We start from the raw sequence: 90588 nt of genomic DNA on the forward strand, positions 1-90588 counted from the left end.
GGTGACCGCCGCCAATGAGGAGATCGAAGTCGAGATTCACCAAGGCGACCAGCCGGTATATCCTTACCTGGTCTCTGTCGAATAAGTCGTCGGCCCTGTGCTCGCCTCGCGGGCGCAGGGCCGTTTTGGTTGGGAGGTGACGCGTATCGCGTTGACAGATTCCGTGACTAGCCTGCCAGGCGTCGGCGAGAAGCGCGCCGAGGCCCTGGCTAGTCTCGATATTCGGACGATTGGTGACTTATTGTTTTACTTTCCGTTTCGCTACGACGACTTGCAGGTCAAGGACTTAAGCACGGCGCTCGACGGCGAGAAGCTTACCGTCAAGGGTGTCGTGGCCAGCGTGCCGGTGGTGGGGCGTTATGGCCGCACCAGCCGGTTGAATTTTAACCTGCAAGTCGACCGCGATGTGGTGCGCGTCAGCTTCTTCAACCAGCCGTGGCTGAAGGACAAGGTGGAACAAGGCACCGAAGCGGCGATTTATGGCAAGTGGGACGCCAACCGCAAGGCACTGACCGGGATGAAAATCCTGGCCACGCAAACCGACGGCGCGCCGTCTTTGGCCGGAATTTATCCGGTGAACAAGCACGTGCGCCAGTCGACGTTAAAAGAGTTGATTCGCGCCGCTTACGACCGCGACGGCGCCGACTTGCCCACCGAAGTGCCGCCGGCGTTGCGCGCCCATTACCGGCTGGAGGACAACTCGGCGATTGTGCACGGGATGCATTTTCCCGATTCGCCGCAGGAAGCCAAGGCCGCGCGGCGCAGCGCCATTTTTCGCGAGTTCTTTCTATTTGAATGTCAGATTCAGGCGTTAAAGTCGGCAAACGACACGGCGGCAAACGGCCTGGCGATTCCCTACGGCAACGCCAAGGTCCGCGCGCTGATTCAAACCCTGCCGTTTGCGCTAACCAACGCGCAAAAGCGGGTGGTCAACGAAATCTGCGTGGACATGCGCCGGCCGACGCACATGAACCGCCTGTTGCAAGGTGACGTTGGCAGCGGCAAAACCGTCGTCGCCGCCATCGTCATGTACGCCGCGGTGACGGCGCGCTACCAAGCGGCGTTGATGGTGCCCACCGAGGTCTTGGCCGAGCAGCATTACGCCAAGCTGACCAAGCTCTTTGCCGATTTTCCCGTGCGAGTGGCGCTATTGACCGGGTCGACCCCGGCGGCCGAGCGCAAGGCGACGTACGCCGACTTGGCCAGCGGCGCCATCGATATCGTCATCGGGACCCACGCCTTGATCCAACCCGACGTGAACTTTGCCGCGCTGGGCTTGGCCATCATCGACGAGCAGCACCGCTTTGGCGTCAACCAGCGCCGCATTTTGCAGGAAAAAGGGCTGAAGCCCGACCTGCTGGCGATGACCGCCACGCCGATTCCGCGGACGCTGGCAATCACCGCGTATGGCGAAATGGACGTGTCGAGCATCGACGAATTACCCGCCGGCCGCCAGCCCATCACCACCATCTGGCTGCGCAAAAATCAGGTGCGCCAGGCGCATGCGGCGATTTTGGCCGCGCTGGCGGCGGGGCATCAGGCCTTTGCCATCACGCCGTTGATTGCCGAAAGCGAGAAAATCGACCTGCAAAACGCGGAACAATTATATGAAGACATGCAACACGCCGTGGGCGACCGCGGCAGCGTGGCCTTGCTGCATGGGCAAATGAAGCCGGCGGAAAAAGACGCGATCATGCACGACTTTGCCGCCGGGCGCACCCAGGTGTTGGTGTCGACCACCGTCGTCGAAGTCGGCGTCGACGTGCCCAACGCCACGGTGATGGCGATTTTTGACGCCGACCGCTTCGGCCTCGCGCAGTTGCACCAACTGCGCGGCCGCGTGGGGCGCGGCAACGCCGCCGCGCAGTGCATCTTGATTGCCGATCCGAAAAACGACACCGGCGTCACCCGGATGCAAACGATGGTCACCACCACCGACGGCTTCAAACTGGCCGAAGAAGACCTCGCGCTGCGCGGGTCGGGGGACATTTTTGGCCAGAAGCAAAGCGGCCTGCCCGAGTTTCGCGTGGGCGATCCGGTGGGCGACTACGCGAGCTTAAACGTCGCCCAACAAGAAGCGGCGCGCTTATTCAAGCAGGACCCGACCTTGAGTGCGCCGGAGTTTGCCCCGCTGCGGGCGTACCTGGCCCGCCAGCAACAAACCCGCGGCGTGCTCGACTGACCTCGCGCTTGGGCGCGGCGCCGCCGGGGTGGTATACTGACGACTAGACCTTAACGGCCAGCGAAAAACGGAGGAGTTACGGATGAAAATTGCAGTTGACGCGATGGGCGGCGACCACGCCCCACAGGTGGTCATTGAAGGTGTCGAGCAGGCGCGCGACGAATTGACCGATGTCGAATTCACGCTTTACGGGGATGAACAACAGATTCGCCCGTTGTTAAAGTCCGACACGCGCATCACCATCGTGCACACCACGGAGAAAATTAACAGCGACGACGAGCCGGTGCACGCGATTCGCAGCAAGAAGCAGGCTTCGATGGTGCTGGCCGCTCAAGCCGTAAAGGCCGGAGACGCGGACGCCGTCTTTTCCCTCGGCTCCACCGGGGCGCTGTTGGCCGCCGGGTTGCTTATCGTCGGCCGCATTCGCGGCATCGATCGGCCCGGCTTGATGCCGACGCTGCCCACCGTCGACGGCCAGGGCTTTGTGATGCTTGACGTCGGCGCCAACGCGGAGAATCGTCCGCAACAGCTGGTGAACTACGCGGTGATGGGGGACTTCTACGCCCGCGACCTGCGCGGCTTGAAGAATCCGCGCGTGGCGCTGTTGAACAACGGCAGTGAAGCCAACAAAGGCGACGCGTTGCACCAGGAGACCTACAAGCTGCTCAGCGACATGCCGAACCTAAACTTTATCGGCAACGTCGAGGCCGATCACCTGTTGAACGGCGTGGCGGACGTCGTGGTCACCGATGGCTTCACCGGCAACGCCGCGCTGAAGGCCATCGAAGGCACGGCCAAGAATATTTTGCGGCTGGTTAAGCACGCAATTTATGACGGCGGCGTGCGCGGCAAGCTCGGCGGTTTAATGCTGAAAAGCGGCATCACCAACATTGCCCAGACCTTCGACGTTTCCAGCTACGGCGGCGCGGCCTTGTTGGGGTTGAAGGCGCCGGTGGTGAAGGCCCACGGCGGCGCCGACGCCAAGGCGGTGTATTACACCGTGCGCCAGATTCACGATATGGTGCAAAACGGCACCATCACCAAAGTCGTCGACTACTTCACCCAAGCATAGACAAATCGCCTTGAAACCGGTATATTAGTCCTCGTGTAATTGACAAGGAGGAACATCATGACTGAGCAAGAAGCATTTGATAAAATCTCGGGCTTGATCCAAGACCACTTTCAGATTCCAGCGGCGAAGATCACCAACGACTTGAACTTTAAGGAAGACCTCGACGCCGATTCGATCGACATCGTGGAGTTCGTGCTCGAGCTCGAGGATACTTTCGGCGCCGAGATTCCCGACGCGGATGCCGATAAGATTGTGACCGTCGGCGACGCCGTGCAATACGTGCTCGCGCACCAAAGCAAATAAGGCGCTTGTCGCGCTAAGTCAGTGATGATGCGCGCACCACACCCAGCAATCCAACGAACGGCTAACCAGGCCGTTTTTCTTTTCGGCTCAGTTGTTCATGATGCGTAGACGCCTGTTTACTTACAATTACCAACAATGAGCGCCCCTCATTTGCCGCTTAGCGTGCCGCCACACGGGAAAATTGCGGGCCGATTGCCAAAAAAAGCGCCGGAATCACCAAGAAAACGCTTTGAAAGCGTAAACCGACGCGCTTCGCCTCTTGCAAAGGGGCGGGGTGGTTTGTATAATGAATCATAAATTGATTTGAAATTTAATCTAGTTCTCATACTTGTCAAAAGAGTGGGAAGGAAAAGGGGGATTTACGATGGACAAACCAGAAGACCTATTGCTGGATATTCAGCACCTTCACACTGCGTTTCGTGTTGGCGATGATTTCTATGATGCCGTCGATGATGTCAGCTTGACCCTGAAAAGAGACGAGATCCTGGCGATCGTCGGCGAGTCCGGCTCGGGGAAAAGTACCCTGGCCACCAGCATCATCGGGCTCCACAATCCAATGAACACGAAGGTTACCGGTGACATTTTGTACAGTGACCTGAACTTGGTGGGGCTCAACGAACCCATTTACAACCGGTTGCGCGGTAACGACATCGGCATGATTTTCCAGGACCCGTTGGCGGCGTTGAACCCGCTGATGCGCATTGGGGACCAAATCGCCGAGACCTTGCTGTACCACACCAAGATGACCAAGGAAGAGCGCGACAAGCGCGTCTTGGAACTCTTGGGCCAGGTTGGTATTCCGAATCCGGAACGCACCTTCCGCCAATATCCGCATGAGCTTTCTGGGGGCATGCGCCAGCGTGTCGTCATCGCCATTGCCATCGCCTGCAAGCCGCCGATCATCATCGCCGACGAGCCGACCACGGCGCTGGACGTCACGATTCAGGCCCAGATTCTGGACTTGTTGCGCCAGATTCAATCCGAAACCCACTCCGGCATTATTTTGATTACCCATGACCTCGGGGTCGTGGCCGAAACCGCGGATCGCGTCGCCGTCATGTACGCCGGCCAAATCGTGGAAAAAGGCAGCGTCAAGGATGTCTTCGAGCACCCGACGCACCCGTACACCCGCAGTCTTCTGCGCTCCATGCCGCAGGCGGACTCCGATGACGATGAACTGCACGTCATCCAAGGCGTCGTGCCGTCATTGAAAAACATGCAAATTGAAGGCTGCCGCTTCGCCGAACGGATTCCGTGGATTCCTGACAGCGCGCATGAAGCCAAGCCGACGATGCATGAAGTTGGCCCGGATCACTTCGTTCAGTGCACGTGCTACAAGTCGTTCCACTTCGAAGACGAACCGGCACCAACCGCCGAGCAAATCGCCGCGGCACCGGACAAGCCAGCCGTAGAAACTGCGGTTGGTGGCGCCGGCGTCACCGACGATTCGGAAGATTAACGGGGGAAACATTATGGCATTGATTGAAATTCGCAACCTCAAGATCCACTACCCGATTCGCAGCGGCTTCTGGAATCGCGTCACCGACCATGTGCTCGCCGTCGACGGCGTCAACTTCGACATCGAAGAAGGCGAAACCTACGGGCTGATTGGCGAATCCGGTTCCGGTAAGTCCACCATCGGCAAGGCCATCGTGGGCCTCGAGCCCGTTACGTCCGGCCAGATTATTTACAAGGGCAAGGACATCACCAAGGCCAAGAACCGCAAGGCCTTGCAATACAACAAGGACGTCCAAATGATTTTTCAGGATTCCTTGTCGAGCCTGAATCCCCGTAAGCGCATCGAAGACATCATCGCCGAGCCGATTCGCAACTTCCAACGCCTCAGCGCCACGGAAGAACGCAAGCGCGTCCAGGAGCTCTTGGACATCGTCGGCATGCCAAGCGACGCGTTGTACAAGTACCCGCATGAATTCTCCGGCGGCCAGCGCCAGCGCATCGGCGTGGCCCGGGCCGTGGCGACCAACCCGAAGTTGATCGTCGCCGACGAACCCGTTTCGGCGCTGGACCTGTCCGTGCAGGCGCAGGTGCTGAACTTCATGAAGCGCATCCAGGAACAGTACAACATTTCTTATTTGTTCATCTCTCATGACCTGGGTGTCGTGAAGCACATGTGTCGGGCGATGGCCATCATGCACCGCGGCCGCTTCGTTGAAATCGGCACGCGCGAGGACATCTACACCGACCCGAAGCACATCTACACCAAGCGCTTGTTGGCGGCGATTCCTGAAGTCAAGCCCGGCGACCGTGACGCCCACGTGGCGCACCGCAAGGCCATCGAAAAGGAATTCACCGAAGAAGAGAACCGGTATTACGACAAGAATGGGCGCGTCTATGACCTGCAACGGGTCAGCGACACGCACCAGGCCGCCTTACCGGAACTGGCAGACGGCGGGGAGGCGTAGACTATGTGGAAAACAATTTTACGACGCGTGCTGATCATGATTCCCCAGCTGATTTTGCTGAGTATCTTGGTGTTCATTCTCGCCAAGATGATGCCTGGGGATCCCTTCACCGGCTTGATCACGCCGCAAACAGACCCAGCGCAAATCGCGCACTTAAAAGCTGCCGCCGGGTTGAATGACCCGTGGTGGACGCAATACTTCCACTGGGTCGTCAACATGTTCCATGGCGACTTAGGGCAAAGCTACACGTACAAGCGCGCCGTCACCGGCTTGATTGGTGAACGCGCGGTCAACACCTTCTGGTTGGCGCTGCTCACGGTAGTCATTTCTTACGGGATCGCCATTCCGTTTGGCGTCATCGCCGGTCGGTATGAAGACACGTTGCGCGACAAGAGCATCCAGCTGTACACGTTCGTTTTGCTGGCGATGCCATCCTTCGTGTTCTACCTGTTCGGCTTGGTTGTCTTCGGCTACGTGTTGCAGTGGTTCCCAACGAGCGGCTACGTGTCATTGAACGCCGATCCAGGCACCATTGGCTACTGGGGCAGTCGCTTGTACCACATGATCTTGCCGGCGTTAGTCGGGGGGCTGGTCAGCACCAGCGGTACCATTCAGTACCTGCGCGCCGGGGTCATCGATAACACCAACGAAGACTTCGTCCGCACCGCGCGGTCCAAAGGGGTGCCAGAACGCGTCGTCTTTAACCGGCACATTTTGCGCAACTCCTTGCTGCCAATCGCGGCGTTTCTGGGGAACTCGATCACCGGCTTGCTCGGTGGGTCGATCTACGTTGAAACGATTTTCAGTTACCAAGGGATGGGGCAATTATTCGTTTCGTCCATTACTGCTAACGACTATTCCGTCATCACGGCATTGACCTTGCTGTTCGGCTTCTTGACCCTGTTAGGGAACTTGTTGTCCGATATCATCATGAGCATCGTTGATCCACGTGTCCGGGTCGAGTAGGAAAGGGGGAAATGACAATGGCTAAAGAAGACACACCAACGACTGACACCCAGGTGCCAGAAACTGCAATTGCCGCTTCACCTTCCGCTTTCCGGGTAATTGTACGTGAATTTTTGAAGGACAAAGGCGCCATCGTCGCCTTAGTCATCGCGATTTTGATTATTGCCGCGGCGCTGATCGTCGGCACCATGAACTCCGGGGAGCTGACCACCAACGTTAACGTCTTGGACCGCTACATGGCCCCGGGCGTGAACGGGCACATTCTCGGCACCGATGAAGGCGGCCGGGACATCTTCCGGTATCTGTTCGTTGCCGCCCGTAACTCCATCGGCATTGGGGTTTCCGTGGCGATTCTGATCGAGTTTATCGGCATCGTGCTCGGCACCATTTCCGGTTACTTCGGCGGCATGGTCGATAACGTCATCATGCGCATCGTCGATTTCTGGATGGTCCTGCCATCCATGCTGTTGATCATCGTCTTGGTCACCATCGTGCCACATTACGACGGCTTCAAGCTGGTCATGATCATGACGGCCTTTTCGTGGATGACCACCACGCGACTCGTGCGCTCACAGGTCTTGTCGCAAGGGCGGCGCGATTATGTGTACGCCTCGAAAACTAGCGGCACCAGCAACTTTAAGATTATGTTTGCCGGCGTCTTGCCGAATATTAGCTCCATCATCATCACCGACTTGACGCTGACCATCGCCTCAAGTATCGGCCTAGAATCTGGGCTGGCCTTCCTGGGCTTTGGCCTGCCAAACAGCACGCCTAGTCTTGGGACCTTAATCGGGTATGCGACCAATCCCGAAGTCACCATCGACCGCTGGTGGGTGTGGCTGCCAGCCGCGTTAGTCTTGTTAGGGCTGTCGCTGTCGATTAACTTCGTCGGCCAGGCCTTGAAGCGCGCCGCTGACTCCCGTCAACGCCGTGGTTAGTCTCATGAAATGAGGATTTCATGAAAAACTTCGCCAATTTCTCAAACTTTTTGCACATTACAGTTGACGTAGAATTTTCATGATGCTATCATTTTTGTCACAGAAAGCTTTTCAATCCTTTGGGCAAAGGATTGAGGGGTTCTGGAAATTAGGGGGGAAACAACATGAGTAAAAAATCCATTCTGGGTTCTGTTACCATGGTCGCTGCCTTAACCGTGCTTCTGGCGGCTTGCGGCTCCAAGAGTAACAGCTCCAGCAGCTCCAGCAGTTCCACCAAACAACAAACCTTCCCGTTAGCAACGACTAACAAGAAGGCTGCGGTCAAGGGTGCAACCTTGAACATCGCCGTTGTTGATGATTCGCCATTCAAAGGGGTCTTCAACGAAGAGCTCTATGATGATGCTTACGATGCCGACTTCATGACACCAGCGGCTGAATCCTTGTTTGGCACCACGTCCGGCTTCAAGTTCAACGACAAAGGTGCTGCCAGCATCAAGTTCGACAACGACAAGAAGACCGCCACGATCGAGATCAAGAAGAACGTGAAGTGGTCTGATGGCAAGCCTGTGACTGCCAAGGATATCGAGTATGCGTACGAAATCGTCGCCAACAAAGACACGTCGACTTCTCGTTACACCGGTTCCTTGCAGAACATCGAAGGCTTGAGCGAGTATCATGATGGCAAGTCCAAGACGATTTCTGGGGTTGAAATGCCTGACGGTGCCGATGGCCAGAAAGTCATCCTGCACTTCAAGCAAATGAAGCCAGGCTTTACGCAGTCCGGGAATGGTTACTTCCTTGAATCTGCTGCACCATACCACTACTTGAAGAGTGTGCCATTCAAGAAGTTGGCTTCTAGCGATCAAGTGCGGAAGTCGCCACTGTTCTTTGGCCCTTACGTCATGAGCAAGATCGTGCCTGGCCAATCCGTTGCCTACACGGCTAACAAGTACTACTGGAAGGGCGAACCGAAGACTAAGAAGCTGACAGCCTCCGTTGTTTCCACCTCCTCCATCGTTTCTGGTTTGAAGAACAAGAAGTATGACATTGCTATGGAAATGCCTACCGATAACTATTCTTCTTACAAGAACGTCAAGGGTTACAAGATCCTTGGTAAGGAAGACTTGTCTTACACCTACATCGGCTTCCACGTTGGTAAGTGGGACGCCAAGAAGGGTGTCAACGTCATGGACAAGAACGCCAAGATGAACAACAAGTCCCTGCGTCAGGCGATGAGCTACGCGCTGAACTTGGATGAAATCAACAACAAGTTCTACCCAGGCCTGCGTTCCACTGGGACCACGTTGATTCCACCTGTCTTCAAGGAATTCCACGACAGCTCCTTGAAGGGCTACCCACTGAACATCAAGAAGGCGAACAAGCTGCTTGATGATGCGGGTTACAAGAAGGGCAAAGATGGCTACCGGACTGATCCTAACGGCAAGAAGTTGACCATTCGCTTCGCTTCCATGGCCGGTGGCGATTCCGCGACTGCCATTGCCCAAGACTACATCCAGCAATGGAAGAAGATCGGCCTGCGCGTCAAGCTGACTTCTGGTCGCCTGCTTGAATTCCAAAACTTCTACGACAAGATCCAAAACGACACGAACGACTACGATGTGTTCCAGGCCGCTTGGTCCCTGTCTTCCGAACCTTCACCTGCTGACTTGTTCAGTGAACAAGCGCCTTACAACTTCAGCCGCTTCGTTTCGAAGAAGCACAACAAGCTGATTGCTGACATCGACAGTGAAGCTTCTCTGAATGCGGATCACCGTAAGAAGGCGTTCTACGCATGGCAGAAGTGGATGATGGATCAAGACTACGTTGAACCAGTGCAATACCGGACCAACGTAACGCCTGTTTCCAACCGGGTCAAGAACTTCACCATCCAATGGGGTTCATCTCCTTGGAACGAAGTGGAACTTACTGCTAAAGACTAAACTCTAATTTCCAGAAGGCAATCGCGCAAGCGGTTGTCTTTTTTTGTGCGAGAAGTTTCTGCGAGACTTTTTGCGGCCGGGCGCGCTCTTCTGTATAATAGGCAAGGACACGTTACGGTCACATTAGAGGAGGAAGCACATGGTTGCATCAGAGTTTGTCAGTGAATTGCGGCACCGGTACGGGATCGAGTTTAAGGATCTCGCGATTCTTGACGAAGCCTTCACCCATTCCTCCTATGTGAATGAGCACCAAAACATGGGGCTGCGCGACAACGAGCGCCTCGAGTTTCTCGGCGACGCGGTGCTGGAGATCACCGTGTCGGATTACTTGTACCGCCACTACCCGACGCTGCCAGAAGGCAAACTGACCCGCATGCGCGCGGCTATCGTGCAAACCCGCAGCTTCTCGATGTTTTCTAAGGAGGCGCACTTCGATCGCTACGTGCGCCTCGGCAAGGGCGAAGAAGCCGCCGGCGCGCGCAGCCGCTTGACGCTGTTGGAGGATTTGTTTGAGGCCTTCAATGGCGCGCTATACCTCGACCAAGGGCGTGAAGCCAACGTGAAATTCGCCGAGCAGGTGATTTTCCCGCACATCGCCGCCGGGGAGTTCGACGCCAACCTCGACCACAAGACGGCGCTGCAGGAATTTGTGCAGCAAGACGGCGAGGTCAAGATCGAATACCAATTGCTGAGTGAAAACGGTCCGGCCCACGCCCGCCAGTTCAAGGTGGACGTGGTCGTCGACGGCCAGGTGCTCGGCACCGGCGTCGGCAAAAATAAAAAAGCGGCTGAGCAAGACGCGGCGCACAACGCCTTAACGACGTTGCGCCAGGCCCCAAGCGCCGGCTCAGCATCGACTGGAAGTTAACCTATGCAATTAAAGCAACTAACCATCAACGGCTTCAAATCCTTCGCCGACAAAACCACCATCGAATTCGTCTCGGGGCTCACCGGCATCGTCGGCCCCAACGGCAGCGGCAAGAGCAACATCACCGAAGCGATTCGCTGGGCGCTGGGCGAGCAAAGCGCCAAAAGCCTGCGCGGGGAGAAAATGGGCGACGTCATTTTTGCCGGCACCGCCAACCGCCCGCCGCTGAACCGCGCCGAGGTGGTCATGACCTTCGATAACAGCGATGGCTACTTGAAGGAGCAACCCGCCACCGTCGCCATCACGCGGCGGCTGTACCGCGACGGCGAGTCCGATTTTCTCATCAACAACCAAGCGGTGCGGCTCAAGGACATCGTCGACTTGTTCATGGACTCGGGGCTGGGCAAGGAGAGCTTCTCCTTTATTTCCCAGGGCCGCGTCGAGGCGATTTTTAACAGTAAACCAGAGGAACGCCGGGGGATCTTGGAAGAGGCCGCCGGTGTTTTGAAGTACAAGCAGCAAAAAACCAAGGCCGAACGCGAGCTCACCACCACCGATGATAACCTCGACCGCGTCAACGACATCATCCAAGAACTCCACCGCCAGCTGGCGCCGTTGGAGGAGCAAGCGAGCCTGGCCCGCGACTTCGAGCAGCAAACCAGCGAATATCAGCAGATTCACAAGCAGATTCTGGCGCTGGAGATTCAACAGTTTGCCGCCGAGCAGGAACAAACCCAAGCGGCCAACCGTGAGACCAAGCAAATCGTCGCCGCCCAAGCTGACCGCGCCAAGTCGCTGGAGGCTAAGTCGGAGGCCTTGACCCAAACCGAAGACGACTTGGAACGCGAACTCAACCAACTCAACGACGACATCTTGGCCAAGTCGATGCGGCTGGAGGGCCTCACCGGCGAGGCCAATTTGTCCTCCGAGCGCGTTAGCAACGCGCAAAGTACGCTGGCCGAGCTCAAGGAGCAACTGGCCAGCGCCACCAGCGACCGCGAGTCGGCAGAAGCCCAGGTGCAGACGCTGAGCGACCAGGTGGCGGCGCAAACCACTAAGCGTGCCGCCTTGGCCAAGGCCTTGCAGGATCAGCAAGCCGCCGCCCACACGCCCGCGCAACTCAACGAGCAACTCGACGCCGCGCAGAATCACTACATCGACCTCTTGCAGCAACAGGCGACCAATAAAAATGCGCTGGCCGCCACCGAAAAAGATCAGGAACTCGCCGCGCGGCAAAGCTCCGCCGACGCCACGCGCCTGCACGGCCTGCAGCAAGCCGCCGCTGAGGCGAAGGCCACGGCTGCTACGCAGGCAACTAAGGTGGCCGACTTAACGTCGCAGCTCGCCACGGCCAGCGCCACCTTGGATGAGGCGCAAGACCGCCTTACCGCCGCGCGCGAGGCGCAAGCCGGCGCCGACACCGCGTACCGCGACCACGTCGCCGAGTTTCAGCGGGCCAAGGCGCGCTACGAAACGCTCAGCGAACTGAAAGAAGATTATAGCGGCTTTTACGCCGGCGTGCGCGCCGTGTTGAAGCACAAGGCCAACCTCACCGGCGTAATCGGCGCGGTCGCGGAGTTGTTGACGGTGCCGGCCAAGTATCAACAGGCCATGGACGTCGCCCTTGGCGCCAACCTGCAAGCCGTCGTCACCACCGACGAAACCGCCGCCCGCGAAGCGATTACCTATTTGAAGCAAACCCGCGCCGGCCGCGCCACCTTTTTGCCGGTGAGCGTCATTCGCCCCCGCCAATTACCCGCGGCGGTGCAGCGCCAGCTGGCCGAAGCCCCCGGCTTCATCGGCGTCGGCAGTGACTTGGTCCAAGCCGACCAGGCGGTGCAAAACGTCGTGGCCAATCTCCTCGGCAGCCTGATCGTCGCCGACACCCTAGCCAATGGCGTCAAGCTCGCCAACTTATCTGGCCACCGCTACCGCATCGTCACGCTAGACGGCGACATCTTGTCGCCGGGCGGGGCGATGACCGGCGGCCACGCGCAACGCAGTGGCGTCTCGCCGCTAGCTCGCACGCAAGAGGCTGCGCGCTTGAAGCAAACGCTGGCCGACATGGTGCCGGCCTTGCAACGGGAAAAAGCCGCGCTGGATGACAAAACCGCCGCGGTGGCCACGGCCACCACGGCGGTGACTGAAGCTCAAGCGACCAGCACGCGCCTCACTGCCGATTTACGCGCGGCCACGGCGCAGCGCGACAGCCTCGCCGAGCAGGCCACCCAAGCCACGCGCCAGGCGCAAGCCGCCAAGCTGGCCGCCGATGCGACCACGGATTTTGCCGCGAAGCTCACGACCTTGCAACACACCGCCACCGAGCTGGCGGCGGCCATCGCGCAGGCGCAGGCGACGATTACCAACACGAAAGAACAACTGAATTCCGCCACGGCCGCCGAAGCCGAATACCAAGCCCAGCTGAATCAGCGGCAAACGGCGCTGGCGGTGTTGACCACCGAGTGGCAAACCGCCAAGACCCAGCTGCAGCAGTGGCAAGACCAAGCCGCCCAGCTCGCCCAACAGGTGAAGACGCTGACGGCCCGCATCGCGCGCATTACCCGCGAATCCGCCGACACCGCTGAGGAAAAAGCCAACCGCGAGGCCACCATCAAGCGCTTGAATTCGGAGTTGGCGACGCTGAAGGCCCGCCAGGATCAGCAAGCCAAGGCCAAGGCGGCCAATCACACGACGCTCAGCGAGGTTTCCGCGCAAATTTCCACGGCCTACGCCAAGCAAAACGCGGCGATGGCCACCGCCGAACAACAAGCCGCCAGCCTCAGCCGCTTGAAGCTGAACCTGGAGAACCGGCTGGCGACCTTGGCGGAGGATTATCAACTGAGTTTTGAAGCCGCGCAACAGCTGGTCACGCAGCAGCCGGCGGAGTTGCCGGCGATGAAGAGCAAGCTGAAACTGCTCAAGCGCGGCCTCGACGACCTCGGACCGGTGAACCCCAACGCCATTGCCGAATACGACAACGTCAAGCAGCGCTACGAGTTTTTGCACAAGCAACAAACCGACCTGCTGGACGCCAAGGCGCAGCTCTTGGCGACGATGGGGGAGCTGGACGAAGAGGTCAAGGTGCGCTTCAAGGACATGTTCGACCAAACCAACGCCGCCTTCGAGGAGATCTTCCCGAAGATGTTCGGCGGTGGGCATGCGCACCTGAGCCTGACGGATCCTGACGACCTGTTGAACACCGGCCTGGAAATCTCGGCCGAGCCGCCTGGCAAGAAGTTGCAGCGCCTGTCGCTGCTGTCTGGTGGCGAGCGGGCGCTGACGGCCATCGTGTTGTTATTTGCGATTTTGCAGGTGCGGCCGGTGCCATTTTCCATTCTCGATGAGGTGGAAGCCAGCCTCGATGACGTCAACGTCAACCGCTTCGGGGAATTCTTGAAGCACTATAGTAGCGACACGCAATTCATCGTCATCACCCACCGCCGCGGCACGATGCTGGCGGCCAATATGCTGTATGGGGTGACGATGCAGGAATCCGGCGTCAGCAAAATGATGGCCGTGAGCCTCGACCAACTGGCCAAGCCGGCCGCTAGTCACCCGAAGGAGGATGAACATGGGGTTATTCGATAAACTTCGCGCCGCGTTTGGCGGCAAAACCGATACGCCGCCGGCAGACGACAAATACGAAGAGGGCCTGGCCAAAACCCGCTCGAGTTTTGGCGAGCGGCTGAATGCCTTGTTCGCCAATTTCCGCACCGTCGACGAAAACTTCTTCGATGACCTCGAGGAAATGTTGATCGAAGCCGACGTCGGTTACGACATGGCCGTCAAGCTCAGCGACGAGTTGCGCGAAGAGGCCAAGCTAAAAAACGCCAAGTCCTCACAGGACCTGGCGCAAGTCATCGTCACTAAATTGGTGGAGCTTTACGCTGCTGCCGGCGTCAACGAGGACAATTCCTTGCATGAGGCCACCAGCGGCCCGACGGTGTATCTGTTTGTCGGCGTCAACGGCGCGGGCAAGACGACCACCATCGGCAAGCTCGCCCACCAGCTGGAACAAACCGGCAAAAAGGTGCTGCTGGCGGCGGGGGATACCTTCCGCGCCGGCGCCATCGAGCAGCTGCAGGAATGGGGCAAGCGTGATGGCGTACCCGTCGTCGCCAGTGCCGTCGGCGCCGATCCGGCGGCAGTGGTGTTTGACGCCGTGAAAAAAGCCAAGGCCGAAGCATTCGACATCTTGTTGGTGGACACGGCAGGCCGCCTGCAAAACAAGGTAAACTTGATGAAGGAGCTCGATAAAATCAAGCGCGTCATCAGCCGCGAGTTGCCCGAGGCCCCACAGGAAGTCCTGCTGGTGCTCGACGCCACCACCGGCCAAAACGCCTTGAGCCAGGCCAAGCAGTTCAACGAGACGACGGATATTTCCGGCATCGTGTTGACCAAGCTCGACGGCTCGGGCAAGGGCGGCATCGTCTTGGCGATTCGCAACGAATTGCACGTGCCGGTGAAGCTCGTCGGCCTCGGCGAGGGGATGGACGACTTGCAGCCGTTCGTGCCGGAGAAGTTCGCCTACGGATTATTCCAAGGCTTGATCGAAGAGCCGACTCAGGATTAAAAAAAACGCCTTGGCGAATTTCGCCAAGGCGTTTTCACTAAGCAGCGGCCACTTTGCGCTCGCGGCCGAGAATCACTTGAAGCAAGATCAAGACGATGTAGGCAATCAATAAGGCGCCAAGCCACGGGCCCATTTGCACCGTGCTGTCAAACCAATACTTCTGCCAGGCGGTGTTGCTCATCACCCAGTAGAAGATGGCGGCGAACACGAGACCCAGCGTGTTCAAAATGGCGTAGAACCACAAGTTGCCATTCTCGTGCCGGGCCAGGTTGATCAGGCTGAACACCAACGTCCACGTGCCCCAAGCGGCCATCAACAAAACCACGGCCCAATACAGGATGGTTGCGACCATAATTATCCCTCCAATTCTATTCTTGTTCATTGTATCACAGAGCCGCAGTTTTGACAGCGGTTCCGGCTTGAGCCTGGTGGCAGCCAAGCGCCGGTAGGGTATAATAGAAAGACATTGATTGGAGGACTGGTCATGCCCGAGTTGTTAGACATTCATCACGGCTTTAACTTTCGCGACCTCGGCGGCTATCGCACCACCGCCGGCGCGATTGTCGCGCCAAAGCGCCTCGTGCGCGCCAGCAAGCTGGCCGACTTGTCGCCGCGCGACGAAACTTATTTGCGCGACTATGGCGTCGTGGCCGCCGTCGATTTTCGCTCGCCGGCCGAGCGCCGAGCGGCCCCGGACCGGATTCCTCACGGCGTGGCTTACCACGAAGAGCCGGTGTTTGCCTATGACGAAACCGCCGTGTCCGATTGGGCCGCGCAGCAGCGGGCCTTCGCCCAAGCCGCCGACGCCGGGTTTCGCAATATGGTGCACACCTACGCCGACATGATCACCAACCCGCAGTCGCAAGCCGCGTATCGCCAATTGTTCGACTTGTTGCTGGACACGACCAGCGGCGCGGTATTGTTTCACTGTTCAGCCGGCAAGGACCGCACCGGCATGGGCGCCGTCTTTATTTTGGCCGCGTTAGGGGTACCCGAGGCGACGATTCGCCAAGATTATCTGCTGACCAACCGGTACGTGACGGCTGCGGCCGCCGCCGTGGTGGCGCAGGCCAAGGCCGGCGGCGCCAACGCCAACACGCAGGCCAGCCTTCACGATTTGTGGGTGGCGCGCGGCGCCTACCTCGACAGCGCCTTAGCCACCGTTTCGGCGCATTACGGGTCGCTAGCGCATTATTTAAGCGCGGTGCTCGACTTGACCGACGCGCAGGTGGCGCGGCTGCGTCAGTTGTACCTGCTGCCGGCAGCCGACTAGTCGCGGACTGGTGCTTGCGCTTGCCTGTGGCCACCGGTATGCTAGTGATAGATTGGTGAAGGACGGATAAGGCATGGAAATCGAAAAAAACAATCGCATGAATTCCCTGTTTGAATTTTACGGGGCCCTGTTGACGAGCAAGCAGCATAGCTACCTGGAGCTGTATTACGGCGACGACTATTCGCTTGGCGAAATTGCCACCGAGTTCGACGTGTCGCGCCAGGCGGTGTATGACAATATTCGCCGCACCGAGGCGAGCCTGGAGGAGTACGAAAGTAAACTCCACCTGCTGGCCAACTACCAGGCGCAAAACGCCGCCGTCGACGCGTTGGTGCGCTATGTGCGCCAGACGTATCCCGGCGATGAACAACTCAGCACGCTCGTGACGCGCGTGGCGGATCAAGCCGCCCGCTAACAGGAGGACAACATGGCATTCGAAGGATTATCTGAACGGTTACAAAAAGCCTTCGCCGGTTTGCGGCGCAAGGGCAAGGTCACGGAAAGCGACGTTTCAGAGGCGATGCGCGAGATTCGCCTGGCCTTGTTGGAAGCCGACGTCAACTTTAAAGTCGTCAAGGATTTCATCAAAACCGTGCGCGAACAAGCCGTGGGCAGTGCCGTCTTAGACAGCCTGACCCCGGCGCAACAAATCATTAAAATCGTCAACGACGAGCTGACCAAGACCATGGGCGAGGCCGCCGTGCCGCTGGTCAAGGCGCCGAAGATCCCGACGGTCATCATGATGGTCGGGCTGCAAGGGGCCGGGAAAACCACCACGGTCGGCAAGCTCGCCACGCGCCTAATCCAACAGGAAAAAGCGCGCCCGTTGCTGATTGCCGCCGACGTCTACCGGCCAGCGGCCATCGAGCAGTTAGAGGTGGTTGGCCAGCAGGTCAACGCCCCGGTGTTCCAGCTGGGCACCGATGTCGATCCGCGTGAAATTGTCCGCCAAGGCCTCGCCCAAGCGGCGCTGCAGCATAACGATTACGTCATCATCGATACCGCCGGCCGTCTGCAAATCGACGAAAAGCTGATGGCCGAGCTCACCGACATCAAGGCCATCGCGCAACCCAATGACATTTTGCTGGTGGTCGATGCGATGACCGGGCAAGCCGCCACCGATGTCGCCACCGGGTTCAATGAGCAGCTGGACATCACCGGCGTTGTCTTGACCAAGCTCGACGGCGACACCCGCGGCGGGGCGGCGCTGTCGATTCGCGCCGTCACCGGCAAGCCAATCATGTTCGTCGGCCAAGGCGAAAAGATGGACGCGCTGGATGTCTTTTATCCCGACCGCATGGCCAACCGCATCCTCGGCATGGGCGACATGCTGACCTTGATCGACAAGGCGCAGCAAAACTTCGACGAGAAGCAAGCCGCCGACATGGCCGAGAAGATGCGCGAGAACACCTTCGACTTCAACGATTTTCTCGACCAAATGGATCAGGTGTCGAAGATGGGCCCGATGGAAGACATCATGAAGATGATTCCGGGGATGGCCAACAACCCGGCACTGAAAAACTTCAAGATGGACCCCAAGGACATCGCGCACATGAAGGCCATCGTCTACTCGATGACCCCCGCCGAACGCGTTGATCCCGACTTGCTCAACCAAAGCCGGCGCCGGCGCATCGCCGCCGGGTCCGCGCGGCCGGTGCAAGAAGTCAATCGCATGATCAAGCAGTTCAACCAAAGCAAGCAGGTCATGAACCAGATGTACAAGGGCAACATGCAAGGCATGGAAGGCCTCTTGGGCGGTGGCATGAAGGGCCGGCTCGGCAAGATGGCGATGAACCAAATGGTGCGCCAACAAAAGAAGAACAAGAAAAAGCGCATGAAAAAAATTAAGCACGTCAAGTCAAAGTAGGCGGGTGCACCCAGCAGTGGGTGCATTTTTTGGTATCATCAGCGCAGGAGGCAAGGCGATGAAAAAACTGCTGATAATCCTGGCGAGCCTGCTGATTGGGCTGAGTCTGACCGGCTGTGTGAGCAAGCAAGGCAGCTCGCGGGCGGCCAAGTGGGTGACCCGCGATTCGCGCCTGTTGTTCGGCGTGGCGCCGAGCCGGGTGGTGGTCGCGCGGCTGCCCATCTCAGAAACCGGGCACTACCGCGAGCTGACCTTGACCTACACCAAGGCCGCGCAAGCCAAACTGCCTAAACCCGCGCGCCACGCCTTGAATCAGGCCGGCCAGTTGAAATTGCAATATTCTGACTCGAGCACCAAGGGTAGATTGCACGCGCACCGGCTGACCGCCATGGGGTTGGCGCTGCTCGATGCGTTGGACTTAGCCGGGGGCTTGCACGCGCTTGCGCAGGAGCCGCAGCTGTGGCGGCTGTGGGTGCGCCCGAGTCCTCAGATTGTGGCTGCTGATCAGTGGGTGCAAGATTTTCGCATCGACAATGTGGCCGACGTCAAGCGGGCGGTGCGTCAGCGGGCTGCGCTTGCTAATGGCTCGGCGGCCGTGCGCCAAAGTTTTGTTGCCAACCTCCAAGCACCACCGCATTTTTCCCTGGAGGCGACTTATCGGTTTGCCTACACCACCGACGCCGAGTTGACGAAGTTCTTGCGGCCATTGCTCTTGACCCAGCACCTGCCGGCAGGCACCACCATCACCCTAGATGAAGCTCACGGGCCGCACCTCACCAGCTTCACGTATCAGGCCGGTCAGTTGACTTGCGACGGCACGGGACAGGTGTTGGGTGGTCATTGAGGCTTGTAAAGAAAAAAAGCTTTACACTTGCCGTGGGGTTTGGTATTATTTTGAAGTTGAGAAATTTACAGGAGGTGGACCTCACATGGCAGTTAAAATTCGTTTGAAGCGGATGGGTTCTAAGCGTAAGCCGTTCTACCGCGTGGTTGTAGCCGATTCTCGGTTCCCACGTGACGGCCGGTTTATTGAATCCGTCGGTTATTACAACCCATTGACCGAACCGGTTGATCTGAAGCTGGACGAAGACGAAATCTTCGCCTGGTTGCAAAAAGGCGCACAGCCTTCCGATACTGTACGCACCTTGCTTTCTAGCAAGGGCATCATGCAGAAGTATCACGAAGCACGCTTCACCAAGAAGTAAGCCTCGTGGATATCGAAGCGCTCATTCGGGCGATCGTGACGCCATTAGTTACGCACCCAGAAGCAATTCAAATTACGCCGCATGAAACGGCGGAATACATGGCGTTCGACTTAGCGGTCGCCCCGGACGATGTTGGCCGGGTCATTGGCAAGCAAGGTCGCGTCGCGCAAGCGGTGCGCACCATTGTCTATGCCGTGAAGTCCCCGTATCAAAAGCGGGTGCGCTTAAATATATTGGATGCTCCGCATTCAAAGTAAAAATTGATCGGCGGCTGCCGGTCAATTTTTTTAGAGCGCGAAGCGGGGCGGTTAAGTGCCGAGCGGCTGCGCCGCCTGTGGGTGAAGCGGCGGGTTTGGCCGCTGGCCCACAGGTGGTCAGCGGCGCAGGCACTTGCCCCGGTGAGCGCGTTTAGCAGGCAGCGGCGCAAGGCGGTTTTGGATGCGACAGGTAGCCTTTCTAACGCATGTCAGCCTGTACGCGCTTTGCGCTACAGGCTGATCAAGCTCGGTGCTTGGGCCGCACTTTGGCCCGGGTACCGAGCGTAGCTAACTGTTCGCATCCAGCCTTGCAAAGCGCAACTCAGCGGAAATTTTGCGCGAGCTGCACCGCCCCGGGCGCATGTTTACGAAAGGAATCATTATGCCAGATCGATATAAAGTGGGCACCATCGTCAACACGCATGGCGTGCGCGGCGAGGTGCGCGTCATTGCCACTACGGATTTTCCAGCGGAACGCTTTGCCAAGGGGAGCCAGCTCATCGTGGAAACGACGCCGCCGACGCCGGTCACGGTGGCTAGCGCCCGTAAGCACAAGCAATTCACGCTGTTGACCTTCACCGAATTCGCCGACATGGATGCCGTGCTGCCGTTTAAAGGCCACGACCTCAGCGTGCCAGCCGCGGCGGTGAAGCCGCTGACCGAGCCCGACACCTATTATTATCGCGACATCATCGGGCTCACCGTGATCGACGACACCGGCGCGACGCTGGGCAAGGTCAGCGAGATCTTGACTCCCGGGCCCAACGACGTGTGGGTGATTCCGCGGCCGGGCAAGCCCGACATCTTGTTGCCATTTCTAAAAAGCGTGGTGACGGCCATCGATCTCGACGCTAAAGTGGCGCATGTGGTGGTGCCGGAGGGGTTGATTGACGATGCGGATTGATGTGTTGAGCCTGTTTCCAGACATGTTTACGCCGTTGACGCAAAGCATCATCGGCAAGGCGCTAGAGCGGGAGCTGTTGCAGTTTAATGTGGTCGATTTTCGCGACTACAGCCACGACAAGCACCACCACGTCGACGATACCCCGTATGGCGGCGGGGCGGGGATGTTGCTGCGGCCGGAGCCGATTTTTGAGGCGATGGACGCCCTCGACGCGGCGGCGCCGGGCCCGCGCCGCGTGATTCTCTTGGATCCGGCTGGGCGCAAGTTCGATCACGTCGCGGCCAAGGAGCTGGCGCAGGAGTCGCACCTCGTGTTTATTTGCGGCCACTACGAAGGTTACGACGAGCGGATTCGCAGCCTTGTCACCGACGAGTTTAGCATCGGCGACTTCGTGTTGACCGGCGGTGAGCTGCCGGCGATGATGATGATCGACGCCACCGTACGCTTTTTGCCCGGCGTTCTAGGCAACGCCGAGTCCGCGGCGACGGACAGCTTTGAAAATGGCCTGCTGAATTATCCCGAATACACGCGGCCGGCCAGTTATCGCGACATGGACGTGCCCTTCGTCTTGCAAAACGGCGACCACGGCAAAATTGCGCGCTGGCGGCTGAAGGAATCGTTGCGCCGCACGTTGCAGCGCCGGCCGGACCTGTTGGCTGACGTGACGCTGGATAAAGACGGGCAAAAACTGCTGCGCGAGGTGCGCGGCGAAGAGGCCGGACGGTTGGCAGATTGCGAGCGTGAAGACGAGTAACCCTCGTCTTTTTTTTCGGGGTTTTTGAGGTACTTGGCAAAGTTTATTCCTAGTCAATTGACGACATGAGCAGAGGCACTCATGGTAGAATTAGGGGATGGGCAAATGTTTGTCGAGCTTGCCACGCCGAGCCAACTTGCTACCACTAAACTCAGCCGGCTGGGCTTTACGAGCCACTTTGATTGGACCGCGCCGCTGGCATCCGCCATTGTGGTGGGTGAACTCATCGGCAGGCGGTTGGTCGGATTAGTTGCGTTTGGACGTCAGCCTAAAAATTTGGCGAATCATGTGAACTTGCTCGAGGTGCGGCAATCAGCTCGTGGGCAACATCATGGTGCGCGGCTCCTCGCCATTGTGGCCCAAGATGCGTTTCGCCAGCCGGGGTTTGATGGTTATGTTTATCTGACCACGAAAACCACTGGCGTGCAGCGGTATTATGAGTCACTAGGCGCCAGTCGCGTTCATCAACAAATTATTTTTGCGCCGCCGGCCAGCCGGCAACTAATAGCGACTTATCTCCCGAAAGGAAGCGAGATTCGATGGACCAAGCACAGGTCAACGAAACCCTTCAACGGTTATCGGCCCAACTAAATCGCACCACCAGCGGCTCGCCGGCCTTCCGCCAACTTGCCGCCCAAGAAGAAGCCATCGTGTTTGCCGACTTGGACGTGCACGCCTGGGGATTCTTGCAGGCGGCGTTGGGTCGGCCGTTGGCTGCCGGCGAAACCGCCGCGGTGATTGCGGCGGCGAGTCGCGATCAACCCATTAGCTCGGTGCTGCCGCTGGCCGCTGGCGCTGATACGGCGCTCACGGTTCGCGTGTTACGCCACCGCCGAGACTGGACGCAGGCGCACCTTGCCGAAGCTGCCCGCGTCAGCGTGGCGCAGGTGCAAGCCATCGAAACCGCCGATGCCGTCGATTTGACCGCGCTCCAAAGCGTGCTCGTCGCCTTGGGCCGGCATCTGGTGGTGGCGCCTGCGTAGGCGCCCACCAAAATCTTTGGCAGAATCGCCCAGGGCGCGTACAATAGGCAAAAATACTTGGAGGCGCGCTCATGAAAGTCGAATTAGTTCCCGCTCACCCCAATCTTGCCCCGGCCCTGTTTGCCGTGGTTGACGCCAGCCGCGATTTCTTAGGCGAGTGGCTAACCTGGACGGCTACTACCAATAGTGTGGCCGATGAAGTGGCGTTTCTCGCCGCGCAAGCCGCGGAGCACGCCGCCGGCACGGGGCACATGTTTGTCATTCGCGCCGATGGTCACGCGGTGGGCGGCATCGATTTGCACAACATCGATGCGCAAAACCGCCACGCGGAAGTCGGCTATTTTCTCGGCCGCGCCCATACCGGGCAAGGCATCATGCACACCGCGTTGGTGGAGCTGGAGAATTACGCGTTCGGCGAGTTGGGTCTGCACAAGCTGACCATCGTCGCCGCTAAGGCCAACGTGGCTAGCCGCCGCGTGGCCGAGCGCGCCGGTTACGACTACATCGGCGATTCACCGGCGGAGCTGTATCTGCACGAGCGCTACTATGACGCGGCGGTGTACGTGAAGATTGCCGCGCGCAAGTAAATTCCCTTTACAGCACCGCGCGGCTATGCTAAACTACTTATTTGTGGAAACACAACATCAACGATGTTCCGCTGGTTCCCAGAGGACGCATGAATGTCGGCAAAGGAGAACTACCCATGAACCCATTGATTGAAGAAATCACCAAGTCACAACTGCGTGACGACATTCCTGATTTTCGCCCTGGCGACACGGTCCGCGTTCACGCGCGCATCGTCGAAGGCACGCGCGAACGGATCCAGATTTTCGAAGGCGTTGTGATCAAGCGCCGTGGCGTTGGCATTTCTGCCATGTACACGGTTCGTAAGATTTCCAACGGCGTCGGTGTGGAGCGGACTTTCCCGTTACATTCCCCACGTGTTGAAAAAATCGAAGTCGTTCGCCACGGCCAAGTACGTCGGGCGAAGCTTTACTACCTGCGGGCACTCCGTGGGAAGGCAGCGCGGATCAAAGAGAAGCGCCGTTAATCAGGAAGGCCGGCCGTGTGTCGGCCTTTTTTGTGGTGTGGATAAAGGAAAATCATGAACAACCAAAAAATTTATGTCGTGTATTACGCCGCGGCCAGCGCACCGGTCCAACTGATTCGGGCGTTTCAATCTCAGCGCCGCGCCGCCGAATACACGCAAATGTTGGCGCAAGCGCCGTTTCCGGGGCAAGACTCCGACGGTTACGCCTACGCGCCGATTGCGTTGAACTAGGAGGGATACCATGGCCCAACAACCACAAGCACGATTGGATCGGATCAACGAACTCGCCCGCAAGGCCAAGGCCAGCGGGCTCACTGAGGCGGAACAAGCAGAGCGCAAGGCCTTGCGTGCCGCTTACTTGAAGGATTTTCGCGCCGGGCTGCGGCAGCAGCTCGAAACGACGCAACTGTTTGATAAACAAGGCAAGGAAATCACGCCGCGCAAGGTCCAAGAAATTCAGCGGAAAAACGGCTGGCGCAAAGATTAGGCTTTCATTGCCGCGCGGGGTTTTGTACAATGTAAGGCGTGATGATTTTTTGAAACCGGAAGGAGGCAGCCGAAGATGTGGTGGATGTTAGTTCTAGGATTAGTAATTGGCGCCATTTTGGGCTTGATCGGCGGGTTCTTCGCCGCGCGGGCTTACATGAAGAAATATTTCCAAGATAATCCCCCTGTGAATGAGGACATGATGCGGATGATGATGATGCAGATGGGGCAAAAGCCTTCTGAGAAGAAACTTAATCAGATGATGCAGTCCATGAAACAGGCGCAAAAGAACCAGAAGTAAGCGGTAGGGATTGGTTCGGTCAACCACTTGACTGGGCCTTTTTTTGTGGCCATTGCGGCTTTTTTTCTCACCAATTTCGAAAAGTGTTATCATTGTAATCTAAGTGTTGTAATTATCGGAGGAGGTCATCATGGGCATTTTTAAGAAACTAGGCTGGTACTTTCGACAAGAGAAGAAACGTTATGTCCTTGGGGTCTTCTTCTTGGCGTTAGTGGCGCTGGTCAACCTGATTCCGCCGAAAATCATCGGCACCTTGGTTGACGCCATGGCCGCACGCAACCTCACGATGGATCGCCTCTTGTTGTGGCTGTCGTTGATGTTGTTTGCGGGCATTACCCAGTATCTGTGTCGCTACGGCTGGCGCAACGCCATTTGGGGCGGGGCGGCCAAGCTCGAGCGCACGCTGCGCACGCGGCTATTTTGGCACTTTATGAAAATGGACGCGACGTTTTATCAAAAACACCGCACCGGCGACTTGATGGCGCACGCCACCAACGACTTAAACGCGATTCAAAACGTCGCCGGCGCCGGCATCTTGACGCTGTTTGACTCCATCATCACCGGCGGCACCACCATCGTGGCGATGATGCTGTTCGTCGATTGGCGCCTGACCATCCTGGCGATTTTGCCGATGCCGTTGTTGGCGGTGATGGCGCGCAAATTGGGCATGCGGTTGCACCGCGAATTTGCCCGCTCGCAGGCGGCGTTTTCCCGGTTGAACGACAAGACGCAAGAAAGCGTCTCGGGGATCAAGGTCATCAAGACATTCGGCCAGGAAGCCGAAGACACCGCGGACTTCAACCGCATCGTCGACAAAACCATCAAGATCAACAAGCGCGTCAACTTCATCGACGCGCTGTTCGACCCGACCACCAGTCTGATCATGGGCATCACCTATGTCATCACCATTATTTATGGCGGCTACCTGGTGGTGCACGGCCAAATCAGTATCGGCCAGCTGGTATCGTTTGTCACTTACGTTGCCGCGTTGGTGTGGCCGATGTTTGCCATCGGGCGGCTGTTCAACATTCTTGAACGCGGGAATGCCAGTTACGACCGCGTCAACGAGCTATTGACCGAGCGCAGCAAGATCATCGAGGCGCCGGACGCCATCACGACCCCGGCCCACGGCGACATTCGCTTCAAGATCAACAAGTTCAGCTACCCCAACGACGATCACGCCACGTTGATGAATGTGCATTTTACCTTGCAACAGGGGCAAACGCTGGGCATCGTCGGGCGGGTCGGTGCCGGGAAGAGTACGATTTTCAAGCTCTTGCTGCGGGAGTTTGACGACTACGACGGCGTGATCGAATTCGGCGGCCACGACATTCGCCGCTACACGCTGGACGCCTTGCTGGATTCAATCGGCTACGTGCCGCAGGACAACTTCCTGTTTAGCACCACGGTGGCCGACAACATCCGCTTCTCGAGCTTCGACAAGAACCAGGCCGAAGTCGAAGACGCCGCTAAGAAAAGCGACGTGCACGACGACATTCTTGCGTTCACGTCGGGGTACCAAACGATGGTCGGCGAGCGCGGCGTCAGCCTCTCCGGGGGGCAAAAGCAGCGCCTGGCCATCGCCCGGGCCGTGATTACGGCACCGGAGCTGTTGATCATGGACGATTCGCTGTCGGCCGTCGATGCCAAAACCGAAGCCGAGATTCTCGAAAACATGCGGGCCGAGCGCGCCGACAAGACGACCATCATCGCCGCGCAGCGCTTAAGCTCCGTCATGCACGCCAACGAAATCATTGTCGTCGCCGATGGTCGGATCATCGAGCGCGGCACCCACGAGCAGCTGCTGGCCAACCACGGCTGGTATGCGGAAATGTGGGCCAAGCAACAATTGGAACAAAAACTCGACGGGGAGGCGCCAACTCATGGATAAATATCAATCTGCCTGGTCGCGCGCCATTCCAATGCGCGAACAGCTACACATCATGCGCCGCCTGCTGGGCTACACCAAGCCGTATAAGAAACAATTCGGCGGCGCCTTGCTGGCGGCGGCCGCCTTGGCCGGGGTCAACGTCTTGTTGCCGTGGATCCTGCAAGACTACATGGATCGCTACTTGACCAACAAAAGCGCCACGACCAACATCATTCTCGGCTTTGCCGGGTTGTACGCGTTAGGCACGCTGCTCAAGGCGCTGGTGCAATTCCTGCAGACGTTTCTGTTCGCCATGGGCAGCGAGCGCGGAATGGAAGACGTGCGGCGCGAATTGTTTGCGAAGCTGCATACGCTGGGCATGCGCTACTTCGACCAAACACCGGCCGGCTCGATTGTCAGCCGGGTGACCAACGATACGATGACGATGACCGATTTTTGGAACATGATCTTGTCCGTCATCGTCGGGCTGTTCTCCATTGTGAGCAGCTTCGTCACCATGTTGGTGGTCAATGCGAGAATTGCCTGGATGGTCGCGGCGTTTCTGCCGATTCTGCTGTTAGTGATTTGGTATTACAGCCGTTATAGTTCAAAAGTCTATCGCCACATGCGCGAGAAGCTGTCCGAACTGAACACCAAGCTGAACGAATCCATCGAAGGCATCGGCATCATCCAGCAATTCCGCCAGGAAAACCGGATTAGCCGCGAGTTTGAGGCAACCAACCAGGAATATTTGGATACGCGCAAGGCGATGATTCGCACCAACTCGCTGTTGTTGTCGTCGATGATCAACCTGATGTACTCGCTGGCCGTGGTCGTGGTGCTGTATGCATTCGGCTTGTTGTCGCTGCATTCTTACGTTGAAGCCGGGGTGGTGTACGCGTTTGTGACGTATACCAACAACTTCTTCAACCCGATGACCAACATGATGGACTCGCTGTCCTTCTTCCAAGACGGGGTCGTCGCCGGGTCACGGATCTTCCGGATTCTCGACAACACCGAATACGCGCCGGCGCAACACCCGGATGCGCATGAAGTCGTGTCGCTGGGTAAGGTGGAATTCCGCCACGTCAGCTTCGCCTATGACGGCAAGCACGAGATCCTGCACGACATCAGCTTTGTCGCCAACCCCGGCGAAACCGTCGCCTTGGTCGGCCACACCGGCAGCGGCAAGAGTTCCATCATTAACGTGATGATGCGCTTCTATGAATTCGGCACTGGCGAGATTCTCATCGACGACAAGGACATTCGCGATTATCCGATGCCGGAGCTGCGCAAAAAGCTGGGGCTCGTGCTGCAAGATTCCTTCATGTTCTACGGGGACATCGCCAGCAACATTCGCTTGTTCAATGAAGATATCACCGATGAGCAAGTCGAAGCCGCCGCGAAGTTCGTCCAAGCCGACCGCTTCATCGACAAGCTGCCGAAAAAGTATCACGCCCGCGTGATCGAAGGCGGCGCGCAGTTTTCTTCCGGTGAACGCCAGCTGTTGAGCTTCGCCCGCACCGTCGTCACCAACCCGAAGCTCTTGGTGCTCGATGAGGCCACGGCCAACATCGACACGGAAACCGAGGCCGTCATTCAAGAAGGCCTGCGCCGGATTCGCCAAGGCCGTACGACGATTGCCATCGCCCACCGGCTGTCGACAATCAAAGACGCCAACTTGATTCTCGTCTTGGACGCCGGGCGCATCATCGAGCGCGGCACCCACGATGCCTTGCTGGCGCAAAAGGGACGCTATTACGACATGTACCGGTTGCAAAATGGGGATGTCGAGTTGTAATTTGGATTAACCGCTTTTCGACCACTGGTCGGGGAGCGGTTTTTCTTGCATCAAGGGGAAAATTAGCCGAGCAAAGTTGTTCGTGCATCGTAGACTAAGGTCTGCAATTCGTGAACAGATAAGCCTATTTGCCAAGCAAAAACCTACCGCAGATTGCGGTCGTGAGCGCCGGTGTGGCGCGGCTTTGGCCACATTTGTCGCGAAAATACCCCGCGCTGTGGTGCAGGAAGCTGGGTAATTGTCCGGCCCCGGGTTGTATGCAGCGTTTAACAGCGCGTGATTTTCGGCCGTTGATCGCTGAGGCCATTGTGCGGCAAGACATTCCGCGTTTTTTCGGCGGTAGGTTTCTGCTTGGCAAACCACCCCGAGTATGCAGGAAAATCAATTTGCCCAGTTGGTTCATTCACTTTTTATGCAGCCGCTAAAAATGGGCGAAATGAATATGCACTGCGTGTTCTTTTCATTTTTTGGCTGCGCGGATTCTTCGCGTGGCAGGCGCAAAGCTGATACACTGAAGGCATCAGGAAAGGACGTGAGGTTATGCCAAGCACAGTTCAAGTGCGCCGCGCCACCGCCGAAGAGGTGCCGCAAATCACGAAGCTCATGCAGGAATATTATGCCGCCAGTCCCGTTCCCAATCCGTTCAGCGTGCCGGCAATGACGCGCTACTTAAAGGCGCTGACCGTGCCGAATAATCCCCGCGGCACGTTGTTGGTGGCGCTACAGCCGACCACGCCGCCCGGACAAGCCCTTGGTGGTTTTGCCGTCGCCTACCTCGGCTACAACACTCGCGCCTTGGCGCCGCAGGTCGAATTAGCCGACCTGTTCGTCACGGCAGAGTGGCGGCGGCAAGGCGCCGCCCGCAAGCTGATTCGCGGTGTGGCCGCCTATGCCCGCCAGCAGCAAGCCAGCCGCATCATTTGGCAGACCCGCACCAGCAATGTCGGCGCGCAGACCTTGTACAACGAAATCGCCACGCAGGAAACCGGCTGGCTGCATTACGCCATGGAATTGTAATTGAGCAAAAAAAACAACGAGTCGCTAGCGCGACTCGTTGTTTATTTGCCGTGCCTGAACCCATAGCCGAAGTAGATCACCATGCCGACGCCGAACCACACGAGGCTCATGAGCCAGGTGGTGGCGCCGAGCTGACTCATCAGCAACAGGCAAAACAAAAACGACAAGACGGGCACCACCGGGTAGCCCGGGACCTTGAAGCCATCGTTTTGCAGCTCGGGGTGGCGGCGCAAGGGGATGATGCCGATGGAGACAAAGGCAAAGGCAATCAGCGTGCCGATGTTCACCAGGTTCACCAGCGCGGTGAGCGGCACCAGCCCACCCATGATGGCGATGATGATCGTGACGGTCCACAGCGCGTTTTCCGGCAATTGGTGTCGTACCGCGCCGAACCAAGTTGGCAACAACCCGTCGCGGCCGATGGCATACACCAGGCGACTCGAGCTATAAATCATCGTGACCATCATGGTAAACATGCCGGCCAGCGCGCCCAGCGAGATGAAGCCGGCGAGGCCGCGGTGGTGAATCGCCGTCAGCGCAAAGGCGACGGGATCGGCGACGTCTAGGCGCGTGTAGTGCACCATGCCGGTGAGGACGATGGCCACGGCGACGTACAGCACCGTGGCGATGATCAGCGTGCCGATGATGCCGCGCGGCAGGGTTTTCTGCGGATTTTTCACCTCGGGGGCCGACGCGGAGACGGCATCAAAACCGAGGTAGGCGAAAAACACGAGGCTGGCGCCGGCGAGCACCCCTTTGGCCCCAAACGGCAGAAACGGGTGCCAGTTGGCCGGTTGAACATAAAACAGGCCGACGACGATGAACACGCCGATGATCAAGAGCTTGACGGCGACCATCGCGCGGTTTACCGCCATCGAGGTTTGCATCCCGCGCGACAGCATCAAGCCAATCAGGAGCACCACCAGCACGGCGACCAGGTTGACGTAGGTGCCTTGCGTAGGATCAAAGGCGCCGCTGAGCGCTTGGGGCAAGTGCAGATGAAAGCCTGCCAGCAGGCTGGCAAAATACGCGGCGAAGCTGGTGGACACGGCGGCGACGGCCAACATGTACTCGAGAATCAACGCCCAGCCGATGATCCAACCAAAGATTTGGCCGAAGACCACGTTGCCATAGGCGTAAGCCGAACCGGCCACCGGCAAGGTCGAGGCGAATTCCGCGTAGCACATGGCGGCCAAACTGCAGACAATCGCCGCCAGCACGAAGGCCAACATGATGCCGGGACCACTGGTGGTGGCGGCGACGGTGCCAGGCAGAATAAAGATGCCGGTGCCGATCACCGCGCCGATGCCTAAGGCGATGAGATCGCGGGTGGTGAGGGTGCGGGCAAGCCGGTGGTCGGCGCGCAAGGTTTGTTGCAAGTCAGGCTTGGCGGTTAATTTTTGCCACAACGTCATGCGCTACACCTTGCCCTTTTTCTTCTCGGCAATGTATTTCGTTTCGTCGGGCACATACTTGAAATTCGGATCGATGGCCGCGTCGATGCGGTCAAAGGCGGCCTTCATCTCGTCGCCAACCGCCGCGGTCATTTCATCCGTGAGCTTGCCGGCCGGCGGCATGATGGGCTCGCCGAAGCGCACGGTGACGCGCTGGCGCTTCAAGAAGCCGGAAAATTTCAACGGGCCTTGGTACACCGCCGGGACGATCGGAACTTTGGCCAGCTTGGCGATGAGAATCGCGCCGCCGCGCAGCTCGTTACTGTAGCGCGAGCCCGATGGAAAAATCATCACCGACAGCTCGCCTTTGCGCAAATACTTCACCGGCGTCTTAATGACGCTGGGGCCGGGGTGGGCGCGGTCGACGCCAAACGCGTTGGCGTGTTCGAGAATCCAGCGCAGAATTGGATTCTTGAACAATTCTTGCTTGGCCATGAAGCTAAACTTGCGCGGGCTGGCGGCCAAGGCGAACATGATGGGATCCCACCAGGTGCGGTGCGGGCCGACGAGCACATACGGCCCGGTCGGCAGGGCTTGTTTATTTTCGTAATGCGTGTTGCCATTCAATAGGAATACGAGGGCGCGCACCAGCACCCGGGCGAATGAGTAAAACATGGGCATCTTCCTTTGGGCGCGAGCGGACTCGCGCAGATTTGCGACAGAACTGGTTGCATTATATCATAGGCACAGACAATTCGTAGATTGGAGCGGCCATGTCCCTTAAGTCTGGAGAGCGCATCGATTCGCTTGGTGCCATCAAAATCATTCAAAGCCCGGAGGTGTTTGCCTTTTCGCTAGACGCCGTGTTACTGGCGCACTTCGCGCAGGTGCGGCCGCAGTCGCGCGTCGTCGATTTGGCGGCGGGCAACGGCGCGGTGGGGTTGTTTGTGGCGCCGCGCACCCACGGCCAGGTGACACTCGTCGAGCTGCAGGCGCGCCTGGCCGACATGGCGCGCCGCTCGGTGGCGTTAAACGGCTTCACCAACGTCGACGTGATCACCGGCGACTTGGCGGCTGCCCCGCAGCTGATCGGCAAGGATCAAGTCGATGTCGTGACCTGCAACCCGCCGTACTTCAAGGTCACCCCGCAGGCAATTCAAAATCCTAATGAACACTTGGCCTTGGCCCGCCACGAGTTGGCGACGGATTTTGCCACGGTGGCCGCTACTGCCGCGGCGTTGTTGAAGTATCAAGGCAAGGCCTTTTTCGTGCACCGGCCGGACCGGCTGCCGGAATTATTGCACACCTTGGTCGCAGCGGGCTTGGCGCCAAAACGCCTGCGCTTTGTGCAACCAAAAGCCGACCGCGAGGCCAACATGGTGTTGATCGAAACCATCCGCGCCGGCAAGGCCGACGGGGTACGCGTCTTGCCGCCGGTGATCGTCCAAGCTGCTGACGGCGCCTACACGCCAGAAGTGGAGGCGCTGTTGCATGGGTGAGCCATACTATTTTTACGTGTTGCTGTGCGCCGACGGGACGTTTTACGGCGGCTACACCCGCGACGTCGGGGCCCGAGTGGCGACGCATAACGCCGGCAAGGGGGCCAAGTACACGCAAACGCGGCGGCCGGTGCGCTTATTGTACGCCGAGGCCTTTGCCGATCAGCACGCAGCGTTGTCCGCCGAGTGGCACTTCAAACACCAAAGTCGCGCCGCCAAGGAGGCGTTTTTGCAGGCGCACCACATTCAATGGCGGTGACGGCGGCGTCAAGCAATTTTGCTTGCCAAACGGTGGGGACTCCTGTAAACTAGTCAGAGTGTGAAAAGCACAAACCACATCGTCGTCGATCACCGGCAGGGTGCGACCTAGTCGTCTGTCGGTGAAACGAAGCGGCGAGAGGAAAAAACCATATGGAGGAACTACAATGTCAGTATTAAGCATGAAGCAGCTGCTTGAAGCAGGTGTGCACTTCGGTCATCAGACCCGTCGTTGGAACCCGAAGATGAAGCCGTTCATCTACACGGAACGCAATGGCATCTACATCATCGACCTGCAAAAGACGGTCAAGATGATCGACGACGCCTACAACTTCGTCAAGGAAGAAGCCGCCGACAAAGGCGTGTTCTTGTTCGTCGGCACGAAGAAGCAGGCCCAAGACGCCATCGCTGAAGAAGCGACCCGCGCCGGCCAGTTCTACGTGAACCACCGTTGGCTCGGTGGTACTTTGACCAACTGGAACACCATCCAGACGCGGATCAAGCGCCTCAAGGACATCAAGAAGATGGCCACCGATGGCACGTTTGAGAAGCTGCCGAAGAAGGAAGTTTCCTTGCTGAAGAAGCAGCAAGAAAAGCTGACCAAGTTCTTGGGCGGGATCGAAGACATGCCACGCATCCCAGACGTGATTTTCATCGTTGACCCACGCAAGGAAAAGATTGCCGTTCAGGAAGCGCAAAAGCTGAACATTCCGATCGTGGCCATGGTCGACACGAACTCTGATCCTGACGACATCGATGTCATCATCCCATCTAACGATGACGCCATCCGTGCCGTTCGCCTGATCACTGCCAAGATGGCGGATGCCATCATCGAAGGCAACCAAGGCGAAGACCAGGTTGAAGACGCGCCGGAACAAACTGCTGCGCCAGACGCACCGGTTGATTCCATCGAAGACATCGTTGAAGCCGTTGAAGGCGACAACGAAGCCAAGTAAACTTACAAATTAATAAGCGTCGCTGTTGGGTTTCGCATACTGCAAGATCTGCAGGGACGCTTTTTTTAAAGTTGTGAGCGGTGGCGGGTTTGGGCCGGTCCGGAGGCGCCGCCTGAAGGGGGCGCCTCCGGTTAGGCCCAAGCCACCGCGAGCACGATTCTGAAAAGTTGTGAGCGGCGCCGGGATGAGCCGGAGCAGATGCGCCGCCTGGGCGGTGACTCGCGGGTTTTGCGAGTCGCAGACCGGGTGGACATCTGTGCAGGCTCATGGTGCCGCGAACACGATTAAAACCGATATCGATTTTCCCTAAGGAGGAAACACAATGGCAAACATTACTGCTGCGCAGGTAAAGGAACTCCGCGACCGCACGCAAGTCGGCATGATGGACGCGAAAAAGGCGCTGGTCGAAGCTGATGGCGACATGACCAAGGCCATCGACGTCTTACGCGAAAAAGGGTTGGCTAAGGCCGCCAAGAAGAGCGGCAACATCGCGGCTGAAGGCCTAGCCGAAATCGCCATTAACGGCGACACTGCGGCGATCATTGAAGTCAACTCCGAAACCGACTTCGTAGCGTCCAACGACAAGTTCAAGACGCTGGTTGACCAAATCGCCACGGCTGTTGCGGCCAACAAGCCGGCCGACATGGACGCGGCGTTGGCCTTGACCATCGACGGCCAAACCATCGACGAAGCAACCAAGGCCCTGACTGCCGTCATCGGCGAAAAGATCAGCTTCCGCCGCTTTAGCGTCGTTGAAAAAGCCGCTGGCGATCACTTCGGCAAGTACCTGCACAACGGCGGCCAAATCGCCGTGCTGGTGACCGTTGAAGGCGCTGACGACGACACCGCCAAGGACGTGGCGATGCACGTGGCAGCCATCAACCCGCAATACACCACCCGCGACGATGTGCCAGCCGATGTGCTTGAGCACGAAAAGGCCATTGTGACCGAAGAAACCAAGAATGAAGGCAAGCCGGAAAAGATTATTCCGCGCATCGTTGAAGGCCGGATGAACAAGTTCTTGAGTGAAATCTCCCTGGTCGACCAGGAATTCGTTAAGGATTCCGACAAGACGGTTGGCGAGTACGTGGCCAGCAAGGGCGGCAAGGTAAAGGGCTTCGTGCGTTACGAAGTCGGTGAAGGCATCGAAAAGAAGGCCGACAACTTCGTCGATGAAGTCATGGGTCAAATCAAGTAACACCAGAGGCGCCGAGCAATCGGCGCTTTTTTCTTGGCTCCCGGGCAGCCGGAAGATATGGTAAACTGTTACTAGCAAATCAGGAAGGACCCTCACATGATTAAATATAAACGCATCGTCTTGAAAGTCAGCGGTGAAGCGCTGGCCGGCCCTGGTGGTTTTGGCATCAAGCCGCCGGTGATCAAGACCATTTCCGAGCAAATCAAAGCCGTCCATGACCTCGGCGTCCAAATCGCCATCGTCTGCGGCGGCGGCAACATTTGGCGCGGCGAAACCGGCGCCGAAATGGGCATGGAACGCGCCCAGGCCGACTACATGGGGATGCTGGCGACGGTGATGAACGGCTTGGCCTTGCAGGATAACCTGGAAAGCCTCGGCGTACCGACCCGGGTCCAGACCTCAATCGAGATGCGGCAAATTGCCGAGCCGTACATCCGGCGTAAGGCCGTGCGTCACTTGGAAAAAGGGCGCGTCGTGATTTTCGCCGGCGGCACCGGCAACCCGTACTTTAGCACCGACACCACCGCCGCCTTGCGTGCCGCCGAAATCGGCGCCGACGTCATCTTAATGGCCAAAAACGGCGTCGACGGCGTTTACTCCGCCGATCCGAATAAGGACACCACGGCGGTGAAGTACACGGAATTGTCCCATCTCGACATCATCAACAAGAACCTGCACGTCATGGACTCGACGGCCAGCACCTTGTCGATGGATAACGATATTCCGTTGGTCGTGTTCAACCTGAATGAAGCTGACAATATTCGCCGCGTCGTTGAAGGAGAAAACATCGGCACGACGATTCAAGGGAGAGAATAGCATGGCAAATCCAATTATCGAACAAGCAAAGCAGTCGATGGGTAAGTCCGAAGCCGCGCTGGAACGCGACTTAACCGGCATTCGCGCCGGGCGCGCCAACGCTGGCCTGTTAAACGGCATCGAGGTGGAATACTACGGTACCCCAACGCCGTTGAACCAAATGGCCGCCATTACGATTCCCGAAGCCCGCGTGTTGATGATTACCCCTTACGACAAGTCCAGCCTTAAGGATATCGAAGCGGCCATCAACATGAGCGACCTCGGCATCAACCCGGCCAATGACGGCTCTGCCATTCGCCTCGTGATTCCGCAGCTCACCGGTGAGCGTCGCCAGGAAATCGCCAAGGAAGTCGGCAAGCACGCCGAAGAGGCGAAGATTGCCATTCGCAACATCCGCCGCGACGCCTTGGACAAGCTGAAGAAGCAGGAAAAAGCCGGCGACATCACCGAAGACGACTTGCACCGCGCCGAGAAGGACATGCAAAAAGTGACCGACGACGCCGGCAAGAAAATCGATGAGATTGCTGCCGCGAAAGAAAAAGAAATTACCGAAGGCTAATCCAAAGAGGCAGCGATGCCTCTTTTTTTTGCCCGGAATCAGCCGCAGCGTGGTGCTTTCATGGTATATTTAGCGCAGAAAGTGGGGGAATGATGATGAAATATTGTGAACATTGTGGGGCGGCCTTAACCGCAGCCGATAAGTTTTGCCCAAAGTGTGGCACGCCGGTTGCCGCCGCCACGACACCAGCGCCTGCACCACAAGCGGCCCAGCCAATCACCCCGATTGCGCCGGTGGCCGCCGCTCAACCAGCCAAGCCTAAGCGCACCAAGTGGCTGCTCGGCATCGGCGCGGCCGTCGTCGTCATTCTGGCCGCTGGCGGCTGGTGGTACACGCACCAACTGTATAATCTCACGCACTCGCGCTTCCGGCAGGCAACGGTTTACGCCTGGCAAGGCGAGAGCGGATCGCAGTTTGGTGGGGTCAGCCCGACTGGTCACAAAACTAACGTCGCCTACATGACCTTCACGCCCAATGGCAAGGTGTATTGGGTGGCCATGACGAAGGTCGAAGCCGGCGTTTATCACGGCGTCGCCTCGACGGGCACTTACCAGCTTAAGCACAACCAGCTGACCTTCCACCTGACGGCGAGAAGTTACGCGGTGCGCACGGATAGCGTCGCCAGCCTGATGACTAAAACGCCTAAGATTGCTTACAAGACCAATAGCAATGACGGCACGTATTCATACAGCTTGGTGAAGGATCAGCTCTTTAAGTATGATTACACCAGCAAGGCGGGCAAGGTGTATCACGAAACCTTCAAGCCGACCGCCGCGCCGGTCACCGTCGATAAGGGTGGGTTCGATGCACAAAGCATTTTCACCCGCTGGCAAGCCGCTAAACACTAACCTACCGGAGGAAATCGATGAAATATTGTTCAAATTGCGGCGCCGAGCTTACCCCAGGGGCGAAATTCTGTGATCAATGCGGGGTGGCGGTTGGCACCGTGGCCGAAACCGCCACGCCGGCCCCAACGCCGCCGACGCCTGAGCAACCCAGCGCCATCAAACCACTGCCGGCAGCCCCACAGCAGCCGCGTCGAATTAAGTGGCGGCTGCTGCTCGTTGCCGCCGCGGTCGTGGTGCTAGTCGTCGGCGGTGGGTGGTGGTATACGCATCGCCTGTTTAACTTCAAGCACACGCGGTTTCGTCAGGCGACGACTTATGCGTGGCAAGGTGGCCACGACCAAGTGCAACTAGGTGGCGCAGACCCGACGATGCTGAAGAATGACAGAGAGTATTTTCAGTTTCTGCCCGATGGCAAGATGTATCATCTCTATATCTTCAAGGACAAAGGCAAGGGTCAATATTATAACTTTACCGTTAAGGCGGGCTCCTATCGGCTGACCAAGCATCAGCTTCGAATCAAGATGACTGGCAAGATTTATTATGGGGCAGATCTCTCAATGGCCAAGCTAGTGACGAAAAAGCCACATTCTTTCACCCGGCTAGGGAGGAAATACAGACTCAGGGGGACGTACCAGTTAGGACTCAGCCACGGGAACATGGCGAAGTACACGTTCGTGACAGAAAAAGGCGTGCATTCTAACGATACCTTTAAGCCCCACGCCAAACCCGTGGCCGTGGCCAAGAACGGCGTCGACGTCCGCGCCATCTATCGACATTTGCAAAAATATTCTGAGCAAAATGGGGGAGACCAATGAAATATTGTCCGAATTGCGGCGCCGAGCTGGTGCCTGGCGCAAAGTTCTGTGCCAATTGTGGGGCCGTCGTGGGCGCTGTGACCGCGCCCGCCCAACCCGCGCCGACCACGCAACCGAGTCAACCACAACCCGCGGCCACACCAACCCAACCGCAGGCGCCACAGCCGCCAACCGCGGTGCCACCGACGCCCCCGACTGGGGTGGCGCCGGTGCCGGCTGCGCCGCGCCGCCGCGGCAAGAAATTGTGGTGGTTGCTTGCCGCCGCCGTGGTGGTGATTGCCGCCGGGGCCGGCTGGTGGTACACCCATCAGTTGTATAACCTCGGGCACACGCGGTTTCGGCAGTCGACGGTGTACGCATTTACGAATAACAAAGAAGATTCTGCCGTCGGCGTGTCGGCACGGACGGCTAAGGATAGTCGGGCGTATTTCCAGTTCAACCCGAATGGCAGCGTCAACGTGTCTGTCCTTTATCGCGAAGACAGCACGCACGTGGTCGCCTGGGTCACCGCCGGCACGTACCGACTGCAAAACGGCCGGGTGCTGGCGACGATGCGCGACACGGGGTATGGCGCGCAAGGCAAGACGTATTCAAAACTCTTTACTGAGCAGTTAAAGAAAAGCAACACGGGCAAACAAGGCGGGGAAAAAGGCGTGTACAACCTGACGCTTTCCGGCAATTATGCGACCACCTTGAGTTTTACGCTGCCGCACGCCGCTAAGGCACAGCGCATTAAAGTCAAGGCGCCGTCGCCGGCCGTGCCGGGCAAACAGGCGGCCTTTGATGCCGCCGCCTTGATGGTCCGCATCCAAGCCGCGCGTAAATAATCGAGCAGGAAGACGCAAAGTTGCGTTTTCCTTTTTTCGTGGCCGCTTATACCCGGCGTGCGGCGGCTCTGCTATAATGAACCAGTATGACTTAACGCAGGGAGGAACAATCGTGGCTAAACAACCCACACTCGATCCGGCGCGGCTGCCGGCACACGTGGCCATTATTATGGATGGCAACGGGCGCTGGGCCAAGCGGCGGTTCTTGCCACGCGTGGCGGGGCACAAGCAAGGCATGGAAAACGTCAAGACCATCACCATGGCGGCCAGCCACCTTGGCATCAAGTGCCTGACGCTCTACGCGTTTTCCACCGAAAACTGGAAGCGGCCCGATAGCGAGGTCGGCTACTTGATGAAGTTACCGGTCGATTTTTTCAACGTGTTCATGCCCGACTTGATTAAAGAAAACGTCCGCGTACAGGTGATGGGGGAGCTCGACGCCTTGCCGGCCGCCACGCGCCAAGCCGCCGAAGCCGCGATGGCCGACACCGCTAAGAACACCGGCATGATTCTCAACTTCGCCTTGAACTATGGCGGCCGCGACGAGTTGGTTCTAGCGACGCAACAAATTGCGCAAGCCGCCGCCGCGGGGCAACTCGACCCCGCCACCATCGACGCGAGCACGGTGGCCAGCCACTTGATGACCGCCCCGCTGGGAAAGTTAGCCGATCCGGACTTGCTGATTCGCACCAGCGGCGAGGAGCGCATCTCGAATTTCTTGCTGTGGCAGCTGGCGTATAGCGAGCTTGTCTTTACGGATTTGTACTGGCCGGACTTTACCCCGGCGGCGCTAGAAGCAGCCATTCTCGAGTATCAGCAACGCGATCGGCGCTTTGGTGGCTTAAACTCATAACTGGAGGAACCTTTTTTATGAAGCAACGAATCATCACGGCTGTGGTCGCCTTGATCATTTTCATTCCGATTTTGATCGCCGGCGGCTTGTGGCTCGAAGTGGCCGCCTGCGCCTTGGCGGTGATCGCCATGTCCGAAATCTTTATCATGCGCAAACGCGTCATCGTTTCCGGCGACTTTCTCGTCGCGGCGCTCGGCGTGTTGGCAGTGACGGTGCCTGACCGGTTTTACGGCTGGCTGCCCAGCCACCTCACCCGCCTCGACGTGATTTACGTCATCATCGTGGTGTTGCTCTTGGTCACCGTGGCCAGCAAGAACCGCACGACCTACGATGACGTGGCGGTGGTGGCGCTGTCGGTATTTTACATCGGCACCGGGTTCCACAACCTGATTGCCGTGCGCAACGGCGCGGGGCTAGACACCTTGTTGTTCGCCTTGATTCTAGTGTGGCTCACCGATTCCGGCGCGTACTTTATCGGCCGCGCATTCGGCAAGCACAAGCTGTGGCCGGCCATTAGCCCGAATAAAACTTGGGAAGGCAGCATCGGCGGCAATCTCGTCGCTGTGATTTTCGCCGCCATCTACATTCAATTCCAGCCGCAACTCTATAGCTTCTGGCCAATGCTTGGCATCGCGTTGTTCCTGTCGATCATGGGCTCGCTGGGCGACCTGATCGAATCCGCCTTGAAGCGCTACTACGGCGTGAAGGACTCCGGCAAAATTCTGCCGGGTCACGGCGGCATCTTGGATCGCTTCGACAGTTTATTGTTAGTGCTGCCAATGCTGCACCTGTTGGGGATGGCATAAGCTTGGCTTTACTTCATTAAGGAGGTGGCGACATGGCCACAATTATTGCGTTTATCGTGGTATTTTTCGTGCTTGTGCTCGTGCACGAATTCGGCCACTTCATTTTTGCCAAACGCTCCGGCATCTTGGTCCGCGAGTTTTCCATCGGCATGGGCCCCAAGTTGATTGCCACGCGGCGCAATCACACCACCTACACGTTGCGGCTGTTGCCGCTGGGCGGTTATGTCCGCATGGCCGGGTGGCAGGATGAGGACGACGAGATCAAACCCGGCACGCAGTTAGCCATTGAGCTCAACTCGGCCGGCGTCGTCACGCGCATCAACACCAGCGATAAAACGACGCTACAAGGCGGCATTCCCGTGCAAGTCGGCAAGGTCGATTTGACCCACGACTTGGTGATTGAAGGCTACGCCAACGGCAACGAAGACGAGCTGCAACACTGGGCCGTCGATCACGATGCCACGATTATCGAACCGGACGGCACCGAGGTCATCATCGCCCCGGAAGACGTGCAGTTTCAAAACGCCAGCATCTGGAAGCGCCTGCTGGTGAACTTCGCCGGGCCGATGAATAATTTCATCCTCGCGATTCTGGTGTTCATCGGCGTCGGGGCCGTCGCCGGCGTCCAGCAACTCGACACCAATCAAATCGGCCAGATCGTCCAGGCCTCGCCGGCGGCTAAGGCCGGGTTACCCGCCAACGCCACCATCATCAGCGTTAACGGCAAGCAGGTCGCCAGCTTCACGGCCATCGCCAACCAAGTCGGCAAAACGGCGAAGGGCGACGCGGTTCGCTTGCGGTATCGTGCGCCTGGCAGTCAAGCCGTTAAGTCGTTAGCGATTCAGCCGAAGTCCGGCACGATTGGGATTTATCCCAGCATCACGCATAATTTTGGTACCGCGGTGGCATACGGCTTTAGCGAAACCTGGAGCATCGCCACGCGCATTTTCCACGTGCTCGGGCAAATGGTCACCGGCCACTTCTCGTTGAACAAGCTCGCCGGGCCGGTGGGTATCTACACGATGACCAGCCAGGCGGCCAGCGGTGGGGTGATGAGCCTCGTCGTGTTCGCGGCGTACCTCAGCGTCAACTTAGGCGTCATGAACCTGATCCCGATTCCCGTGCTCGATGGCGGCAAGATCCTGCTGAACCTGATCGAGCTCATTCGCCGCAAGCCGCTGTCGCAGGAAAAAGAAGGGCTGGTCACGCTGATTGGCGCCGGCGCCATGGTGCTGTTGATGATTGCCGTGACAATCAATGATATTATGCGGCAGTTTTAGCGGGGTGCTTGCAACTTAATCGTGTTCGCCGGGGCAAGAAACTCCGCGTAAGTCCACCTGAGCACTCGAAGCGCAAAACCCGCGCTTCAAGCACTCAGGCGGCGCTTACGCTCCGCTTCTTAACCGCCCCGGCTCACAACTTAATCGTGTTCGCGAAGGCAGCGGACTGCACGTAGGACCACCTGAGCACCGAAGCACAAAACCCGTGCTTCAGCACTCAGGCGGCGCCTACGCTCCGTCCGCTAACCGCCTTCGCTCACAACTTAATCGTGTTCGCCGGGGCAAGAAGCTACACACAGGACCACCTAGCACTCGAAAGGCAAAGCCCGCCTTTCAAGCACTAGGCGGCGCCTGTGCTCCGCCTCTTAACCGCCCCGGTTCACAACTTACTATCAATTGGAGGCTATTTTTTAATGAAACAATCTCGGTTATTCATTCCCACGACCAAAGAGGTGCCGAACACCGCCGAGGCCAAGTCCCACCAGATGATGTTGCGTTCCGGCTTTATTCGTCAGGTTAGCGCCGGCGTTTACGCTTATTTGCCGCTGGCCACTCGGGTGCTGGAGAAAATTGAAGCCATCATCGATGACGAAATGACCAAGATCGACGCGGTGAAGATGAAGATGCCGACGTTGATTCCCGCTGCGTTGTGGGAGGAGTCCGGGCGCCTGGCCACGTATGGTCCCGAGTTGTTCAAGTTAAAGAATCGCCACGACCGCGAGATGTTGCTGGGCCCGACGCACGAGGAAACCTTCACGGACATGGTGCGCAACCAGCTCACCAGCTACAAGAAGATGCCGCTGGTGTTGTACCAAATCCAAGAAAAATTCCGCGATGAAGACCGGCCTCGTTACGGCTTGTTGCGCGGCCGCGAGTTCATCATGAAAGATGCGTATTCCTTCACCGCCAACGAAGCGGATCTCGATGTCGTGTATCACGACATGGAAAAGGCCTACACCAACATTTTCAACCGGATGGGCCTGAACTTCCGCACCATCATCGGCGACGGCGGGGCGATGGGCGGCAAGGATTCCAAGGAATTCTCCGCCATCGCCGCCATCGGGGAAGACACCATTGTCTACTCGGATCAATCCGACTACGCGGCCAACTTGGAAATGGCCACCAGTGGCTTGACCATCACACCGAGCCACGAGACGCCGGGCGAATTGACGAAAGTTGATACCGGTGACGCTAAGACGATTGAAGAAGTCAGCGCCAAGCTCAACGTGCCGGCCAGCCAGCTAATCAAGGCCGTGTTGTTCATGGCCGATGACGCGCCGGTGTTAGCGCTGGTGCGCGGCGACTTTGAGGTCAATGACGTCAAGCTCAAGAATTTGTTGGGGGCAGATTTTCTCGCCATGGCCACGCCGGAGCAAGTCGAGCAATACATGCACGCGGCCATTGGCAACATCGGGCCGGTTGGCGTCGACGACACCGTGCGCATCATCGCCGACAACACCTTGCGCGGCGCTGTGAACATGGTGGCCGGCGCCAACGCGGCGGCCACGCATTACCAAAACGTGGCCATCGATCGCGACTTCACGCCGGAAACAATGGCCGATATTCGCTTCGTGACCGCCGGCGAGCCAGCGCCGGATGGCAATGGCACCTTGCAGTTCACCAAGGGCATCGAAATCGGCCACATTTTCAAACTGGGCACACGCTACACCAAGATCATGAACGCGAACTTCTTGGATGAAAATGGACGCAACCAGCCGATCATCATGGGTTCTTATGGTATCGGCGTGTCCCGGTTGCTGAGTGCCATTGCCGAGCAGCAAGCCGACGACAACGGGCTGGTGTGGCCGAAGACAATTGCGCCGTTTGACGTGCACGTCATTCCGGTCAACATGAAGCAGGCCGCCCAGGCTGATTTGGCCACGGCCATTACCGAGCAGCTTGAAGCAGCCGGCTACAGCGTTTTGCTGGACGACCGCAAGGAACGCGCAGGGGTCAAGTTTGCCGAAAGCGACCTGATCGGCATTCCGCTACGCGTCACCGTCGGCAAAAAGGCCGAAGATGGTATCGTCGAGGTCAAGCTGCGCAAAACCGGTGAGACGCTAGAGGTCAAACAAGCCGAATTGCCGAATTCACTGGCGATTCTGCGCGATCAACTCGATTAACCGACAACGAGGCGGCACCTGCCGCCTCGTTTTGCGTCTTGTTCACGCTCGGCAATCGGGTTACGATAGACGCAACATGATTCAGAAAGGGTGGCTCACTTGGCACTAAGTAAGGGCGACATGTTTCAAAAATTACTCTCCCAGCTGCAACTGCCGCAAGACGTGGCGGCGTATCCGGGATTTGCTGAAGGCACTGTGGAAACCGTCGTCGCGCACTTGAAATCGCGGCGGTACGATTTCACCATTGGTTTGCCCGACATTTTGCCGGTGCAGATTTTTACGACCTTTTCCCAGCACCTGACGCTGGCCTTCAAGGACATCGCGCAGGTATCGCTGACGATTCAAACCACCGCGCCCCAGGTGACGCAAGGCTTGATCAATGGTTACTGGTCCTATGTGGTGGCGCACGCCGGCATCGACTCGAGTCTGGTGCGTGAAGCCTGCGAGAAACAAACCCCGCAGCTGCAAGGCAGTCGGGTGACGCTCATGGCCGCCAACGAAGTCGTGCAAGGCTTCTTGGTGAAGCAGGGGCTCGGCAAACTCACCGAAGCCTACCAGCGGGTTGGCTTCCCGGATCTCCACCTGGAGGCGCTGGTTGACGCCGCGCAATCCGAGGCCAAGGAAGCGGCGATGCGCGCCAAGCACGCGCAAGAAACTGCCGAGCTGGCCCAGCGCGCCGCCGCGGTGGTGCAAGAGCGCGAACAGGCGCAGCGCAATCATCCGGGCGCCAGCGGGCCGGTTCAACTCGGCCGCGGCTTGAAGCTCGATGAACCCGCGCAGCAAATGAGCAGCATCACCGAAGAGGAACGCTCGGTCATCATCGAAGGCTATGTCTTCAACTACGAGGTGCGCACCTTGCGCTCCAACCGCAAGTTGATGATGCTCAAAATCACCGACTACACCAGCTCGTTTTTGGTGAAAAAATTCTCCAACGGGGCCGAAGACGAGGCGATTTTCGACCAGATTCACGAAGGCATGTGGTTGCGTGTGCGCGGGTCGGTGCAAGAAGATAACTTCTCGCGCGAGCTCACCGTCATGGCCAACGACATTCAAGAAGTGGCGCATCCGGTGAAGCAGGACACGGCCGCCGGCGACAAGCGCATCGAGTTGCACCTGCACACGAACATGTCGCAAATGGATGCCATCACCGGCATCGGGGATTATATTCGGCGCGCCGCCGACTGGGGGCACCCGGCCATCGGCGTGACGGATCACGCCGGCTTGCAGGCGTATCCCGAGGCGCACACCGCCGCGGCCAAGGCCGGCATCAAAATGCTGTACGGCGTGGAAATTAACCTGGTCGATGACGGCTCACCGGTGGCGTTTAACGCCAATCAACCTGTCGACTTGGCCGGCGCCACCTATGTCGTCTTCGACCTGGAAACCACGGGGCTGTCCGCCGTTTACGACAAGATTATCGAAGTTGCGGCGGTGAAGATGCAAGACGGCAAGGTCATCGACTCGTTTGAAGAGCTGATCGACCCTGGTTTTCCTTTGTCCGAATTCACCATTAACCTGACGCACATCACCGACGACATGGTGCACGGTAGCAAAACCGAGGCCACCGTGTTGCAACAGTTCCGTGAATTTAGCGCGGACACGATTCTGGTGGGCCACAACGTCACCTTTGATGTTGGCTTCATGAATGCCGGTTACGACCGGCTCGGCGAAGCGCAGATTGAAAATCCGGTAATCGACACCCTCGAGTTGTCGCGGATGCTGCACCCGGAGCGCAAGAACCACAAGCTCGACACCTTGACCAAGGCCTACAAGATTTCGCTGGACCATCACCACCGGGCCAACGCCGACTCCGAGGCCACGGGGTATTTGTTGTACGCGCTGGCCAAAGAAGCCGCGGCCAAGTACAACATCACGCGACTCGACCAACTCAACAGCCGCATCGGCATGGACTCGGCTTACAAGCAAAGCCGCCCCAGCCACGCGATTGTTTACGCGAAGACGCAAGCGGGGTTGAAGAACTTGTTCAAGCTCGTGTCGCTCAGCAACGTGAAGTATTATTACCGTCTGCCGCGCGTGCCGCGTAGCCAACTGGTAAAGTTGCGCGAAGGTCTGATCGTCGGCTCGGCATGTTCGTCCGGGGAAGTCTTCACCGCGATGATGCAAAAAGGCTATGCCGCCGCTGCCGAAAAGGCGAAGTTCTACGACTACCTCGAGGTGCAACCGCCCGCGGTGTATGCGCCGCTGATTGAAAGCGGCTTGATTCAAGACGACGCCCATTTGCGCGAAATCATCGAGCAGATCGTTAAGATTGGCGCCGCGCAAGACAAGCCGGTGGTGGCCACCGGGGATGCGCATTACCTCGACGAAAATGACGCGATTTACCGCAAGATTTTGATTCACAGCCAGGGCGGGGCCAATCCGTTGAACCGCCATGAGCTGCCTGACGTGCATTTCCGCACCACCGCGGAAATGTTAGACGCCTTTAGTTGGCTTGGGGCCGACGTCGCCGAGCAACTGGTGGTCACCAACACGCACACCGTGGCCGACTGGATCGATGGCGACATCACCCCCGTGAAGGACAAACTCTACACGCCGGAAATTCCCGGCGTTGACGAGCACCTGCGCGAAGACGTGATGCAAACGGCGCACAAGCTTTACGGCGATCCGTTGCCGGCAATCGTGCAGGCGCGGCTGGACAAGGAGCTCAAGTCGATTATCGGCAACGGGTTCTCGGTGATTTATAACATCGCCCAGCAGCTGGTGTTGAAGTCCAACAAGGACGGCTACCTGGTTGGCTCGCGGGGGTCTGTTGGCTCCAGCTTGGCGGCGACGATGTCCGGCATCACGGAGATCAATCCGTTGCCGCCACATTACCGCTGCCCGAACTGCCAGTACTCCCAGTTTTTTACTAAGGGCGAATACGGCTCAGGCTACGACTTACCCGACAAGGCCTGCCCAAAGTGTGGCGCCAATCTACACAAGGACGGCCAAGACATTCCGTTTGAAACCTTCCTGGGCTTCCACGGCGACAAAGTACCCGATATCGACTTGAACTTTTCCGGGGACTACCAGCCAGTGGCGCATAACTACATCAAGGTCCGGTTCGGTGAGGACCACGCGTTTCGCGCCGGCACCATCGCCACCGTCGCCGATAAAACCGCCTATGGTTACGTCAAGGCTTACGAGCGCGACACGGACCAGATGTTCCGCGGCGCTGAAATCGAGCGCCTCGCGCAAGGGGCCACCGGGGTGAAACGCACCACCGGTCAGCACCCGGCGGGCATCTTGATTGTGCCGGCGGATAAGGATATTTACGACTTCACGCCGATTCAATATCCGGCCGACGACATGGGCGCCGCCTGGATGACGACCCACTTTGACTTTCATTCGATTCACGACAACATCTTGAAGATGGATGTCCTGGGGCATGATGACCCGACGATGATCCGCATGTTGCAGGATTTGTCCGGCGTCGAGCCGAAGAGCATTCCCATGGATGACCCCGGCGTGATGTCGCTGTTTTCCAGCCCAGAGGCACTCGGGGTCACCCCCGAGCAAATCAATTCCAAAACCGGGACGCTCGGCGTGCCCGAGTTTGGCACGCGCTTTGTGCGCGGCATGCTGGAGGAAACACACCCAAAGAAGTTCTCCGAGCTGCTGCAGATTTCCGGCTTGTCCCATGGCACCGATGTGTGGTTAGGCAACGCCGAGGAGCTCATCCAAAACGGCACCGTCACCATCAAGGAAGTCATCGGCTGTCGTGACAACATCATGATGGACTTGATTCACTGGGGCATGGACGACTCCATGGCCTTCAACATCATGGAGCACGTGCGCAAGGGCCGCGGTATTCCAGACGAGTGGCAACAAGCCATGCGGGACAACGAAAACGTGCCGGATTGGTACATCGATTCCTGCCTGAAGATCAAGTACATGTTCCCGAAGGCCCACGCCGCGGCGTACGACCTGATGGGGTTGCGCATTGCCTGGTTTAAGGTGTACTACCCGCTGGTGTATTACGCAGCGTACTTTTCCGTGCGGGCCGAAGACTTTGACCTCGTGGCGATGAGCCACGGCAAGGACGCGGTCAAAGCGGCGATGAAGGAAATCACCGACAAGGGGATGGACGCTTCGGCTAAGGAAAAGAGTTTGCTGACGGTGTTAGAGCTGGCCAACGAATGCCTCGAGCGCGGGTTCACCATCAAGATGGTCGACATCGACCATTCAGACGCCCACGACTTCACCATCGTCGACGACCACACGTTGTTAGCACCGTTTCGGGCGGTGCCGGGGTTGGGCGATAACGTCGCCAAGCAAATCATGGCGGCGCGCGAAGAGAAACCATTCTTGTCCAAGCAGGACCTGGCTGATCGTGGCAAGGTGTCGAAGACCTTAATCGACTACCTCACCGACAACCACGTGCTCGACGACTTACCGGACGAAAACCAGCTCTCGTTATTTGAAGGCTTGTTCTAAGAGGATTTGGGATGAAAAAAGGATTAGGTCTCGGGTCGGGTCACGGCTCACAACTTTTTCCAAAAACCAAGGCGCACCAAGCACCGCAGCACCAGTCGGTGAAGCCGGCCCGGCCCGCGCCAAAACCGCAGCCAACAGTCACGGCAAAGCCGCAAGCTGAGCCAACAGCGGCTAAACCTGGCGCCAAGCCAGCACCAACTGCTGCGCCGATTGCCCAAGACAAACCGCGTCCGGCTACTCAGGCTAAGTCCAAGCAGCACCGGTACACGCCGACGCAAATCGTGGTGATGTTGGTGATGTGGTTGCCCATCGTGGCGCTGGTGGGGTTGATCTTTTGGTTCGGCTGGGCCAATCACCAGCCGGCGGCTAAGCCGGCCCGAACCAGCCAGAGCGCCAAGTCGACCCCAGCTAAGGTCACTACCAGTTCGGCGGCGAAGTCGGCGGCATCGGCCAAGCGTCCCCAAGCCAAGCAGTCTTCGGCGGCAAACTCGGCGCAACATACCATTGCCGTGAGCCAACTGTGGGCGGTGGGGGTGGACACCACAAGCAGTGAGGCGTCGGCGATTATGGGCAAACCCAACAGCACCGGGGTGGCGACGCAAAGCGACGGGTCAAAAACTGTGACTCGGACCTGGCACGCGCGGGTAACCGGTTATGCCAGCACTGATGTGGCGGTGACCTATCGCGCCGATCGCGTCGTAATGGTGACGGCAGTTCTCAAACAAGCCACGCCAAAATATGCGAGCGTCAAAGCCGTGACCGCCGTGCGAGAGGGGCAATTCGTTTACGCGGTGTTCAATCACGTCGGGTTCCCGTTGCGCTACATTCGCCTCACTGGCAAAACCGGCGAGCAGGTCACGTTGTACTACCCAGTTGCCGCCAAGCAAACCTACATGATCCAATTAGTGGCTGGCCGGGTAACCGCCGTGACCAAGGTCTGAACGCGCGTTGCGTTGCGCTGGCATCAGTGGTATAGTAAGCCTATGAATTAAGTCGGCCGTCGGGGAGTGAGCAGAAATGCTCACTCTTTTTCTTGGAGTTGGTCGAACAACGCAGTCAAAAGGGGGGAAAAGATTGAGTACGGTAGTCGAAACAGTCACAGACATGGTGCAACCGATTCTGGCAGCGCACGACTTTTACCTGAGCGACATCGAGTTCGTGAAGGAAGGCGGCGGCTGGTACCTGCGGGTGTACATCGATAAGCCCGGGGGCATTTCGCTGAACGAGTGCGTGATGGTCAGTGAGGCCTTGTCCGAAAAACTGGACGCAGCGGACCCAGATCCGATTCCACAGGCCTATTTTCTCGAGGTGTCCAGCTCCGGTGCGGAACGGCCATTACGCCAAGAAGCGGATTACGAAGCGGCCATCGGTCAGTACATTCACATCTCGCTGTTCAAGAAGCAAGACGGGCAGAAGGTGTTTGAAGGCACCTTGGCCGCGCTGACGCCAACCACGCTGACCTTGGCCATCAAGGACAAGACGCGCACACACAGCGTCGAGTTCGAGCGGCAGGCCATTGCCAATGCGCGCTTAGCCATCGAATTTTAATTCGTGGTGGGTCACAACTTAATAAAGAAGAGGAATGCACATGTCTAAAGAAATGATTGAAGCCTTAGACGCGCTTGAGCGGGAAAAAGGCGTCAAGAAGGAAGTCGTCATCGAAGCGCTGGAAGCAGCCTTGGAGTCGGCCTACAAGCGCAACTACAACCAAGCGCAAAACGTTGAAGTCCAATTCGACCAAGAAAAAGGCGACATCCACGTGTTTGCGGTGAAGGAAGTCACGGAGCAAGTCTTCGACTCCCGGCTGGAAGTGAGCTTAAAGGATGCCTTGGCCTTGAATCGCGCCTATGAAATCGGCGACGAGATTCGCTTCGAGGTCACCCCGAAGGACTTTGGCCGCATCGCGGCGCAAACGGCCAAGCAGGTCATCATGCAGCGCGTGCGCGAGGCGGAACGCGCCATCGTGTACGACGAGTACTCCCAATACGAGAACGAAATCATGATGGGCGAAGTCGAGCGGCGCGATAACAAGTTTATCTACGTCAACCTCGGCAAGATCGAAGCCGTTTTGGGCCGCCAGGATCAAATGCCTAACGAGCACTACGAACCGCATGACAAGATCAAGGTGTTTGTGTCCAAGGTCGAAAACACCAGCAAGGGCCCGCAAGTCTTCGTGTCGCGGACGAATCCTGGATTGGTCAAGCGTCTGTTTGAACAAGAAGTCCCGGAAATCTATGATGGGGTGGTCGAAATTGCGGGGATTGCCCGTGAAGCCGGCGATCGCACCAAGATTGCCGTACGCTCGACCAATGCCAACGTCGATGCGGTCGGTACCGCCGTTGGGCCGAAGGGGTCCCGCGTCCAGAAAGTCGTCAACGAGTTATCCGGCGAAAACATGGATGTCGTGCAATGGGAAGAAGACCCGGTGGATTATATCGCCAACGCCTTGAACCCGGCGCAAGTCATCGCCGTGCAGTTCAACGACGAAGACAACGACCGCTCCTGCACGGTGATCGTCCCAGATTACCAGCTGTCCTTGGCCATTGGGAAAAAGGGGCAAAACGCCCGGCTCGCGGCCAAGCTTACCGGCTATAAAATCGACATCAAGCCAGAGTCTGAAGTCGAATTCGTCGACGATGACGAGCTGGAAGAAGCCGACGAAGCCGTGCTAGGCGACGAAGCAGCAGACGATACCGCAGCTGACGCGGCAACGCCAGAAGCGGCAGCACCGACTGAGGATGCCGATGAAGCTGCTGATTCGGCTGCGCCTGCCGAGCAACCCACCACACCGGATGCCACGGAGGAATAAGCCGTGAAACAACGAAAGATTCCAATGCGCAAGGATTTATTGACCGGGGAGATGCATCCCAAAAAGGAAATGGTGCGGATCGTCAAGAATGCCGATGACACCGTGGCTATCGACCCGACCGGTAAGGCGGCAGGGCGCGGCGCTTATGTGGCGCTGGACCCGGCTGCGGTGAAGCAGGCTAAAGGCAAGGGCATCATCGAAAAGGCGTTTAGCCTGAAGGTGCCAGCCGAGTTTTACGACGAGCTGTTTGCCTATGTCGATCACCAAAAGGCCCGCCAAGAACTGTTTGGGCAGAAGCAATGACGCCAATTCAGCAAGCCGAGCAATTGCTTGGCCTCGCCCGGCGTGCCGGCAAGTTGACGACCGGTGAGGGGTTTGTCCTCACCGCGATCCGCGACGGTAGCGCTAAGCTAGTCATGTTGGCCAGCGATACGGCGAAAAATACAACCAAAACAATCAGTGATAAAAGTAGCTTTTATGAGGTGCCGCTGTCCACGGCCCTCACCCGCGACCAACTGTCCAACGCCATCGGAGCGTTGCGGTCGGTGGTCGCGGTAACCGATTCGGGCTTCGCCAAGAAGCTCATAAAGCTGCTCACCTAATCTAAATGGGAGCGTGATGATATGGGCAAAAAACGAGTCTATGAATTTGCCAAGGAACTCAATGTCACCAGTAAGGAAGTCCTGGCGGTCGCCAAGGACCAAGGCATCAAGTTTAAAAACCACATGGCGTCGATTGACGACGCGCAAATGACAACAATCCAACAGGCGATGAAGAAGCGTGCTGGCGCCAAGCCAGCCGCTAAATCCGCTGCGAAACCTGCCGCCAAGGCCGTGAGTGAAACAAAGCCGGCTACCAAGCCAGCAACCGCAGCTAAGGCTGCAGAACCTGCTAAGGCTGCAGAACCGACAAAGCCAGCAGAACCTGCTAAGGCCGAAACCAAGCCTGCCGAACCGGCCAAGGCCGAAGCTAAGCCGACGGAGCCGGCTAAGGACTTAAAGCCAGGCACGCATCACACGGTGCAAAAAACCGCGGACGGTAAGACGAAGATCAGTAAGTCTGCGATTCGCCGGCCGCACAACACGCAGGCGCCAGGCAATCGCCGCCCTGGAACGCAAGGCCAAAACCGCACCAACGGCGGCCAAGCGCGGCCCGGTCAGCAGCGGTCTGGTCAACAGCGCAGTAGCCAACCGCGGGCAGAGGGTAATCGGACCGATTCCCGTAATAACAATCGCGGCAATGGCCGCTTCGAGCGTCGCAATTCGCTCGGCAACGTGGGTCCGGCCCCGATGCCACGCGCAGGTCGGCGGACGCAAGCCAATGGTAATCCGCGGCCAGTTGCTGGCAATGATGACAAGTTCATCCAGGAGTTGAAGGCGAAGCAGCAGCGCAAGGAAGAACGCGCCGCAGCGCCCCGTCCGGCGGTCCAAAAGCCGGTCGCTAAGCCAGCTGCGCCGGCCCCGACGCCGAGTCGAGCCACGCCGGCAGCGGCGAAACCAGCTGCTTCTGCGAATGCCTCCAGTCGCCGGCGCAACACACCGAACAGCAATCAATTCGGGAACAGCCGCTACGGGACTGGCAGTCGGTTTAATAACCGGCGCAACAAGAAGAACCGCCGGCAACAACAAAGTCAGCCGAAAAAGGAAATGCCGCAGCGCAAGGAGCGTCCATTGCCAGATAAACTGATCTATACGGTCGGGATGAATGCCCAGGATCTGGGTAAAATCTTGCACCGCGAGCCAGCCGAAATCATCAAGAAGCTCTTCATGCTTGGCATCATGGTGAACCAGAACCAAAGTCTCGACAAGGATACCATCGAATTGGTTGCGACCGATTATGGCATCGATGCCGAGGAAAAAGTCGAACAAGATATTGCCGATATCGATACGCTTTACGAAGCAGAAACCGGCAATACGGAGCACCTTGCCCCACGGCCGCCAGTTGTGACCATCATGGGCCACGTTGACCACGGGAAGACGACGCTGTTGGATAAGCTGCGTCACACGCACGTAACTGAAGGCGAAGCCGGTGGGATTACCCAGCACATCGGGGCCTACCAGGTGCGCTTGAACGACCGCTTGATCACCTTCCTGGATACGCCAGGGCATGCGGCCTTTACCAACATGCGGGCGCGTGGTGCGGACATCACCGACATCATCATTTTGGTCGTTGCGGCCGATGATGGCGTAATGCCACAGACCATCGAAGCGATCAACCACGCCAAGGCAGCCAATGCGCCGATCATCGTCGCAGTCAACAAAATTGATAAGCCAGGCGCCAACCCGAACCACGTCATGGAGCAATTGGCGGAATACCAACTGATTCCAGAAGCATGGGGCGGCGAGACGATTTTCGTCGAGATTTCGGCCAAGTTTGGCAAGAATATCGACGAACTCTTGGAAATGATTTTGTTGGAAGCCGACGTCCTCGAACTCAAGGCCAACCCTGAGCAAAAGGCGATTGGGACCGTCATCGAAGCCCGGTTGGACAAGGGCCGCGGCCCTGTCACCACCGTGTTGGTGCAACAAGGAACGCTGCGGGTCGGCGATCCAATCGTGGTCGGCAATACCTTCGGCCGCGTGCGGACGATGACCAACGATCGCGGCCGGCGGGTCAAGGAGGCCAAGCCTTCTGCGCCAGTCGAAATTACCGGCTTGAACGACGTGCCACAATCCGCCGATAAGTTTGTCGTCTTTGACGATGAAAAATCTGCGCGTGCGGCCGGTGAAGAACGCGCCAAGCGGGCCTTGGACAAGGAACGTCAGCAGACCAATCACGTGACGCTGGACAACTTGTTTGAAACGATGAAGGAAGGTCAACTCAAAGAAGTTGACGTCATCATCAAGGCTGACGTGCAAGGCTCCGTTGAAGCCTTGGCTAACTCGCTGAACAAGATTGAAGTCGAAGGCGTGCGGGTCAACATCATTCACCAAGCCGTTGGGGCCATCAACGAAAGTGACGTCACGCTGGCCAGCGCCAGCAACGCGATCATTATCGGCTTCAACGTTCGGCCAACGGCGCAAGCCAAGCAACAAGCCGACGCCGAGAATGTGGACATTCGCCTGCACCGCGTCATTTACAAGGCGATTGAAGAAATCGAAAGCGCGATGAAGGGGATGCTCGAGCCGACCTATGAAGAAAAGGTCACCGGCTCCATCACCGTTCGCGAAACGATTCCGGTTTCCAAGATTGGGACCGTGGTCGGCGGCTTCGTCGACACCGGCTTCATCACCCGCGACAGCAAGGTCCGCTTGATTCGCGATGGCATCGTCATTCACGAAGGCGAGCTGGGTTCCCTGCGGCGCTTCAAGGATGACGTCAAGGAAGTCCGTCAAGGCTTTGAACTTGGTTTGACCATCGAAGGCTACAACGACATCAAGGTCGACGATCAAATCGAGGCCTACCAAATGGAAGAAGTGCCAGTCAAATAAGACGTGTTCGCTGGCCCTGGTGGCGAGCAGGCACAGTTGGAGGCAATCATGAAACATCGCATTGGTCGGGTAGAAACCCAACTGCAACGCGAAATCGACGACATCTTGTTGAAAGATGTCAACGACCCGCGGACCAAGGGTGTGACCATTACCGGCGTGAAGTTGACCGGTGACTTGCAACAAGCCACGGCTTACTTCAGCATTTTAAGCGATGACCCCAAGGCCATCGCCGACACGCAAGCCGGGTTGGACAAAGCAACGGGCATGATTCGTCGCGAAGTGGGGCAGCGCATCAAGCTGTTCAAAACACCCGAGTTACAGTTTAAGCAAGACCAGTCCGTTCAGTATGGCGCACACATCGACCAGCTCTTGGCCGACATGCGCAAGCAGGACTAGCATTAGCGCGGCGATTCGCCGCGCTTTTTTGTTGCCGAAAATCTGGCCTGCGAGGCTGCAGGCAAAACGGTATAATAACTAGGTTAAGACTGCAGAAACGGAGACCACCATGGAGTTAGATGGCATTTTACCCGTATATAAACCCGTCGGCATTACCAGTGCCGGCGTCGTCAGCCAAGTGCGCCGCTTGTTGCACATGCGCAAGGTTGGCCATTCTGGTACCCTCGATCCCAATGTCGATGGCGTCTTGCCCATTGCCCTGGGCGCGGCAACCAAGGCGGTGCCGGCGCTGATGAGCCTCGGCAAAACTTACACCGGTGAAGTGACGTTGGGTTTTGCCACGGAAACTGAAGACCTTGACGGCGCTGAGGTGGCGCGGCAAGCGTTGGCTGAACCATTCTCCGAAGCGGCGTTACTGGCCGGCATGCAACAGCTCACCGGCACGATCACCCAGGTGCCGCCGATGTACTCGGCGGTGAAGGTCAACGGCCGGCGCCTGTACGAATACGCGCGTAATGGCGAAACCGTCGAGCGCCCCAGCCGCACAGCCACGGTGTACGAGTTTGTGCCCACGGCGGCCAGTCAATTCGATGTCGAAAGTGGCACGCAGCGGCTGCAGTTTTCCGCGACGGTGTCCAAGGGGACCTACATCCGCACGCTGGCCGTCGACCTCGGGCGCGTGCTCGGGGTGCCGGCGGTAATGAGCCAGCTGACGCGGGTGGCCAGCGGGGGCTTCACCTTGGCCGACACGCTGGATTTACGCGACCTCACGCCGACCACCGCGCCGGCTGCCGTGCTCGCCCATTTGCGGCCGATTGAGGCGGCGTATCCGGACTTGCCGCTCGTCGCGCTCACAGACGCGCAATGGGCGCAGGTACAAAATGGCGTCGGCCTCACGTTGCCGACCACGGTCCCACAGGTCGGGTTGTGTGAGCAAGGGACTTTAAAGGCCATCTATGCGCGACAAGGCGAGCTGTATCGTCCGGCCGTGATGTTCTTAGCTAATCAAGGAGTGACACGTAACTCATGAAAGTAATCGATATTCAACCCCCGTTGCAAGCCAGTCAAGTGTCCCAGCAGCCCATCGTGTTGGCGCTGGGGTTCTTCGATGGCGTTCACCGTGGCCACCAGCAAGTCCTGGCAGCCGCGCGCCAGGCCGCTGACGCCCGCGGATTGCAGCTGGCGGCGATGACCTTTGACGTGCATCCTGCCGTCATTTACCGCCACGTGCCGGCTGCCTCGGTGAAATATTTGACGACCCCTGCGCGCAAGGCCGAATTGATGGCGCAGTTTGGAGTCGATCTCCTGTACATTGTGCACTTTACGCCGGCGTTTGCCGCGCTGTCCCCGCAGGCCTTTGTCGATGATTACTTGGTGGGCCTCAACGCCGCGGTGGTGACGGCTGGGTTCGATTACACCTATGGCAAACGCGCCGTGGCCAACATGGATACGTTGCCGCAATACGCCAAGGGCCGCTTTGAGATTATCACGGTGCCGGCGCTGACGGCTGCCGAGGGCAAGGTGTCCTCCAGTCATATTCGCGCCGCCTTGGACGCCGGCGACATCGATGCGGCCAACGCCGACCTCGGGTATCGCTACCGCACCACCGGGATCGTGGTGCACGGCGAGGCGCGTGGGCGGACCCTTGGGTTTCGCACCGCCAATATCGACACCCCAAGCGCCGAGCGGCTGCCGGGCATCGGGATCTACGCCGTCCGCATGCTGGTGAATGGTCAGTGGGTCGACGGCATGGCCTCGGTGGGACGCAACGTGACGTTTGGGGCGAATCGGCCGGTGACGCTGGAAATCAACCTGTTTGATTTTGACGCGGACATTTATGGGGCGGCGGTGGTCGTCGAATGGTATCACTACCTGCGCGGCGAGGTTAAATTCGCCGGTGCGCAGGCCCTGGTCGCCCAGCTGCACCGCGATCAGGCCAATTCGCAGGCGTACTTTAAGGAGCTGAGCTAACATGGCCGGAGCCTATGTGCATATTCCGTTTTGTAGCCATATTTGTTACTACTGCGATTTTAATAAGGTGTTTATCGATGGCCAGCCGGTGGATGAATACGTCGACCGGCTGATTCAAGAGATGCACATGGTGATGGCCGCCCACCCCGACGAGCCGATTGAAACGGTGTACATTGGCGGCGGCACGCCCACGGCGCTGAGCGCCGCGCAGCTTGACCGCTTGTGCCAAGGCATCCGCCGCGAGCTCAACTTTACCAGCGGCGAATTTACCGTCGAGGCCAATCCAAATGATCTGCTGGGCACCGACAAGTTGGCCGCGTTGAAGGCCAATGGGGTGACCCGCTTGTCCATCGGCGTGCAGTCATTTGACGACGAGATTCTCAAGCGCATCGGCCGCACGCATACGGTGGCCGATGTGTTGGCCGCCATAAAAAATGCGCGCGCCGCCGGGTTTGATAATCTATCCATCGACCTGATTTTCCGCCTGCCAGGGCAAAGTCGCGACAAGTTTCTGGATAGCCTGCACCAGGCGCTGGCCTTAGATCTACCGCATTATTCGACGTACTCGCTGATTCTCGAGCGCAAGACGGTGTTTTATAACATGATGCGCCAAGGCCGATTGCACCTGCCTAGCCAAGACGTCGAAGCCGACATGTACCAAGACGCCATCGACTTGATGGCGGCTAATGGCCGCCAGCAATACGAGATCTCTAACTTTGCCGTGCCGGGTTACGAGTGTCGCCACAACTTGTTGTATTGGCAAAACGCGCATTATTTTGGCTTCGGCGCCGGCGCGTTCGGCTATATCGGGCGCGACCGCTACCACAACTTTGGGCCGATTCAACAATACTTGCAGCCCCTGCGTGAAGGTCACGTGCCGGTGATCGAGCATCACCTGGTGCCGCTGACGGAACAAATGGAGGAAGAGCTGTTTCTCGGCTTGCGCACCAACGCCGGCGTGAGCCGTCAGCGGTTCAAACAGCGCTATGCGTTGACGCTCGACCAAGTCTATGGGCCGGTGGTGCGTCAGTTGGTGGCGCGCGGGTTGTTAGCCGACGACGGCGAGCACCTGACGCTCACCGAGCAAGGCAAGCAATTGGGCAACGAGGTGTTTGAAGAATTTCTGATTACTGAACCGTTGGTAGACTAGGTCCTCCGCCCGATTATTAGCAACCACGTATTGACTTTGCTAATGGTCGTTGGTATATTAAATAGTGTTGTTAGCACTCAAGAATTAAGAGTGCTAAAATTGCGCAGTGAGGAGGTGGCATCATGCTCACAAAGCGCCAGCTACTCATTTTAAAAGAGATCATTCGCTCGTATACCGAGTCCGGCACGCCGGTTGGCTCGAAGTCGTTGATGGCGTCGCTGCCGGTGCATGTTAGCTCCGCCACCATCCGCAACGACATGGCTGCCTTGGAAGAGGCGGGACTGATTCAAAAAACCCATAGTTCCTCCGGGCGGGTGCCGTCGACGAAGGGGTATCGGTATTACCTCGATCACCTAGTGGAACCCGCTGCTGCAACGCCGTTTGAGATTCAGGCGATTCAGCAAGGCTTCGGTGGGCATTTCTACAAGATCGACGAAATCGTCGCGCAAAGTGCGCGCATCTTGTCGAACCTAACGAATTACACCGCGTTTAGTCTCGGGCCGGAACTCGCCAACATTAAGCTCACCGGGTTTCGCCTGGTGCCGCTGGGCAACCGGCAGGTGATGGCGATTCTGGTCACCAACAACGGCAACGTCGAGAATCAGCTGTTCACCTTACCGCCTGGCGTCGCCTCCGACGAGGTGGAAAAGGCGATTCGCATCGTTAACGACCAACTCGTCGGCTTGACGCTACCGGAAGTTGCCAAGAAGTTAAACACCGATGTGCCACCGATGCTGTTCAAATACATGGATAGCCCGGATGGGTTCTTGGACATCTTCGGCAACGTGTTGCGGCAAGCGGCCTCGGAGCGGTTTTACGTCGGTGGGCGGCTGAATCTGATGGATTATCTGGATGATTCAGACGTTGCGCGACTCAAGCGGATCTTTTCCTTGATCGACGACGACAACGGCGACATTAACCGGCTGTTAGGGCCGGTGGCCGGGACGCCAGACGTTAAGGTGCGGCTGGGGGATGAGTTGACCCCCGAGGTGCTCGGCGACCTCAGCGTAATCACCGCCAGTTATTCCGTGGGCGACCACGGTACCGGCATGATTGCCTTGCTGGGCCCGACCCAAATGCCGTATTCGAAAATGATTGGCTTGCTGGAGGCGTTCAGGCAGGAACTGGCGAAGCGCCTGACCGACTACTACAACCATTTTGATGGATAGGAGGAACACCATGGCAAAAAAACCTGAACCAAAGGCCACGGCAGAAACGCCGGCACCTGAGGAACCATCCTTGAAAGAGGAGATTCAAGCGGAAATGGCTGCCGACCTCGACGAAGAGGTCAAGCGTAGTGACGTCGACGTCGCCGCCTTGCAAAAAGAGCGCGACGACTTCGAGGACAAATATTTGCGCGCCGCCGCGGAAATTAGCAACATGAACAATCGCTTCAAAAAAGAGCGCGCCGACTTGTTGAAGTACGATGGGCAGCGGCTCGCCACGGCGGTGTTGCCGGTGATGGATAACCTGGAGCGGGCCTTGGCTGCCGATGCCGGCGACGATAACGGGGCGGCGTTGAAGAAAGGCGTCGAAATGGTGTTGAGCCACCTCGAAACCGCCTTGAAGGACAACGCCGTCACGGAGATTGCCATCGCAAAGCAGGCTAAGTTCGACCCGACGTTGCACCAGGCTGTCCAAACCGTCGCGGCGGATAAGGATCACCCGAAGGATACCGTCGTCCAGGTGCTCCAAAAAGGCTACGAAATGAAAGGGCGCGTGTTGCGCCCGGCCATGGTGGTTGTCGCCAACTAATTTGAGATTAAATCACTAGGGTGTGCGGCGCAGAGAGCCGCCAACGTGACGGCATGACTGGTCACGTCGTCACGTTGGCGGGTTACCCGCTGCCGGCGCACACGCTGACACTACAGGATAGAAGGTAGGTATAACAATGAGTAAAGTTATTGGGATCGACTTAGGGACCACCAACTCCGCGGTTGCGGTGCTCGAAGGTGGCGAACCGAAGATCATCACGAACCCGGAAGGCAACCGCACTACGCCATCCGTTGTTGCGTTTAAAGACGGTGAGATTCAAGTCGGGGAAGTGGCCAAGCGGCAAGCAATCACGAACCCGGACACGATTTCCTCCATCAAGCGCCACATGGGTGAAGCCGGCTACACCGTGAAGGTCGGCGACAAGTCTTACACCCCGCAAGAAATCAGCGCGATGATTCTGCAGTACATCAAGAAGTTCGCCGAAGATTACCTTGGCGAACCGGTCACCGATGCGGTTGTGACCGTGCCGGCGTACTTCAACGACTCCCAGCGCCAGGCGACTAAGGATGCCGGTAAGATTGCGGGCTTGAACGTTTCTCGGATCGTCAACGAACCAACCGCGTCTGCCTTGGCGTATGGCCTGGACAAGGAAGACAAGGACGAAAAGGTCCTCGTCTATGACTTAGGCGGTGGGACGTTTGATGTGTCCATCCTGCAGCTTGGCGATGGTGTCTTTGAAGTGCTGTCCACCAACGGCGATACTCACCTCGGCGGGGATGATTTTGATAACAAGATCATCGACTGGCTGGTCAGCGAATTCAAGGCGGAAAATGGGATTGACTTATCCCAAGACAAGATGGCCATGCAACGCCTAAAGGATGCGGCCGAAAAGGCGAAGAAGGATTTGTCCGGTGTTAGCCAGACACAGATTTCCTTGCCATTTATTTCCGCTGGTGCCAATGGGCCGCTGCACTTGGAGCGCACGTTGACCAAGGCGAAGTTTGACCAAATGACCACCGACTTGGTGGAAAAGACCAAGGTGCCGGTTGACAACGCGTTGAAGGATGCCGGTCTGACCAATGCCGACATCGACAAGGTCATCTTAAACGGTGGTTCCACCCGGATTCCGGCCGTGCAAGAAGCCGTTAAGAACTGGACGGGCAAGGAGCCTGACCACAGCATCAACCCTGACGAAGCCGTTGCCTTGGGCGCTGCCGTTCAAGGCGGGGTCATTTCCGGTGACGTCAAGGACGTTGTGTTGCTCGATGTCACCCCGTTGTCCTTGGGGATTGAAACCATGGGCGGCGTGTTCACCAAGTTGATCGACCGCAACACCACCATCCCGACTTCCAAGAGCCAAGTCTTCTCGACGGCTGCGGACAATCAGCCTGCCGTTGACATTCATGTGCTGCAAGGCGAACGCCCAATGGCCGCGGATAACAAGACGCTTGGTCGCTTCCAGCTGACGGACATTCCGCCTGCACCACGTGGCGTGCCGCAAATCGAAGTCAAGTTTGACATCGATAAGAACGGCATCGTTCAGGTTTCCGCTAAGGATATGGGCACCGGCAAGTCTCAAAACATCACCATCAAGTCTTCCAGCGGCCTGTCCGATGAAGAAATCGATCGGATGATGAAGGAAGCCAAGGAAAACGAAGAGGCCGACAAGAAGCGCAAGGAAGAAGTCGACTTGAAGAACGACGTCGACCAGTTGATCTTCCAAACCGACAAGACCTTGAAGGACCTTAAGGGTAAGGTTTCCGATGATGAGATCAAGAAGGCGCAAGATGCCGAAGACGCCTTGAAGAAGGCGCAACAAGAAAACAACCTCGAGGACATGAAGACCAAGCGCGACGACTTGAACAAGATCGTGCAAGACCTCACCGTGAAGTTGTACGAACAGGCGCAAAAAGAGCAACAAGCAGCCGGCGCGACGGACCAGGCTAAGCCTGCTGATGGCGACGCCAAGTCTGATGACGACGGCACCATCGACGGTGAATACAAGGACGTTAACGACAAGAAGTAACCCGGAAGAAGTCGAAGCCCCGCGGCTTTGGCTTTTTTCATGAAACATGTTATCCTGTGATGGCACGAGGGAGGCAACAATGGCAGACAAAGATTACTATGACATTCTGGGGGTCGACAGAAACGCCGACGACGCCGCGATTAAAAAGGCGTTTCGGCAGTTATCCAAGAAGTATCACCCAGATATCAACCATGCGCCCGGCGCCGAGCAGAAGTTCAAGGACATCAACGAGGCCTACCAGGTGCTCTCCGATCCGCAAAAGCGTGCGGCGTATGATCAATATGGTTCCGCCGATGGCCCGCAAGGCTTCGGTGGCGCCGGTGGCCAAGGCTTCTCCGGGTTCAGTGGCGGCGGGGGTCAAGGCTTCGGGTTCGACGACATCTTCAGCCAATTCTTCGGCGGCGGTCAACAACAAACGGCGTCTTCGCCGCGGCAAGGGGCCGACTTGCAATACCGCATGGATTTGAGCTTTAAAGAAGCCGTGTTCGGCAAGGATACCAAGATCTCTTACGATCGCTCCGCGCAGTGTCACACCTGTGGCGGATCCGGGGCCAAGCCCGGCACCAGCCCGGTGACCTGCTCGAAGTGTCACGGCAGTGGCTACATCCAGGTGCAGCGCAACACGCCGCTTGGGGCCATGATGACCCGCGAAGTCTGCGATGTCTGCAACGGCACCGGTAAGGAAATCAAGGAAAAGTGCCCGACCTGCCATGGCACGGGCCACGAAAACGAGCGCCACACCATCGACGTCAAGGTGCCAGCCGGCGTCGAGGATGGCCAGCAAATGCGCCTGCGTGAGGCCGGGGAAGCCGGCACCAACGGCGGCCCTTACGGTGATTTATACATCGTCTTCCGCGTGGCGGCCAGCGACAAGTTCCAGCGTGACGGCGCGACGATTTACCTGAAGATTCCGATTAGCTTCGCCCAAGCCGCCTTAGGGGACCAAATCAAGGTTGACACGGTGCACGGGCCAGTTGAGTTAAAGATTCCGGCAGGCACGCAAACCGACGCGAAGTTCCGCCTGCGCGGCAAAGGGGCGCCGCGGCTACAAGGCAACGGGGTTGGCGACCAAATCGTCACGGTCACCGTCCAGACGCCAAAGAGCCTGAACCAAAAGCAGCGCGATGCCTTGATGCAATTCGCCGCCGCTAGTGGTGAAGACGTGACGCCGCACGAAGGCAGCCTGTTCGACAAGGTCAAAGATGCCTTTAACAAGGGTAAGTAACGACGAAAAACCCGAAACCGCATTTGCGGTTTCGGGTTTTTGCGTACTCAGGATTGGGCCAAAAAAAAATCCCTCGCCAGAGGTGAGGGAGGTGGGACCTTTACTTGAGCAAAGCAGCAAGACGGCTCTTGTCGCGGCCAGCCTTGTTCTTGTGCAGCAAGCCTTTAGTCTCGGCCATGTCGAGGGCGCGGGATGCGTCTTTCAACAAGTCGGCGGCGTTGTCCGCGTTAGCGGCAGCAGCTACCTTGTACTTCTTGACGGCAGTGCGCAAAGCACTGAGTTGAGAAGCGTTGCGTTGACGGGCGGCCTCTTGGGTCTTGACCCGCTTGATCGCAGATTTAATTTGTGGCATGTGGTTTCACCTCCGCAAAATAGCGTTAATTGAAGAACTAGATTTCGTTTCAACGTTGTTGATTATACCGGAGCCCCGGGGTGAATGCAATAAAAAGTTGTAAAGGAAAAGTGCTTGATAGGCAAATGTTGCCGGACCGGCTTGCATTTTCGTGTTCGTTCCGGTAATCTAGTCAAGTACCACAGAACCCATTGCTTAGTCTTGCGGTTCACCGCGCATTACTCAGCCTTGGGCAATAATCAGAGAAGGGTGGAAATCACAATGGCGATTTCTCAAGAACAAAAGAACGAAATTATCAAGAAGTATGCACGGCACGACGGCGACACGGGCTCCGCTGAAGTCCAAATCGCGGTTTTGACCGCCGACATCCTCGCGCTGAACGACCACTTGGCCGTGCACAAGAAGGATCATCATTCCTACGTTGGCCTGATGAAGAAGATCGGTCATCGCCGTAACCTGCTGGCTTACCTGCGTAAGGAAGACATCCAGCGTTACCGCGAACTGATCAAGAGTCTTGGTCTGCGTCGTTAATCCACGAATAAGCAAAATCGCCTTGGTGCATTGCACCAAGGCGATTTTTTCGTGCAACTAATCGGTTGGGTGGGGCTGGCCTTGCGCGGCGCGCTTGGCCTCTTGCTGGTCGGAGGTGAGAAATTCGCCGACGACATCTACCGTGTTCAAGATATCGATGAAAGCGGCGTGGTCGGCGCCCAGCGTGGCCTGCGTCAAATCGTACAGCTCGTAGCGCGTGATCACGATCATCAGCGTCGTGTTGGCGCGCCCGAGGTAGCCGCCGCGGCTGGGCAACACGGTGATGCCACGAATCAGCCGGCCACGCACGGCGGCAATCACGGCGTCGGGGTGTTCCGTGACCACCATTGCGGTGATTTTTTGGTTGGAGGTGTGAATCGTGTCGACCACGCGGGTCATGCAGTAAATCGAGATGATCGTGTACAGCGCACTTTCCCACTGAATCCCGAAGCCGGCGACGAGGATGATGCCCAAGTTGATGATGAACATCAAGGCGCCGACGGTTTGCCGCGTGGTCTTGGCCAGGTACATCGACAAGATGTCTAAGCCACCGGTGGAAAACCCGAAGCGCAGCGCGATGCCGACGCCTGCGCCGGTGAGCACGCCGCCGAAAATCGCGTTCATCAGCGGATTGGTGGACAAGGCGTGGACGGGCAACACAATGGCCAAGGCCGACACCAAAAACATGGTGATGAAGCTATAAATGGCAAAGCTGCGGCCAAGCTTGTGCCAAGCGAGGTACGCCAGCGGCAAATTCAACAAGAGGTTGAACCAACCGGTGAGGTCTTGATGGGCGACGCCGGCCTGCTGGAGGAACAGCGAGATCAGCTGGGCCACCCCGGTTGCCCCGGATTGAAACACTTTGGCCGGCGTCAGGAAGAAGTTCAAGGCGATCGCGGTGATCAAGCCTGCCGCCAAGGTCACGGCTAATTTACGTAGGGTATCGTGTTGGGTGTATGTCGTTAGCTTTGCCAAAATGTTGCCTCCAATCGGGTCTATTCAGTAGATTACGCGCGCAGGCTGTGAGAGACAATACCCAATCGTGCGCGTGTCGGTGGGGGCTAGACTCGTGTTTGTCGCCGGTAGACACGGTGCCGAATTCGCGGCACCGAATCTGGGCAAAAACTTTGACGTTGTTTGACAAATTGCTCCCCGTCGCGCACGCCTGTCGGTTATGGTACACTGGTCATTAGAGTTAATCGTGCTGGGCTTGCCCGGCGATAACTGAATCGCGCACATCAGGCAATGTTTGCTGTCTCACTGCGCACAAATTTTAATGAGGTGAACCCATGACAGATATTAAACTGGTGGCCCTCGGTGGCGTCCGCGAAAGCGGCAAAAACATGTACGCCATTGAAGTGGACGACCAAATCTTCGTCGCGGACTTCGGCTTGAAGTACCCCGACAATGAATTACTCGGCATCGACATCGTGATTCCGGATCTGACCTACTTGGAAGAAAACGCCGACCGCATCGCCGGCATTTTCCTTAGCCACGGCCACGCGGACGCAATCGGCGCCTTGCCGTATTTCCTGAAAGAGCACCCGGTGCCGGTCTTTGGTAGCGAGCTGACCATTGCGCTGGCGAAGCTGGTGATGGGTAGCGACAAGCAGGCCAAGAAGTTCAAGGACTTCCACGTGATCAACGAAGACTCCGTGATCGATTTCGGTAACGTAACCGTGTCGTTTTTCCGCACGACGCATTCGATTCCCGGCAGCCTCGGCATCGACTTTGAAACCAAGGTCGGCCAAATCGTCTACACCGGCGACTTCAAGTTCGACCAAAGCGCCAAGCCGATGTACCAAACTGACCTGGCGCGCCTGGTGCACATCGGGGAAGGCAAGGTCTTGGCCTTGTTGTCCGATTCCGCCAATGCCGAATCGCCATACGTCAACGCGTCTGAGCGCGAGATTTACGAGAACATCCGCGAAATCTTCAAGTACCAAACCGGGCGCATCATCGTTGCCGGCGTGGCCAGCAACATCGAGCGGGTCCAGCAGGTGTTAGACGCCGCCAGTGCCACCGACCGCCGCGTTGTGTTGACCGGTCGCGACGTCGAGAAAATCGTGCGCACCGCCATCGACTTGAAATATATTCGCTTGCCGAAGCCAGACCTGCTGGCGACGACCAAGGAACTCAAGAGCCTCAAGCCAGAAGAAACTGTGATTCTCGAAACCGGCCGCATGGGCGAGCCGCTGAAGTCACTGGCGCGCATGGCGACCTCCAAGCATCGTCTGATTCACATTCACGAAGGCGACCTCGTCTTCATCGTCACCAACACCTCGCACGCCATGGAAACCATGGTGGCCAAGACCCGCGACTTGATTTATCGCGCCGGCGGGGAAGTCAAGGCGATCAGCGATGACACCCACGCTTCCGGGCACGCCAACAAGAATGACTTGCAACTGATGATCAACTTGTTGCACCCGAAGTTTCTGGTGCCCGTGCAAGGCGAATACCGGCTGCTGGCCGCCCACCAAGAGATTGCCGAGGAAACCGGGATGCCGGCCAATCACATTTTCATCACCGGCCCTGGCGACATCTTGAGTTACGAAAAAGGCATGCTGCGCAACTCCGGGCATGTGGACGCCGGCAACACCATGATCGATGGCATCGGCGTCGGCGACATCGGCAACATCGTGTTGCGCGACCGCAAGATGCTGGCTGAAGACGGCATCTTCATCGCCGTGGTCACCATCGACCGCAAGAAGCGCAAGATCGTGGCCAAGCCAAAGATTCAAAGTCGCGGGTTCGTCTACATGAAAACCAGCAAGGACCTGCTCAAAGAATCCGGCGACATGGTCGCCAAGTCCGTCCAGAAGAATCTCGATAAGAAAGAGTTCGACTGGAGCACCTTGAAGCAAGCCGTCCGCGACGACTTGAGTCACTACCTGTTTGATCAAACCAAGCGCCGGCCCGTGATTCTGCCGGTGATCATGGAAGTCAATCAAAACAGCGCCAAGCGCCAATAAGCGTCATCGCACCGGCTGAAAGGCCGGTGTTTTGGTCAGTGCGCGAAGGGGGAACATCATGGGGAAAATCGTCCCGTTACCAGATAATGCCAGCCGCCATATCGAGATCGGCAAGCAGGCGCTGGCCAACCAGAATTACGCCAGTGCCGCCGCGCACCTCGACAAGGCCTTTGCCGAGGCGCCAACCTACGTCGTGGCGCGCCTCTTGGTGCCGGCGTTAAACGCGCTGCACCAAGAGCACGCCGCGTTGCCATACCTCAGCCGCTTCATGGCTGATTTTGTCGCCGATCCGGCCGGTAGCGCCGTTGTGTTCGATACGTTGTTGGCCTTGCCGGATTACCGGTTTGCCTGGGCGGTGCTGCCGCACCTGCCAGAGGCCCAACAAGCCGCGATGAAAACGCGAGTGATCGACGCGGAGGTAGCAGATCGGACCGCGCACGGGCCGGCTATCACCGAGCTGGCCAAGCGGCTGCGCCACCTCGGCGGTTTTGCGCCGCATGAACAAGAAGAGCTGATCAACTCCTTGGGGCGCCTGCCGCGGCGCGAATTGATCGCGGCGGCAAGCGGCAACCTGGTGGATCCCGACGTGCATCCGGCGGTGCGCATCAGCCTGTTAGACGCGCTCACGGCCATCGGCGCCACCGAGCCGGTGACCATTCTCGGCTACACCGGGGAGCAAACCGTCGTGCCCAATGCGCTGCCAGGCGTCATGAACGACCCGACGATTGCTGAAGTGCTACAGGAAGTGGCGGTGGCGGCAGGGGACAATGATCCCGAGTTGGCCCGGGCCACCGGTGAAGTGCTGAAGTTTGAGCTGGGCTATTTATACCCGGTGATTGGACCGGTGATCGGTGATCCCGCGACGTTTGCTCAGGCCTATCTGCACAAGGACGCGGCCACGGTGACCCCAGCGCAGCGCGACCTGTTCGCTTGGCTCTCGGCGCAAACCGCCAAGTTAATGGAGATGGCGTAATAACGGGATTTTGGTGTCAACGAAAAAAACTTGACTAGGATGGTTTACAAAGTCGCGGATTCTCGATATAATCATTTTCGGAATTCATTTCCAGCCGAAATCTCCGTTTGGAGTTTCGACGTAAATGTAGTACACTAGAACGTAAAGGTTACAGGGCTTGGCGCCGTGTGGCTTTACGAAAATACACAGGAGGTTCGTTTTTCATGGCTGAAAAAGAACACTATGAACGCACAAAGCCCCACGTCAACATTGGTACGATCGGGCACGTTGACCACGGTAAGACTACTTTAACCGCGGCCATCACCAAGGTCTTGGCTGCTAAGGGCCTGGCTAAGGAACAGGACTACGCATCGATCGATGCTGCGCCTGAAGAAAAGGAACGTGGTATCACCATCAACACGGCCCACGTTGAATACGAAACTGAAAAGCGCCACTATGCGCATATCGACGCCCCTGGGCATGCCGATTACGTTAAGAACATGATCACTGGTGCCGCTCAGATGGACGGTGCGATCTTGGTTGTTGCCGCTACCGACGGCCCAATGCCACAGACGCGCGAACACATCTTGCTGGCTCGCCAGGTTGGTGTTGACTACATCGTGGTCTTCCTGAACAAGACCGACCTTGTCGACGATGACGAATTGGTTGACTTGGTTGAAATGGAAGTTCGTGAACTGTTGTCCGAATACGATTTCCCTGGTGACGATATTCCTGTTATCCGTGGCTCTGCCCTTAAGGCTTTGCAAGGCGACGAAGAACAGCAAAAGGTCATCCAAGAACTCATGGACACCGTTGATGAATACATCCCGACGCCAGAACGCGACACTGACAAGCCATTCTTGATGCCTGTCGAAGATGTCTTCACGATCACTGGTCGTGGGACCGTTGCTTCCGGTCGTATCGACCGTGGGACCATCAAGGTCGGCGACGAAGTTGAAATCATCGGCTTGAAGCCGGAAGTGCTCAAGTCCACTGTTACGGGTCTGGAAATGTTCCGTAAGACGTTGGATCTTGGTGAAGCCGGCGATAACGTTGGTGTCTTGCTTCGTGGGATTAACCGCGACCAGGTTGAGCGTGGCCAAGTGCTTGCTAAGCCAGGTTCGATCCAACTCCACTCCAAGTTTAAGGGTGAAGTTTATATCCTGACGAAGGAAGAAGGTGGCCGTCATACGCCATTCTTCTCCAACTATCGTCCTCAGTTCTACTTCCACACCACTGACGTAACTGGCGTCATCGAGTTACCAGACGGTGTTGAAATGGTTATGCCTGGCGATAACGTTACCTTCGAAACTGACTTGATCAGCCCTGTTGCCATCGAAAAGGGTACCAAGTTCACTGTTCGTGAAGGTGGCCGTACTGTCGGCGCCGGTGTTGTTTCCGAAATCTTGGACTAAACATCCGGTAAACCTGAGCACCTCCCTTGTGGGGGGTGCTTTTTTTTGCGCAAACAATTCCTGCGGTTGGTTTGCTGGGCAAAAGTCTCCCCAGGCGCGGCAATTATTGCTATAGTTACCTCAAGCACCACGCAAAAGGGGGAGAGGCTGATGTCACCACGTCGTCGATTAAAACCATGGGTCCGCCACACCTTGTGGGGGCTGTTGGTGGTGCTGATTGCATTGCTGGCGTGGCGGGTGGTGGCGTGCCGCCACCACGCAGGAGCGACGCCGCCAGCACCCCAGCCCACCAAACGTCCGTCGGCCACAGCGGTACAGGCGACAATCAAACGGCGGTGGCGGCGGATTCTCGATGCGACTGACGCGCCAGCGACGGTTGCCATTGAAAGCCGCCGGTATCACCTGACGGTTACCGCCACCAACCAGTCGCGTGCCACGTTTACAACCGCCAGCATCGTTAAGGTCGCCATCGTTGCCGCCTTGTATCATCAACACCAGGTGGCGGGAACGGCGGTGACCACGGCAGAACAATCCGCGGCCAAAGCCGCCATTGAGCAAAGCGATAATGCGGCCGCCTCGCAGCTGTATGCGGCGATTCACACCACCACCGGGTTGACCGCGTTGTTTCAGGCGCTACACATGACGCACTCGCAAGCTAGCCCCGTGGGGTGGACGCAAACGGTGACGACCGCCGCCGATCAGCTGAAGTTACTGGCGGCTATTTTTACGGCGGACAGCGACTACCTGACTGCCGCCGCCCGCAAGCAACTGCGCACGATGATGGGCAACGTCGCCACGGATCAAGCCTGGGGCGTGGCTGCCGGTAGCACCACCTATCAGCTAAAAAACGGTTGGCGGGAAAACTATCGCACCAACTGGGTGGTGAATTCCATTGGGCACATCGGTAAGGGCAAAGACGCCGCCACCATCGCCGTGCTGACCACCGATAATCGCAGTTTTAAGGCCGGTCGGCAGTTGGTGGCCCAGTTGACCAAGGCAGCTGCTAACGCGCTTAAAATCGCCAACTAAGCCGTAACAACGCAAAACATCCCCCCTGTCGTTGAGGACAGGAGGGATGTTTTGCGTTATTCGATCAGCTCGCCGACGACTTTGATCTTGACACGGTTGGCGTTGGCCGGGTGGTAGGCCAGTGGCACTTCTTCAACTTCTACGACGGCAAGCGTCGCGGGATCGGCGCCTGAGGCCGTGGCGGCCGCTTCGGCATGCGCCTTAGCGTCGACCATGGCCGTTTCGCGCGGAATTTCCGCGTAAGGATAAAGGCGGGTGTATTCGCCGGAAACCTGGCCAATTGAGGCCCCGATGGCGTTGGCGACGCCGCCTTGAGGATCCTTGGTGACGCGGCCGACGCCGGCCAGTTGGGTCGGGACGACGATGGCGCCGCCACCGACGAGGATGACATTGGCGTCTCCGGCGGTGGTTTTCATTTTATCGATGGCGGTTTCGACCATTGTGCGAATCTCGGCCAGCGCTGCCGTGGCGACGCGCTGCGTGACCTGGGCGCGGACTCGCGCGGCGTCGCCGAGGGCGGTCATGCCGAGGCGCACGGCAACGTCGGTGGCGGTTAAGGTGTCACCGCCGAAGCAAATCGCTTTTTCGGTGATTTGGTAGCCGACCGAATCCGGGCCGACACTGACGCTACCATCAGCGTGTTCACGGACGATGCTGCCACCGCCGAGGCCGATGGACATGATGTCGGGCATCCGAAAGTTCGTCCGGACGCCACCGACTTCGACGGCCAGCGATGACTCGCGTGGGAAGCCATTCTTCAACACGCCCAGGTCGGTGGTGGTGCCGCCGACATCGACGACGATCGCCTCTTTTTGCCCAGACAGGTAGGCCGCGCCGCGAATGCTATTGGTCGGGCCCGAGCCGATGGTGAGAATCGGAAAATGCCGGGCATACTCGGCGGTCATTAGGGTGCCATCGTTTTGGGTCAGGTAAAGCTGGGCGTTGGCGATGCCGGCGCTAGCCAACGCGGCCTCAAACCCGCTGACGGTATTGGCGATCACGGCGTACAAGCCGGCGTTTAACACCGAGGCGTTTTCCCGTTCGATGAGGCCGAGGCTGCCGATGGCGTGGGACTGGGTGACGGGGAAGTCCGTACCGTAGACGTCGTGCACGATTGCGGCGGCGGCTTCTTCCTGGTCGGTGCGCATAGCAGCAAAGGCCCCGATGATGGCCACGGCGTCGATGCTGCCGGCCCAATCGGCTAAGACGCCACGAATCTCGGCGGCGTCAATCTCGGTTTGGATCTGGCCGTCGTATTCATAGCCGCCGTTGACGATGGCGTACTTCCCGCCGAGCGCGTCGACCAGGTCTTGCGGCCAGGCGGTGTACGGTGGAATCGACAAGGTGGCAGGGGCGGCGAGGCGTAGGATGCCGACGCGGCCGAGGTGCTTGCGTTCAACAATCGCGTTGGTGACCTGCGTGGTGCCGAGCATCGCCTTGGTAATTTGGCTACGGTCAATGGCTTGATCCGCCAGGACGCCGGCGATGGCGTTGGCAATCCCCGTTTCGATGTCGGCAGTGGTGTGGCGCTTGACGGCGTTCACCACGTGTTGCTGATCGTCTAAGATGATGGCGTCGGTGTTGGTACCGCCGACGTCGATGCCTAATCGATACATCTACTTCGCCTCCTTGATCAATTGTTCCAGCGGGACGTAATCGTAGTCGAAATGGAAGTAGCGAGGCCCCACGCAGGCGATGCCGGCCGGGGTACGCCACTTGGCATCGGCCGGGGTGCCCAACACGCGGACCCGCTTGCCGTACTTGATGACTTCAGTGGTCACCGGCTCCAAGGTTTCGGCGTCCAGAATCTCGATTAAATCCGGCGTCATGGTGATCGGCTGCCCGTCGCGAATGGCGATGAGATTTTCGTTTTGAATCATCACGGAGAGTTTGTGGCCCTCGTAGTCGTCGTAGCCATCAATTTTGATCTCGCCGACGTTGAAGCCTTTTTCGGTGCGACGTTCGACGTCGATAATCTTGCCGGTGAAGAGTTCGTAGCCGTGGGTGATGTCGAGAATCTCGGTCAACGCCGCTTCGGGGTCGCGGTGGGCGTCGCGAATGCGCGAGCCGACGAGTTCACAGGCCGTGACGATGCCGGTGACCCCATGATCACGCAGTTGCGCGCCGGTACAGGCATACAGCGACACGGTGGCCGTACCACCCATTTCCACGGTTTCCGCCCGGGCCAGGCGCTCGGCCCATTTGCCCGTGACGGTGTTGATGATACTGGTGTTGCCTTGCACGTCGGTGATGGCCATCGGCGTCGTGGTGACGCCGGCTAAGGCGAGGGTGGACATTTGCAACTCCGGAAAAGCGCGGCCCATCGAATCGGCGTCCACCAGCGGCAGGTTCATCGTCGCGGCCAACGTCAGCGGCACCAGTGAGTTGCCACCGCCGGCTTCAATGGGGAACGTGCCTGCGAAGTGGTGGCCGGTGTATTGGGCAACGGCGTCAAAGACGCGTTGGTATTCGTCGCCGCGAGCAAATTTTTCGAGGCCCACGGCAGGCGCCCCCATGCCGGCGACGGGAGAATACCACGCCGCTGGATCGATTTCGCTGACGTCAAGGAGCTTCACCGGTCCGTATTGGCGCACGGCGGCGACGGCTTGCAGCATGCCGTAATAGGGATTGCCGCCGCCGCCCGCCCCGAAGAAGCTGGCGCCAATGGCAATGTTTTTGATTGCTGATTCATCGATTAATCGCATGATTCCTCCCAGTTATTGAACGGTGACAGGGGCTTTGGCCGGCCGGTCGCCAATCAGGTAGGCGACAAACGCCACGATGATGCCGATGACCGGAATGTTGACGATTTGCGGAGCACTTGGGAAAAAGGTCAAGATGACCGGGGTGACGCCGACGACGGCGCCGATTGCCCAGCTAATGATGCCGACCTTGTTGAAGCCCTCTGTTGGCGCCCAGGCCTTGGGATCGCCGCGGTGGCGCACCCAGTAGCAGGCCCCGGTGACGCCGGCGACCGGCGGCACCATGGCGGACATGATGTTCATGATTGGCGTGAAGTAGTTCATGACGCCGATGATGGCCAAGATGGTGCCGGCCACGCCGATGGCCAGTAGGGTGAGCTTGCGGTACTTCATCGGAATGTTGAACATCGTCGACACGGCAATCCCACCGGAGTACGCGTTGACCGCGTTGATTTTCCAGGTGGCCAGCACCAGCGCCGCGCCGCCAATGACCGGCGTGGCAATGGCGACAAACAGTGAGTTGATGTCGCTAGACTTAAACATGATCGTCAGCATCGCACCAAGCAGCGTCATCAACAGCCCCATCGGTAAGACGCCCCAAAACGCCGCCTTGGTCACATCTGCGCGGCTCTTAGAGAATTGTGCGTAGTCGCCGAAAATCACGGCGCCTAACGCCAAGGCACCCACCGTTGCGGCGACACCATCGAGCATGGACATGGTGCCAGTGGGCTGATAATGAATCATCGTCGCCCAGCCGTTGTGCTGGCTTAACCCGATGTACAGGCCCCACAACGTGACGCCCACCAGAAACGGCACGCCGACATAGGCGAGCCAGCGGACGTATTTGATCCCAAACATGGCGGTCATCACCATCAACAAGCCGATGACCAGCGAAACGAGCCAAGTCGGCAACGTCACGTTCACCGCGGCGAGAATGTTGGCCACGGCGACGCCGGCGACGTTGGCTTGAATGCCGAACCACCCCAAGGCGCTGACGGTAATCAGCAAGGAGACGACGACCTGGGCGCCTTTCTTGCCGAAGACCTGACTAGCAATCGTGACGCCGGGCTTACCTTGATCGACACTCATGAACCCTTGAGAAATCATGATGGCAATGATGAAGGCCTTACCGATCAAGGTGGTCAACAGGACCTTCCACATGGGCATGGACCCTGCCAAGGTGCCACCGAGAATGAGGGTCGGGACGGAGACTGAAGCCCCAATAAAAATCATGGCGAGGCCAAACCAACTTTGATTCCTAGTATTTTCTTCCATAGCGTGCGCTCCTTTAATCAAATACTCATAAATAATGACGTGGCGGTGCACCATTCGGCCGAATCTGATAACAACGTCCCGGTGAAGATGTGATTATTATACATGTATTAAAATATATGGCAATAAAATGTGAGAATATCTCATTTTATTTTTGGCCACACAAAAACGCCACGGCATGTTGCCGTGGCGTAGACGTGTTAGCTTAGTGGGCGAGCTGGGCGCTGGCGGCTTCGCCGGCGATGCGCCCGGAGTTCCAAGCGAAGGCACAGCTGATGCCTTCCATGGTGGGATACGAGGTGTCGTACATGCCGTTGGCGTCGTTGCCCGCGACATACGCGCCGGGAATCGGCTGGCCGGCCGGCGTCAGCACCTGCATGTGCGCGTTGGTGGCCACGCCGCCGATGGTGCCCAGCGAGGTCGACTGAGCCTTCACGGCGTAAAATGGGCCGCTGGTGACTGGGAAGCGCAAGAACTTGCTGGGCTTGTAGTACGTCGTGTCGTTACCCGCATTGACGGCGTCGTTGTAAGCCGTGACGGCGTGGATCACGGCGTCGCTGGAGGCCCCGATACGATCGGCTAAGCCGACGAGGTTGTCGGCATGGCAGGCCGCGCCTTGGGCTTCGGCCTCAGCTAAGTCCGCCGGCAGGTCAGGAAACGGCCCGACGCGGTGGGTCACCGGCGTATGCGCCAGGCTGGTGAAGGTCCGCTCAAATGAGTCGGTCCAATCCAGCTCGTGGCCGCGCAGGTAATCGACGGTGGCTTGGTCGAGGATGTAGTAGTAATAGCCGCCTTGGGTGTAGGTGATGTTGCCCCACAAGGCGAAGTCGTAGCAAATGCTTTCGTCAACGAAGCGCTCGCCCCTGCGGTTCAGCCACAGGAAGGGCAGGTTCGTCAGGGTGAAAATCGTCTGGTTGTGCCACTTGGGATCCGTGGTGGACACGACGGAGGCAGCGTGATTCTCAAAGTTTCCTAGCTTGCTGGTGTCCGCCCCGATGGCGTGTAGCATCGAAATGCCGTCGCCGGTGGCCTTGCGCTCGCCCATGCTGTAGAGGTTCTCTGGGGCGATGGCGAGGTGGTCGGCGACCATTTGCCGGTTGCCGATGTAGCCCCCATCGGCGACGATGACGGCCTGACAACGAATGGTTTGGTTGCCGTTTTTGCCGCTGATGGCCACACCGGTGACGTGACCGCCGGAGGTCAACAAGTCGGTGGCGGTGGTTTCAGTTAGCAACTGCCCGCCTTTATCGGCAAAGCCCTGGGCCAACCGGTCGAAGCCGGCGAATTTGTCGATGTATTGGTGATAGACTTTCGGCCGGCCTTGGTGGACCTCTTGCGTATTATCCACGAGTTCGGTGGCGAGGCCATGGGCGGCCAACCAGTCGATGGTGTCGGCGGACTTGGTCAAAATCGCCTTGGTGATGGCCGGGTCGGAGCGATAATGCGTATAATCCATGAGCTCCTGATAGGCTTCCTTCACCGTAAAACTGCTGCCAGCGTCTTTTTGGGCGCGGCTTTCCACCGCAAACAGCCCTTGGGCGCCAAACATGCCGGCGCCGCCGTAGCGGTTGCCTTTTTCCAGCAGGGTGACGCGCCGGCCGGCGTCGGCGAGGGTGATTGCCGCGCCGAAGCCAGCGGCCCCGGCCCCAATAACTACAACATCGGTTTCTAGATCCATGACGATGTGACCTCCTTTAAGTGCTGAGGTCATTGTAAGCGAAATCATGAGCAAAAACGAATCGGATTTGGTCATGCCCATTAGTTTTACTGATGTTGGGCCCACAGCGCTTCGATTCGCGGTGCCTGCCGGCCGGCGCGCTTGGCCAATACGATGGTGTAGCGATGATGCGTGGCCACCAGGGGGATCACTTTCACCGCGGCGGCGGGCAGATCTAAGGCCTGTTCCGGCATCATAAACGCCACGCCATGCCCCAGCGCGGCTTCGATCACGGCAGTTTGCGGGCTGTCCACCAACCGGCCGATGTGCGGCACGAAGCCATCGGCCTGACAGTTGGCCAGCAGCTGATCGTAGGCGGGGCCGAGCACGGCGCGGCTTTGCATGATCAGCGGCTGGTCGGCCAGCGCCGAACCGAGCAGAGTGTTCGCACTGGCCAGTGGCGACTGGCGGCTGACGATGGCGCGATAGGTGCCGCTAACCAGCGGGTGATAGGTGAGCTTGGCGCCGGCGGGAAAGGCGCTTTTTAAGCCAATGGCCAGGTCCAGCGCACCGCTTTGCAGCTGGGCGGCTAATGTGTCAAAGGGATGGTCGCTTAAGGTCACCGTGCTCGTCGGGGCCAATTGCTGCAACTGCTGCATTTCTTGGGTGACCAGTTGGCTGCCGAGGTTGCTCAGATAGCCGACGGTAATCACCGGGCGGGCCGTGGTTTGCACGGTGGTCACAGTGGCCAGCAGATGCTGGTATTGCTGCAAAATAATACGCGCCTGGTCGTACACGACTTGGCCGGCGGCGGTCAGGCCGATGGGCTTGGTGTGCCGATCCAGCAACGGCGTGCCCAGCGTGCGCTCGAGCTTGGCGAGCTGCTGGCTGACGGCAGTCTGGGTGACGCCGTTTTTCGCCGCGGCTAGCGTGAAGCTTTGCGCGGCCACGGTATCGACGAAGTATTGCAGTTGAATCAGGGTAAGCATGAGGCCTCCAATCGCCACGGGAAAATCGGCGTGGTAAACTTAATCTATTGAAGCTGGCTTTAGCATACCGCAACGGGGAGGGCGCTTGAATGCAAATTTACTTCTTGTGTACCGGCAATTCCTGCCGCAGCCAAATGGCAGAAGGCTTTGCCCGCGCGCTGCACCCAGCCTGGCGCGTGGCCAGCGCCGGCCTTGAGCAACACGGGTTGAATCCCTTGGCGACGCAAGTGATGGCCGAAGCCGGCATCGACATCAGCCGGCAAACCTCGACCTTGATCGACCCGGCGTTTTTGGCGGGGTGCGACTTGGTAGTGACGCTGTGCGGGGATGCCCGCGATCGCTGCCCGGTGGTGCCTGGCGTCGCCCGGCTGCACTGGCCGCTGCCAGATCCGGCGCAGGCCACCGGCGATCAGGCGGCGCGGCTGACGGTGTTTCGCCAGGTGCGCGACGAAATTCGCCGCCGCGTCAGCGCACTTGCTTAGCCACATTAAAGGCCGAAGCATACGCTTCGGCCTTTGTTGTGCCTATTGTTGCGAGTTTTGTTGGCCCTTGGTGTAATCCAACAGGCGGTCGCGCAGCTCGCCTTCCATCTTGGTGAGCTCGGCTTCTGCTGCCTGCCGCTTGGTGTGGCCTTCTTGTTGAATCTGCAAGGTCTGCTGCAAGGTAGCGACCAAGTCGTTTTGCGTTTGTCGCAACGTCTCGATGTCGACGACGCCGCGCTCGTTTTCCTTGGCGGTTTCGACGGCGCTTTGCTTGAGCATCGCCGAATTTTTCTTCAGCAAGTCGTTGGTGGTTTCGCTGACCTGCCGCTGCGCGGTGACGGCGTCTTTTTGCCGCAGCAAGGTGAGGGCGATGGCGACTTGGTTCTTCCATAACGGGATGGCGGTGTTGATGCTGGCTTGAATCTTTTCGGCCAGAGCCTGGTTAGTGTTTTGAATCAGGCGAATCTGCGGGGCTTGTTGAATCGTGATTTGCCGCGCCAGCTCGAGGTCATAGGTGCGCTTTTCCAGCCGGGTTTGGAACTGCTTGAGGTCGTTGACTTCCTGCAGGGCCATTTGGTCGCCGGAGGCTTCGGCGGCCTTGAGCGCCGTTGGGATCGTCGTGGTGGCCAGCTCGGTTTGCTTGAGCTGGGCGGCGGCGATGTAGACGTTTAAGGCATCGAAGTAGGCCTTGTTTTGGGTGTAGAGTTCGTCCAGCATTTTGTTGTCGGTCAACAGGCCTTGCTGGGACTTCTCCAGCCGGGCGCCGATGGTGTCGATTTGCGCGCCGATTTTTTGGTACTTGGCCGTGATTTCAAAAATGCTGCGGCGCACCTTGCCAAAAATCTTTTTGAAGACATTGTTGTTCTCGGCTTGCAGCTCGTCTGGGTTGGCCTCGTTCAACCGCGCCATCAGGCTGGTCAAGGCGTCGCCGATTTCGCCGGTGTCTTGGCTTTGCACCTTATCGAGCATGGTTTGGGAAAACTGGCCGAGCTGCTTTTGGGCGCTAGCGCCATAGTTCATCACGGCATCGGTGTTCTTGACGTCGATTTGCTTGGCCAACTCTTCGGCCTGAGCCGTTTGCTCCGGCGTCAAGGTCGGTTGGTTGGCCGGCTGGGCCTCTGGGGTCGCGGCAGGGGTGGTCGGGGCCGGCGTGGTCGCCGCCCCAAACGGGTTGGCGAGTAAGTCGTTGGTTAAATCGCTGGTTTTCGTTGGTTCGTCACTCATTGCACTTTCTCCTTTTCAACGTTGATCGGCACCGGGCGCACGATGGTGTCTTGGTGCGGCAGCTGCTTTTTGGCCAAGGCAACGTCGGCTTCCAAGGCGTCCAAGTCGGCTTCGACGAAGTTGGCGTAGTCGCTGCGAATGGCCCCGGCGAGGTCACTCAAGGTGTTGGCGGCGGTGGTCAAGACGTTGGCCGTATCCGCGGTTTGCACCTCGTGGTGGGAAATGGTTTCATACTTGCTCGCGATGCGTAGCAGATTGGGCAGTTGTTCATATAGAAAATGCCCGGCCGCCGCCATGTGGCTCGGCGTTTGGACGATGGCCTTGAAGTAGGCGTGCAACACGGCAATCAGGTCTTGATTGGCCGCAATCGCGGCGAGCTTCGGCACGCGCCCGGTGATCGCCTCGAAGTCGCGAATCTGATCGGCCGCCTTGTCCATCGTGTCGCGGAACAAGTCGACCTCACTGGCCGACAAGCCCGCTGCTTGGTAGTGGCTGGCCATGTCGGCCGATAGCGGCGGGGTGTCCGGCTCGGGCGCCGCAGGTCTGGCGAGTTCGCCAATTAAGCGCGCGCCGCCGAAGACCAAGGCGACGAAAATGGCGAGCCACAGCCGCCCGCTGAGAATGCCCAGCGCAAAACCGCCGGCCGCCCAAACCGCTGGCCGCCACCAGCGAATCGATGTGTTGTGTGTATGCACGAGCTCACTTCCCTAGTGTTGTTAGTGCCCTTAGTTTACCATATTCTTGATAGGGGAATATCAGCCTACAGATGGATTTGGGCGCACTTGACGTTCTTGGTATCATGTAACATAGGGACCTTGAAAGGAGCCACTATGGCAAATTCTGATTACCCATCGCGGAAGGCCTATCGCCAGGCCCAAAAGCACCACGCCGCCCAGGAGCAAACGCGCGATGAACAGCGCCAAGCTGTCGAGCGCGCCTACGCGAAGGCCCATGTGCGCCCGCTTGGCAGCGATTTTGACGAAGCCACCTACCGCAAAGTCAACATTATGAAGACCCGTCTGAATTGGGCGATCGGCATCGTCTTGTTCTTGCTGGTTGTTGTGGCTGGCGTGTTGTTTCTCGTGTAATTGACCTCAATAAAGGAGTCGACTATGAAATTAGCCATCATTTGTGCCATGGAAGAGGAGCTGCGTGAACTGCGCCAGGCGTTCAGCGGCGAAACCGAAACCGTGATTGGCAGCCAACATTATTTTGCCGGCACGCTAAACGACGTCCCGGTGGTGCTGGTGGAATCCGGCATCGGCAAGGTCCAAGCCGGCGCCACCGCCGCGGTGCTGATCGCCCAGTTTGCCCCCACGGCCTTGATCAATACCGGCAGCGCCGGTGGCATCGGGACCGGCTTAGCGGTCGGGGAAGTGGTGGTCAGCACGGCCGTGGCCTATCACGACGTTGACGCCACGGCCTTTGGCTACGCCCCGGGGCAATTGCCCGGACAACCGGCCCGCTTTGCCGCTGATGCCGCGTTGGTCGCTTCGATTCAAGCCGCCGCCACCGCGGTGGGGCTGACCAATCGCACCGGGTTGATCGTCAGCGGCGACACCTTCGTGCACAGCGCGGCGCAAATCGCGGCGATCAAGGCCATTTATCCCGACGCCTTGGCCAGCGAAATGGAAGGCGCCGCAGTCGGCCAGGTAGCGACGCAGTTTCACGTGCCGTTTGTCGTGATTCGCGCGATGAGCGACAACGGCGATGACACCGCCAACGTCGATTTCGATGAGTTTATTGTTGCGGCCGGCCGGCGCAGCGCCGCTATGGTGTTGGCCTTGACGCAACACATGAGTAAGGAAGGTAACCTGTGAAGCATATTTATCTCGACAACGCCGCGACTACCCCGATGGCCCCGGCGGTCATTGACGCGATGACGGCCCAGATGCAAGCCGATTTTGGCAACGCCAGCTCGACGCATTGGTTCGGCCGCCAGGCGCATACGGTGTTAGATCTTGCGCGCACCACCTTGGCCGCCAGCATCAACGCCAAACCTGAGCAAATCGTCATCACCAGTGGGGCTACCGAGGCGAACAACACCGCCATTATGCAAACGGCGCACGCCCGCGCTAGCCTGGGCAAGCACATCATCACCACGGCCATCGAGCACCTGAGCGTGTTGAAGCCGCTGGCCGCCTTGGAGCAGGAAGGCTTTCGCGTGACTTATTTGCCGGTGAACGACGCCGGCGAAATCAGCCTGGCGGATTTCGATGCCGCCTTGGACGACGACACGATTCTCGTGACCATGATGATGGGCAACAACGAAGTCGGCAGCGTGATGCCGATTCAAGCCGTGGGCGAGCGCCTGCGCAAGCACCAAGCCTGGTTCCATACCGACGCCACGCAGGCATATGGCTTGTTGGCCATCGACGTGGCAGCCCTGGGCGTCGACTTGCTGTCGGTGTCGGCGCACAAGTTAAACGGCCCCAAAGGCGTCGGCTTCTTGTACCGCGGCGACGCGGTGACGATTGCGCCGCTACTGCGCGGCGGCGAGCAGGAAACCAAGCGCCGCGCCGGGACGGAAAACATTCCGGCCATCGCCGGCTTTGCCGCGGCGGTCGACTTGGTGACACCGGCGGAAAAAGCCGCGCGTCAAGCTAAGTACTTCGGCTTTAAGCAGCAAATCATTGACGCGCTCACCGCCGCCAACGTCGAATTCGCCGTCAATGGCACCGTCAAGCCCGGGAATTTGAACCACGTGTTCAACTTGTGGCTGCCAGGTTGTTCGACTTATGCCGTGCAAACCAACCTCGACTTGGCCGGGTTTGCCGTGTCCGGCGGCTCGGCGTGCACTGCCGGGTCCTTGGAGCCGTCGCATGTGCTGACGGCGATGTACGGCGCCGATAGTCCGCGCGTCAGCGAGTCGATTCGCGTCTCGTTTGGTGCCACCACCACCAGCGCCGACATCGCCGCATTCGCTTCGGCCTTAATTAAAATCGTGACCAAACTGCGCAAACACTAAGCGGCGTGGTACACTTAATTTAACTAGGTAAGGGAGTGGATATGATGGCACTAGCAACTACTGGCAAGGCTTTGGGCGATCCGGACACTTACGCGATCAGCCCGGCAATCAAGCGCTACACGTTGATGGATTTGGGCTTTACGAAGACGAAAAACGGCGGCTTTCAGCTGGCCCGCTCGTTGGATCCCAACTCGCCGTTCACCGCGGCACCGAAGCTGAAGATGATGGTGAGCGCGGACCTGTCCGCGTTTCAACTGAGTGTCACCACTGGCAACGGGTTGAAGGCCATCGACATCTTCAAAACGGCCGCCACTTCTGACAACGTCGTTCAGTATCACTATATCCTCGCCGAGCTCATCGAACGCAGCGTGCTGGTCAAAACGAATTGATCACGCTCCAGTCGGCTTTTGCCGGCTGGTTTTTTGTTGGCCACCGGATTGCTTGGAGGCGGTGAGGGCGGCTTGGTACAATAGAGGCGTACCGAATACGCACACAGGAGGAATGTCCCATGGCCTATGACGAAACCAAAGCGGTGTTGAACCAACTGGTGGCGGACTTGTCGCAAATGTCCGCCGTGATTCACCAAACTCACTGGTACATGCGCGGCCCCGAGTTCTTGTTCCTGCACCCGTTGATGGATGATTACCAAGCAGAAATCGACGCGCAACTCGACGTGATTTCCGAGCGGCTGATCACCTTAGACGGCGCACCGTGGTCCACGTTAAGCGAGTGGGCGGCGCACACCGGCATCGAATCGCAACCGGGCAAGTTTGGCGTGCCGACGCCGGAGCGCTTTAAGGCGTTGGTGGCGGCGTATCGCTACTTGGCCGACGAGTACGCCAAAGGCATCCGAATCGCCGGTGAGGAAGGCGACGACTCGACGCAAGATATTTTCACTGGGTTTCACACCGAGATTCAAAAACGCCTGTGGATGATTCAGGCGCAGCTGGATGATGCCCCGCACATCGCAGACTAACCACCGAACCGGGCTTAGCGGCCCGGTTTTTGTGTGGACAGGGGTATACTAGAGAAAACCCCTAGGAGGTCAATCATGTCAAAAGTCGTTATCTTAAACGCCGGGGCCATCAACTACGATGGGCAACTCGACTTCACCAGCATCGCGGACAATGTCGTGACGTACAACCAAACCGCCCCTGAGCAGCTCGGCGAACGCACAGCAGGCGCCACCATCGTCGTCACCAAGGAACTGCCGATGAATGCCGAATCCATCGCCCAGCTACCGGAGTCGGTGCAAATGTGCGTCGAGGCCGGCACCGGGTACAACAATTATGACCTGGCCGCCTTGGCGAGCCGCGGCATCGCCTTGACCAACATTCCCGCGTATTCCACGGCGCGGGTGGCCGACACGGCCATCATGTTGATGCTGAGCCTGGCCAGCTCGTTGCAGCAGCAGGTCCGCATGCTGGCGGCAGGGAACCACGATAATTTCACCAAGCACTTGATGGTGCACCATGTCGAGCTCAACGGCAAAACCCTTGGCGTCATCGGCTATGGGCACATCGGCCAAGCGGTGATCAAACGGGCGCTGGCCATGGAAATGCAGATTCTCGTGGCGACCCGCACGCCGCGGGCGGATCTACCGGGCGTGCACTTCACCACCCAAGCCGACTTGTTGCAGCACAGCGATGTCGTGTCATTGCACCTGCCGTTGACGCCGGCCACGCATCACCTCATCGACGAAGCGGCGTTGGCCCAAATGAAGCCAAGTGCGTTTTTGATCAATACGGCGCGCGGCGGCTTGGTCGACACTGACGCCTTGATTTCGGCGCTAACTGCCGGCACGCTGGCTGGGGCGGGGCTTGACGTGCAGGAGCCCGAGCCGCTGCCGGCGGATTCGCCGCTGTACACGATGGACTCGGTGGTGCTGACGCCGCACATCGGCTGGCGCGGCTTAGAAACCCGCCAGCGGCTGGTTCGCCTGATTGGTGACAACGTCCACGCTTGGCTGGCCGGGGCCCCGATCAACCGCGTGCACTAGCCCACTTACCTTTGCCAAGCACTGGCATCATTGCTATAATAAGCCTACTGGAATTTTCGACCTTCACTCGTTTAACTCCAGAATTTAACGAAATGATGGTGATGGTTTTGGATCACTCGAATACCCGAGTCGTCGTCGGCATGTCTGGCGGCGTCGACTCAAGTGTCACAGCCTTGTTGCTCAAGCAGCAAGGGTACGATGTCGTCGGCGTGTTCATGAAGAACTGGGATGACACCGATGAGAATGGCGTCTGTACCGCGACGACGGATTACGCCGACGTGGCCAAGGTGGCCAGCAAAATCGGCATTCCATACTACTCGATTAATTTTGAGAAGGAATACTGGGACCGCGTGTTCCAATATTTCCTGACCGAGTACAAGGCCGGTCGCACGCCGAACCCAGACGTGATGTGCAACAAGGAAATCAAGTTCAAGGCCTTCCTCGATTACGCCGAGGAACTCGACGCGGATTACATCGCCATGGGGCACTACGCCCAGGTGACCACCGATGCCAATGGCGTGGTGCACATGCTGCGCGGCGCCGATGGCAACAAGGATCAGACCTACTTCTTGAGCCAGCTGTCTCAGGCTCAGTTGCAAAAGTCGCTGTTTCCTATCGGCCACTTGCAAAAGCCTGAGGTCCGCCGCATCGCCGAAGAGGCCGGCTTGGCCACGGCGCACAAGAAGGACTCCACCGGCATTTGCTTCATCGGTGAGCGCAACTTCAAGCAGTTTTTAAGCACGTACCTGCCGGCCCAACCCGGCAAGATGATGACGCTTGACGGCGAGGAAAAGGGCACGCATGACGGCTTGATGTACTACACCATCGGCCAGCGTTCCGGTCTTGGCATCGGCGGCAACAGCGAGAACTCCGAGCCGTGGTTTGTGATCGGCAAGGACATCGACAAGAATATCCTGTACGTCGGCCAAGGCTTCAACAACCCGGCCTTGATGGCGACTCACCTCGACGCGTCCGGTTTGAGCTGGACCACCGGCGCGCCGGTGGGCAGCGAGTTCCACGTCACGGCGAAGTTCCGCTACCGGCAGCCAGATGTCGGCGTGACGGTGCGCATGACCGGCACCGACACGGCAACGGTTGAGTTTGACGAGCCAGTCCGCGCTATCACCCCAGGGCAGGCGGTCGTGTTTTACAACGGCGCCGAGTGCCTCGGCGGCGGCACAATCGATCATGCTTACGCCCAGACGCGTGAGCTGCAATACGTCTAACGCAAAAAAGCGTGATCCTCAATTGAGGGTCACGCTTTTTCCATGGGTCAGGCCAGGCCCGGGGTTTGGGCGGCGCGGTAAATGGTTTGCACAGCCTGCGCGTCCAGCGGCAGGTAGGAATTGCCGAGCTTGGTCGCCGCGGCAGTGGCCATGGCGGCGAAGTTTTGGTCGTCGGTGATGCCAACGGCCGGCAGCGTCATCGGGAAGCCCAACTGGCTAATCCAGTCGTAGGTCGCGGTGATAGCGGCCGGCGCCACGGTGGCCTCATCCCCACTCAGGCCCCACACGTTGCGGCCGAAGCGGGCAAACAGCGGCGTGGTGGTTGGGTCTTGCGTCAAGACGTAATGCATCCAGCGCGGGGTGAGAATGCCCAAGCCGACGCCGTGGGTGATGTCGTAGTAGGCGGACAAGACGTGCTCCATGGCGTGGTTGGACCAGGCGTTGCGGTTGCCCAGGCCCATGGTGCCATTCAACGCGCTGGTGGCCGTCCACATCAAGTTGGACCGCGCGGCCAGGTCGCTGCCGTCCTTGATGGCCACCGGCGCCCACTTGATCACGGACCGCATCAGGCCTTCGATCATGCCTTTGGTGGCATCGTTGGCCGGTTCGCGGTCGAAGTACTGCTCGGTCAGGTGACTGAAGATGTCCATCGAACCGGCGGCGGTTTGGCTGGCCGGCACGGTGGTGGTCAGACGCGGATCGAGGAAGGACACCGCCGGCGTGTGCGCGCCGCTGGTGCCGAGCTTCTCGTGGGTCTCGGGGTTAGAAATCACCGCCCCGCTATTCATTTCACTTCCCGTGGCGCTCAGCGTCAGAATGGTGACGATGGGCAACTGCGGGGTGCTACGGGAGAGCTCGCGGTTGATGACGAGCTCCCAAGGGTCGCCGGCGTAATTCGCCGCGGTGGCGACGACCTTGGCGCAGTCGATAACGCTACCGCCGCCAACCGCCAACACGACGTCGATGTGGTTGGCCTTGGCCAAGCGTTGGCCTTCGCGCACGGAGTCGATCTTCGGATTCGGGGCGACGCCGGCGAGGTCGGTGATGGTAGTATCGCTCAACAACTTCTGGACGCGGTCATACAGGCCGGAGCGGTGAACGGAATGGCCACCGGTGACCAACAGGACGTTGTGGCCAAACTGGGTGACGGCGGCGTTTAATTCTGCGTCGATGTGGTCACCAAAGAATATTTTCGTGGTATTTTGATAAATAAAGTCTTGCATGGGACACCTCCATTTTCATACCTTCATTATCGCGCATTTACGCCCACTTGAAAACGCCAAGCGAAACCTTGATAATTGAAGGATAACGGGGGTGGCAGCGTGACAAAATTATACTTCGTGCGGCACGGGAAAACGGAATGGAATCTGCAGGGGCGGTACCAAGGGGCCAACGGGGATTCCTCGCTGCTACCGGAAAGCTATGAGCAGATTCACCAGTTGGCCGCGTACCTGCACCCGGTGCATTTTGCCCATTGCTACGTCAGTCCCTTACCGCGCGCGCAAACCACCGCGAAGGTCCTGCTGGCCGACCTCGGCCAATCCATGCCGGTGACCACCACGGTGGGGATGCGCGAATTTAACCTCGGCAAGATGGAAGGCATGCGCTTTGCCGAGGTGGCCAAGCGCTATCCGCGGGAGCTGCACGCGTTTCGCAGCGCGCCGGCCGATTACGACCCCACGGCCATTGCCGGCGAAAGCTTTCCCGAGTTGATTGCCCGGATGCAGCCGGTGGTGACACAAGCCGTCGCCGCTGATCGCACCGGCCAGGCCAATCTACTCTTCGTCAGCCACGGCGCGGCCTTGGTAGCGCTGATTCAAAGCCTATTGGGCACGCCGATTGCCGACATGCGCAAGGACGGCGGGTTAACGAATAGCAGCGTCACGATTCTGGCCGCCGACTCGCCGCAGCCACCATACCGCCTCATCAAGTGGAACGATACCGAGTTTCTAACCAAGCGGCCGGATCCCACCGACACGATTTAACCAGGCAAAAAGGAGTCTCCATGACCGATCTCATCAAACAATTTAACGCCGGCGACCACAACGCCGCCATTCAAGCCGCGGTGAAGGAAATTGACGCGCACCCCAAGGACCCCAAGCGCTACGCGACGTTGGCGACGATGCTCATTGCCATCAACGATTACGACCAAGCCACGCAGCTGTTGGTGCAAGCACTCGGCCTGTTTCCCAATGACCCGGAGCTGCTGTACAGCTTCGGCTTGGTGGCGTATGCCCAAGACAACGCGCCGCTAGCCATCAAGTACTTCGCTCAGCTGACCGGCACAGCCGGCGCGCTAGCGGCGGATGCCGATTACATGCTGGCGCTGTGTTACCAACGCCAGCACAACAACCAAAAGGCGCTGGCCTTTGCCTTGACGGCTAAAGACGCCGATCCCACCCGCGTCGATGCGGCGCTGTTGTGTGCGCAGCTATTGCTGGCACTCGGGAGCTTTGCCCAAAGCGCCGCGATGCTCGAACCATTTTTAGCGGCTAAGGACGCGCGGGTGTTGTTCCAGTATGGCTTAGCCAAAAGCGGGGCCGGGGCAGACGGGTCGCCGTGGCTGGCAGAGGCCAAGCGGCTGGACCCGAAGCACTACGATCAACAAGCCAACAGCGTGCGCGACATTGCCGGCTTTTTAAAGGCGAGTGAGCCCGATGCCTGAGGAACAGTCGGTCAGCGGCCGGGTCAAAAGTATTTTTTTCCAAAACCCGACGAACTTCTATAAAATTCTGTTGCTGGAAATTACGGCAACGAATTTGGTGTGGCCAGAAAGCGAAATCGTGGTCACCGGCAACTTCGGCGACATCAAGGAAGACGAAACCTATGTCTTCACCGGCAAGCTGATTAACCACCCCAAGTATGGCGAGCAGTTTGCCGCCGATAATTATCATAGTGAACGCCCCACCAGCAAGGTCGGGTTGGTGAATTACCTGAGCAGCGACAAGTTCCCCGGCATCGGCCCGAAAACCGCGCAGAAAATTGTCGACCAACTCGGGGTCACGGCCATCGATCAAATCGTCAAGGATCCCAAGACGCTCGTGCCTACGGGCTTAAGTCCGGCCAAGCGCGACATGCTGGTGAACAACCTCAAGGCCAACCTGGGGATGGAACAGGTCATCATTGGTCTTAACGAGTATGGCATCACCGGCGCCATGGCGGCCAAGCTGTACACGCTGTACGCCGACGACACGTTGAATGTGATCGAGGAAAATCCATATCAATTGATTGCCGACGTCGATGGCATCGGGTTTCGCCGCGCGGATCAAATTGCAGCCAAGCTCAACATCGCCGCCGATTCGCCACAGCGCCTCGGCGGGGCGGTCTTGGCGGTACTTGGCGAGCTCACCGATGGCGAAGGTGACACCTATGTCGACTTGCCACGCCTGCTCGACGGGGCCATTGGCTTACTGGAAGGTGCGCGCAACGTCGAGGTCAGCCCCAAGCAAGTGGGGGCTGCCGTGGTGCAGCTGGCGCACGACCATGCCGTCGTGGCCGAAGACCAGCGGGTGTATCCGGCCAAGCTTTACGATGCCGAATGGGCGATTGCCAAGCGCCTGCAAATGCTGATTCGCGAGAAGCCGGAGCTGATTCCCGAGGCCAAGCTACGCGCGGCGATGACTAAAACTGCCGCCGGTATCACCTATGACGAAACGCAGCAAACCGCCATTTTAACGGCGCTACAGCAATCGGTATTCGTCCTCACCGGCGGCCCCGGTACCGGGAAAACTACGGTGGTCAACGGCATCGTGCGCACCTATGCCGAACTCAACGACTTGTCGCTGGACATCAACCAATACGACGAAGATCACCCGTTTCCCATCATGCTGGCGGCGCCCACCGGCCGCGCGGCCAAGCGCATGGCCGACACCACCGGCTTGCCGGCCAGCACGATTCACCGGCTGTTGGGACTGGCGGTCGACGGCACCGATTTTGAGCCGCGCGACTTGCCAACGGGGTTATTGATCGTCGATGAAATGTCGATGGTCGACACCTACCTGTTTCGCATCTTACTAAGCGCCTTGCACCCCGGCATTCGCCTGATTCTCGTCGGCGATAAGGATCAGCTACCTAGCGTCGGGCCCGGCCAGGTCTTTGCCGACTTGCTGCGCGCCGGTGTGCTGCCGGCCCAGGAGCTGACCCACATTCACCGCCAAGACGCCAAGAGCTCGATTATTCCCTTGGCGCATGCCATTAACTCCGGCCAGCTGCCTGCCGATTGGCAACAGCCCAAACCGGACCGCTCCTTTATTTTGTGCCCGCCGAATCAACTGGCCACGGTGGTGGGGCAGGTAGCGGCCAAGGCGGGCAAGAAGTTTGGTCTGGATAACATGCAGGTGTTAGCGCCGATGTACCGCGGCGTGGCCGGCATCGACCAACTCAACCCGTTGCTGCAGCAGATCTTGAATCCCAAGAAAACCGACCGCACCAAGGAAGTCGAGTTCAACGACCGAGTGTACCGCATCGGCGACAAGGTGTTGCAGCTGGTCAACAACCCGGAGCAAAACGTCTTTAACGGCGAAATCGGCATCATTCGGGGCATTACTGACGCCAAGCACGCCGACACGAAAACCGACGAGTTGACGATCGATTTCGATGGCAACGAGCTGACCTATCCGCGTCGCGACTGGAGCAAGTTCACCTTGGCCTATGCCACCTCGATTCATAAGGCGCAAGGCAGCGAGTTTTCGCTCGTGATCTTGCCGTTGACGTTGGCGTCGCGGCGGATGCTACGGCGCAACCTGTTGTACACGGCGGTGACGCGGGCCAAAGACTTTTTAATTTTACTTGGCGATCCGCGTGCCTTTACCTTAGCGGTGCAGGAAGTCGCCGACAACCGCCACACAAGTCTGGTGGCCCGCCTGCAAACGACGCTGCCGCACAGTCCAGGCGCCTTGCCGCAGCAGGCCGACTCGGACCAAGTCAAGGAGCCGGCCCCCGTGGCCGCGCCGCCAAGCGGGCCGGTGCAGCTTACGCCGGCCTTGGTGGCGGCCAACAGTATCGACCCAATGATCGGCATGAGTGGCATCACGCCGCACCAATTCATGCAAGGAGAAAATCATGGATGACATTAAAGCCAATCTCGAAATTCGCCCGGTGACCCTGGACTACCTCGACCAGTTTAATGACCTGCTGGCCTATGTGTTTCAAGTCACCAGCAAGGAAGTCTCGGAGTCTGGTTACGAGGAAGGCGAACTCGAACGCGCCAAGCGCCCGGTGCTGGAAAAATCAGACGTCATCGGCTGGTTCCACGACGACCAGCTGATTAGCCAGCTGGCGGTGTATCCTTGTCAGGTCAACATTCACGGCCGCACCTTCAACATGGGCGGCTTGACCGGCGTCGGCACCTATCCCGAATTCGCCGGGCACGGCTTGATGCACGACTTGATTAAGCTGGCGCTTGAGCGCATGCGGGCGCATAAGCAGTGGATCTCATACCTGTACCCCTACAGCATTCCGTTTTACCGCAAGAAGGGGTGGGAGATCATGTCCGACCACCTGACGTTTGACGTCAAGGACACGCAGCTGCCAAAACCGACCCCCGTGTCCGGCCACGTCGAGCGCCATGAATCCGACCATCCAGACGTCCGCGCCACCTATGACCGCTTTGCCGCGCGCAACCACGGCGCGATGATTCGCAACCAGCTGAACTGGGACGAATACTGGCGCTGGGAAAACGAAGAAGAGCGCACCGCGGCGGTGTACTACGATGCCCAAGGCGTGCCGCAAGGTTTTTGCATCTACTGGATCGCCCAGGAAGTCTTCCACATCAAAGAAATGGTGTACATCACCCAAGAGGCCCGCGTCGGCTTGTGGAACTTTATCAGCGCCCATTTTTCGATGGTTGAGCACGTCCGCGGCAATATTTATAAAAACGAGCCGCTACACTTTCTGTTAGACGATGGGGATATCTACCAAACCATCAAGCCGTATTACATGGCCCGGATCGTCGACGTCGCGGAGTTTCTCAAGGTCTATCCCTTTGCCGAAACCAGCGCGCCGCTGCACTTTGTCGTGACGGATCCGCTGGCCGAGTGGAACAACGCGACATTTGGCTTGTGGTGGGACGAAGCCGGCCAACTCCAGCTCACCGACCGGCCGGTGGGCGAGGAGGTGCGGTTGGATATTCAAACGCTGACCACGATGCTGATGAGCTACCGGCGGCCGTCGTATCTGGCCCGCATCGACCGCATCCAAGCCAGCCGCAAAGCCATCAAGCAGCTGGAGAACTTGATTCCCATGGACGAACCATATTTTTCCGATTACTTCTGATTGGCGCCACGCAAAAGGCCCCACCGACTCCGTCGAGTCGGTGAGGCCATTTTTGCGGTTTGGGCACACCAAGACCACCGCGCCGGTCTCGTGCGGTGGCCTTGGCTTGGTGCGTTGC

At 58.2% G+C, this 90588-nt stretch carries 87 protein-coding genes and 1 pseudogene (1 of these 88 running past the window's edge); 75 read left to right on the plus strand and 13 right to left on the minus strand.

What is annotated here, in order from left to right; all coding sequences use genetic code 11:
• The 12 genes and pseudogenes from FD02_RS01010 to ftsY form a co-directional block, all read left to right on the plus strand.
• Positions 1-85 carry the 3' portion of a DAK2 domain-containing protein gene (locus tag FD02_RS01010; RefSeq protein ID WP_056949896.1) on the plus strand. The gene continues 1583 nt to the left of window position 1, outside the view, so 85 of the gene's 1668 nt are visible here — the last part of the coding sequence; its start codon lies off the left edge, out of view; the stop codon is at positions 83-85.
• Between the two features lie 60 nt (positions 86-145).
• Positions 146-2182, plus strand: coding sequence for an ATP-dependent DNA helicase RecG (gene recG, locus FD02_RS01015; protein WP_054723082.1), 2037 nt, complete (start codon positions 146-148; stop codon positions 2180-2182).
• Between the two features lie 82 nt (positions 2183-2264).
• Positions 2265-3254 carry a phosphate acyltransferase PlsX gene (gene plsX / locus FD02_RS01020; RefSeq protein WP_056949897.1) on the plus strand — a complete coding sequence of 330 codons (990 nt, stop codon included), beginning with the start codon at positions 2265-2267 and terminating at the stop codon, positions 3252-3254.
• Positions 3255-3311: 57 nt separating this feature from the next.
• A complete protein-coding gene (acpP, locus tag FD02_RS01025; RefSeq protein WP_054723076.1) occupies positions 3312-3557 on the plus strand; it encodes an acyl carrier protein in 246 nt (81 codons plus the stop codon).
• Positions 3558-3921: 364 nt separating this feature from the next.
• Positions 3922-4917: pseudogene (locus FD02_RS01030) on the plus strand (ABC transporter ATP-binding protein); the annotation flags it as partial.
• A gap of 112 nt (positions 4918-5029) precedes the next feature.
• A complete protein-coding gene (locus FD02_RS01035) occupies positions 5030-5980 on the plus strand; it encodes an ATP-binding cassette domain-containing protein (protein ID WP_054723075.1) in 951 nt (316 codons plus the stop codon).
• A gap of 3 nt (positions 5981-5983) precedes the next feature.
• On the plus strand, positions 5984-6946 hold the full coding sequence (gene opp4B / locus FD02_RS01040) for an oligopeptide ABC transporter permease (RefSeq protein WP_054723074.1): 963 nt from the start codon (positions 5984-5986) through the stop codon (positions 6944-6946).
• Positions 6947-6963: 17 nt separating this feature from the next.
• On the plus strand, positions 6964-7884 hold the full coding sequence (locus FD02_RS01045; protein ID WP_056949898.1) for an ABC transporter permease: 921 nt from the start codon (positions 6964-6966) through the stop codon (positions 7882-7884).
• A 164-nt stretch (positions 7885-8048) separates the two neighbouring features.
• Positions 8049-9824 (plus strand): oligopeptide ABC transporter substrate-binding protein, encoded by a 1776-nt coding sequence (locus tag FD02_RS01050; protein WP_056949899.1) that lies wholly within the window; start codon positions 8049-8051, stop codon positions 9822-9824.
• A 139-nt stretch (positions 9825-9963) separates the two neighbouring features.
• The gene (rnc, locus tag FD02_RS01055; protein ID WP_056949900.1) at positions 9964-10692 is read left to right on the plus strand and encodes a ribonuclease III; all 729 of its coding nucleotides are present in this window, start codon (positions 9964-9966) and stop codon (positions 10690-10692) included.
• 3 nt (positions 10693-10695) lie between these two features.
• Positions 10696-14280 carry a chromosome segregation protein SMC gene (smc, locus tag FD02_RS01060; protein WP_056949901.1) on the plus strand — a complete coding sequence of 1195 codons (3585 nt, stop codon included), beginning with the start codon at positions 10696-10698 and terminating at the stop codon, positions 14278-14280.
• Positions 14264-15265: a signal recognition particle-docking protein FtsY gene (ftsY, locus tag FD02_RS01065; protein ID WP_056949902.1), complete on the plus strand. Its 1002-nt coding sequence runs from the start codon at positions 14264-14266 to the stop codon at positions 15263-15265. The genes smc and ftsY overlap by 17 nt, the downstream gene beginning before the upstream one ends.
• 37 nt (positions 15266-15302) lie before the next feature.
• Here ftsY and FD02_RS01070 read toward each other — a convergent pair whose 3' ends face one another.
• Positions 15303-15617, minus strand: coding sequence for a hypothetical protein (locus FD02_RS01070; protein WP_054723641.1), 315 nt, complete (start codon positions 15615-15617; stop codon positions 15303-15305).
• A gap of 132 nt (positions 15618-15749) precedes the next feature.
• On the opposite strand from FD02_RS01070, the gene FD02_RS01075 reads away from it, so the two are divergent.
• From FD02_RS01075 to FD02_RS01155, 18 genes are all read left to right on the plus strand, one after another.
• The gene (locus FD02_RS01075; protein WP_056949903.1) at positions 15750-16538 is read left to right on the plus strand and encodes a tyrosine-protein phosphatase; all 789 of its coding nucleotides are present in this window, start codon (positions 15750-15752) and stop codon (positions 16536-16538) included.
• A 73-nt stretch (positions 16539-16611) separates the two neighbouring features.
• Positions 16612-16953 (plus strand): putative DNA-binding protein, encoded by a 342-nt coding sequence (locus FD02_RS01080; protein ID WP_056949904.1) that lies wholly within the window; start codon positions 16612-16614, stop codon positions 16951-16953.
• A 12-nt stretch (positions 16954-16965) separates the two neighbouring features.
• Complete coding sequence (ffh, locus tag FD02_RS01085; protein ID WP_054723279.1) at positions 16966-18405, plus strand: signal recognition particle protein; 1440 nt, start codon at positions 16966-16968, stop codon at positions 18403-18405.
• Between the two features lie 58 nt (positions 18406-18463).
• A complete protein-coding gene (locus tag FD02_RS01090) occupies positions 18464-19249 on the plus strand; it encodes a hypothetical protein (RefSeq protein WP_056949905.1) in 786 nt (261 codons plus the stop codon).
• 85 nt (positions 19250-19334) lie between these two features.
• Positions 19335-19610, plus strand: a complete 276-nt coding sequence (gene rpsP / locus FD02_RS01095; RefSeq protein ID WP_056949906.1) for a 30S ribosomal protein S16 — start codon at positions 19335-19337, stop codon at positions 19608-19610.
• Between the two features lie 5 nt (positions 19611-19615).
• Entirely contained in the window at positions 19616-19867 is a 252-nt protein-coding gene (locus FD02_RS01100) for a KH domain-containing protein (RefSeq protein WP_054723276.1), read from the plus strand.
• Positions 19868-20249: 382 nt separating this feature from the next.
• Positions 20250-20771 (plus strand): ribosome maturation factor RimM, encoded by a 522-nt coding sequence (gene rimM / locus FD02_RS01105; RefSeq protein ID WP_056949907.1) that lies wholly within the window; start codon positions 20250-20252, stop codon positions 20769-20771.
• Positions 20761-21525, plus strand: coding sequence for a tRNA (guanosine(37)-N1)-methyltransferase TrmD (gene trmD / locus FD02_RS01110; RefSeq protein WP_056949908.1), 765 nt, complete (start codon positions 20761-20763; stop codon positions 21523-21525). Before rimM ends, trmD begins: the two co-directional genes overlap by 11 nt.
• An 81-nt stretch (positions 21526-21606) precedes the next feature.
• Positions 21607-22116 (plus strand): GNAT family N-acetyltransferase, encoded by a 510-nt coding sequence (locus tag FD02_RS01115; RefSeq protein WP_054723275.1) that lies wholly within the window; start codon positions 21607-21609, stop codon positions 22114-22116.
• Positions 22065-22508, plus strand: coding sequence for a helix-turn-helix domain-containing protein (locus FD02_RS01120; RefSeq protein ID WP_054723274.1), 444 nt, complete (start codon positions 22065-22067; stop codon positions 22506-22508). Before FD02_RS01115 ends, FD02_RS01120 begins: the two co-directional genes overlap by 52 nt.
• A 71-nt stretch (positions 22509-22579) precedes the next feature.
• Positions 22580-23095, plus strand: a complete 516-nt coding sequence (locus FD02_RS01125) for a GNAT family N-acetyltransferase (protein WP_054723273.1) — start codon at positions 22580-22582, stop codon at positions 23093-23095.
• Between the two features lie 116 nt (positions 23096-23211).
• Positions 23212-23559: a 50S ribosomal protein L19 gene (gene rplS / locus FD02_RS01130; RefSeq protein ID WP_056949909.1), complete on the plus strand. Its 348-nt coding sequence runs from the start codon at positions 23212-23214 to the stop codon at positions 23557-23559.
• Positions 23560-23613: 54 nt separating this feature from the next.
• Complete coding sequence (locus tag FD02_RS11335; RefSeq protein ID WP_191980318.1) at positions 23614-23790, plus strand: hypothetical protein; 177 nt, start codon at positions 23614-23616, stop codon at positions 23788-23790.
• 10 nt (positions 23791-23800) lie between these two features.
• Entirely contained in the window at positions 23801-24046 is a 246-nt protein-coding gene (locus tag FD02_RS01135) for a DUF896 domain-containing protein (protein ID WP_054723272.1), read from the plus strand.
• A gap of 84 nt (positions 24047-24130) precedes the next feature.
• A complete protein-coding gene (locus tag FD02_RS01140; protein ID WP_054723280.1) occupies positions 24131-24346 on the plus strand; it encodes a YneF family protein in 216 nt (71 codons plus the stop codon).
• 130 nt (positions 24347-24476) lie between these two features.
• Positions 24477-26237 (plus strand): ABC transporter ATP-binding protein, encoded by a 1761-nt coding sequence (locus FD02_RS01145; RefSeq protein WP_056949910.1) that lies wholly within the window; start codon positions 24477-24479, stop codon positions 26235-26237.
• A complete protein-coding gene (locus FD02_RS01150) occupies positions 26230-28017 on the plus strand; it encodes an ABC transporter ATP-binding protein (protein WP_056949911.1) in 1788 nt (595 codons plus the stop codon). Before FD02_RS01145 ends, FD02_RS01150 begins: the two co-directional genes overlap by 8 nt.
• Before the next feature lie 540 nt (positions 28018-28557).
• Positions 28558-29034 (plus strand): GNAT family N-acetyltransferase, encoded by a 477-nt coding sequence (locus tag FD02_RS01155; protein WP_054723271.1) that lies wholly within the window; start codon positions 28558-28560, stop codon positions 29032-29034.
• A gap of 41 nt (positions 29035-29075) precedes the next feature.
• Here FD02_RS01155 and FD02_RS01160 read toward each other — a convergent pair whose 3' ends face one another.
• Together FD02_RS01160 and FD02_RS01165 are read right to left on the minus strand one after the other, a co-directional pair.
• On the minus strand, positions 29076-30449 hold the full coding sequence (locus tag FD02_RS01160) for an APC family permease (RefSeq protein WP_056949912.1): 1374 nt from the start codon (positions 30447-30449) through the stop codon (positions 29076-29078).
• A 3-nt stretch (positions 30450-30452) separates the two neighbouring features.
• Positions 30453-31103 (minus strand): lysophospholipid acyltransferase family protein, encoded by a 651-nt coding sequence (locus FD02_RS01165; RefSeq protein ID WP_054723270.1) that lies wholly within the window; start codon positions 31101-31103, stop codon positions 30453-30455.
• A 98-nt stretch (positions 31104-31201) separates the two neighbouring features.
• Here FD02_RS01165 and FD02_RS01170 point away from each other — a divergent pair, with 98 nt between their 5' ends.
• The 28 genes from FD02_RS01170 (at position 31202) to dnaJ (ending at position 62427) form a co-directional block, all read left to right on the plus strand.
• Positions 31202-31927: a tRNA1(Val) (adenine(37)-N6)-methyltransferase gene (locus tag FD02_RS01170; RefSeq protein ID WP_056949913.1), complete on the plus strand. Its 726-nt coding sequence runs from the start codon at positions 31202-31204 to the stop codon at positions 31925-31927.
• Positions 31920-32186: a GIY-YIG nuclease family protein gene (locus FD02_RS01175; RefSeq protein ID WP_054723514.1), complete on the plus strand. Its 267-nt coding sequence runs from the start codon at positions 31920-31922 to the stop codon at positions 32184-32186. The genes FD02_RS01170 and FD02_RS01175 overlap by 8 nt, the downstream gene beginning before the upstream one ends.
• Positions 32187-32352: 166 nt before the next feature.
• Positions 32353-33141 (plus strand): 30S ribosomal protein S2, encoded by a 789-nt coding sequence (gene rpsB / locus FD02_RS01180; protein WP_054723513.1) that lies wholly within the window; start codon positions 32353-32355, stop codon positions 33139-33141.
• Between the two features lie 322 nt (positions 33142-33463).
• Positions 33464-34339: a translation elongation factor Ts gene (tsf, locus tag FD02_RS01185; protein WP_056949914.1), complete on the plus strand. Its 876-nt coding sequence runs from the start codon at positions 33464-33466 to the stop codon at positions 34337-34339.
• A 96-nt stretch (positions 34340-34435) separates the two neighbouring features.
• On the plus strand, positions 34436-35155 hold the full coding sequence (pyrH, locus tag FD02_RS01190) for a UMP kinase (RefSeq protein ID WP_054723512.1): 720 nt from the start codon (positions 34436-34438) through the stop codon (positions 35153-35155).
• A 1-nt stretch (position 35156) separates the two neighbouring features.
• Complete coding sequence (frr, locus tag FD02_RS01195) at positions 35157-35714, plus strand: ribosome recycling factor (RefSeq protein WP_054723511.1); 558 nt, start codon at positions 35157-35159, stop codon at positions 35712-35714.
• 95 nt (positions 35715-35809) lie between these two features.
• The gene (locus FD02_RS01200) at positions 35810-36562 is read left to right on the plus strand and encodes a zinc-ribbon domain-containing protein (RefSeq protein ID WP_162255561.1); all 753 of its coding nucleotides are present in this window, start codon (positions 35810-35812) and stop codon (positions 36560-36562) included.
• 17 nt (positions 36563-36579) lie between these two features.
• Positions 36580-37377, plus strand: a complete 798-nt coding sequence (locus FD02_RS01205; protein WP_054723508.1) for a zinc ribbon domain-containing protein — start codon at positions 36580-36582, stop codon at positions 37375-37377.
• Entirely contained in the window at positions 37374-38204 is an 831-nt protein-coding gene (locus FD02_RS01210; RefSeq protein ID WP_056949916.1) for a zinc ribbon domain-containing protein, read from the plus strand. The genes FD02_RS01205 and FD02_RS01210 overlap by 4 nt, the downstream gene beginning before the upstream one ends.
• A gap of 112 nt (positions 38205-38316) precedes the next feature.
• Positions 38317-39057: an isoprenyl transferase gene (locus FD02_RS01215; RefSeq protein WP_235806652.1), complete on the plus strand. Its 741-nt coding sequence runs from the start codon at positions 38317-38319 to the stop codon at positions 39055-39057.
• 17 nt (positions 39058-39074) lie between these two features.
• The gene (locus FD02_RS01220; protein ID WP_054723294.1) at positions 39075-39863 is read left to right on the plus strand and encodes a phosphatidate cytidylyltransferase; all 789 of its coding nucleotides are present in this window, start codon (positions 39075-39077) and stop codon (positions 39861-39863) included.
• 32 nt (positions 39864-39895) lie between these two features.
• A complete protein-coding gene (gene rseP / locus FD02_RS01225) occupies positions 39896-41143 on the plus strand; it encodes an RIP metalloprotease RseP (RefSeq protein WP_056949918.1) in 1248 nt (415 codons plus the stop codon).
• A gap of 413 nt (positions 41144-41556) precedes the next feature.
• On the plus strand, positions 41557-43266 hold the full coding sequence (locus FD02_RS01230; protein ID WP_054723295.1) for a proline--tRNA ligase: 1710 nt from the start codon (positions 41557-41559) through the stop codon (positions 43264-43266).
• 99 nt (positions 43267-43365) lie between these two features.
• Positions 43366-47703 carry a PolC-type DNA polymerase III gene (locus FD02_RS01235; protein WP_056949919.1) on the plus strand — a complete coding sequence of 1446 codons (4338 nt, stop codon included), beginning with the start codon at positions 43366-43368 and terminating at the stop codon, positions 47701-47703.
• Between the two features lie 11 nt (positions 47704-47714).
• Positions 47715-48644 (plus strand): hypothetical protein, encoded by a 930-nt coding sequence (locus FD02_RS01240; RefSeq protein ID WP_056949920.1) that lies wholly within the window; start codon positions 47715-47717, stop codon positions 48642-48644.
• 133 nt (positions 48645-48777) lie between these two features.
• Positions 48778-49251: a ribosome maturation factor RimP gene (rimP, locus tag FD02_RS01245; RefSeq protein ID WP_056949921.1), complete on the plus strand. Its 474-nt coding sequence runs from the start codon at positions 48778-48780 to the stop codon at positions 49249-49251.
• Positions 49252-49291: 40 nt separating this feature from the next.
• Entirely contained in the window at positions 49292-50512 is a 1221-nt protein-coding gene (nusA, locus tag FD02_RS01250; protein ID WP_056949922.1) for a transcription termination factor NusA, read from the plus strand.
• Positions 50513-50515: 3 nt separating this feature from the next.
• Complete coding sequence (gene rnpM / locus FD02_RS01255) at positions 50516-50815, plus strand: RNase P modulator RnpM (protein ID WP_054723297.1); 300 nt, start codon at positions 50516-50518, stop codon at positions 50813-50815.
• Complete coding sequence (locus FD02_RS01260) at positions 50812-51114, plus strand: L7Ae/L30e/S12e/Gadd45 family ribosomal protein (RefSeq protein ID WP_054723298.1); 303 nt, start codon at positions 50812-50814, stop codon at positions 51112-51114. The genes rnpM and FD02_RS01260 overlap by 4 nt, the downstream gene beginning before the upstream one ends.
• Before the next feature lie 21 nt (positions 51115-51135).
• Positions 51136-53943 (plus strand): translation initiation factor IF-2, encoded by a 2808-nt coding sequence (gene infB, locus FD02_RS01265; protein ID WP_056949923.1) that lies wholly within the window; start codon positions 51136-51138, stop codon positions 53941-53943.
• 48 nt (positions 53944-53991) lie between these two features.
• The gene (gene rbfA / locus FD02_RS01270) at positions 53992-54339 is read left to right on the plus strand and encodes a 30S ribosome-binding factor RbfA (RefSeq protein ID WP_054723139.1); all 348 of its coding nucleotides are present in this window, start codon (positions 53992-53994) and stop codon (positions 54337-54339) included.
• A gap of 109 nt (positions 54340-54448) precedes the next feature.
• On the plus strand, positions 54449-55369 hold the full coding sequence (gene truB, locus FD02_RS01275) for a tRNA pseudouridine(55) synthase TruB (RefSeq protein WP_056949924.1): 921 nt from the start codon (positions 54449-54451) through the stop codon (positions 55367-55369).
• Entirely contained in the window at positions 55366-56310 is a 945-nt protein-coding gene (gene ribF, locus FD02_RS01280) for a riboflavin biosynthesis protein RibF (RefSeq protein WP_056949925.1), read from the plus strand. Before truB ends, ribF begins: the two co-directional genes overlap by 4 nt.
• A gap of 1 nt (position 56311) precedes the next feature.
• Positions 56312-57460: a radical SAM family heme chaperone HemW gene (gene hemW, locus FD02_RS01285; protein WP_056949926.1), complete on the plus strand. Its 1149-nt coding sequence runs from the start codon at positions 56312-56314 to the stop codon at positions 57458-57460.
• Positions 57461-57582: 122 nt separating this feature from the next.
• Entirely contained in the window at positions 57583-58629 is a 1047-nt protein-coding gene (hrcA, locus tag FD02_RS01290; protein ID WP_054723140.1) for a heat-inducible transcriptional repressor HrcA, read from the plus strand.
• A gap of 10 nt (positions 58630-58639) precedes the next feature.
• A complete protein-coding gene (gene grpE / locus FD02_RS01295) occupies positions 58640-59215 on the plus strand; it encodes a nucleotide exchange factor GrpE (protein ID WP_056949927.1) in 576 nt (191 codons plus the stop codon).
• 136 nt (positions 59216-59351) lie between these two features.
• On the plus strand, positions 59352-61202 hold the full coding sequence (gene dnaK / locus FD02_RS01300) for a molecular chaperone DnaK (RefSeq protein WP_056949928.1): 1851 nt from the start codon (positions 59352-59354) through the stop codon (positions 61200-61202).
• Between the two features lie 79 nt (positions 61203-61281).
• Positions 61282-62427 (plus strand): molecular chaperone DnaJ, encoded by a 1146-nt coding sequence (gene dnaJ, locus FD02_RS01305; RefSeq protein ID WP_056949929.1) that lies wholly within the window; start codon positions 61282-61284, stop codon positions 62425-62427.
• Positions 62428-62527: 100 nt separating this feature from the next.
• Here dnaJ and rpsT read toward each other — a convergent pair whose 3' ends face one another.
• Positions 62528-62779, minus strand: coding sequence for a 30S ribosomal protein S20 (rpsT, locus tag FD02_RS01310; protein WP_054723141.1), 252 nt, complete (start codon positions 62777-62779; stop codon positions 62528-62530).
• 261 nt (positions 62780-63040) lie between these two features.
• Here rpsT and rpsO point away from each other — a divergent pair, with 261 nt between their 5' ends.
• The gene (rpsO, locus tag FD02_RS01315; RefSeq protein WP_054723142.1) at positions 63041-63310 is read left to right on the plus strand and encodes a 30S ribosomal protein S15; all 270 of its coding nucleotides are present in this window, start codon (positions 63041-63043) and stop codon (positions 63308-63310) included.
• 57 nt (positions 63311-63367) lie between these two features.
• Here the strand turns inward: rpsO and FD02_RS01320 are convergent, their stop codons facing one another.
• Positions 63368-64285, minus strand: coding sequence for a YitT family protein (locus FD02_RS01320; protein ID WP_056949930.1), 918 nt, complete (start codon positions 64283-64285; stop codon positions 63368-63370).
• A 314-nt stretch (positions 64286-64599) separates the two neighbouring features.
• On the opposite strand from FD02_RS01320, the gene FD02_RS01325 reads away from it, so the two are divergent.
• From FD02_RS01325 to FD02_RS01340, 4 genes are all read left to right on the plus strand, one after another.
• On the plus strand, positions 64600-66282 hold the full coding sequence (locus tag FD02_RS01325; RefSeq protein WP_054723143.1) for a ribonuclease J: 1683 nt from the start codon (positions 64600-64602) through the stop codon (positions 66280-66282).
• Between the two features lie 58 nt (positions 66283-66340).
• Positions 66341-67255 (plus strand): hypothetical protein, encoded by a 915-nt coding sequence (locus FD02_RS01330; protein ID WP_056949931.1) that lies wholly within the window; start codon positions 66341-66343, stop codon positions 67253-67255.
• A gap of 203 nt (positions 67256-67458) precedes the next feature.
• Complete coding sequence (gene tuf / locus FD02_RS01335) at positions 67459-68649, plus strand: elongation factor Tu (protein WP_056949932.1); 1191 nt, start codon at positions 67459-67461, stop codon at positions 68647-68649.
• Positions 68650-68799: 150 nt separating this feature from the next.
• The gene (locus FD02_RS01340; protein WP_156408198.1) at positions 68800-69678 is read left to right on the plus strand and encodes a serine hydrolase; all 879 of its coding nucleotides are present in this window, start codon (positions 68800-68802) and stop codon (positions 69676-69678) included.
• A gap of 56 nt (positions 69679-69734) precedes the next feature.
• Here FD02_RS01340 and FD02_RS01345 read toward each other — a convergent pair whose 3' ends face one another.
• The 5 genes from FD02_RS01345 to FD02_RS01365 form a co-directional block, all read right to left on the minus strand.
• Positions 69735-71294: a hydantoinase/oxoprolinase family protein gene (locus tag FD02_RS01345; RefSeq protein ID WP_056949934.1), complete on the minus strand. Its 1560-nt coding sequence runs from the start codon at positions 71292-71294 to the stop codon at positions 69735-69737.
• Entirely contained in the window at positions 71295-72383 is a 1089-nt protein-coding gene (locus FD02_RS01350; RefSeq protein WP_056949935.1) for a DUF917 domain-containing protein, read from the minus strand.
• Between the two features lie 12 nt (positions 72384-72395).
• Positions 72396-73655, minus strand: a complete 1260-nt coding sequence (locus FD02_RS01355; RefSeq protein WP_056949936.1) for a cytosine permease — start codon at positions 73653-73655, stop codon at positions 72396-72398.
• Between the two features lie 202 nt (positions 73656-73857).
• Positions 73858-75330 (minus strand): FAD-dependent oxidoreductase, encoded by a 1473-nt coding sequence (locus FD02_RS01360; RefSeq protein ID WP_056949937.1) that lies wholly within the window; start codon positions 75328-75330, stop codon positions 73858-73860.
• A gap of 86 nt (positions 75331-75416) precedes the next feature.
• A complete protein-coding gene (locus tag FD02_RS01365; RefSeq protein WP_054723756.1) occupies positions 75417-76298 on the minus strand; it encodes a LysR family transcriptional regulator in 882 nt (293 codons plus the stop codon).
• A gap of 89 nt (positions 76299-76387) precedes the next feature.
• On the opposite strand from FD02_RS01365, the gene arsC reads away from it, so the two are divergent.
• Entirely contained in the window at positions 76388-76780 is a 393-nt protein-coding gene (gene arsC, locus FD02_RS01370; protein ID WP_056949938.1) for an arsenate reductase (thioredoxin), read from the plus strand.
• A 42-nt stretch (positions 76781-76822) separates the two neighbouring features.
• On the opposite strand, the gene FD02_RS01375 is transcribed toward arsC, so the two are convergent.
• On the minus strand, positions 76823-78004 hold the full coding sequence (locus FD02_RS01375) for a toxic anion resistance protein (protein WP_056949939.1): 1182 nt from the start codon (positions 78002-78004) through the stop codon (positions 76823-76825).
• Positions 78001-78699, minus strand: coding sequence for a 5-bromo-4-chloroindolyl phosphate hydrolysis family protein (locus tag FD02_RS01380; protein ID WP_225352537.1), 699 nt, complete (start codon positions 78697-78699; stop codon positions 78001-78003). The genes FD02_RS01375 and FD02_RS01380 overlap by 4 nt, the downstream gene beginning before the upstream one ends.
• Before the next feature lie 135 nt (positions 78700-78834).
• Between FD02_RS01380 and FD02_RS01385 the strand changes: the two genes are divergently transcribed.
• The 7 genes from FD02_RS01385 (at position 78835) to mnmA (ending at position 84197) form a co-directional block, all read left to right on the plus strand.
• Positions 78835-79092 carry a hypothetical protein gene (locus tag FD02_RS01385; RefSeq protein WP_054723155.1) on the plus strand — a complete coding sequence of 86 codons (258 nt, stop codon included), beginning with the start codon at positions 78835-78837 and terminating at the stop codon, positions 79090-79092.
• A gap of 24 nt (positions 79093-79116) precedes the next feature.
• The gene (locus FD02_RS01390) at positions 79117-79824 is read left to right on the plus strand and encodes a 5'-methylthioadenosine/adenosylhomocysteine nucleosidase (RefSeq protein ID WP_056949940.1); all 708 of its coding nucleotides are present in this window, start codon (positions 79117-79119) and stop codon (positions 79822-79824) included.
• On the plus strand, positions 79821-80972 hold the full coding sequence (locus tag FD02_RS01395; RefSeq protein WP_056949941.1) for a cysteine desulfurase family protein: 1152 nt from the start codon (positions 79821-79823) through the stop codon (positions 80970-80972). The genes FD02_RS01390 and FD02_RS01395 overlap by 4 nt, the downstream gene beginning before the upstream one ends.
• 44 nt (positions 80973-81016) lie before the next feature.
• The gene (locus tag FD02_RS01400) at positions 81017-81361 is read left to right on the plus strand and encodes a DUF1831 domain-containing protein (RefSeq protein ID WP_056949960.1); all 345 of its coding nucleotides are present in this window, start codon (positions 81017-81019) and stop codon (positions 81359-81361) included.
• Between the two features lie 119 nt (positions 81362-81480).
• Positions 81481-81948 carry a Dps family protein gene (locus tag FD02_RS01405; protein WP_054723154.1) on the plus strand — a complete coding sequence of 156 codons (468 nt, stop codon included), beginning with the start codon at positions 81481-81483 and terminating at the stop codon, positions 81946-81948.
• Between the two features lie 72 nt (positions 81949-82020).
• Positions 82021-82971, plus strand: coding sequence for a 2-hydroxyacid dehydrogenase (locus tag FD02_RS01410; protein WP_156408204.1), 951 nt, complete (start codon positions 82021-82023; stop codon positions 82969-82971).
• A 92-nt stretch (positions 82972-83063) separates the two neighbouring features.
• Positions 83064-84197, plus strand: coding sequence for a tRNA 2-thiouridine(34) synthase MnmA (gene mnmA, locus FD02_RS01415; RefSeq protein WP_054723152.1), 1134 nt, complete (start codon positions 83064-83066; stop codon positions 84195-84197).
• 47 nt (positions 84198-84244) lie between these two features.
• On the opposite strand, the gene FD02_RS01420 is transcribed toward mnmA, so the two are convergent.
• Positions 84245-85420 carry an iron-containing alcohol dehydrogenase gene (locus FD02_RS01420; RefSeq protein WP_054723151.1) on the minus strand — a complete coding sequence of 392 codons (1176 nt, stop codon included), beginning with the start codon at positions 85418-85420 and terminating at the stop codon, positions 84245-84247.
• A 99-nt stretch (positions 85421-85519) separates the two neighbouring features.
• On the opposite strand from FD02_RS01420, the gene FD02_RS01425 reads away from it, so the two are divergent.
• From FD02_RS01425 to FD02_RS01440, 4 genes are read left to right on the plus strand one after another with little or no spacing between them, the layout of a single operon-like run.
• Positions 85520-86182 carry a histidine phosphatase family protein gene (locus tag FD02_RS01425; RefSeq protein WP_054723150.1) on the plus strand — a complete coding sequence of 221 codons (663 nt, stop codon included), beginning with the start codon at positions 85520-85522 and terminating at the stop codon, positions 86180-86182.
• A gap of 20 nt (positions 86183-86202) precedes the next feature.
• Positions 86203-86862 carry a tetratricopeptide repeat protein gene (locus FD02_RS01430; protein WP_054723149.1) on the plus strand — a complete coding sequence of 220 codons (660 nt, stop codon included), beginning with the start codon at positions 86203-86205 and terminating at the stop codon, positions 86860-86862.
• Complete coding sequence (recD2, locus tag FD02_RS01435) at positions 86855-89266, plus strand: SF1B family DNA helicase RecD2 (RefSeq protein WP_056949942.1); 2412 nt, start codon at positions 86855-86857, stop codon at positions 89264-89266. The genes FD02_RS01430 and recD2 overlap by 8 nt, the downstream gene beginning before the upstream one ends.
• A complete protein-coding gene (locus FD02_RS01440; protein WP_056949943.1) occupies positions 89259-90470 on the plus strand; it encodes a GNAT family N-acetyltransferase in 1212 nt (403 codons plus the stop codon). The genes recD2 and FD02_RS01440 overlap by 8 nt, the downstream gene beginning before the upstream one ends.
• The last annotated feature ends 118 nt before the right edge of the window (positions 90471-90588 follow it).

This window comes from Lacticaseibacillus nasuensis JCM 17158, assembly GCF_001434705.1.
Taxonomy (GTDB): Bacteria; Bacillota; Bacilli; order Lactobacillales; family Lactobacillaceae; genus Lacticaseibacillus; species Lacticaseibacillus nasuensis.

Coding starts and splice junctions, on each gene's coding strand:
- plsX (WP_056949897.1), top strand. CDS start 2,265: ATGAAAATTGCAGTTGACGCGATGGGCGGCGACCACGCCCCACAGGTG.
- acpP (WP_054723076.1), top strand. CDS start 3,312: ATGACTGAGCAAGAAGCATTTGATAAAATCTCGGGCTTGATCCAAGAC.
- FD02_RS01035 (WP_054723075.1), top strand. CDS start 5,030: ATGGCATTGATTGAAATTCGCAACCTCAAGATCCACTACCCGATTCGC.
- opp4B (WP_054723074.1), top strand. CDS start 5,984: ATGTGGAAAACAATTTTACGACGCGTGCTGATCATGATTCCCCAGCTG.
- FD02_RS01045 (WP_056949898.1), top strand. CDS start 6,964: ATGGCTAAAGAAGACACACCAACGACTGACACCCAGGTGCCAGAAACT.
- FD02_RS01050 (WP_056949899.1), top strand. CDS start 8,049: ATGAGTAAAAAATCCATTCTGGGTTCTGTTACCATGGTCGCTGCCTTA.
- rnc (WP_056949900.1), top strand. CDS start 9,964: ATGGTTGCATCAGAGTTTGTCAGTGAATTGCGGCACCGGTACGGGATC.
- smc (WP_056949901.1), top strand. CDS start 10,696: ATGCAATTAAAGCAACTAACCATCAACGGCTTCAAATCCTTCGCCGAC.
- ftsY (WP_056949902.1), top strand. CDS start 14,264: ATGGGGTTATTCGATAAACTTCGCGCCGCGTTTGGCGGCAAAACCGAT.
- FD02_RS01070 (WP_054723641.1), bottom strand. CDS start 15,617: ATGGTCGCAACCATCCTGTATTGGGCCGTGGTTTTGTTGATGGCCGCT.
- FD02_RS01075 (WP_056949903.1), top strand. CDS start 15,750: ATGCCCGAGTTGTTAGACATTCATCACGGCTTTAACTTTCGCGACCTC.
- FD02_RS01080 (WP_056949904.1), top strand. CDS start 16,612: ATGGAAATCGAAAAAAACAATCGCATGAATTCCCTGTTTGAATTTTAC.
- ffh (WP_054723279.1), top strand. CDS start 16,966: ATGGCATTCGAAGGATTATCTGAACGGTTACAAAAAGCCTTCGCCGGT.
- FD02_RS01090 (WP_056949905.1), top strand. CDS start 18,464: ATGAAAAAACTGCTGATAATCCTGGCGAGCCTGCTGATTGGGCTGAGT.
- rpsP (WP_056949906.1), top strand. CDS start 19,335: ATGGCAGTTAAAATTCGTTTGAAGCGGATGGGTTCTAAGCGTAAGCCG.
- rimM (WP_056949907.1), top strand. CDS start 20,250: ATGCCAGATCGATATAAAGTGGGCACCATCGTCAACACGCATGGCGTG.
- trmD (WP_056949908.1), top strand. CDS start 20,761: ATGCGGATTGATGTGTTGAGCCTGTTTCCAGACATGTTTACGCCGTTG.
- FD02_RS01115 (WP_054723275.1), top strand. CDS start 21,607: ATGGTAGAATTAGGGGATGGGCAAATGTTTGTCGAGCTTGCCACGCCG.
- FD02_RS01120 (WP_054723274.1), top strand. CDS start 22,065: ATGGACCAAGCACAGGTCAACGAAACCCTTCAACGGTTATCGGCCCAA.
- FD02_RS01125 (WP_054723273.1), top strand. CDS start 22,580: ATGAAAGTCGAATTAGTTCCCGCTCACCCCAATCTTGCCCCGGCCCTG.
- rplS (WP_056949909.1), top strand. CDS start 23,212: ATGAACCCATTGATTGAAGAAATCACCAAGTCACAACTGCGTGACGAC.
- FD02_RS11335 (WP_191980318.1), top strand. CDS start 23,614: ATGAACAACCAAAAAATTTATGTCGTGTATTACGCCGCGGCCAGCGCA.
- FD02_RS01135 (WP_054723272.1), top strand. CDS start 23,801: ATGGCCCAACAACCACAAGCACGATTGGATCGGATCAACGAACTCGCC.
- FD02_RS01140 (WP_054723280.1), top strand. CDS start 24,131: ATGTTAGTTCTAGGATTAGTAATTGGCGCCATTTTGGGCTTGATCGGC.
- FD02_RS01145 (WP_056949910.1), top strand. CDS start 24,477: ATGGGCATTTTTAAGAAACTAGGCTGGTACTTTCGACAAGAGAAGAAA.
- FD02_RS01150 (WP_056949911.1), top strand. CDS start 26,230: ATGGATAAATATCAATCTGCCTGGTCGCGCGCCATTCCAATGCGCGAA.
- FD02_RS01155 (WP_054723271.1), top strand. CDS start 28,558: ATGCCAAGCACAGTTCAAGTGCGCCGCGCCACCGCCGAAGAGGTGCCG.
- FD02_RS01160 (WP_056949912.1), bottom strand. CDS start 30,449: ATGACGTTGTGGCAAAAATTAACCGCCAAGCCTGACTTGCAACAAACC.
- FD02_RS01165 (WP_054723270.1), bottom strand. CDS start 31,103: ATGTTTTACTCATTCGCCCGGGTGCTGGTGCGCGCCCTCGTATTCCTA.
- FD02_RS01170 (WP_056949913.1), top strand. CDS start 31,202: ATGTCCCTTAAGTCTGGAGAGCGCATCGATTCGCTTGGTGCCATCAAA.
- FD02_RS01175 (WP_054723514.1), top strand. CDS start 31,920: ATGGGTGAGCCATACTATTTTTACGTGTTGCTGTGCGCCGACGGGACG.
- rpsB (WP_054723513.1), top strand. CDS start 32,353: ATGTCAGTATTAAGCATGAAGCAGCTGCTTGAAGCAGGTGTGCACTTC.
- tsf (WP_056949914.1), top strand. CDS start 33,464: ATGGCAAACATTACTGCTGCGCAGGTAAAGGAACTCCGCGACCGCACG.
- pyrH (WP_054723512.1), top strand. CDS start 34,436: ATGATTAAATATAAACGCATCGTCTTGAAAGTCAGCGGTGAAGCGCTG.
- frr (WP_054723511.1), top strand. CDS start 35,157: ATGGCAAATCCAATTATCGAACAAGCAAAGCAGTCGATGGGTAAGTCC.
- FD02_RS01200 (WP_162255561.1), top strand. CDS start 35,810: ATGAAATATTGTGAACATTGTGGGGCGGCCTTAACCGCAGCCGATAAG.
- FD02_RS01205 (WP_054723508.1), top strand. CDS start 36,580: ATGAAATATTGTTCAAATTGCGGCGCCGAGCTTACCCCAGGGGCGAAA.
- FD02_RS01210 (WP_056949916.1), top strand. CDS start 37,374: ATGAAATATTGTCCGAATTGCGGCGCCGAGCTGGTGCCTGGCGCAAAG.
- FD02_RS01220 (WP_054723294.1), top strand. CDS start 39,075: ATGAAGCAACGAATCATCACGGCTGTGGTCGCCTTGATCATTTTCATT.
- rseP (WP_056949918.1), top strand. CDS start 39,896: ATGGCCACAATTATTGCGTTTATCGTGGTATTTTTCGTGCTTGTGCTC.
- FD02_RS01230 (WP_054723295.1), top strand. CDS start 41,557: ATGAAACAATCTCGGTTATTCATTCCCACGACCAAAGAGGTGCCGAAC.
- FD02_RS01240 (WP_056949920.1), top strand. CDS start 47,715: ATGAAAAAAGGATTAGGTCTCGGGTCGGGTCACGGCTCACAACTTTTT.
- nusA (WP_056949922.1), top strand. CDS start 49,292: ATGTCTAAAGAAATGATTGAAGCCTTAGACGCGCTTGAGCGGGAAAAA.
- FD02_RS01260 (WP_054723298.1), top strand. CDS start 50,812: ATGACGCCAATTCAGCAAGCCGAGCAATTGCTTGGCCTCGCCCGGCGT.
- infB (WP_056949923.1), top strand. CDS start 51,136: ATGGGCAAAAAACGAGTCTATGAATTTGCCAAGGAACTCAATGTCACC.
- rbfA (WP_054723139.1), top strand. CDS start 53,992: ATGAAACATCGCATTGGTCGGGTAGAAACCCAACTGCAACGCGAAATC.
- truB (WP_056949924.1), top strand. CDS start 54,449: ATGGAGTTAGATGGCATTTTACCCGTATATAAACCCGTCGGCATTACC.
- ribF (WP_056949925.1), top strand. CDS start 55,366: ATGAAAGTAATCGATATTCAACCCCCGTTGCAAGCCAGTCAAGTGTCC.
- hemW (WP_056949926.1), top strand. CDS start 56,312: ATGGCCGGAGCCTATGTGCATATTCCGTTTTGTAGCCATATTTGTTAC.
- hrcA (WP_054723140.1), top strand. CDS start 57,583: ATGCTCACAAAGCGCCAGCTACTCATTTTAAAAGAGATCATTCGCTCG.
- grpE (WP_056949927.1), top strand. CDS start 58,640: ATGGCAAAAAAACCTGAACCAAAGGCCACGGCAGAAACGCCGGCACCT.
- dnaK (WP_056949928.1), top strand. CDS start 59,352: ATGAGTAAAGTTATTGGGATCGACTTAGGGACCACCAACTCCGCGGTT.
- dnaJ (WP_056949929.1), top strand. CDS start 61,282: ATGGCAGACAAAGATTACTATGACATTCTGGGGGTCGACAGAAACGCC.
- rpsT (WP_054723141.1), bottom strand. CDS start 62,779: ATGCCACAAATTAAATCTGCGATCAAGCGGGTCAAGACCCAAGAGGCC.
- rpsO (WP_054723142.1), top strand. CDS start 63,041: ATGGCGATTTCTCAAGAACAAAAGAACGAAATTATCAAGAAGTATGCA.
- FD02_RS01325 (WP_054723143.1), top strand. CDS start 64,600: ATGACAGATATTAAACTGGTGGCCCTCGGTGGCGTCCGCGAAAGCGGC.
- FD02_RS01330 (WP_056949931.1), top strand. CDS start 66,341: ATGGGGAAAATCGTCCCGTTACCAGATAATGCCAGCCGCCATATCGAG.
- tuf (WP_056949932.1), top strand. CDS start 67,459: ATGGCTGAAAAAGAACACTATGAACGCACAAAGCCCCACGTCAACATT.
- FD02_RS01340 (WP_156408198.1), top strand. CDS start 68,800: ATGTCACCACGTCGTCGATTAAAACCATGGGTCCGCCACACCTTGTGG.
- FD02_RS01345 (WP_056949934.1), bottom strand. CDS start 71,294: ATGTATCGATTAGGCATCGACGTCGGCGGTACCAACACCGACGCCATC.
- FD02_RS01350 (WP_056949935.1), bottom strand. CDS start 72,383: ATGCGATTAATCGATGAATCAGCAATCAAAAACATTGCCATTGGCGCC.
- FD02_RS01355 (WP_056949936.1), bottom strand. CDS start 73,655: ATGGAAGAAAATACTAGGAATCAAAGTTGGTTTGGCCTCGCCATGATT.
- FD02_RS01360 (WP_056949937.1), bottom strand. CDS start 75,330: ATGGATCTAGAAACCGATGTTGTAGTTATTGGGGCCGGGGCCGCTGGC.
- FD02_RS01365 (WP_054723756.1), bottom strand. CDS start 76,298: ATGCTTACCCTGATTCAACTGCAATACTTCGTCGATACCGTGGCCGCG.
- arsC (WP_056949938.1), top strand. CDS start 76,388: ATGCAAATTTACTTCTTGTGTACCGGCAATTCCTGCCGCAGCCAAATG.
- FD02_RS01375 (WP_056949939.1), bottom strand. CDS start 78,004: ATGAGTGACGAACCAACGAAAACCAGCGATTTAACCAACGACTTACTC.
- FD02_RS01385 (WP_054723155.1), top strand. CDS start 78,835: ATGGCAAATTCTGATTACCCATCGCGGAAGGCCTATCGCCAGGCCCAA.
- FD02_RS01390 (WP_056949940.1), top strand. CDS start 79,117: ATGAAATTAGCCATCATTTGTGCCATGGAAGAGGAGCTGCGTGAACTG.
- FD02_RS01400 (WP_056949960.1), top strand. CDS start 81,017: ATGGCACTAGCAACTACTGGCAAGGCTTTGGGCGATCCGGACACTTAC.
- FD02_RS01405 (WP_054723154.1), top strand. CDS start 81,481: ATGGCCTATGACGAAACCAAAGCGGTGTTGAACCAACTGGTGGCGGAC.
- mnmA (WP_054723152.1), top strand. CDS start 83,064: ATGATGGTGATGGTTTTGGATCACTCGAATACCCGAGTCGTCGTCGGC.
- FD02_RS01420 (WP_054723151.1), bottom strand. CDS start 85,420: ATGCAAGACTTTATTTATCAAAATACCACGAAAATATTCTTTGGTGAC.
- FD02_RS01430 (WP_054723149.1), top strand. CDS start 86,203: ATGACCGATCTCATCAAACAATTTAACGCCGGCGACCACAACGCCGCC.
- recD2 (WP_056949942.1), top strand. CDS start 86,855: ATGCCTGAGGAACAGTCGGTCAGCGGCCGGGTCAAAAGTATTTTTTTC.
- FD02_RS01440 (WP_056949943.1), top strand. CDS start 89,259: ATGGATGACATTAAAGCCAATCTCGAAATTCGCCCGGTGACCCTGGAC.